The sequence below is a fragment of the Bacteroides sp. OM05-10AA genome (genome assembly GCF_003439055.1).
Lineage (GTDB): Bacteria > Bacteroidota > Bacteroidia > Bacteroidales > Bacteroidaceae > Bacteroides > Bacteroides intestinigallinarum.
Genome location: NZ_QSUR01000015.1, coordinates 57,672 through 151,674, shown reverse-complemented (window position 1 = coordinate 151,674; position 94,003 = coordinate 57,672). Strand labels below are relative to the sequence as shown.

Annotated in this window: 51 protein-coding genes and 1 pseudogene (1 of these 52 running past the window's edge); 29 read left to right on the top strand and 23 right to left on the bottom strand. The window is 41.5% G+C overall.

Translation table 11 applies throughout. The annotated features are described in order from the left end of the window. Positions 1-323 precede the first annotated feature (323 nt). The 17 genes and pseudogenes from DXB58_RS13550 to DXB58_RS13480 all read left to right on the top strand — a co-directional run bounded on the left by DXB58_RS13550 (position 324) and on the right by DXB58_RS13480 (position 30,808). On the top strand, positions 324-2,051 hold the full coding sequence (locus tag DXB58_RS13550; protein ID WP_122137080.1) for a glycoside hydrolase family 43 protein: 1,728 nt from the start codon (positions 324-326) through the stop codon (positions 2,049-2,051). Positions 2,052-2,077: 26 nt separating this feature from the next. Beyond that, entirely contained in the window at positions 2,078-4,522 is a 2,445-nt protein-coding gene (locus tag DXB58_RS13545) for a TIM-barrel domain-containing protein (protein ID WP_122137079.1), read from the top strand. Between the two features lie 143 nt (positions 4,523-4,665). After that, entirely contained in the window at positions 4,666-5,472 is an 807-nt protein-coding gene (locus DXB58_RS13540) for an esterase family protein (RefSeq protein WP_233527297.1), read from the top strand. Positions 5,473-5,540: 68 nt separating this feature from the next. Continuing rightward, positions 5,541-8,012 (top strand): TIM-barrel domain-containing protein, encoded by a 2,472-nt coding sequence (locus tag DXB58_RS13535; protein ID WP_369907119.1) that lies wholly within the window; start codon positions 5,541-5,543, stop codon positions 8,010-8,012. A 35-nt stretch (positions 8,013-8,047) separates the two neighbouring features. Beyond that, entirely contained in the window at positions 8,048-9,379 is a 1,332-nt protein-coding gene (locus DXB58_RS13530) for a glycoside hydrolase family 43 protein (protein ID WP_122137076.1), read from the top strand. A gap of 50 nt (positions 9,380-9,429) precedes the next feature. Further along, positions 9,430-11,049, top strand: a complete 1,620-nt coding sequence (locus DXB58_RS13525; protein WP_122137075.1) for a glycoside hydrolase 43 family protein — start codon at positions 9,430-9,432, stop codon at positions 11,047-11,049. Between the two features lie 187 nt (positions 11,050-11,236). Further along, the gene (locus DXB58_RS13520) at positions 11,237-12,970 is read left to right on the top strand and encodes a glycoside hydrolase family 43 protein (RefSeq protein ID WP_122137074.1); all 1,734 of its coding nucleotides are present in this window, start codon (positions 11,237-11,239) and stop codon (positions 12,968-12,970) included. Between the two features lie 132 nt (positions 12,971-13,102). Then, the gene (locus DXB58_RS13515) at positions 13,103-16,207 is read left to right on the top strand and encodes a TonB-dependent receptor (RefSeq protein WP_117932152.1); all 3,105 of its coding nucleotides are present in this window, start codon (positions 13,103-13,105) and stop codon (positions 16,205-16,207) included. A 10-nt stretch (positions 16,208-16,217) separates the two neighbouring features. Continuing rightward, complete coding sequence (locus DXB58_RS13510; RefSeq protein ID WP_199487953.1) at positions 16,218-18,041, top strand: RagB/SusD family nutrient uptake outer membrane protein; 1,824 nt, start codon at positions 16,218-16,220, stop codon at positions 18,039-18,041. 37 nt (positions 18,042-18,078) lie between these two features. Then, entirely contained in the window at positions 18,079-20,889 is a 2,811-nt protein-coding gene (locus tag DXB58_RS13505) for a SusC/RagA family TonB-linked outer membrane protein (protein WP_199487954.1), read from the top strand. 21 nt (positions 20,890-20,910) lie between these two features. After that, a complete protein-coding gene (locus DXB58_RS13500) occupies positions 20,911-22,671 on the top strand; it encodes a RagB/SusD family nutrient uptake outer membrane protein (protein ID WP_122137073.1) in 1,761 nt (586 codons plus the stop codon). 31 nt (positions 22,672-22,702) lie between these two features. Further along, positions 22,703-23,173: pseudogene (locus DXB58_RS28455) on the top strand (BT_3987 domain-containing protein); the annotation flags it as partial. Between the two features lie 61 nt (positions 23,174-23,234). Further along, positions 23,235-23,339 carry an LPXTG cell wall anchor domain-containing protein gene (locus tag DXB58_RS28450; protein ID WP_366512975.1) on the top strand — a complete coding sequence of 35 codons (105 nt, stop codon included), beginning with the start codon at positions 23,235-23,237 and terminating at the stop codon, positions 23,337-23,339. After that, positions 23,291-23,740: a DUF5627 domain-containing protein gene (locus DXB58_RS28445; RefSeq protein WP_366512974.1), complete on the top strand. Its 450-nt coding sequence runs from the start codon at positions 23,291-23,293 to the stop codon at positions 23,738-23,740. The genes DXB58_RS28450 and DXB58_RS28445 overlap by 49 nt, the downstream gene beginning before the upstream one ends. A gap of 29 nt (positions 23,741-23,769) precedes the next feature. After that, positions 23,770-27,294 (top strand): sialate O-acetylesterase, encoded by a 3,525-nt coding sequence (locus DXB58_RS13490; RefSeq protein ID WP_122137072.1) that lies wholly within the window; start codon positions 23,770-23,772, stop codon positions 27,292-27,294. A gap of 207 nt (positions 27,295-27,501) precedes the next feature. Next, positions 27,502-29,418 carry a sialate O-acetylesterase gene (locus DXB58_RS13485; protein ID WP_122137093.1) on the top strand — a complete coding sequence of 639 codons (1,917 nt, stop codon included), beginning with the start codon at positions 27,502-27,504 and terminating at the stop codon, positions 29,416-29,418. A gap of 4 nt (positions 29,419-29,422) precedes the next feature. After that, a complete protein-coding gene (locus tag DXB58_RS13480; RefSeq protein WP_122137071.1) occupies positions 29,423-30,808 on the top strand; it encodes a glycoside hydrolase family 43 protein in 1,386 nt (461 codons plus the stop codon). Between the two features lie 20 nt (positions 30,809-30,828). On the opposite strand, the gene DXB58_RS13475 is transcribed toward DXB58_RS13480, so the two are convergent. The 7 genes from DXB58_RS13475 to DXB58_RS13440 all read right to left on the bottom strand — a co-directional run bounded on the left by DXB58_RS13475 (position 30,829) and on the right by DXB58_RS13440 (position 46,155). Then, complete coding sequence (locus tag DXB58_RS13475) at positions 30,829-34,845, bottom strand: two-component regulator propeller domain-containing protein (protein WP_122137070.1); 4,017 nt, start codon at positions 34,843-34,845, stop codon at positions 30,829-30,831. A 309-nt stretch (positions 34,846-35,154) separates the two neighbouring features. Further along, the gene (locus DXB58_RS13465) at positions 35,155-37,587 is read right to left on the bottom strand and encodes a glycoside hydrolase N-terminal domain-containing protein (protein ID WP_122137092.1); all 2,433 of its coding nucleotides are present in this window, start codon (positions 37,585-37,587) and stop codon (positions 35,155-35,157) included. A gap of 26 nt (positions 37,588-37,613) precedes the next feature. Next, a complete protein-coding gene (locus DXB58_RS13460; protein ID WP_122137068.1) occupies positions 37,614-39,566 on the bottom strand; it encodes a glycoside hydrolase family 97 protein in 1,953 nt (650 codons plus the stop codon). A gap of 5 nt (positions 39,567-39,571) precedes the next feature. Continuing rightward, the gene (locus DXB58_RS13455; protein WP_122137067.1) at positions 39,572-40,966 is read right to left on the bottom strand and encodes a glycoside hydrolase family 43 protein; all 1,395 of its coding nucleotides are present in this window, start codon (positions 40,964-40,966) and stop codon (positions 39,572-39,574) included. 11 nt (positions 40,967-40,977) lie between these two features. Then, positions 40,978-43,074, bottom strand: a complete 2,097-nt coding sequence (locus DXB58_RS13450) for a glycoside hydrolase 43 family protein (RefSeq protein WP_122137066.1) — start codon at positions 43,072-43,074, stop codon at positions 40,978-40,980. A gap of 73 nt (positions 43,075-43,147) precedes the next feature. Then, positions 43,148-45,619, bottom strand: a complete 2,472-nt coding sequence (locus tag DXB58_RS13445) for a glycosyl hydrolase 115 family protein (protein ID WP_233527295.1) — start codon at positions 45,617-45,619, stop codon at positions 43,148-43,150. Positions 45,620-45,705: 86 nt separating this feature from the next. Next, positions 45,706-46,155 carry a hypothetical protein gene (locus DXB58_RS13440; RefSeq protein ID WP_122137064.1) on the bottom strand — a complete coding sequence of 150 codons (450 nt, stop codon included), beginning with the start codon at positions 46,153-46,155 and terminating at the stop codon, positions 45,706-45,708. A gap of 371 nt (positions 46,156-46,526) precedes the next feature. On the opposite strand from DXB58_RS13440, the gene DXB58_RS13435 reads away from it, so the two are divergent. The 12 genes from DXB58_RS13435 to DXB58_RS13380 all read left to right on the top strand — a co-directional run bounded on the left by DXB58_RS13435 (position 46,527) and on the right by DXB58_RS13380 (position 71,897). Then, on the top strand, positions 46,527-50,504 hold the full coding sequence (locus DXB58_RS13435) for a hybrid sensor histidine kinase/response regulator transcription factor (RefSeq protein WP_122137063.1): 3,978 nt from the start codon (positions 46,527-46,529) through the stop codon (positions 50,502-50,504). 755 nt (positions 50,505-51,259) lie between these two features. Beyond that, positions 51,260-54,412 (top strand): TonB-dependent receptor, encoded by a 3,153-nt coding sequence (locus tag DXB58_RS13430; protein ID WP_122137062.1) that lies wholly within the window; start codon positions 51,260-51,262, stop codon positions 54,410-54,412. A 9-nt stretch (positions 54,413-54,421) separates the two neighbouring features. Then, positions 54,422-56,284 (top strand): RagB/SusD family nutrient uptake outer membrane protein, encoded by a 1,863-nt coding sequence (locus DXB58_RS13425; protein WP_122137061.1) that lies wholly within the window; start codon positions 54,422-54,424, stop codon positions 56,282-56,284. A gap of 32 nt (positions 56,285-56,316) precedes the next feature. Further along, positions 56,317-59,136 (top strand): SusC/RagA family TonB-linked outer membrane protein, encoded by a 2,820-nt coding sequence (locus DXB58_RS13420; RefSeq protein WP_122137060.1) that lies wholly within the window; start codon positions 56,317-56,319, stop codon positions 59,134-59,136. A gap of 26 nt (positions 59,137-59,162) precedes the next feature. Continuing rightward, a complete protein-coding gene (locus tag DXB58_RS13415; RefSeq protein ID WP_122137059.1) occupies positions 59,163-60,941 on the top strand; it encodes a RagB/SusD family nutrient uptake outer membrane protein in 1,779 nt (592 codons plus the stop codon). A gap of 32 nt (positions 60,942-60,973) precedes the next feature. After that, complete coding sequence (locus DXB58_RS13410) at positions 60,974-62,020, top strand: DUF5627 domain-containing protein (protein WP_122137058.1); 1,047 nt, start codon at positions 60,974-60,976, stop codon at positions 62,018-62,020. Positions 62,021-62,044: 24 nt separating this feature from the next. Continuing rightward, positions 62,045-64,282 (top strand): endo-1,4-beta-xylanase, encoded by a 2,238-nt coding sequence (locus DXB58_RS13405; protein ID WP_122137057.1) that lies wholly within the window; start codon positions 62,045-62,047, stop codon positions 64,280-64,282. 89 nt (positions 64,283-64,371) lie between these two features. Beyond that, positions 64,372-64,770: a hypothetical protein gene (locus DXB58_RS13400; protein WP_122137056.1), complete on the top strand. Its 399-nt coding sequence runs from the start codon at positions 64,372-64,374 to the stop codon at positions 64,768-64,770. 17 nt (positions 64,771-64,787) lie between these two features. Next, a complete protein-coding gene (locus tag DXB58_RS13395) occupies positions 64,788-66,434 on the top strand; it encodes a glycosyl hydrolase (protein ID WP_122137055.1) in 1,647 nt (548 codons plus the stop codon). A gap of 20 nt (positions 66,435-66,454) precedes the next feature. Next, the gene (locus DXB58_RS13390; protein WP_122137054.1) at positions 66,455-69,277 is read left to right on the top strand and encodes a glycoside hydrolase family 98 domain-containing protein; all 2,823 of its coding nucleotides are present in this window, start codon (positions 66,455-66,457) and stop codon (positions 69,275-69,277) included. A 122-nt stretch (positions 69,278-69,399) separates the two neighbouring features. Next, positions 69,400-70,923, top strand: a complete 1,524-nt coding sequence (locus DXB58_RS13385; protein ID WP_233527298.1) for a glycoside hydrolase 43 family protein — start codon at positions 69,400-69,402, stop codon at positions 70,921-70,923. A gap of 101 nt (positions 70,924-71,024) precedes the next feature. Then, complete coding sequence (locus DXB58_RS13380; protein WP_122137091.1) at positions 71,025-71,897, top strand: esterase family protein; 873 nt, start codon at positions 71,025-71,027, stop codon at positions 71,895-71,897. A 167-nt stretch (positions 71,898-72,064) separates the two neighbouring features. Here the strand turns inward: DXB58_RS13380 and DXB58_RS13375 are convergent, their stop codons facing one another. The 16 genes from DXB58_RS13375 to DXB58_RS13300 form a co-directional block, all read right to left on the bottom strand. Further along, positions 72,065-74,122 carry a hypothetical protein gene (locus DXB58_RS13375; protein WP_122137090.1) on the bottom strand — a complete coding sequence of 686 codons (2,058 nt, stop codon included), beginning with the start codon at positions 74,120-74,122 and terminating at the stop codon, positions 72,065-72,067. Positions 74,123-74,794: 672 nt separating this feature from the next. Continuing rightward, positions 74,795-77,332 (bottom strand): glycosyl hydrolase 115 family protein, encoded by a 2,538-nt coding sequence (locus tag DXB58_RS13370; protein WP_122137089.1) that lies wholly within the window; start codon positions 77,330-77,332, stop codon positions 74,795-74,797. 262 nt (positions 77,333-77,594) lie between these two features. Continuing rightward, complete coding sequence (gene murQ, locus DXB58_RS13365; RefSeq protein WP_122137052.1) at positions 77,595-78,410, bottom strand: N-acetylmuramic acid 6-phosphate etherase; 816 nt, start codon at positions 78,408-78,410, stop codon at positions 77,595-77,597. Between the two features lie 31 nt (positions 78,411-78,441). Next, complete coding sequence (locus DXB58_RS13360; RefSeq protein ID WP_122137051.1) at positions 78,442-79,293, bottom strand: ATPase; 852 nt, start codon at positions 79,291-79,293, stop codon at positions 78,442-78,444. After that, on the bottom strand, positions 79,290-80,405 hold the full coding sequence (locus DXB58_RS13355; protein WP_122137050.1) for an acyltransferase family protein: 1,116 nt from the start codon (positions 80,403-80,405) through the stop codon (positions 79,290-79,292). The genes DXB58_RS13360 and DXB58_RS13355 overlap by 4 nt, the downstream gene beginning before the upstream one ends. A 45-nt stretch (positions 80,406-80,450) precedes the next feature. After that, positions 80,451-81,731, bottom strand: coding sequence for an MFS transporter (locus DXB58_RS13350; protein ID WP_122137049.1), 1,281 nt, complete (start codon positions 81,729-81,731; stop codon positions 80,451-80,453). A gap of 15 nt (positions 81,732-81,746) precedes the next feature. After that, complete coding sequence (locus DXB58_RS13345; RefSeq protein WP_122137048.1) at positions 81,747-83,078, bottom strand: SpoIID/LytB domain-containing protein; 1,332 nt, start codon at positions 83,076-83,078, stop codon at positions 81,747-81,749. After that, the gene (locus DXB58_RS13340; RefSeq protein WP_122137047.1) at positions 83,075-85,540 is read right to left on the bottom strand and encodes a DUF4922 domain-containing protein; all 2,466 of its coding nucleotides are present in this window, start codon (positions 85,538-85,540) and stop codon (positions 83,075-83,077) included. Before DXB58_RS13340 ends, DXB58_RS13345 begins: the two co-directional genes overlap by 4 nt. After that, the gene (locus tag DXB58_RS13335; RefSeq protein ID WP_122137088.1) at positions 85,540-87,033 is read right to left on the bottom strand and encodes a sodium:solute symporter; all 1,494 of its coding nucleotides are present in this window, start codon (positions 87,031-87,033) and stop codon (positions 85,540-85,542) included. Before DXB58_RS13335 ends, DXB58_RS13340 begins: the two co-directional genes overlap by 1 nt. A 91-nt stretch (positions 87,034-87,124) precedes the next feature. Further along, entirely contained in the window at positions 87,125-88,399 is a 1,275-nt protein-coding gene (locus DXB58_RS13330) for a lamin tail domain-containing protein (protein WP_122137046.1), read from the bottom strand. A 261-nt stretch (positions 88,400-88,660) separates the two neighbouring features. Then, a complete protein-coding gene (locus DXB58_RS13325; RefSeq protein ID WP_122137045.1) occupies positions 88,661-89,695 on the bottom strand; it encodes a DUF4857 domain-containing protein in 1,035 nt (344 codons plus the stop codon). 42 nt (positions 89,696-89,737) lie between these two features. Next, the gene (locus DXB58_RS13320; RefSeq protein ID WP_122137044.1) at positions 89,738-90,406 is read right to left on the bottom strand and encodes a hypothetical protein; all 669 of its coding nucleotides are present in this window, start codon (positions 90,404-90,406) and stop codon (positions 89,738-89,740) included. 24 nt (positions 90,407-90,430) lie between these two features. Next, the gene (locus DXB58_RS13315; RefSeq protein ID WP_122137043.1) at positions 90,431-91,318 is read right to left on the bottom strand and encodes an ABC transporter ATP-binding protein; all 888 of its coding nucleotides are present in this window, start codon (positions 91,316-91,318) and stop codon (positions 90,431-90,433) included. A 22-nt stretch (positions 91,319-91,340) separates the two neighbouring features. After that, positions 91,341-91,907: a PepSY-associated TM helix domain-containing protein gene (locus DXB58_RS13310; RefSeq protein ID WP_122137042.1), complete on the bottom strand. Its 567-nt coding sequence runs from the start codon at positions 91,905-91,907 to the stop codon at positions 91,341-91,343. Further along, positions 91,894-92,481 (bottom strand): hypothetical protein, encoded by a 588-nt coding sequence (locus tag DXB58_RS13305; RefSeq protein WP_004322225.1) that lies wholly within the window; start codon positions 92,479-92,481, stop codon positions 91,894-91,896. The genes DXB58_RS13310 and DXB58_RS13305 overlap by 14 nt, the downstream gene beginning before the upstream one ends. A 203-nt stretch (positions 92,482-92,684) precedes the next feature. Next, positions 92,685-94,003: the 3' portion of a fimbrillin family protein gene (locus tag DXB58_RS13300; RefSeq protein WP_117935592.1), read on the bottom strand. The gene runs 307 nt beyond the window's last position; the window shows 1,319 of its 1,626 coding nt (coding positions 308-1,626); its start codon lies beyond the right edge, outside the window; the stop codon is at positions 92,685-92,687.

Here is a 94,003-nt window from a genome sequence, read left to right as displayed (position 1 = left end):
GTAGGAAGAAAACTACTTCGTTTTCCTCCTACTCGATTAAAGGAAAATGATATTTTATTAGTGCTTGATATTCAATCTTTTACATAAGGGGGATAAACGCGTTGAAAGCTTGGCTATATTAGGTTGTGTAGTCATTTATCTTACCATTTTTCTAGTTTAGAGGCCTTTTGTAACATCAGAAAAGAATTATGTTACGTGTATATGATAAATGTAACCTCCATATAGAAGCCAGTAACGTGATTGTTAGACCTCGTGAAATCAAATCGATACATTTGCAAACACTACTATGGAACAGGAAATTATAGAAAATAAAAAGTTATAATATGAGAACATTAAAAATGATTTTGTCAGGCTGGCAGTCAGTAAGCCTTGTTGTATTTATTACGCTGTTTTTTAATATGGAAGTAAGTGGCAAGGGCAAAGTAGCGAAAAATGCTCCTGTCTTTACGCAATTTATTTATCAGGGGGAGGATGCTGTTTATCAAAACAACCCTTTAAAACCGGGTGAGTTTTACAATCCTATTTTGCAGGGTTGCTATCCCGATCCGAGTATAACGCGGAAAGGTAATGATTATTATTTAGTGTGCTCATCTTTTGCTATGTTTCCCGGAGTGCCCATTTTCCATTCTAATGATCTGGTGAATTGGAAACAAATTGGTCATGTATTGGACAGAATCTCGCAATTAAAGGTCGAAGATTGTGGTATCAGTGCAGGTGTATATGCTCCTGCGATAAGATATAATCCGAATAATGATACATTTTATATGATAACCACTCAATTCTCCGGTGGCTTTGGAAATATGGTGGTAAAGACTAAGAATCCGGAAAATGGATGGAGTGATCCTATCAAACTTCAGTTTGACGGCATTGACCCTTCTATCTTCTTTGATGATAACGGTAAGGCTTATGTGGTGCATAATGATGCTCCTCCTCATGGGGAAGAACGTTACTCGGGACATCGTGTCATAAAGATATGGGAGTATGATGTGGAGAATGATAAAGTGATTCCGGGCTCGGACCAGATCATTGTCAACGGTGGGGTCAATATTGAAGAAAAACCGATCTGGATTGAAGCGCCTCATATTTATAAGAAAAATGGACGTTATTATTTAATGTGTGCGGAAGGAGGAACCGGTGGCTGGCATAGTGAAGTGATTTTTGTAAGCGATCATCCGAAAGGCCCTTACCAGCCTGCAAACAGCAATCCTATTCTGACTCAACGTTATTTCCCTGCCAACAGAGAGAATAAAGTAGACTGGGCCGGTCACGCGGACTTGGTGGAGGGACCGGACGGTAAATATTACGGTGTATTTTTGGGAATACGTCCTAATGAGAAAAACAGAGTAAATACAGGACGCGAAACTTTTATCCTGCCGGTGGACTGGAGTGGAACATTCCCTGTTTTTGAGAATGGACTGGTGCCTATGAAACCTACCTTGAAAATGCCTTCGGGAGTAGAGAATCAAACGGGCAAAAATGGCTATCTGCCTAATGGAAATTTTGTGTTTGACGATGATTTCTCAACGAAGGCGTTAGATTTTAGATGGATCGGACTTAGAGGTTCTCGTGAAGAATTCGTAGATATGACAGGCAAAGGTTTGCGTATCATTCCTTTCATGACCAATCTGAAGGAAGTGAAACCGACTTCTACCTTGTTTTACCGTCAGCATCATCATCATTTTACCGCCACGACAACAATGGAGTACAGACCTAAAACCGAGAAAGATTTTGCCGGTATCACTTGCTATCAGAGTGAGCAATATCATTATGTCTTTGGTGTGACTAAAAAAGGAAAAGACTGTTATCTGATATTGGAAAGAACGGAAAAGGGACAAACAACGGTTTTAGGTGAAGTGAAAGTAGAGGCGGAACAACCTTTGACACTGCAAGTGACAGGTAAGGGAGATGAGTATCGTTTTGACTATTCAACTGATGGTAAGACGTTTACCAATGTAGGGGGAACCGTTTCCGGTGATATCCTTTCTACTAATGTAGCGGGAGGATTTACGGGGGCGATGATTGGCTTGTATGCAACATCTGCCGGTAATTAATTAGAAAAATATCTAATCTTAAAATCATGAAAATACATCATTTATTGGGGGCTATGTGCCTATGTTTTGGCATAGGTACATTGTCGGCACAGAATTATCAGAAAACATCATCCGGCATCAGGACTACTGTGAATGCGGTTGATATCGAAGTACAGTTTTTTGCACCTGCTGTGGTGCGGGTGATAAAGTCACCGGAAGGCGTTGCTTATGCAAAACAGAGCCTTTCTGTCATTGCTAAACCGGAAGAGGTACATTTCAAGACCGCTATAAAGGATAATAGAATTGTATTAAACAGTAGTGATTTAAGTATTTGTGTGGACACCCGTACGGGAGTTGTTTCTTATCTGTCAAAGAGTGGAAAGACTTTATTGACAGAAAAGAACGGTGTGCAGTTTACTCCTTTCGATGATGCCGGAGCAAAAACTTATCAGGTTTATCAGCCTTTTGCATTAGATAAGGAAGAAGCCATTTATGGTTTGGGACAATTGCAAAATGGAAAGATGGTTCAGCGGAACATGACTAAAAATCTGGTACAGGGTAACGTGGAAGATGTGTCGCCATTCTTCCAGTCCACCAAAGGATATGGCGTGTTTTGGGATAATTATTCACCGACTCTCTTTACGGATAACGAGACTGAAACATCTTTCCGCTCTGAAGTGGGTGACTGTGTGGATTATTACTTTATGTACGGGAAGAATGCCGATGGTGTTATAGCACAGGTACGCAGCCTGACCGGGCAAGCACCGATGTTTCCTTTATGGACTTATGGTTACTGGCAAAGTAAGGAGAGATATAAGAGCCAGGAGGAAGTGGTCGATGTTGTTCGCAAGTATCGTGAGTTAGGGGTTCCTTTGGATGGTATTATTCAGGACTGGCAATATTGGGGACATAATTATTTGTGGAATGCAATGGATTTCCAGAATCCGACATTCAATAATCCGCAAAAGATGATTGAGGACGTTCATGGAATGAATGCGCACATGGCTATTTCTATCTGGTCGTCATTCGGTCCGATGACCAAGCCTTATAGAGAATTGGACAAAAAAGGAATGTTGTTTAACTTTACTACTTGGCCGCAATCGGGAGTTGATTCATGGCCTCCTGATATGGAATATCCTTCCGGTGTTAGAGTGTATGACGCTTACAATCCCGAAGCTCGTGATATTTATTGGAAATACCTGAATGACGGAATTTTCAAACTGGGAATGGATGCCTGGTGGATGGACTCTACCGAACCCGATCATCTGGATTGGAAGCCGGAGGATATGGATACAAAAACCTATTTGGGGTCGTTTAGAAAGGTTCGTAATGCTTATCCGTTAATGACGGTAGGAGGTGTCTACGATCATCAGCGTGCGGTGACTTCGGACAAACGTGTGTTTATTCTAACCCGTTCGGGATTTTTAGGACAGCAGCGGTATGGTGCAAATGTATGGAGCGGTGATGTAGCTTCCACCTGGGAGAGCTTCCGGAACCAGATACCTGCCGGATTAAACTTCTCTTTGTGCGGTATGCCGCATTGGAACAGTGATATCGGTGGTTTTTTTGCAGGACATTATAATAAAAGTTGGAATGATGATAGTGCTTCGAAAAATCCATTGTATCAGGAGCTTTATGTGCGTTGGTTGCAGTTTGGAACGTTTAATCCGATGATGCGTTCGCACGGAACCGATGTTTACAGGGAAATTTATAAATTCGGAAAAAAAGGTGAACCTGTATATGATGCCATTGAGAAAATGATAGGTCTGCGTTACTCTTTGTTGCCTTATATTTATTCTACTTCCTGGGATGTAAGCAACCGTCAATCAAGCTTTATGCGTGCTTTGATGATGGATTTTGTAGATGACCGGAAGGTATGGGATATCAATGACGAATATATGTTCGGGAAATCAATTCTGGTGGCTCCGATCGCCCACGCACAATATACACCGGAGGCTGTGGTGAAGGTGTCTGAAGAAGAGGGATGGAACAGGGACGGAACAAAAAAAACGAAAACAGACGTTGCTGTGAATTTTGCAGAAACGAAATCTACTAAAATCTACTTACCGGCAGGAACGCTATGGTATGATTTCTGGACCAATGAAAAATATGAAGGAGGTCAGGAGATCACGAAGGAGACTACACTGGCTATTATCCCGTTATACGTAAAAGCAGGCAGTATTATTCCTGTTGGTCCACAAGTTCAATATGCAACAGAAAAGCCCTGGAATCATCTGGAGCTGAAGGTATATACGGGCGCAAATGGAGACTTTATCCTGTATGAAGATGAGTTTGATAATTACAATTACGAAAAAGGTGCTTATACGGAAATTCCGATCTCCTGGAATAATGCATCCCGTAAATTGACGATAGGAGCAAGAAAAGGGGGATATGATGGCATGTTGAAGAGCCGTAAGTTCACGGTGAGCCTGCAAAATGGAGTTCAGAAAACGGTAGAGTATACAGGAAAGGCAATTTCTGTAAAATTCTAAATCAAAGAGGCCGGATTTTATGGGCAGAGACAGAGAAGGGCATAAAAATAAAAGTGACTGGTAATGAGAGTAAATTGTAATATCTGGTAATGGGAGTTAATCGTAATATGAGGTATACTGTTGCATTTATATTGGTTTTCTGTATGTTGGAGATAACCCATGCGGGTAGTCGTATCGAATTTAAGAAAATGCCATGTACCATGTTACAAGGCATTACAGAACGGGAATATACGATATATCTGCCGGATGACTATAACTTGTCCGACACCTGCACTTATCCGGTACTGTATTTATTGCATGGGGGAAATTGTTCAAATACCGATTGGGTTTATTCAGGGAACCTGCAAACTGTTGTTGATACTTTGGTTTCTGCCGGTTTGGCTGCAAAGATGATTATTGTGTGTCCGGAAGGAAATAAAAATAATATGATCTGGTTCAATGCCCCGCATTGGAAATACGAGGACTTTTTCTTTCATGAATTTATGCCCTATATCGAAACTCATTACAGAGTAAAGCCGGATAAGAAATATCGTTCAATAGCCGGATACTCGATGGGAGGGGGAGCATCTATTGTTTATGGACTATATCATCCTGAAAAGTTCCATGTTGTATATGGTATGAGCAGCTATCTGCGTAGTCAGTATTTGGAATTTTTGAAGGATGATCCCTCTGCTTCGTGGCGTCAGCAATTGATTGATGATAACAACCCGATTCGAACGATACAATCGGGAACGGCAAGCAAGGTCATGGAATGGAAAAAGATACATTGGTTTATCGATTGTGGCGATAAAGACTTTACGTATGAAGCGAATGTGGATTTGATTAAAGCCTTTCGCGAACAGAACATTCCGTATGAATTCCGGGTAAAGGGGGGAGGACATGACTGGGACTATTGGCGCATAGCGTTGCGTGATGCTATCGTATATGTTTCGCAAAAAATGGAATTATAACAGTACTATTTATGAAAAACCGATATAAAATGGAACGATCTCTGGTGGCATGGTTTATGATTGCCTTTATGATCTCAACGAATGCTTTCACGGCTTTGTCGCAAGTCAAGCAGACTACTTATCTGACAAATGGCATTTCTTGTGATTTGGAACAGGGAATGTTAAAGGTTGAGTTTGTCACCCCGGATATTGTGAGAGTTCAATATACGAAGGAAAACACATGGATGGGAAATGGAACGGATGTTTGTGTTCCGCGTATATCTGATAAACCTGTTCGTCTGACATATACCAAAGAAACGGATTGTTGCTGGTTGAAATCGGACAGCCTGATGGTCAGAGTCGGTTTGAATACTGCTTCTATCACCTATTTGGATAAAGAGGGGCGATTATTGTTACGGGAAAATCAGAAGATACCCAGAGTCGGAGAAAAGAAAGTGACAGAGCAGGCTATCTATGACGAGCATTCCAAACAGATAAAGAAAACAGCGGATGGTGATAAAGAAATCAAAAGCATTTTGCGTCGTGATACCATAGGGCACACCTGGAAATATAGGATTAACTTCGAATGGCAACCATTGGAGGCTTTATATGGATGGGGAGCTCATATGGAAGATTATATGAATCTGCGTGGGAAGGAACTTTATTTATGCCAGCATAATTTAAAAGCTATGGTTCCGGTGGTAAATTCGACAGCCGGCTACGGATTATTGTTTGACGCCGGGTGTGCGATGATGTTTAAAGACAATTCAGAAGGGAGTTTCGTGGAACTTGAAGCAGCCAAACAGATTGATTATTACTTCATGAAGGGCAGGACAATGGATGCCGTGGTGGCCAATTATCGTTTGTTGACGGGTAATTCTCCCATGATGCCTCTTTATCTTTTCGGTTATATCCAATCTAAAGAGCGTTATGTCAGTTCCGATGATTTGATTCATACTTTAAAAGAGTATCGTCAAAGGCAAATCCCAATTGATATGATTGTACAGGATTGGAATTATTGGCCGCAAGGTCAATGGGGGAGCATGAGTATGAATCCTGAATTTTATCCTGATAAAAGAAAACTGGCAGATGAAATTCATTCCCTGCATGCTAAGTTAATGATATCGATATGGCCGAATGCCATGAACTGTCCCCAACAGGAGGATTTCAAACGGAAAGGTTTATTATTAAACGGAACTTCTGTGTATGATGCTTTTAATCCATCAGCGAGAGAATTGTACTGGAGTTATGCAAATAAAGAGTTCTTTAGTAACGGCTTTGATGCATGGTGGTGTGATGCTTCAGAACCGTTGGATGCCGACTGGACTTTTATGAAGGATGGTTATGGGATTGATAATCATCGGCAGCGTTGGGAATTGAATACAAATTTATTAAGTAGTGTATTGGGAGCGGAACGTAGTCAACTGTATTCCTTATACCATGCGATGGGTATTTATGAGAACCAGCGTTTAGTGAATGAGAATAAGCGTGTTGTAAATCTCACTCGTTCCAGTTATGCAGGTCAGCAACGTTATTCTACGATAACGTGGAACGGTGATACCCGTGCAACCTGGCAATCTTTTGCCCAAATGATTCCCGCAGGACTGAATTTTATGGCTACCGGCTGTCCCTATTGGACTGTGGATATTGGAGCTTTCTTTACGAAGAATGGAGCTCAATGGTTTTGGAAAGGCGATTACGATAAAGGAGTGGCTGATATGGCGTATCGGGAATTATATACCCGAATGTTTCAATATGGTGCATTCTTGCCTGTATTCCGAAGTCATGGTTCCGATACTCCCCGTGAAGTGTGGCGTTTTGGTAAACCGGGCGAGCCTTTTTATGAGAGCCTGATTAAAATGATTCATTTGAGGTATCGTTTGCTTCCTTATATCTACTCTTTGGCAGGAAAGGTGCATCGTGATAATTATACAATGACTAGAGCACTGGCGTTCGATTTTTCAGCAGATACGCGGGTTGCCGATTTGAAAGATGAATTTATGTTGGGTCCGGCTTTGTTGGTTGCCCCTGTTACTACTCCCATGTATTATTCTGTTGATTCCCGTCCATTGGAGAATATAGAGAAGATACGCCGTGTATATTTACCGGCCGGAGCCGGTTGGACAGACTTCTGGACCGGTGAAAAGTATAAGGGCGGGCAATGGATTGTTTCAGAAGCGGCTATAGACAAAATTCCTCTTCTGGTTCGTCAAGGATCGATTATTCCAATGGGGCCGGTTATGCAATATACATCGGAAAAAGTGGATGCCGAATGGGAGATACGGATTTACCCCGGGGCGGACTCTTCATTTACGGTATATGAGGATGAGGGAGATAATTATAATTATGAAAAGGGGAAGTCATCGAGTTTTGAAATGAAATGGGATGATAAAAATCACACATTGACCCTTTCTGATCGTAAAGGCGAATATGCTGGTATGCCTGTATGCCGCAGATTGAAGTTGGTAAGGGTTGATAAGAATTCAGGAATAGGTGTAGAAGAAAATGTCGATGGAAAGACCATTGAATATAGAGGAAAACATCTGAAAATAAAAATATGAAATAGTAGAATCTAAAACCATTTAAAATAAAGAATATGAGAAACTTAAAATTCCTTGGTGTGTCGTTCCTATTGGCTATGACTGCCGCCACTTCAGGAGTGGCACAAAATCCTATTATCCAGACAAAGTATACTGCCGATCCGGCTCCGATGGTATACAATGATACAGTTTTTCTTTATACCACTCATGATGAGGATGATGCCGAAGGATTTAAAATGTTGGACTGGCTGCTCTATACGTCCACGGATATGGTGAATTGGACCGACCATGGCGCGGTTGCTTCTTTGAAGAGCTTTGATTGGGTGACACGCGATAACGGTGCCTGGGCGGAACAGGTGATTGAACGTAATGGTAAATTCTATATGTATTGTCCGATTCATGGTAACGGTATCGGTGTGTTGGTGGCAGATTCTCCTTATGGTCCTTTCAAAGACCCTTTGAACAAACCGTTGGTGTGGCAAAAGGAACATTGGGACGACATTGATCCGACCGTATTTATCGACGATGACGGACAAGCTTATATGTATTGGGGAAATCCGAATGTTTACTATGTGAAGCTGAATGAAGATATGATCTCTTATTCAGGAGAAATTGTAAAGTTGGCTAATAAGCCGGAGCATTATCAGGAGGGGCCGTGGGTATATAAACGTAACGGGCATTATTATATGGCTTTCGCTTCGACTTGTTGTCCGGAGGGGATTGGTTATGCGATGAGTGATAAAGCTACCGGACCATGGACTACAAAAGGATATATCATGAAACCTACAGAGAGAACGAGAGGTAATCATCCGGGAATTATTGATTATAAAGGAGATTCTTATGTATTTGGACTGAATTATGATTTACTTCATCTGGAGACTTTCGATCATAAGGAACGCCGTTCGACATCTGTTGCAAAAATGTATTATAATCCGGATGGAACAATTCAGGAAGTGCCTTATTGGCAGGATACAAAATTGGATCAAATAGAAAATTTCAATCCTTATCGTAGAGTGGAAGCTGAAACAATGGCTTGGGGATATGGCTTGAAAACCGGAAATTTTGAGAAAGGTGGTTTATATGTGACGGATATTGATAATGACGAATACTTGTCTGTACGGGGTGTTGATTTTGGAACAAAAGGGGCGAAGAAGTTTAGTGTCAGTGCCGCTTGTGTCGAAAAAGGAGGAAAAATTGAGATTCGTTTGGATAAGGTGGACGGTCCGATAGTTGGTGTTGTCAGCGTTTCGCCTACGGGAGGAATGGATATCTATAAATTGATGTCATGCCGGATCAAGGAGGCTAAGGGAGTGCACGACCTTTATTTTTGCTTTAAAGGAGAAAAAGGGAAAAATCTTTTTAATCTGGATTATTGGGAGTTTAAATAATATGGATATTATAGAGACTAGAGCTCTAGTCTTCTGATTAGAAATAGTTTATGAGAAAACTTTTTGTTGTATTGTTATCATCGTTGTTTTTAATAACGGGATATGCTAGGGAAATAGCTCCTGATAATACAGGTCTTTTAAGAGATTCATTACCCGCTACATTCCGGAATCCGGTTATAAACGCGGATGTTCCGGATATATCCGTTATTAGGGTAGGAGATGATTTCTATATGATTAGTACTACGATGCACCTGATGCCCGGTGCTCCTGTTATGAAATCCAAGGATTTGGTAAATTGGGAAATAGTAGGTTATGTTTTTGATCGATTGACGGATAATCCCGGTTATGATTTAAAAGAGGGCACTGTTTACGGATGGGGACAATGGGCATCGTCTATCCGTTATCATAATGGCAAATTTTATGTTTTCTTTTCTCCGAATAATAAGCCTTATAAGGGATATATTTACTCGGCAACGGATCCGGCAGGGGAATGGAAATTGGTATCTCGTACACCACATTTTCATGATGCATCTCTCTTCTTTGATGATGACGGACGGGTGTATATTTTTTATGCGACGGGAGCGCTTACAGAATTGAAAAGTGACCTCTCTGGCATCAAACCGGATGGGGTCAACATGAAGATTTTTGAACGTGATGAAGCGGAGAACGGGCTGTTAGAAGGGAGTCAGGTGATAAAGCACAATGGGAAATATTATTTGCTCATGATTTCATGGCCCAGGAATGGCATTCGTAGAGAAGTGTGTTATCGGGCGGATAAGATAACCGGCCCGTATGAAAAGAAAGTAATTCTGGAAGATGCTTTTGACACCTATGGTGGAGTAGGACAGGGAAATATTGTTGATACGCCCGATGGACGTTGGTATGGAATGATGTTTCAAGACCGGAACGGGATAGGGCGTGTACCTACTTTGATGCCGTGTCGTTGGGTGGATGGCTGGCCGATGTTGGGGGATGAAGAAGGGTGTGTGCCTTTAGCTATGGAGAAGCCGATCCAGGGCTATCCGGAAACTTCTTTAGTGGTAAGTGATGATTTCAGTGACCGGAAATTGAAACTTAATTGGCAATGGAACCATAACCCGTTGGATGAGTATTGGTCTTTAAGTGAACGTCCGGGTTATTTGAGACTGAAAACAAACAGGGTTGTTGATAATCTGTATGCAGCTCCCAATACTATCACACAGCGTATGGAGGGGCCTGCATGTAGCGCTACCGTTTCTATGGATATATCCAGAATGCAGGATGGGGATGTGGCCGGACTTTGTGCATTTAATGGCGACTCTGGTTTGCTTTCTGTTGTAATGAGCGGTGATAAGAAATATCTTACAATGGCCACTAATGTGGTGGAACTGAATGGTCCGGAAAAGACAATTCTAAAAGTGGATGCAATTGAAAAAGAACGGATAGAGCTGCCCCGGAATACAATTTATCTACGAATAGACTGTGATTTTAGTCAGCATCGTGACTTGGCTACTTTTTATTATAGTTTGGATAACCAGCATTGGGCAAAGATCGGCCAGGATTTTAAAATGAAATTTGATTATACCAAGTTTTTTATGGGAACGAGGTTTACCATATTCAATTATGCTACAAAAACGAGTGGTGGTTATGTTGATGTCGACTTCTTTCATTATCAAAAAGGTGAAAATTAATAGGTTGTAAATTAGAGGATTATATCCGCTGTGCTACAAGAGCAAAGATGGATGTAACAGTGGAAACAAAGGGTGTTATTTTGGAAAAGAACCCCGTAACATGAATATGGCTGAAGTTTGGTAATGTAGCATATCTTTGCAAAAAAACAGTAGTACATATTTTTGTTATAAAGATAATTAAAGTATTATGAAGAATACGCAGATGTTACAATCAATTTCGGTCGTCCTATGTTTCTTGTTTCTGTTGGGGGCGGTAACGACGTCATGTAGTTCAAAGAAAGAACAACAATTGCCGACTATCGGAAAGTCTGTGGCTCTTTTTGATTATTTTTCTTATAAAGGAAATGATGACTTTTATATTGCTAATCCTCTGTCGGGTGAAGACTATTTTTATAATCCTGTCTTACCGGGATGGTATTCCGATCCCAGTATTTGTACTAATGGAAGAGGTGACTACTTTCTGGTTACATCGACATTTACGTATTATCCCGGTGTTCCTATTTTCCATAGCAGGGACTTGGTGAACTGGAAACAGATCGGTCATGTATTGAATCGTGCTTCACAATTAGTGAATATGGAGGGACAGAATGTTAGTGGCGGCATTTTTGCTCCGGCCATTTCTTATAATCCGAATAATAAAACTTATTATATGGTGACTACGAATGTAGGGGCCGGAAATTTCTTTGTTAAAACGCAAGATCCGTTTGGTGAATGGTCGGAGCCGATAATGTTGCCGGAGGTCGGAGGTATTGATCCTTCTTTCTTTTTCGATGAGGATGGTAAAGCATATATCGTGAATAACGATGAGGCTCCGGACAATAAACCTGAATATAGCGGACACCGTACTATACGCATACAAGAGTTTGATGTGAAAACGGATAAGACCATCGGTCCCCGTAAGATTCTGGTGAACAAAGGAGCTCAACCGGCGGATAAGCCGATTTGGATAGAAGGCCCTCATTTATATAAGATGAACGGGAGGTATTTTCTGATGTCTGCCGAGGGTGGGACAGGAAACTGGCATTCGGAAGTGATATTTAGTGGCGATTCTCCAATGGGTAAATTTCTTCCCTGGAAAAACAATCCGATTTTGACGCAAAGACACCTGAATTCTGATCGCCCGAATTTAGTGACTTGTGCAGGTCATGCTGACCTTATTCAGGCAAAGGAAGGTGATTGGTGGGCTGTTTTCCTGGCTTGCCGTCCTATCAACAATCAGTTTGAGAATCTGGGACGTGAAACATTTTTGATGCCCGTGAAATGGAGCGAAGACGGGTTCCCATACATGACTCAAGAAGACGATTTGATACCTATGATTGTGAAACGTACTGGCGTGAAACGTGATACGACAGTTACTTATGGTAATTTTGAGTCAATTGATAACTTTGATTCTCACATACTTGATATGTCATGGATGACTTTAAGGACTTCTGCTTCCGATCTATATTCTTTGTCGGAAACACCCGGATACCTGACCTTGAAGTGTGCCGATGTTAACGCTACGGAAAAGAAAACTCCGGCATTTGTATGTCGCCGCTTGCAGCATCATAAATTTGAATGTACAACCCGTATGTTGTTCGATCCTTCTGATGACAAGGAAATGGCCGGAATGCTGTTGTTTAAAGATGAGACACACCAATATTTCTTCTGTTTAAGTAAAGCGAGTGAGAATAAATATATTTCGTTGAAACAAATCGGTGAAAAAGAACAGATGTTGGTTTCAGATGAAATAGACGCAAATACCAATGAAGTATATTTGAAATTAGTCTCTCAAGGAATTAGTTACGATTTCTATTATTCAATTGATGGTGAAAAGAACTGGAAATTGCTTTGTAAGGATGTGGATGCCAGTTATCTCTCTACTGCTATGGCAGGTGGATTTACCGGTACTACAATCGGTTTATATGCTACTTGCAAATAAATACCTTTTTATAATAATCTAATACTGTTAGCCATGAAACGTACGTATGATGATAGTTGATAACAAAATTTTGTCAGTCGCTAATAATAAGAGAAAATGTAATTATTAATATCTTATCTTAATTTAATAGTAATGAAGAATGCAAAAAAGAAAAATCAAAAGATTCCCTATTTGCTTCTATTGATGCTATGCTGTTGTATGACGGTTTTGGCACAAAAGGGAGTAACGGTGAAAGGTGTGGTCGTAGATGATAAGGACGTGCCTGTTATTGGAGCATCGATTGTTGTAAAAGGCAATAATTCGATAGGTACAATATCGGATATTGATGGAAATTTTATACTAGCTGTACCTAGTGAAAAAACAGTACTTGTTATTTCGTATATTGGAATGAAAACAAAAGAAATCCAATCTGCTAAAGGAACAGTGAAAGTAGTGCTTGAGGACGATTCAAAGCAGCTTGAAGAGGTCGTAGTCGTAGGATATGGACAACAGAAGAAAGCGAGTGTCATTGGTGCAATTACACAAACGAGTGGTAAGACACTCGAGCGTGCCGGTGGTGTGTCCAGTGTAGGAGCTGCATTAACAGGTAACTTGCCGGGGGTTATAACCACTGCTACACAAGGAACACCCGGAGCAGAAGACCCAAAAATCTATATTCGTGGTCAGAGTACTTGGAATAATAGTGACCCACTGGTGCTGGTAGATGGTATTGAACGCCCCATGAATAGTGTGGATATTAGCTCTATTGAAAATATTTCAGTGTTGAAAGATGCATCTGCTACGGCGGTTTTTGGTGTGAAAGGCGCGAACGGGGTAATTTTGATTACTACCAAACGTGGTCAGGAAGGAAAGGCGGATATTCGTATTGCAGCCAATGCTACAGTGAAAATACCTTCTAAATTGGCCAGTAAGTATGACTCTTATGATGCACTTGCTTTGCGTAATGAAGCAATCATCCGTGAGATTGGTTTATATCCGGAATCCTGGGATAGCTATACTCCTCAAGACATACTTAATAAGTATCGCAATCCGAAAGATGTGACGGAGGCGGAACGGTATCCGAATGTGGATTGGGCGGACGAAATGGTTAAGAAAGCTACTATGTCCTACAATGCTAATGTTAGTGCATCGGGGGGTAATAAGTTTGTGAAATATTTCGCTTCAGTCGATTACCTCCATGAAGGTGATATCCTGAAAAAGATTGAGAATAACAAATCGTATGATCCGGGATATGGTTTTAACCGTATCAATGTTCGTTCTAACTTGGATTTCAATCTGACTAAGTCAACTGTATTAACGGCAAACCTTTCCGGTTCGTATGGTGTCAAACAAGATGCTTGGGGACAGGATGATTGGGAATATCGTATTTGGCAAAGTATTTATAGTAATCCGCCCGATTGTTATTTGCCGCGTTATTCAGATGGCACTTGGGGATATTATCCCCCCGACCAGGTAGCCACAGTCAATTCGGCAGCTACATTGGGTAATAATGGTGTGCGGAAAATCAACACTGGTAGAATCAATACAGACTTTACATTAAAGCAAGACCTAGGTATGTTGCTAAAGGGGTTGAATGCCAGAGTTACTCTCTCGTTTGATAACGTTTTCAAGACGCAGGGTGGTGTTTATGATGACGGCAATTTACAATTCAAGTATATTGATCCCAATACCGGACAAGTCACGCTTTCACAACATTATGGCACAAACCAATTCGATTATGTAGTGAATCCTTGGAGCATACGTAAAGATGAAACTTTTGTCAATAAATGGGGAGGTAACGAAAACTCCAGAAAATTGTATTATCAGGCACAGATTGATTATGCGCGTAAATTCGGTGACCACGACGTAACCGTAATGGGACTATTCAGCCGCGATAAATATGCTACGGGCAGTGAATTTGAACACTATCGGGAAGATTGGGTCTTTCGTGGCACTTATAATTATGCTTCCAGATACTTTGTGGAATTTAATGGTGCATATAATGGTTCTGAAAAATTTGGTCCGCAACACCGTTTTGCTTTCTTTCCGTCGGCAGGTATCGGTTGGATGATTAGTGAAGAGAAATTTATGAAATCATTCAAGTTTTTGGATATGCTGAAAGTACGTGCCACTTACGGACAAGTGGGGGATGATAACATCTCCGAACGTTGGCTGTACGTGACACAATGGAAAAATGAGGGAACTTCCGGATTAGGTTCACATGATGGAAATACCAGTCCCTATACGTGGTGGAAAGAAGATAAGATCGGTAACCCGGATATTCATTGGGAAAAGGTTACTAAAAAGAATCTCGGTGTAGAGTTTTCTTTCTTCAACGGTTTGTTTGCCGGTAGTTTCGAAGCGTTCAACGATTATCGTACGGACATTCTTCTGGAAGGTTCAAAACGTGCTATCCCCCCTTATTTTGGAGGAACACCGGGAGTTGCCAATTTAGGTAAAGTTCGGGTGAAAGGTTACGAACTGGAACTCCGCTCTTCCAAAGTCTTTGAAAATGGAATGCGGGTATGGGGTAGTTTTAATATGACACATGCTAAAGATAAAGTCGTAGAAGCGGATGACCCGGTATTGAAAGACGAATATCAAAAGCAAGCAAACAAGCAGATCGGACAAACCTATGCTCACATCTCCAATGGCTATTACAATACGTGGGATGAACTTTATGGCAGTACGATATTGAATACATATGATTCGGAAAAACTTCCGGGTAACTTGAATTTTATAGATTATAACGGTGATGGTGTGATAGATACATATGATTCAGTGCCTTACGGTTATCCGGAGAGACCGCAAAATACATATAGCGCAACTGTTGGTTTCGAGTGGAAAGGGTTCAGTGCATTCGTGCAGTTTTATGGTGTCAACAACTGTAACCGTTCTGTCGATCTGAATAGTTTCTCTAATCACTTGAATCGTGCCTATAAGTTAGGAACTTACTGGAGTGCAGATGATACCGGAGCCGACGCTCCGATGCCTCGATGGAATTCTCACGCGGAATATAAAGGTACAATTAATCTGTATGACAGTTCTTATATCCGTCTGAAGAATGTAGAATTGGCTTATACCTTTACACAGTCATGGGTGAAGAAGTTTGGAATCAAGTCTTTACGCATTTATGTGAATGGTGATAATTTGTGGATGTGGAGCCATATGCCGGATGATCGTGAAGTAAATTTAGGTGCATCTTCCGCTTATCCGACAGTAAGACGTGTGAATATGGGATTTAACGTGAACCTATAAAAGAAAAAGTATGATGATAAAAAATATATATAAGTTGATAGCTTGCGGCGCATTATTGTTAATGATAGCTGCATTATCTTCCTGCAAGGATTATCTGGATCGTAGTCCGGAGGCAGAGGTTTCTTCTACAGATGCCTTTATCAGCTTTAATAATTTCCAGGGATTTGTTGAAGAGTTATATAGTAGTGTACCTGATTACACCATTTATACTTGGGCCTGCGATTGGATACTGGGTGATGAAATACTGAACAAGGTTGGAGGTATATGGGTCAATGACGAAATGGATAAAGGAAATTCCTGGGTTTGGGACAGTTGGATCTCATGGTTGTCTGCAGCTGATATAAAGACTGATGGTGATACAGGAAAAGGGCTATGGTCTAATGCATGGTATGCTATTCGTAAAGCGAATCTTGGTCTCGAGAATATGGAGAATCTTACAGATGCTACTCCCGAGCAGAGAGATATTATTAAAGGACAGTTGCTGTTTTTCCGTGCTTTCTATCATTTTGAGCTAATGACTTATTGGGGAGGTATGCCTTATATCGACAAAGCGTTTTCTTCTGCTGATAAATTGGACTATCCCCGCTTAAACTGTCACGAAACGGCTGACCGCATTGCACAAGACTTGCGCGAAGCAGCCGACTTGTTACCGGCCGACTGGGATAAAACAGCTACTGGAAAATTAACACTCGGCAAAAACCAGTTGCGTGTATCTAAAATTACGGCATTAGGCTATTTGGGTAAGAACTACTTGTATGCCGGAAGTCCGTTGCTTAACTACGAGTCGACCGGAAATAAAAATTTCGATACGGAGTATTGCCGGAAAGCAGCTGAAGTATTTGCAGAATTGCTGAAATATGTAGATAAGCAAGAAACACAGGTGAAACTCATCGATTGGGAAAACTATAGTTTCCTGTTTTATAGTCATGGTAAGAATGGCGCAATTCCCGGTTATCCGGAGGCGATATTTCAATGTCCGGTATACAATGCCTGGTTGAAGGGATGTCCTTGGGGACCTAGTTCGAACTATGGGGATAGTAAGGCTAATCCTGGTGCTTATAGTTCTCCCAATGCTCGTTTTGTAGAGAATTATGGAACAAAGAATGGACTGCCGATTGATGATCCGGACAATCCTCAATATGATAAGACCGATCCTTGGACTAATCGTGATCCTCGTTTCTATCATAATATCATCTATGATGGAGTGCAAGTGGTGAAAGGGTCTATGCCGGATGCGGATGAGAAGTATCGCTATGCGGATTTGACAACGAAAGGACATAGTCGTGTCAACGATAAATCAGGCCGTACAGGTTATGGATTGCGTAAACTAGTTCCTATGGACAATAATAACTATGACCAGTGGAATGACAATTATATGCATTTGTCATATATGCGTTTAGCTGATGTCTATCTGATGTATGCGGAAGCTGTTCTTCAAGGATATGGATCGGCAACTAGTACCGGACCTGATTATATAACAGCAGAAGCGGCTGTTAATATTATTCGTAAACGTTGCGGGGCTGGCACTGTTGGAGCAAAATATGTGAACGACAAAGAGAAGTTTATGGGTGAAATCATTCGTGAACGCGCTATGGAATTGGGATTTGAAGAAGAATTCCGTTATAATGATTTACGTCGTTGGATGATTGCCGACCAACTGAAATATCGGGAGAAGACTGCCATCTATTTTGATAGAGGAGCCGATGGAAAACCGATCAACATGAGAGAGGAAGTGCTTGTGACTCGTCCTTTTGAGAGTAAGCACTGGTGGTTACCTTTAAGAATCAAAGATGTCTCTAATTATCCAACATTCGGTCAAAATCCGGGATGGTAATCTGTGGGTCTATTTTTTCACTTAAAATGAAAACACAATGAAATATATAAAAATAGGATTGGTTCTGTGTGGAATGTTTTTGATTCCGTCAGTGAAGGCGGTAGGAACAGCTATAGAACCGGAAAGTAAAGATTCATTGGTACACATAGCCTATACGGCAGTGTCCAATAAAGACTTGGCGGGAGGAATTTCCGTACTGAAGCCAAGTGAATACCTGGACAAATCGTACAGTACATACGCACTGGAGGGAGCGGAAGCTTTCGTTGGAGGCAGTAACCTTTGGGGAATGGGCAATGCATTGGTTTTGGTAGATGGTGTTCCTCGTTCTATTGACAATATCACTACTAACGAGATCGATCAGATTACATTCCTGAAGGGTGCGAATGCGGTTGTTCTGTATGGTAGCAGGGCTGCTAACGGAGTGATTCTGATTACCACCAAACGTGGGAAAGTAGGTGATCGTCAAATTAACGTGCGTGCTCATGCTGGTATCAACACTCCGAAAGCATATCCCCAATATATCGGTTCGGCCGAATATATGACGTATTATAATCAGGCATGTATCAATGATGGCATTGACCCGCTTTATGATAAAGCCACTATCTATAACTATGGTGCGCAGGTCAATCCTTATCGTTATCCGGATGTAGACTATTATTCGTCTGATTATCTGCGTAAATTTTATAACTCTTATTCTGCCGAAGCTGACTTTACAGGCGGTACGGAGCGTGCCCGTTTCTATGCACAGGCAGGCATTCAGAATAATAATTCTTTGTTGAATTTTGGTGAAGGTAAAAAAGAAGGGACTACGCGTTTGAATATTCGTGGTAATGTCGATTTGAAATTGAACGATTATATCAAGACTTATGTAAATGTTTCTACGGTCTTTTATAATAACCATTCGGCATTGGGTGACTTTTGGAATAAAGCTCGCACAATACAGCCGCACCGTTATTCGCCAATGATTCCTATTGATATGATTGATCCGGATAATCCGAATTTACAGCTACAAATACGGAACAGTCGTCATATTATCGATGGCAAATACTTGCTCGGTGGTTCGCAGCAATATCTCACCAATCCAATAGCCGATGCTTATGCCGGGGGATACATTGCCTATACAAGTCGGCAATTTCAATTTACTGGCGGTCTTGATATTGATCTGAATCAGGTGCTGAAAGGCTTATCTTTTCATGGTGCCATGAGTATCGACTACTCTAACACGTACAATGAGTCGGTGAATAATACTTACGCTGTGTATGTAGCTGATTGGGGCAAAAGTGAGCAAGGTACAGATATAATCAATGGTTTGACTAAGCACAACAAAGATATGAATACGGGAACCCAGAATCTTAGCGATTCTTGGAATCATCAGACTGTCGATTTTAATGTGCACTTTGATTATACTAATACTTTTCAGGAGAAGCACAATGTGTCAGCCATTTTGCTAGCAGCCGCAACCCGTATGCGTCAAACAGGTGACTTCCAATACGAAACGAATGCCAATATGGGTTTGCAGTTGGACTACAATTTTAGTCAGACCTATTATGCATCATTTGGTGGTGCGCTTGTCAATTCTACTCGTCTGGCAAGTGCTCATCGGTTGGCATTCTCTCCGACAGTTGGGTTAGGATGGGTTTTATCAGAGGAGGCTTTTATGCAAAACGCCCGTTCGATCGACCGATTGAAATTGACGGCTTCTGCCGGTATTCTACATACCGATTTGTTATTCCCCACCGATAGCGAGACCGGCCGCCCGTTGTACTTTCTGTATGATGCAGTTTATATGGAGGCTCCTGGTTATGGATGGCACGATGGCAAATACAGCAATAATTATACTTCTGTGACACGGGGGGAAAATTTGAAGTTAGGGTATGCCAAGCGTAAAGAGATTAATGTTGGTATCGAAGGTTCCTTCTTTAACAACTTGCTTAATATGAAGGCTAATCTATTTTTCACTAAGTTGGAAGATATTCCAGTCATTGCGGCAACTCAATATCCTAGTTATTTTCAATCGGGTTATCCGAAAACTTCATTCATTCCTTATACTAATTTCAATGCCAATCAATATCGTGGCTTTGATTTTCAGATAGACTTGAACAAGAAGGTGGGGCAGGTTAATTTGCAAGCAGGCGTATCAGGCACTTATGTTACCTCGAAAGCATTGAAACGTGACGAGTTGTACGCTGATTCTTATCGTAACCGGGTGGGGCAGCCCACTGATGCTATCTTCGGATTGCAGAGTGAAGGGTTGTTTATGAATCAGGCGGAAATTGACGAGCGCAATATCGAGCAGAAGTTTGGAGAGGTGAAACCTGGTGATATCAAGTATAAAGACCAGAATAATGATGGAGTGATTGATGAACGAGACGAAGTAATGATTGGCCGATGGGGAGCACCTTTCTCTTATGGTGTTCATTTAACAGCTCAATGGAAAGATTTCACTTTGTTTTTATTGGGAACAGGTAGTGTCGGCGGTACAGGTGTTAAAACGGATGACTATTATTGGGTGAATGGAGATAAGAAGTATTCTGTTGTAGTGCGTGACAGTTGGACGGAAAAGAATCCTGGTGCATCATATCCACGTTTGACCACTACTAATGGTAGTAACAATTTTCGTTATTCGGATTTCTGGACTTATAGTACCAATCGATTTGACTTAGCTAAAGTACAGTTGACTTACTCGTTGCCGCATAAAATCATCCAAAGTTCTTTTATCAAAGATCTTAAGGTGTATGTGAGTGGTTCCAATCTGTTGACTATTGCCAAAAACAGGGAAATATTGGAATTGAATCTGGGTTCTCCTCAATGCCGTTTTTATAACCTTGGAGTAAAAGTTGAATTTTAATTCCATTAAAGTTGAATTGACATGAAAAAGAAATTAATAATAATATTAACGTCATGCTGTTTGTGTTTCACTTTTGTCGGTTGTAGCAATTTGTTTGCACCGGAAGATGAAAACAATCGTGGCAAGGAAGATATGGTGAATGATCCCGCGTTCGCCGAAGGGTTACTGCTGAATGCATATGTCCGATTGCCGAATAACTATTCTTTTGATGATGTAGCTACAGATGATGCTGTAACCAATGATGTAAATAATAACTATTTGAAGATGGCTACCGGACAATGGTCGGCCATGATGAATCCGATGAACCAGTGGGAACGTTCCTATACTTCCATTCAGTATTTGAATATGATGTTGGAAGATGCAGACAATATTGAATGGGCCACTACTGGTGAAGGGACCAAAGAACTGTTTAATGATCGCATTAAAGGAGAGTGTTATGGTCTCCGTGCTTTGAATATGTATTATTTGTTGCAAGCTCATGCGGGAAGAACTGCGGATGGCCGGTTGATGGGTGTACCTATCTTGGTTGAATCGCAAAATGGTGAGAGTAATTTCAATTTACCAAGAGATACTTTTGAAGATTGTGTAGAGCAGATTTATAGCGACTTGAGTAAAGCTGAAAGTTATCTGCCTCTTGATTACGAAGACATCGCTGATGCCAGTCAGTTACCGTCTAAATATGCTCACGTTTCCTATACGGAATATAATCGTGTATTTGGCTCTTACAACCGTCAACGTATGTCGGGACGCATAGCTAAAGCTATTCGCTCAAAGGTTGCGCTACTTGCTGCCAGTCCGGCTTTCGGTGGTACGGAACAACAGTGGAAAGATGCGGCTGATTATGCAGGAGAGGTACTCGACCTGAATGGCGGTTTGTCCGGCATGGCAAGTAATGGTTTTTATTGGTATGCCCGGGAAAATTCAGCAGAAATTGGTGGTTTGGGTGATGGTAACAATCCTAAAGAAATCCTTTGGAGAACTAATGTAGAAGAATCTAATAATCTGGAGACTGAAAACTTTCCTCCCAGCCTATATGGAAATGGACGTATCAATCCGACCCAGAATTTAGTAGATGCATTTCCTATGCAGAATGGCTATCCTATTACAGACAAGGTAAATGGAAAGTATAATGAAAGTCGTCCGTACACGAGTCGTGATCCTCGTCTGGCTAAATATATTGTCACAAACGGAAGCACCATGGGACCAAGTGATTCACAGATTTACACAGAAGTGGGTAAAACAGATGATGGTATTAATGCAATCTCTACTTCTACACGTACGGGGTACTATATGAGAAAACTGTTGCGTGAAGATGTGAATCTAAATCCGGTAAGCAGCCAAAAGCAAGTTCATTATTATCCGCGCATTCGTTATACGGAAATATTCCTGAATTATGCTGAAGCCTCCAACAGGGCTTGGGGACCGGATGGTAATGGAGAACATGGATATTCTGCCCGCGATGTCATTGCTGCAATCCGTCAACGTGCCGGCATTGCTCAACCGGATACTTATCTGGAATCAATAAATACTATGGATGAGATGGAAGAACTGATTCGTAACGAACGTCGTTTGGAACTTTGTTTCGAAGGTTTTCGCTTTTGGGATTTGCGCCGTTGGGAGACCAACTTAACGGAAGCAGCACAAGGAGTACGTATCATGGGAACACTATATGCTGATATTACTGTGGAAAATAGAGTGTATCAGAATTATATGAACTATGGACCTCTTCCCTATGAGGAGATATTGAAATGGGATCAACTTCTGCAAAATAAAGGATGGTAAAACGTCAAAGTAATCAATAAAATCAGAAAATATGAAAAAGTTAACTATCTTAAGCATAATGCTACTCGCCGGTGTGCTGACGGCTTGTCACAACCAGGATTGGGAGTTTCCTGACTATAAATATACTACCGTATACTTTGCTTATCAGACTCCTGTACGTACCATTGTACTTGGAGAAGATATCTATGATACAAGCTTGGACAATGCACATAAGTGTAAAATTATGGCTACTACTGGAGGTGTTTATCAGAATAACCATAATATTGTTTTGGATCTTTCCTTGGATGAGAACCTATGCAAAGGCTTCACATTTGGAGAGGGTGGTGAAACGGTGGAAGCCATGCCTCATCATTACTATAATTATGATGACTTTGTGAATACTAAACTAACCATTCCCTCTGGCCAGATAGCGGGGGGGATTGAGGTACAGCTCACGGATGAGTTTTTCAAAGATGAGAAAGCAATACAGAATAAGTATGTTATTCCGATGGTAATTAATTCGGTTTCCAATGCTGACTCGATATTGCGCGGAAAGCCGGCAGTAGCAAATCCCAATCGGTTGATTGCCGCAGACTGGGGAACACAGCCTAAGGATTATATCCTTTATTGTATTAAGTATATCAACCCTTGGGATGCTACTTATCTGCGTCGTGGTAAGGAAGTGGTGACTGAAGATGGAGCACAGCGTGAAATTGTCCGTCATGCCAGTTATGTAGAAAAAGATGAAAAATGTGCATTAAATACATACAATCTGAAAACAGTGACGGCTTCATTCAAAACCTATGATAAGAACAAATTGGAAGTTCCATTTACAATGTCACTGACATTCGACGATAATAATAACTGTATTGTGAAACAGAAAGAAGGGGCGGATTATGTAATCACTGGTAATGGTAAGTTTGTAAAAGACGGCGATAAGAAAAGCTGGGGACAGGAAGATCGTGATGCCGTTTACCTCGATTATACACTTACACTTGGTAACAGCAATACGTATGCTATTAAAGATACGTTGGTGGTACTTACCCGGGGTGTCGTGGCAGAAACATTTAAGCCAGTAGCAATCCCTTGAATTAATAAATAGATAAAGAGAAACACGTTATGAAATATTTGAAACATATCTATCTTTTTACCCTTATCATCTTGTTGTCTGCTAGTTGTGTAGACACTGAAGATTATAGACGATTTCAGGTAGACGAACTTGAAATTTCCAAGTCCGACCCGAATTTCCACATCTATTTGTGCTTCGGTCAGTCGAACATGGAAGGTAATGCTGCCATTGAGAATGTGGATAAAGAAGGAGTTAGCTCCCGTTTCCGAATGATGGCTGTGTCGCCTGACGATGAAGAACATCTGGGAAGAATAGCTGGTGAATGGTATACAGCCGTTCCGCCGCTTTGTCGTTGGGATACTGGCCTGACACCTATTGATTATTTTGGCCGTACTATGGTGGCTGAAACATCGGACAACGTGAAAGTTGGTGTTATCATGGTAGCTATGGGTGGTGCAGGTATTGATGCTTTCGATAAGGAAAATTATAAAAAATATTACGGTGAAGCCGATGACTGGCAAAAAGGGTTGATGAATATTTATGGAGGTAATCCTTACGCCAAACTGGTAGAGATGGCAAAAATAGCCAAACAATCCGGGGTTATCAAGGGTATTTTGCTGCATCAGGGCGAAACCAACAATATGCAAGAGGATTGGCCGATGAAGGTGAACAAGATTTATACCGACCTGTTGAAAGACCTCACACTAAATAGTGATACTGTTCCTCTGCTGATTGGGGAAATGTTGACCGAAGAGCAGGGAGGGATTTGCCATGGTATGAACAGCATCATTGCCAAGATGCCCTCATTGGTGAAAAATGCCCATGTGATTTCGGCTGAAGGATGCCCCGGCAAAGAAGACGGGCTTCATTTCACGGCCGAAGGCTATCGGGAATTAGGTAAGAGGTATGCCCAAAAGATGCTTCAATTACTTGTATTGGATAAGGCGGAAGGAATGCCCAAATTGCATATCGAAGGCCGGTATTTGAAAGATAGTGAAGGTAATATAGTCAATTTGCATGGTTTTGCGCAGACATATAGTCCTTACTTCAATGAAAGTATGTGGAGCAATTATGATGTAGATGCTTGCTTGCGATACAATCAGGGGCTGATTCGTAGAATGCTTGCTGCTGGTTGGGAGATGGATTTTATTCGTTTACATATGGATCCTTATTGGAGCAATACGCCGGGCTGTCAAGCGACAGGTGAAAATGATATCCATTGTTTTGAAGAAGCCCGCTTTAAGAAATATCTGGATCAGGTTTTTGTTCCGATGGCAGAATATGCGATTTCAAAAGGTATGTATGTAGTCATGCGTCCTCCTGGAGTATGTCCGGAAGAAATTGCTGTGGATGATGATTACAATGAATATCTTGTAACTGTATGGGATATTGTTTCCAAGCATCCCAAAATCAAAAACAATTCGCATATTATGTTCGAGTTGGCCAATGAGCCGGTACGTATCGTTGGTTCCGATGGTATTGCCGGAGGAGATGGAGATCCTTGTTTTACCAGCCTCAAGAAATATTTCCAGAAGGTAGTCGATGCTATCCGTGCAAATGCCGATAACATTATTTGGGTTCCCGGATTGGGTTATCAGTCTAATTATAGTGGTTATGCTAATCATCGTATAGAGGGAGATAACATTGGTTATGCGGTGCATTTATATCCGGGGTGGATGAACAGTGACGGAGAAAATGGTGACGGTGGCTCCAGTACGGGTGGTTACCAACCTTTCCAGAACGGATGGGATAGGCAAGTAGGCCCGGTGGCGGATTTTGCACCCATCATTATTACGGAGATGGACTGGGCTCCTGCTAGATATGATGCTTCGTGGGGAAAAGCCATTACTGGAACGTTAGGAGGACCGGGTTTCGGTGCCAATTTTAAATATATTGTTGATAACGCAGGCAATGTAAGTTGGTTGCTTTTCACTAGCCCGCATTTATTGGCCGACTTCAAAGATGTACCTGGTACACCGGGAGCTTATACGTTCTTGGATGATCCGCAAGCTTGTCCATGGCCTATTTATCATTGGTATCAAGATTATAGAAAAGGGACTTCCGATACTGGTGCTTTGAAAGATATTACAGTTGAAGGAGCCGAAGCGGGTATTACTTTGACTACCGGAAGTAGTTCGTACCTGATGGTTTATGCCAACTACGAAGATGGAAGTACTTCTATTGTTTCTTCCAAAGCTTCATTCTCCTGTTCAGATCCTTCTATCATCAGCATAGATGGAACGGGTAAGATGACTGCTCTCAAAGATGGAAATGTAACCATTACGGTGACTTATGGAGAGGCATCCGGCATAAAAACAGCTACGGTGGCAGTTCACGCTACCACTTTCCCACTGTCAGCAGATGCATTCAATCCGAGTATATGGGAAACTGGAACATACGATGAAACGACACATACATTAATCACGGGTTCATATGGATTCGGTGGTTGGGAATATACTAACGGCGTAGATCTGTCTGGTTACAAATATTTGGTTGTCAAATTAGGAAATGACAATGTTGCCGATGTGAAATTCCGTTTATTTGATAAGGGATACTGGGAAGGAGCTGCTTCTTATGCTTTTGGTAATTCACGCAAAGTGGTGGTGGAACTTAAGAAGATGAAGAAAGAAGATTCTGGAGCTATATTGAGTCCGAAATCTATAAAGATCATTGGGTTCTGGTCCAATGGAGGAAAGCCTATTATTATTAATGATATCTATTTGAGTAATGATGACGCTGAAAATCCTGTTAAAGATTATTTCTCATTTGATAACCTCAATCCGAATATATGGGACCCGAATCAACCGACTGGTTCTTTTGAACCCAAGACTGGTACATTGATTACTGGTTCATATGGCTTTGGTGGATGGGAATACGATAGTGCCATTGATTTCTCTGGTTATCACTATTTGGTGGCCGAGCTGGGTGAAGGAACGGAAGCTACGGATGTTGCTTTCCGGGTTTTCGATAAAGGATATTGGGATGGAGAGGCAGCTAGTGTCACATTTAACAATTCCCGTACTGCTGTCATCGATCTGAAGAGTTTGTCGAAGAATGGATCAAAAGTAGATCCATCTCTCAAAATTGTCGGGTTCTGGTCGAGCGGTGGTAAGAAAATAGTTATAAAGAGAGTCTATCTGACGGATATTGTGGAACAACCAGGTGATTTCTCTTTTGATGACTTCAACCCTAGTATCTGGGAAACAGGCTCATTTGATAGAAAAACGCATACTTTTATTGCCGGTCAGTATGGTTTTGGAGGTTGGCAGTATTCTGCCGGCAAGGATTTGTCTACTCACAAATATCTGGTAGCCGAATTGGTCAGCATGGAGGATACCGATGATGTTGCTTTCCGGATTTTTGATGAAGGTTATTGGAATGGGGCAGCTGGGGATGTCAAAGTAGATAAAACGACTTTGCGTGCTGTTATTGATCTTACTAATTTGTCAAAGGAGAAGGACGGTGTACTAACAAAAGTTTCTCCAAATTCTATTAAGATTATTGGTTTTTGGTCTATGGGAGGCAAAGAAGTAGTTATTAATAGAGTTTATTTAACAGATACAAAGGCGAAATAGCTTTTGGAAAAATAAATAAACCGTTTGAATGAAGAGGTTATCCGTAGTGGGTAGCCTCTTTATTCAATATGTAACGTGGAGATATGTATTAGAAACATAATAATATGGTGCATTGGAAAAAGATGCGTTCTTTTGCATATATGTTTGATTGACTGTTAATTCAGACCTGCGGGAAGTCGTAGGTTTTTCAAAGCTAATAAAATGAATATGAAAAAGATAATTTTAGTAAGTTGCTTATTATGTATAAGCATATTCACATTTGCACAAGACAAGAATTTCCATATTTACCTCTGTTTGGGGCAATCAAATATGGAAGGAAATGCAAAAGTTGAGGCACAGGATACGTGTAATGTCAATGAACGTTTTCTGGTGATGGCAGCTGTTGACTGTCCGTCTTTAGGGCGTATCGAAGGAGAATGGTATAAGGCGGTTCCTCCGTTGGTACGTTGCTATACAGGATTGACGCCAGCAGATTATTTCGGGCGTACATTGATAGAAAGATTACCTGATAATATAAAAGTGGGTATCATTAATGTAGCTGTGGGTGGTTGTAGGATTGAATTATTCAATGAAGAGCATTGTGAAGAATATATTGCTTCTCAACCGGAATGGATGAAAAATAGTACAAAAGCCTATGATAATAACCCTTACCGCAGACTAAAGGAGTTAGCAAGAAAAGCGCAGAAAGTGGGCGTAATTAAAGGTATCCTATTACATCAGGGTGAATCTAACACCGGTGATAAAGATTGGCCTCAAAAGGTGAAGAGGGTATATGAAAACCTGTTGAGAGATCTGAATCTTCAGGCAAAAGATGTGCCTTTGCTGGTGGGAGAAGTGGTACATGCCGATCAGAATGGTAAGTGTGCAAGTATGAATGAAATAATCAATACCCTGCCACAGGTGATTCCTACTTCATATGTGATTCCTTCTTCAGGTTGTCCTGCGGCAGAAGATGATTTGCATTTTACGGCAGTAGGATATAGGGAGTTGGGAGTGCGGTATGCGGAGAAACAGCTTCTTTTATTGGAGAAAGAGCACGATTTGGGTATAGCCACTGTGTCGGCATCCACCAACATCCCTGGATATGATTATCCTCGGGTGGATAAAGAAGGACGTGTTCATTTTCGCTTCTATGCTCCACAGGCAAGTAAGATGCAAGTGGATTGTTGCGGAAAGAAGTATGATATGTGGAAAGATACCGGAGGACTTTGGATGGCAACAACTGATCCGTTACCCGTAGGATTCCATTATTATTTTCTAATAGTGGACGGAGTATCGGTAACAGATCCTTCCAGTTATACCTTCTTTGGTTGTTGCCGTATGGCAAGTGGTATTGAAATTCCTGAAGGCGAAGAGGGGGATTATTATCGTCCTCAACAAGTTCCTCACGGGCAAGTTCGCTCTTGTACATATTACTCGGAGACACAAAAAGAGTTTCGTCGATGTATGGTATATACACCGGCGGAGTATGAAACTCATTCGAAAAAACGTTTCCCGGTATTATATTTACAGCACGGCATGGGAGAAGATGAGACCGGTTGGAGCACACAAGGACGTATGAATCATATTATGGATAATTTGATCGCATCCGGCAAATGTGTTCCAATGTTGGTAGTGATGGATAGTGGGGATGTCGAAGCTCCGTTTCGGCCACGTCCGGGGAAAAGCATAGACGAAGAAAGGGCATTGTATGGTGCTACTTTTTATGATGTCATCCTGAAAGACTTGATTCCGATGATTGATCGTACTTTCCGTACTAAGACGGATCGTGGAAGTCGTGCGATGGCAGGTCTGTCGTGGGGCGGACACCAGACTTTCAATACTACACTGCCTCATCTCGACAAGTTCTCTTATATAGGAAGTTTTAGCGGAGCTATTTTCGGACTGGATATGAAAACTTGCTTTAACGGAGTGTTTGCTGATGCGAACAAATTCAATAAGGAGGTGAATTATCTTTTTCTTGGCTGTGGTACGGAAGAACAAATGGGGACAAAGAAAATGGTAGATTCACTCCGTGAACTGGGTATCAGGGTCGATTATTATGAATCGCAAGGAACCGGACATGAATGGTTGACATGGAGGCGGTGTCTGAAAGAATTCATACCGCATTTATTTAAATATTAATAGTATGAAAATGAAATTTAGATTTGTAGCGGCAACATTGCTGCTTGGGGGTATTTGGTCGGATAGTCTATTTGCTCAAAATCCGATAGTGCAAACTTGTTATACTACAGATCCTGCTCCTATGGTACATGATGGTACTTTGTATGTCTATACAGGGCATGATGAAGATAAGGCCGACTTTTTCTGGATGCAGGAGTGGCGTGTATATTCTACCAAAGATATGGTGAATTGGACCGATTACGGTTCTCCCCTTGCCATTGAATCCTTTGATTGGGCCGATGATCGTGCCTGGGCGGCACAGTGCATCGAGCGTAATGGAAAATTTTACTGGTATGTCTGCCTGCACTCTAAACTGACCAATGCTATGGCAATCGGTGTGGCAGTTGGAGATACTCCTCTCGGTCCTTTTAAGGACGCTATCGGTAAACCGCTTCATGATGGAAGTTGGGATTATATTGATCCTACTGTATTTGTGGATGATGATGGGCGTGCTTATTTATACTGGGGGAATCCGAATATCTATTATGCAGAACTGAATGAGGATATGATTTCACTTAAAGGTGAAGTTACTAAACTGGAACAAACAGTAGAGAGTTTCGGCGCACCTAATCCGGAAAAGCGTATCAAAGATGTAAAATACAAGGATACTTATACTGAAGGTCCGTGGCTTCATAAACGGGAAGGAAAGTATTATCTTCTTTATGCGGCCGGAGGAGTCCCCGAGCATATTGCTTATTCTATGAGTGACGGGCCTCTTGGTCCATGGAAATATATAGGTGAGATTATGCCCTTACAAGATACAGGCTCATTTACTAACCATTGTGGAGTGATAGACTACAAGGATAATTCTTACTTTTTTTATCACACGGGTAAGTTACCGGGTGGCGGAGGTTTCGGACGTAGTGTGGCGGTAGAACAATTCAAATATAATGCGGACGGCACATTTCCCATTATTAATGCTACCCGGGAAGGGGTATCACCGGTAGGCACACTCAATCCTTACGAACGAGTAGAAGCTGAAACTATTGCATTTTCGGAAGGTGTAAAGTCAGAAATTAATGCAAAGACAGGGGTGTATATTTTTGAAATTCATAATGGTGATTATACGAAAGTACGTGAAGTGAACTTCGGTGATAAATCTCCCAAACGATTCACTGCTACTGTGGCCAGTGCTTTGCGTGGTGGCGTACTTGAAGTGCGTACTGATAGTATAAGTGGACCATTAATTGCAGAACTGGCCATTCCTACAACGGGAGGTTGGGAATGCTGGAAGACCTTGCAGACTGATATTGTAAAACCAGTCACAGGAATACAAGATGTTTATTTTGTATTCAAGGGACGAAAAGGCTGTAAGTTGTTTAATTTTGATTGGTACAAGTTTAGCAAATAGCTATATAGAGAGCAGTGGGGCTACTCTTCTTTTTTGCCCAACTGCTCTTTCATATACATTGAAGGTGGCATTCCATACAACTCCTTAAACGTAGTTGAAAAATTATTAGGATCGGTAAATCCTGTCAACGTAGCTATTTCGGAGATAGTATATTGTTTTTCAGACAATAACCGTGCTGCTTCTTTCAGGCGTATATTGCGGATGAAGTCACGTGTTGTCTGGTTTGTGAGTTCCTTAAGTTTCCGGTGTAAATGCACACGGCTGATACCTACTTCAGTAGTGATCGTTTCTATTGTTAAGTTAGGATTACTGATATTTTCATTGATTACTTTCATAATGCGTTCCATCAACTTCTCATCAGGTGATTTTACTTCCAGCTTCTGAACCTTACTTTCCTGATTCTGCTGGCCGGTAAATACTTTGCGTAACTGTTGACGTGTATTAATCAGGTTTTCTACTGTCTTTTGTAGAATTTCGATATTGAATGGCTTCATGATATAAGCATCAGCTCCGGTGTTCAGACCTTCGAGATTATCTTCTTCCCGTGTTTTCGCAGTAAGCAGAATCACCGGGATATGGTTGAGATTTACATTCTGCTTGATTTTTCTACATAATGTCAACCCATCCATTTCAGGCATCATGATGTCACTAATGACTAAATCCGGAGTCTTTTTAAATATTAGCTCCAATGCTTCCTTACCATTGCAGCTTTCCATGATATGGAACTTATCCGCAAATTCCTTTGCTATATAGTTTCGGATTTCTTCATCATCCTCTACGATTAGTACATGATATTTAGTCTTCACTCTGACTTTCTTTTCTTCTTCATTTTCTATAATAGGAGAAATGACAGGAGCGGTTGTTATGGATACAGTTGCCTCTTTTTCATTATTTTCTACTTCTTCGGGGCGCAAATGCTTATTACCCAGCGGCAATCGGATGATAAAGCGGCACCCCGGTTGGTTCTCGTTGTTTTCAACGTATATTACCCCATGATGTAATTCCACTAACGAACGGGTGAGATGTAACCCTATTCCTGTACCACCTTTCGGGTTTTGCTGGCTGTTACGAATCTGATAAAAGCGCTCGAAGATATGTTCTTTTTCCTCCTCGTCGATACCGGTTCCGGTATCCGAGATAATTATTTCGGCATATTGTTTTAACGGTTCGGGTAGAGTATTATCTTTTCCTGTACGGATCGTAATGTCTATTTTTCCTTTTTCAGGAGTAAATTTGAATGCATTTGATAGAATGTTCAGGATAATCTTATCAAAATTAGCCGTATCCACCCATACATTTAAATCTTGAACCTGGCGATGAAATTGCAGTTGAATATTTTTGGTATTTGCCTGTTGATCGAAGGTGGTGCATAAATCTTCGATAAAAGGAATAATATTAGTTTCCTGAAACATCAGGCACATTTGTCCTTTGTCAATCTTTCGAATATCCATCAGCTGATTGACGAGGTTTAGAATGCGTTCTGCATTCCTGTAAATAATATGGTATATTTTCAGACGCTCATTGTTATTCTCATTCTTGATAAGTTTTTGCAGAGGACTGATGATAAGTGACATCGGAGTACGTATTTCATGAGAGATATTAATAAAGAACTGTAATTTGGCTTCATTGATTTGCTCGGCATGGATATGTTGCAACATCTCCTGGTGCATTCTATATCGGTGTCTAATCTGAAGAATAATGATAAATATAATGGTCAGTGATAACAGGCAATAGATAATTTTTGCCCACCACGAGGCATACCAGGCAGGAGATATAAAAATGGTAATTTCTTTTATGTTTGAATAGATGGTGTTATCCTTTGCCCTGATTTTAAAGTTATAGGTACCGGGTTTCAGATTACTGAATGATATACGGTTTACACCTTTGGGCAGGCTAATCCATTTTTCATCGTTTATAGAATAAAGATAGTTTATATGTTCGGGAGCGTTTAGTTCCAGAGTTGCGAATTCGATACTGAACACGTTGTCTTTGTAGGACAGGTAAAACTCCTCTGCTTTGAAAACGGGACAGTTAATGATTGTATGAATACCGGATTTCATTCCTTTTCTTACCGGGCTGTTATGCAAGAAGAAATCGGTAATACGGATGTTCCATTTCTTTGCCGGATTGATAATATCCTGCGGATTGAAATAGGTGATCCCATTCATACCACCAAACCAGATCGTTCCTTGTGAATCTTTAAACGAAGCATTTTTGTAGAATTCATTTCCTTGCAGGCCGTCACCTACATAGTAATTGATGAACTTATTGTTATTCTTCTGGAATTGAGAAATTCCTGCATTGGTACTTATCCACAGAAAATCATCATTTCCTTCTATCGCATATATAGTATTGCTTGGTAATCCGTTTGTGGTAGTATAAGTCGTTATTTTTTTTGTTTCTTTGTTCCAACTGGACAACCCCTCGGAGCTACCTATCCATATAATTCCGGAAGTATCTTCGTAAATAGAATAAATGACATTTTGTGGTAGTATCTTATAACTCTGAAAATCACTGCTGTTAAGGTCTATGCAGTTCACTCCGTCATAAGTCCCCACATATAATTTATTATCACTGGAGTAGTGTAAGCAATTTATCCAGTCGTTTATTAACGAAGTTTCGGATTGCACGGATGAAAACTCTTTTGTTTTAAGGTCGTAGTAAAACAATCCGAATCCCATTGTCGCAACCCAAAGACGTTTGTTATTGTCTTCAGCAAAATCGTATACACGTTGTATATAGTTGTTGTTCTTATCCACTAGTTTGTATTGATAGCTGCATTGCCCTGTTTGTTTGTCCAGTTTTCCCATACCGTTAATGAAAGAACCAAACCAGATGTTATGTTCGGAGTCTTCATATAGCCTTGTAACAGTTGATGGTACAGAGCTCGGATGATTGGTATGTGAGAAATGTTTGACCTGTTCCATGTTCTTTGAGATACCATAAATTCCGTCATTGTCTGTTCCTATCCACAGGATGCCGTTATAATCCTTACAAAATGAAGTAATGCAACTCGAACCTATAATATTCTTATCCATGGATTTATGCCCGATGTATTTGAAACTATTGGTGCGTGCAGGTATCATTATTACTCCTTTTTGATAAATAGCTAACCATAAATTGCCGGAATTATCTTTCAGGATAGAATGCACTTTGGATTTGCTGGAGTCAAAATAGCTGTTGTCAAACCGGTATTCAGAGAGCTCATTCGTTTTATTGTTGTAAATGTTCATACCTTTACCGTCTGTCCCAATATATAATTCATTCGGGCTTGCGGCATAAAGAAAGCTGATAGGAAGTTCTATCTTTTCTTTAAAGTTGGCAGGAACAAAAGTATTGGATTCTGGCTCATAGACAAACAAGCCTTTTCTCATGCTTCCTACATAAATATTGCCTTGTGAATCTTCACAAATACTGTTGATATAGCCGTTGTCTTTAGATAAGTATAGCGAAAGCTGATTGTCCGGATCAAGTCGATATAACCCTTCCTCTCCTTTGGACATCCAGATATTCTGTTTTTTGTCTTCAATCATATAGCCGGGTGAGGCGATGGAAGCATTAATCTGTTGAACAATTAATTGGTTATCTTTGATATATAGTTTGCACAGCACATTTCCCGATATCCATATGTCTCCATTCTTTCTTTCGATAATAGAGACGATATTACTTTCAAATATTTCTCCGTTATCTTCCCGCCTGGCAAGTGGAGTGAAATCATCTGTGTCCGGATTATACATTTGGATTCCGATGTATGTGCCGATAAGCAAATGACCTTTACTGTCTTCAAAAACGGTACGGACAAAACTGTGGGCTAATGAGTGCTCATTATTAGGATCGTGTTTGTAAATGGTGAATTTGGCACCGTCATAACGGTTGAGTCCGTCCTCTGTTGCAACCCAGATGAAACCGTTTCGGTCTTGATATATTTGATTAATTAAACTACTGGATAACTCATTGTCTGTAGTGAACAATTTGGATGATTGTCCATAGCATAATAAAGAAAAAAATAGCAATAAGGTTGTCAGTACATTTTTCATAGTCTCATTATTCAATATTTGCGATACAAAAGAAACTAAAAAATGAGGAATATCCTAATAAAAAAGAATATTTAGAGACTGTTTGGAAAGGGGGAATATGATGCTGTAACATGGGGAGTGAATTATGTAACATGAATAAAGAGGATGTAGTATATGAACCATATAAGAATGCATGAAAGTTTGAAAGAGCATGTAGAATAGCGTAAATTTGCCATAAATAATGACATAAAATAAGAAAGAGATTAATATAGTTAGGGGAGGGATGTAGCGTACAATCCCTCCCCTAACTATGTTTTCTGTAATGATGTATTATTTCTTTTCTGTAATAGTGTTTATCACATAGGTTTTGCCTGCCTGTGTTGCAATGTCGTATTCATAAACCTTTCTCAATTCTGGCGATTGAGGAGTTATCTCTTTACTAACCAAAGGCTTTTTCACAGAAGTTGTGGCAAATAATGAATTCGGGCACTCTCCATTCGCTTCTTTCAGCCCTTTCCCTTTCAATGGAACATAAGACCGGATGCGAAGCGTGCCTCCTATTTTTGAGTGAATTACAGCTTTGTTTAACTGGTTATTTTTCCAATCCATATCCACTTCGAAATTACCACGTGCCACTAATCCTTTTACATTTCCTTCTTTCCATGCATCGGGCAATGCTGGTAATAAGTGCACAGCGCCATCGTGACTTTGAAGTAACATTTCGGCTACTCCGGCAGTATATCCAAAGTTACCATCAATCTGGAAAGGCGGATGAGCGTCAAACATATTCGGATAAGTACGCCCCTCCGGATATTCTTTGGCCAGATTATCACTGGGCAGTAACTGAATCATGTTTTTGATAATCTGGAAGGCATGATTTCCATCCTGCATACGTGCCCAGAAATTGACTTTCCAACCAATACTCCAGCCGGTAGCTTTATCCCCGCGTTGTAGCAGTGTGTTCCGTGCAGCCTGGAATAATTTCGGATTGGCATAAGGAGAAATCTGATTACTCGGATATAGTCCATATAAATGAGAAATATGGCGATGCTCATCTTTGGGATTGTCTACATCTTCGAGCCACTCCTGTAGTTGATGATGCTTTCCTATTTGCATAGGAGGCAGTTTGTCCAATATTTGTTGGAGTGAATCCTGAAAAGAGGAGGTTTCACCAGTGATCCGGGATGCTAATAATGTATTATGCAAAGCATCAAAAGCAATCTGATTGTCCATGGTGCAACCGGCAGTGATCGGTCCATGTTCCGGTGATACGGAAGGAGCCACTACCAACCATTTATAATCAGGATGTTCTACCAGAAAATCCATATAGAACTGTGCCGTTCCTTTCAGTATCGGGTAATATTCTTTCAGAAATTCCTTATCTCCCGTGAAAAGATAATGTTGCCAGATATGTTGGGCTAACCAGGCACCTCCACTGGGCCACATTCCTGCCGCAGCAAAGTCTACAACGCCACAGATTCTCCATAAGTCAGTATTATGGTGAGCCACCCATCCACGACAATTATACATACTCTGTGCTGTTTTTGCTCCCGTGATAGACAAGTCTTTCAACATGGAGAATAGTGGACTGTGTGTCTCACTTAAATTAGCAACTTCTGCCGGCCAATAATTCATCTCCGTATTAATATTGATGGTATATTTGCTATCCCAGGGAGCATGGGTGCTGTTGTTCCATATACCCTGTAGATTGGCGGGTTGCCCTCCCGGTTGTGAAGACGAAATCAGCAGGTAACGTCCGAACTGGAATAAAAGGGCTGCCATTGCCATATCTTCCCCTTTATTGAAATTCTCGATACGCCGGGGAGTTTCTGCTTTGGATGCTTCACTTGATGAAAGATTTAAACGGACACGGTCGAATTGTTTCTTGTAGAAAGCAATGTGATCCTTTAAAGCCTTGTTGTAAGGCGTTTGAATCGCTTTTTCCAGGAATTTGTTTGCCCGTTCGGATGCATTGGCGCTGACATTCTGATAATTTACGTAATTGGTAGCTGCAGCAATGTAGAGGGTAGCTTCCGTAGCTTTTTCTACCTGAAGAACTTTTCCGGCTGAACTGATTGCTCCGTTAGTTTTCACCTGAACGACGCATTCCGCTTGGATGGCTGCTTTGATGCCCTCTTGCTCTCTTCCCTGACAAGTAATAATAAGCTTGTCATCTTGGGCATTGACGTTATACTCAAGCGGACAATTATAGGTCACATTGAAATTCAGTGCCTGTGTTTTATCTGCTTGAATATGTATGATGATGACATTGTCTGTGAATGAAGCAAAAGTGGTACGAGTATAAGTCACACCGTTTACTTTATACCGGGTGGTAGTAGTCGCATTCTCGAGATTCAAGTCCCGATAGAAATCAGACGCATCTTTATGTCCGGGGAAATCTATATACAAGTTTCCCAGCGTCAAATAACTCATTCCATGCTGCTTGGTCAGGAAGTTGGCATCTACCAGACTTTGTGCTTCCCTGTTCTTACCGTCGAATATAAGATTACGAACGACAGGTAATACATACTTTGCATTTGGATTGTTGTTACTATAAGGTCCGCCAGCCCAGAATGTTTCTTCATTGAGTTGAAGTTCTTCGCGCTCGGTTCCGCCATATACCATGGCGCCAAGACGGGAATTGCCGATAGGGAGGGCTTCCGACCAATTTCGGGCAGGTTGACTGTACCAAAGTTTCAGGTCCTGTCCGAAACTAACGTTGCTTATTAGTAGAAGCAAAAAGATGAGTGTGTTTCTGTTCATCATAAAGTATGACTTAATAATATAGATTAATTTACGATTACGATGCCGCCATTGCAAGGTATTGAAACTTGTAACTGTTGATGTTTATTTAGTTTCTCCGTCGAAGTTTTTCCTACCAGTCTGGCATTATCAGTATAAACGCTTATTGTTTCTCCCGCAGAAATCATCGGTAAATGAAGTTTGACTTTGATCTCTTCGGATGAAGCATTAATGCCTGCAATATACCAATTATTTTGATGTCGTCTGGCCAATATGATAAATTTTCCTGGATATCCATCCAAAAAACGTACTTCGTCCCAGGTACTCGGAACCTCTTTCATGAAATTGATAGCCCATTCAGGAGCATCCGTCAAATTGTTGGGAGTGAGTGCGAAATGTTGTACGGGGCTTTGAAAGAGAACAGCCGTAGCGAGTGCAAATACATCCGAGGTGATACGGCGGCTGGTTCTTGTAGTTGAATCATTCCTTGCGTTATAATATTTATTCAATGTGCTGCCACCGAAGTCCATGCTACCGACCGTGTTGCGTATAAACGGATGCAAACAGGCATTGAACGCTTCAGCATCACAACTGCCTTGTGAAAAATGCATATTTTCACTAGCTAATACAGCTTCACTTGAAGCAAAATTGGGATACATACGCTCCCAACCACGTGGTAGCGTACATCCGTGGAATATAACTAATAATCCATAGTCGTTGGCATCTGCTAAAATATCTTCGTAAAGTTGCATGGTCACTTGTTTATCGCTTCCTATGAAGTCCACTTTTATCCCACGAATCCCGATACTTTGCATCCATTTCATCTCCTTACGACGATTGATAGTAGTATTCATGATACCTCTCGGACTTTGAGGTGCATCATTCCAATAGCCATTGGAGTTATACCATAAGTAAAGGGCGACTCCTTTGCTTTTTGCATATTCGGCTAATTTCTCAATACCTTTTCGTCCTATTTGCTTGTCCCATAAAGCATCGATTAAAACAGACTGGTATCCCATGACTGTACTGAAATCAATATATCTTATCTGTTCGTTGTAATTACAGCTGCTGTCTCCGCCAATAATCCAGCTCCATGAACCTTTTCCATATTTATATTCCTGCGAAGCCTCATAAAGTGGTTTTACAACATCGAAAGCTACTGTTGTTTCAACGATGGGGGCTAATGTTTCACCTATGGTTATGGTACGCCAGGGAGTTTCTCCGGGCAACATGATGCCGGGATTGGTAGTGCCGTTACCGTTATATTCGCCGGTTTGCGGGAATCCGATTTGATACACGCCGTCCGGTTTCCCTATCAGGCGACTGCCGCAATAAGCGCTGCTAACCCCGGTTTCGGATATCAGTATCCAACCTTTATCATTGTTGCGGAATAAGCATGGGAAAGTATATCCCTCGCCCCATCCGTTTTTTCCTACAGCATCATCTACTGTGTAAGGGGTTTCATAACTGGGTGATGTACGGGCGAATCCTCCCATTGGTTTGCTTTGCGGACATAGGAAAGTTGTACTTCCGGAAGGAAGTACGAATCCAGTCATTTCTTCATTAATCACACAGCAGAGAGTTTCCTTTTGCGGATACATGTTATATTTGAATGCGACATCCCGGTTGCTCACCTGAAAGACCACGTCATATATTACTTTTCCATTTTGAGAGAAAGTAAATACTCCTCTATTTGCCTGATAATGTACGTTACTTTGTTTGATCGTTGGTAAATTGTATTCTTCATTCAACAGTTGGATCGGACTGGTGGTAGATAACTTCATTTCCCTGGTAAAATTACCGATGTTTGTATCCAATCCTAGCGGGGAAGCCAGGATAAATGGTATATGGTTATAAGAAACGCTGTAGGATGGTACACCATTTTCATCGGTTATGTGAACTGACAGTTTCCCGTCGGGACTTGTAATTTGACTCTGTTCTGCATGGATAGACTGACTGAATAGCCATAAGATACCTGTTAATAATATTATTCTGCTCATATTTATTAGTGATTAAATGTCCAGTAATCTACGTTAAAAAGCTCTTCATCACCGCCTTTGAATAGTAAATACAAATCGTGTACTCCTTTGACGGCATTCACTTGGGTTGTCTGTACTTTCCATTGTTCCGATCCGCCTGTCGGTGAAACTTCCAATGTGCCGATAACGGAACCTCCCAGTGCATCGATGCGCAGTTCTATGCTACCTCCCTGAATCAAACCGGCTACGCAGGCAGAGAAGTTTGTCGCTCCTTTTTCTCCGAAATCGACGGAACGAACTTTCAGCCAGTCACCATTATGAATGGAAGTGATATAATGTTGTGAACCGGTCCTGCGGTCAGTTTTCAGTCCATAGCTGAAAGCCATTGTTTCAGCTTCTACCCGCTGGTAGGGATTCAGGTTACGGACAGGAGTACGAACCCCCTCTTTAGTGAAAGGGATAAAAGGAATCTTTCCATCTTCGCCAAACTTGAATTCTTCTATGCAGGTTGAACGACGGAAACCGCCTCCATTGGGTAATGCCCCATTGTGATAGAACATAAAATGACGGTTATGATATTCGATAGAGCCTCCATGAATGGTGAAGCTGTTTGCTGCTTCATTCATGATACGTCCCTGATATTTCCATGGACCATGAATACTTTTAGCAGTGGAATAAGCCATGTGTTCCGGAACACCACCGGCAGCATATACTATGTAGTAAAGCCCGTTGCGCTTGAACACCCATGGCCCTTCTTCATAATTTGTTTTCAGCATACGTTTATTAAGCTGATAGTCTCGTTTCATAACCAATGGACCAAAAGCGGTGGAGTCATTCAGTTCTTTAACAGGAATGACTTCGCTGCCTAACGATATCATGTCCTTGTTTAGTTTGGCATACCACAATCCGTTATTTCCCCAGAAAAGATAGGCTTGTCCGTCATCATCAATGAATACAGAGGGATCGATATAACCGAAAGCACCGGGGACAAGAGGCTTTTTCAAAGGATCGGAGTAAGGTCCTTCTGGTCTGTCGGCTACGGCCACACCTATACCATGCAGCTTTTTTATGGTGTCATTGGCACAGATATACCAGTACCATTTTCCATCCCGTTCAATGGCTTGAGAAGCCCAGGCGTTATCTCCTTGCATGGCCCACTGAAACGTTTCTGTGGAAATAGGAGTTCCACGGTAGGTCCAGTTTACCATGTCGGTAGTGGAATACAACTGCCAATCTTTCATTTTGAAATATTGTGCATCGTCTTCATCATGATCGGTGAAGAGATAAACAGTGTCGTTATGCACCATAGGTGCCGGGTCTGGTGTGAACCATGTTTGTACAATAGGGTTTTGCGCCTGGCAAACATGACTCATCAATAAGGGAAACAGGCTTATAGCCATTACTTTCTGTAAGTTTTTCATGTCTTTGTTATTTATTTTACTTCGTTCCAGTTAAATACAGTTCCATTTCCACGACTGGGTGAACTGCCAGTCCAGTCTGCAGCATAAGGTTCTCCGGTAGCCGGGTCAAGACCTACATAGCGATTTGTTTTCAAAGATAGTAGCATACATTGTCCATGTAGCATGTCCTGCCATTGAAACAGGCTTCCTACCGATTCTTTCTTTATCAGGCGTACGTCAGCCGAAAGTCCTGCACCAACCACCGTCACAAAGCCTGTTCCGTTCATTGCTTCGAGTACCACACGCCCCTGTCCCCGGTCATGCACACGGAAACGGCAATCTTCTGTTTCATATTCTTTAGCTCCTTTACCTTTGAAATATAGAATGCCGTGTGGATAAGCATATACACGGGTATTGTTTCCGCAATTGAAAAGAGTGATAATTTTCCCTGTTGGGATGTTTTTTGAACGGTCGGCTAAAGGTTCATCAATCAGAAAATTATCGAAGTCGGCATAACCACCTTGTTTTCCTTTCGGGTTATAAGCGAAAAGAGCATATCGGGTTCCTTGAAATGTCTTCAACTGATAGGGCATTAGAACACTGTCTCCTATATTAGTGAATGTTTTTCCATCCAAACTGTAGCTGAACCATGCAGTATCTTCATCAAAGTTCCCGGTAATGCGGAGATAAACAGGTTGGGAGGATGATGGTTTGGAGGAGGCTTCCATCCATTTGTCATTGGCTTGATCGTACCACCGGATTATTAGATTCTTGTTGATTCGGGAGATTCCCAACCATGCATAGGGAATATTGAGTAGTCCGATTCCGGCGATGTCACCGTCTTTCAGATGAGAAGCGTCGAGAGTGACCGTTGCAGACGAAATGGGACCAATGCCACGCTGGGTAAGAGTATTCTTAGCCCGTAAGAAATCTTTGGCTGGGAGCGTATAAAGACGTAACTTTCCTTTGGTGAGTGACCATTTGGAATGATCCGGTTCATGGTTCCATTGCCAAACAGGCAGTAATGTCTTTCCATTAAAATTGTCATTACGCTGATAAGGAGCGTGCGGTTCTACCTTCACATTTACAGCCGGTTTTATCCAAGTGCGAGGTGAGCGTCCCAAATTACCGGGAAGTCCGAAATAAGGCCACCCGTCTTCCCACGTGACAGGTGACAGGCAAGTAGTACGCCCAACTGCACGGAAATCCAGCATCGAAACTCCCCACCAGTCTCCATTCGGCAAGTCGACTATTCCACCCTGATGCAGAGTGGCACATCCCATATTATCTTTGAAAGGCTTGGATATTTTGAACTTGAACCCCATTTCCGGTATTGATGAACCGAGCCCGACGTTCCCAGTCCAGTGCACACGCTCCGTACCCAGTGTCTCTTTCACACTGATAGCTGCTGTTTCATAAGGACCTTCAATTTTGTCAGCACGAGCACATTGCATACGTCCCATGGGAGAGTAGTCTGCACTGATGATATAATATTTTCCTTTAATCTTATAAATATGGTGACCTTCTCCCATCGCATTTCCGGCAGGGATAATCACTCGTTCGCTGCCTTCTACATAACCGCTGAAATCCGGCTTTATCTCAATCATCTTTACCTCGTCATATTTATATACGGCATAGATTTTATCATTGTCGTCGAATAAGACAGATAAGTCGTAGATGTTGCCACCCATGTTTTTATGCTCCCAGGGGCCTGCCGGATTGTCGGATATGAATACTTGCATGCCATGTCCGTTGATATTGGAGAATATATAGAACTTTCCCTCATGATAGCGAATACATGGAGCCCATACCCCCTGCCCATAGGCTTCTTTGCCGTTGGCAAGCCGGAATTCATCTCCCATATCCAATCGGTTGAATGCATAACTAAGGAACTTCCAGTTAACGAGATCTTTAGAGTGCAATACGACCAGTCCGGGCATACAGTGCATGGTGGTACCTGCCATGTAGAAGTCTTCTCCTACGCGAATGATGTCCGGGTCCGAGAATTCATCGTAGAATAGGGGGTTGGTAAATGTCCCGTTTCCATTGTCGGCGGTCCATGACATCTGTGCTGCCAGAGGACATAGAATAGAAATATTCATCAGTAATAGTAGTACAATGTTTTTCATGGTTTTTATTTGATTATGAATAATTAGGTACTTATGCGAAAGTAAAGAAACTGTGATTCTTTTTTTCTAATTTTTATTTAAGTTTTCTATAAGGGCTTTCCTGAAGATTGAGTCGACTGGCTTCATCGCTACCACAATCTATGATGATCTTATGCAATACAATGGCGGGACTTAGCGGCTGGATAGTGAGGATGTGTTTCCCTTTCTGTATATTCACATTCGGAAAATTAACAACCGATTCTATGATTCGTGCCGCACCGGCAGGATACATTTTTGAATAACAATTAGCCCAGGTCATTTCTGAATTGTAATGGATGATCTGCTCTTTGCCATCGTCTATGCTAATAGCATAACTATGGCCTTCTTTCACAAAAGGAAGCGTGCTGTCTAGAATTAATCGCAAACGTAAATCTTTCAAATTTGATTTGAAGTTCATACGGTAAGTTAATGAAGCTCCTTTCACCGATTGACCGTAAGGCATCAATGTAATGCCTGATAGAGTACGCCCCAAATCCGGAATGACTGTCCATTGAGTGCCGTCTCCTTGCGTACATTCAGCAAAGCGTTCTGCTTCCATAACTAACACTCCTCCTTTTTCTTCATATTCGTAGTTTCCCGGTTTGTAAAGAGCCGTATCTACTCGTGTGATTTCGGGTGTTATGTTCCCATTTTGGGGTTCATCCCAACTTGTGTAGCCGATATGCGTTTGATCCATCATGTGTTTCCACTTTCCATCGGCTATGTGGTCGTTGTAATTGGAGCATAGTTCTGCATCGCGTTGAAAGCAATACACCACTCTGTCTGCCCACTCATTGGCGCGTGGATCACCGTTTGAGGCCAGTTTGCGATTCATGGCGACAGCATAATACATTTCATAAAGATTAGCCATAGCCTGTACCGGGAAGAGAATCAATTCCTGATAAGCATCCCTCATTTCTTGGGGTAACATTGTAAACTGACGATAGGCATGTGCTTCCAATGCCAGAAATTCGTCGGTTACAGATTTAAATTCCCCATTGTTCAAATTATATGTTTGGTGGTCTAGCATTTCGGCTGTTATGCGGGCTGCATATTTACAATAGCAACTTAAAATACGGGCAGCTTCTGTAGCATATTCTGAACCAAATTGTTGTTTGCAGAAGTTATAAGTATATTCATTCAGATTATCTGGTTTAAATTGATTGGGATTCCATGCCATATTTAGGAAAAAATCCATTGGATATTCATTTGGCTTCAAATCCCCTACGTTCAAAATCCACATTTTATCTACTCCATAAGTATAAGTCAGGTATAGCTGTTCCCACATGTGTTGAATCTGTGTCATGTTCAACCACTGGTAAGCCCGTGGGGCTCCATGAAGATCTACGTGATAATACATACCATATCCTCCAGGATGTCTTTTCCCGTTCAGTTCCGGCAACCGACGCACATTCCCCCAATTGTCATCGCAAAGCAGTATCATTACATCATCGGGAATCTTCATGCCTTGGTCATAATATTCCAATACCTCACTATAAAGTGCCCACAGTTGAGGTGTTTTATAAGCGGGTTTTCCTGTAACTTCTGTGATAATTTTACGTTGCTCTTTTACAATATCCTCTAATAGATGAGTATCCGTATCAGGTCCCATCGGGGCATCTCCATCTCCTCTCATAGCGATAGTAACAACTTCTTCTTTACCTTTCATTCGTTGGATTCCTTCGCGGAAGAAGCGGTCTATACCTTCTTTGTTTGTCTGATAATTCCATGCTCCATACTCTTTCCGGTTACGGGCATATTCTTGATGGTTACGAGCCATTGGCTCATGGTGTGATGTCCCGATAATGATTCCCATTTCATCTGCTAAAGAGCTGTTTAGAGGGTCATCAGCATAAAAAGCAGCACTCCACATGGCAGGCCACAAAAAGTTTGCTTTCAGGCGTAACAGCAATTCATATATATGTACGTACATTTTGCTGTTGAAACCACCGAATTTGGAAGTTGTCCAGTTACCCATGCAAGGCCACTCATCATTAATGAAAATACCACGATATTTTACAGCTGGTTCTCCATCCGTGTAGGTTCCTTTTTTTATATATATGCTATTATGATGCGCGACCGGGACGTCTGCCCACCAATACCAAGGTGAAACACCTATCTGGCGTGATAATTCATAAATACCATAAATAGTTCCGCGTTTATCACTTCCGGCTATGAGCAGAATTTCACCATCTAAACCTTCTAATGGTGCATGAACAGTAGTGATGATGAATTTCTCATTCTTGTTTTTCAATTCTTTTGCGTCCAGTTTTCCTGCTTTTACTAATTGCCGGATAAGCGGACTTTTGTCGAATGAGCCGATAATGATACGAACATCCTGCCTTTTTTCCTTCGATAAACAGGGAGTGGCAGTAGTCACTTTGCCAAAGTCTGTTTGTAAATTATGAACAGCAGTCAGTACTCCTTTATGTTCTCTTTCGTCACACCAGATTGCAAACGATTGAGACTGTGGAGTGACTAATGCCAATGTTGAGTTTTCCGGGGTGAAACGAATAAATCTCTCCATAGCTTTCAGCGGAGGCGCTAATGTTAGGAAAATCAGTAAAGGTATGATTATTGAGACTTTTTTTCCATATTGTTTCATTTTGGTCTTTAATTAATTAGATAGATGGATTTAATAGAAAGAGTGTGGTAGTTTCCCGTTTCATCCACACTTTGAGCTGCTTCTATTCTGATATCTTTCACATCATTGATGAAAGGAATTAAAGATAAATTAATCTCTCTATTTATTTCAGACTTCACAGCTGGTTGGTAAAACTCCTTATACAGACCATTTTTATCTTGGAATTTGATACGTATCATTACTGTACTTTGGGGTATATCTATGACCATGTATTTGTATTTTGGCAATTCCTGGTTGATGGAAGCAGGCAGCTTGATAAAGCTATTCCATTTTCCACCTTTGAAGATCACTTTGTTTTGTGTTTCATCGAATACGGACTTAGTGAAACTAAGCTGATTGAAAGGAATCCTTTTGCTTTCCTGTGCGTGAATGATTAATGAGGCAGAACATATAAGCAGGAATAAAAATAGTTTCTTCATATTATTCTTTTTCTTTGATTTATAATGAAAATATGTATGTAGCAAAGATAGCTTATTGTCTTTTAGTGAAAGGCGGTTCTTGTTACCGATTTGTAGCCGGAAGTTGCTTTTGATTTTATAAGTGTTACCAATCCTATTGTGTATGTTACATTCGATACATATAAAAGGGTGATGTAACAAATGGATAGTATAAATGAAACAATATGGCAGTTTAAGGTTACAAGGGTTCAGATTCTTGTATCAGCTATCTTTGCTTTTGATTTCGGGGTACCATACCTTTGTTGTATTAAGTTGAATATAAAATATAGGTGTAAGATTGTCAAGGATTCAAGCTTTTTCCTAAATTTGCAAAACATAATAAACTAATACTCATGAAAAAGAATCTAATATCGATTGCTATTCTTCTGTTATTGATGGTCGGGTTTTGTCAAGCTCAACAGATACGCTCGTATGGATCAGGGAAGTTGTCGTGTAGTTTAATAAAGAACATCGTGCAAGATGCCCATGGTTTTGTATGGATAGGGACCGAAAATGGATTGAATAAATTCGATGGATGGACGTTTACCAATTATTTTCATGATGAGCGGGATTCTACTTCATTGGTAAATAACCTGATAGAAGCTCTTCTCTGTGATCGGCAAGGTGATCTTTGGGTGGGTTCCGGAAAAGGGTTGCAACTTTACTCTCCTTATGAGGATGCCTTTAAGAATGTTACTTTTGTGGATGGCAACAAGCCGTCTGTATTGCATCTGCAAGAATTGAATACAGGGGAGATTTGGGCGGTTACCGCAGGATATGGCGTTTACTCTATTGATAAGGAAAAGATGGAAGCCACTTCTTTAGTGCATGTGAATGACCTTTGTAGTTCCACTTTTATGCATAATATCCATCAGGATTCCTGTCATAGGATATGGATTGCTTTACCCAATGGCAAGATAGTTCGCATTACTTCCGATTTAAAGGATGCTGAATTGATTAGCTCATCATCAGATGCGTTGGGCAAAGTGTATACCATTTTGGAAGATTTGAAAGGCCGGACATGGGTAGCAGCCGTTGCCGGTATTTATTTATGGAATGAAGACGAGCATCGACTTATCAGAATGGAACAACCGGATAATACCTTTATTGGTGTGCGGGGAATGATATGCACTAAACGTGGAGAACTTTATGTCAATACTGTAAATAATGGCCTTTACTCTGTGGATGTGGAAAAGTTGGCCTTAAAAACGTTTAACGGTCAACTGGAACTTGGGAAGGATCGAATTTATGCATTAATGGAAGATAAAGATGAGAATTTGTGGATAGGTGGCTTTAAGAAAGGTGTCGTGATGCTTTCGAATGAGTCTTCCCAGTTTAAATTCAAGCCTTTTTCCACCTTTTCGCCCTCTTTGGGAAATACCTTATCTTTTGTGTATGAAGATAAAAAACACAGGATATGGACTAGTATAACAAATGGAAGACTCATTCGGATTGATGAAGATATGCAGAATTATCTTTCTTATGAGGTAGGAGATGACATCCTGTCTATGCTTCATGATAGCGAAGGAACAATTTGGCTGGGTAGTTATTCGGGGCTTTCCCAGTTTGATGAACGCACAGGAACCATCCACAGACTACCTTTATTACAAGGAAAAGCTATCCATAATATTGTGGAGGGGCGTAACCGGATGCTTTATATATCAGTTTTAGGAGAAGGATTTGCAGAGTATGATAAACGGACGGGTGCATTGAAACAGATATGTGATACCACCAAATTGAGAACAACCATGCGACTTGCCAATAATTGGGCAAATAAGGTCATGTGTGATTCGGAAGGACTGGTCTGGCTGGGACATTGTATGGGAGTCAATTGTTATGACCCAGTGAAACAGGAATTTGTAAAGTTGGAATGCGAAAAGGATTTGTATCCGTATTTGTGTTTTGCACTTCTGGAAGACAAAAACGGTCATATCTGGATAGGTACCAATAATGGACTGTTCGAATATGATAAGAAAACATTGAAGCTGAATCATTATGGTATAGAGGAAGGAATGCCCAGTAATATGGTTTGCGGATTAGGGCAAGGTAAGAATGGAGATATATGGTGCAGCACCTTCAATGGCTTGTGCAGATTGCATGATCCCGAGAGGAAAATCGTGAACTATTTCTTTGGTAACGGACTGGTCGATAAAGAATATTTGAAAAGTGTCTATTTTCAGCGTGAATGTGGCAATATCTATTGGGGAGGGCTGCAAGGCATCACCGGATTTATGCCCGATTCAATAGGAAGGCAATCGCCTCTGAATGCTCCTCAACTGACTCATGTCTATTTGAATAATGAAGAAGTCAGTGCAGATACCCGTCTTGGTGGAGAAACGATTGCGGATAATGTCTGGATGGACGCTCGACAAATCAATTTGACTTATAAGAATGATATCTTTTCTTTTGAATTTTCTACAATGGAATTTCGTGACCGGGAGAACGTCAGATTTGAATATCGTTTGGTTGAACTGGGTGGAGTATGGAGAAGTACATCTTCCGGAGAAAATAGAATCACTTATAATTACCTCCCCTCGGGACACTATACATTTGAAGTCTGTGTATGCGAGAATGAGCGCAAATCTCCGGTCCGTTCTTTCTCTATTTACATCGCTCCTCCCTGGTATGATACGTTATGGGCTAGGATAGGTTACGTACTGATATGTGCAGGACTTCTGTTCTGGGGCTTTTACGCATGGTATATGCGGCAACGGCGTCGTCGCCAGGATGAGCTAAATGAAGAGAAATTGAAGTTCTTTATTAATATAGCTCACGAACTCCGTTCTCCGATAACCCTGATTGTTAGCCCATTGGCAGCTTTGATAAAAACAGAACAGGAAGAGAGCAGAAAGAAAGCCCTGTTGACCATGCAGCGGAATGCCAACCGCATTCTTAATCTAATCAATCAATTGCTGGATATTCGTAAGATAGATAAGGGGCAAATGAAGATCGAATGTCGTGAAACCGATTTGGTTGGATTCATAGAGGAATTGTTTCAGATGTTCGATTATCAGGCTACCAAACGTAACATTCAGTTTGCCTTTGTGCATACAGCAGAGAAATTACCTGTCTGGATTGACCGTAATAACTTTGATAAAGTCCTGATGAATTTGATAGTCAATGCTTTCAAATATACTTCGGATGGTGGTGAAATTCAGTTGACGCTTACTGTAAATGAGGACAAGAGCGTACGTGGTCCTCTATCCAGATATGCTGAAATCACAGTTGTTGATTCTGGAATGGGATTAGATGAAAAGAAGCTGGAAAGAATATTTGAAAGATTTTATCAGGCTTCTTCTAACTCTCATGGTTTCGGTATCGGACTGAATCTGACCAAGATGCTCGTGGAATTGCATCATGGCTCGATCTCTGCTACCAATCGTACCGATAAACAAGGTAGTTGTTTTGCTGTGCGTATCCCTTTAGGTAAGGAACATTTGAGTCCGGAGGAGTTGGCAGAGAATATAGTTGCGTCGAATGGGGAACCTGTACGTCTGGCTTTGAATGAAGAAGCCTATTGGGAAGAGGAAGAGAATAAAGTGCAAACGTCGAAAAGCAAAACTCAATGGAGAATTCTGGTTGTGGATGACGACGAGGAAATACGCGAGTACTTAAAACAGGAATTAGGAATCTATTATAAAGTGGTGACAGCTTGCAATGGCGTAGAAGCTTATCAAATAGCTTTGAAACAGCGGATTGATTTGATTATTTCGGATGTTGTAATGCCGGAAATGGATGGATTTGAGTTGCTGAAAAAGACTAGAGGAAATGCGAACATCAGCCATATTCCTTTTGTGCTTTTAACTTCACAAACAGAGTCTGACAGTCGTCTTAAAGGCTGGAACGTGGGAGCTGACGCCTTTTTAACCAAACCTTTCCAAATTGAAGAACTATTTTTGATTTGTGAAAATCTGATTACTGGCAGAGTGCGTTTGAAAGGACGGTTCGGCATGGATCAGGAGGTAGAAGAAAAGATGAAACCTATTGAAGTTAAGGCCAATAATGAGTTCTTTATGGAACGGTTGATGAAAGCCATCAATGAAAATCTTGAAGACCCGAAGTTCAGCGTAGAAGACCTGGCAGAGGCAGTTGGAGTCAGTCGTGTCCAACTGCACCGTAAGTTGAAAGTTCTGACAGGCAATACAACTACAGAATTTCTTCGCAATATTCGACTGAAACAAGCCGCAAAATTATTGAAAGAGAAGAAAGTGAATATCTCACAGATTGCTTATCTGGTTGGATTCACAAATCCTACTTTATTTTCGATTGCTTTTAAGAAGTTCTATGGATGTGCTCCTTCAGAATATGCTGATAGAGAATATCAAGAATAAATAGTTTGCATTATACGCTTTTCCGTCATTTGTTTTCTTTTGATGATAAAGCCCTTCACCCTTCACAATGCCGACAGGATGGGCATTGTGAAGGGTGAAGGGCTTTCTATCATCTCTCTTTCACGAAACATCTCTGTATTCAAGGTCCTGTTGAACGTTGAAGTCAGAGATATATAGCCGAGAACAAAAGTGTTAGGAGATAACTTCCTTTTGATTATGGGTAAACTTCCTTTTTATAGGGAGCAAACTCTCTTTCTATTACTTATAAACTATAAATGCAAGTTTTGATTATATAAATGAAGCTTGCAATTATATAAATGGAACTTGCGTTTTTATAATTGCAACTTGCAATTATAGATTAGACTTGATGAAAAGTAAGTTTATATACTGTAGATAAGAAGTTTGCCCACTATGGATAAGAAGTTTGTTCTTAATGAAACAGCCATGGTTTATAGGCATTTGAGCGTATGTATATAGAGGGATGAAACGTGTATGTATGATGAATGTAACATCAGGTTACATGTCAGGGAATGAATGAAACAAAAAGACGGGCTGGTTCGATATTATCCCTCTATCTTTGTAGTGCTTCAAGGAGGACTCTATTGGATGATTTGAAGACAAAGAATAAAATCAGTATTAACCTTAAGTGAATAGTTTATGAGAAACAATTTAGATGATAGTTGAAAGAACGTTCCCCCTACTAACCTAATAATTTAATAAAGACGAGATTTTCACATTATTAATATCTTAGACTAATGGTAATGAAAAATGTAAAACAAGAATTCCGAAAGATTTCTTACCTGGTTTTGCTTCTGCTTTTTAGCTGTTTAGGGGCTTATGCACAAAATGGAATGACAGTAAGTGGAACGGTGGTCGATTCACATGGAGAAGCGATTATCGGTGCAAGTGTTGCCTTGAAAGGTTCGAAGACTGTAGGTACAATTACAGACCTGGATGGAAATTTTAAATTGACTGTTCCTAATGACAAGGCAACCCTTGTTGTTTCATTTATTGGTATGACTCCGCAGGAAGTCAAAGTTGCAGGAAAGAAAATAATCAAAGTAACGTTGGCTGACGACAATGTCCAGTTGGATGAAGTGATTGTGGTGGGTTATGGTCAACAAAAGAAGGCAAGTGTAGTAGGCGCTATTACACAAACAAGTGGTAAAACATTGGAACGTGCAGGTGGTGTAACTAGTCTTGGCTCGGCACTTACAGGTACTTTGCCTGGGGTTATCACTTCTGCTTCTTCCGGTATGCCGGGTGCTGAAGACCCTAAGATTATCATCCGTACACAAAGTTCATGGAATAATAGCGAGCCTTTGGTATTGGTGGATGGTATTGAACGTGAAATGAGCTCGGTGGATATTTCATCTGTAGAGAATATTTCGGTACTGAAAGATGCTTCTGCTACTGCTGTGTATGGTGTAAAAGGTGCGAATGGTGTTATCCTCATCACTACCAAACGTGGTAAGGAAGGAAAGGCTAGTATACAGATCAAGGCCAATGTAACAGCGAAGGTTGCATCCAAGCTTCCCGAAAAGTATGATGCTTATGATACTTTCTACCTCTTAAATAATTCTATTGAGCGTGAGGCTTGCATTAATGCAAAAGGATGGAGCGATTATACACCGACTTCCATCATTGATAAGTATCGTAATCCGGCTAATGCGGAAGAGTGGGATCGCTATCCGAACACAGATTGGGAGAAAGCATTGTTTAAGGATATGGCTATGTCATACAACACTAGTGTCAACGTATCCGGTGGTACAAAGTTTGTTCGCTATTTTGCTGCGGCTGATTTTGTAAGTGAGGGAGACCTGTTTAAAACCTATGACAATCATCGGGGTTATAATTCCGGTTTCGGTTACAATCGTATCAATGTACGAAGTAATTTAGACTTCAATTTGACTAAAACAACTAAGTTCTCCACCAATCTGTTTGGCTCAAATGCTCAACGTACAGTACCTTGGGATTATAATGACCAAGATGCATCCTATTGGGCGGCTGCTTACAAGTCGGCTCCTGATGCTATGCGTCCGGTTTATTCAAACGGTATGTGGGGATGGTATCAACCTCGGAAAGCGGATGTCCCTAATTCGGTATACTCACTGGCTACATCAGGTACGGAGAAACGTACAACTACCAAGATGACTTCGGACTTTATCTTAGAACAGGACTTGGATATGCTTACCAAAGGACTGAAGTTCAAGGCAAACTTCTCAATGGATTATACTTTTGTTGAGAATAAACGAGGTATCAATGACCAGTTCCACGACTCACAACGTATGTGGGTTAAACCTGATACTGGTGAAATATTCTTGGAAAAAGATGATACTGATGCTGGTTTGGATGCAGTTATCAATCCTATACTTTGGCAACATCAAGCCGGAAGTGTCAATACCGATGCGACTTATCGTAAGCTTTATTACTCTATGCAACTGGACTATTCACGTACGTTCGGTAAGCATGAAGTGACAGCACTCGGACTTTTCAGTCGATTGAAAGAGGCATCGGGTAAGGTATTCCCCATTTATAGGGAAGACTGGGTATTCCGCTTAACCTACAATTATGCAATGCGTTATTTTTTCGAGGCTAACGGTGCTTATAACGGCTCGGAAAAGTTTGGTCCTGACTATCGTTTCGCTTTCTTCCCTTCTTTCTCATTGGGTTGGATGCTTAGTGAAGAGAAATTTATTAAGAATAAGCTGAAATTCTTAGATATGTTGAAACTGCGTGCTTCTTGGGGTAGAGTAGGTGACGATGCTGTGGTGCAGCCTTGGCAAAGATTCACGGATGGACGTTTCCTGTATAAAGATCAATTGGATTATGGTGGTAATGTTATGATGGGCAATATTAAACCGTCAAATACGCCTTATACCTTTTATACTATTAAACGATTGGGTAATCCGAACATATCATGGGAAACTGTGGAAAAACGGAATTTTGGTATCGATTATGCTTTTCTTGGAGGATTGATCGCCGGTTCGGTTGATATATTCAATGATACCCGTACCGATATTCTTGTGAAAGGCAGTGAAAGAGCCATAGCTTCTTACTTCGGCACAGATGCTCCTTATGCCAATTTAGGTAAAGTGGATAGCCATGGTTATGAATTGGAATTAAGATTGAATCATACGTTTAACAACGGAATTCGTACTTGGCTTAATGCCAGTATGACCCATGCTGTCAATGAAGTGAAGTATCGTGATGATCCGGCCTTGAAACCTGGTTTTCAGAGAGGAGCAGGGCATGCTATCAATCAGGTATATTCTTACATCGATCATGGTAATATTGCCACATGGGATGACGTGATTGGAAGTACAGTCTGGACAACAGGCAATGATGCGAAGCTTCCTGGTGATTATAACATCATCGATTTTAATGGTGATGGGGTGGTTGACTCTAAGGACCAGGCACCTTATAAATATTCTACAATGCCCCAGAATACCTATAATGCTTCAATAGGAGTGGAATGGAAAGGATTTAGCATTTTTGCACAATTCTATGGAGTAAATAATGTGACACGAGAAGTGAATTTCCCGACGTTTCGTAGTACCGCTCATGTGGCTTATGCGGAAGGTGACTATTGGACTCCCACTGGAACAGCCACTTTACCTACACCACGGTGGGGAACAACCATTGACGGAGCTGCATCGGGTACGCGTTATTGGTATGACGGCTCTTATTTACGTCTGAAGAATGTTGAACTGTCTTATACTTTCCAGAAGACCAATTGGCTGAAGAAACTGGGTATGAAATCTTGCCGTATCTATTTAAACGGTGACAATCTTTATATGTGGACGGATATGCCGGATGACCGTGAATCTAACACCGGATATAGTTCTTCAGATGGGGCTTACCCAACTATGCGTCGTTTCAACTTAGGAATTGACATAACTTTATAATATAAGACTATGAATAAATATATGATTAAAATATTTCTTCTGTCGGTCATAACTTTGACTGGTATGATAGGGTTCACTTCCTGTACCGACTATTTGGACAAATCGCCGAATAGCGATATTGCGGAGAATGATCCGTATAAAAATTTCAAGAACTTTCAAGGTTTCATAGAGGAACTTTATAACCGCATACCGATAGTCTCTAACAACGACTACCATACTTGTATCAACTATGGTGAAGATGAATATTGGGAACCGCAAGAACTTCGTCTTTTTGCTCGCAATATAGATTATGGCGATTTTTGGGGATGGACTACCTGTTACTATTCTTATCCGACGACACGCAGTTCCGGTGGTCTGGGCAGAAATTCTCATGGGAATTTGTGGAAAGATTGCTGGTATGGCATTCGTAAGGCAAACATTGGTATTGCTAATCTCGATAACTTGATTAGCGCTACTCAAGAAGAGAGGAATCTTATTGAAGGACAGCTTTATTTCTTCCGTGCATGGTTTCATTTCATGTTGATGGAGTGGTGGGGTGGAATGCCTTATATTGACGAAGTGCTAGCCTCTGATGTTGCCCCCACCCTTTCAAGACTTACATGGCAGGAATGTGCAGAAAAGTGCGTAGCCGATTTCGACCATGCTATTCCTTTGTTACCGGTTGATTGGGATCAAACCACTGCCGGTGCTGCTACCCTTGGATTGAATGATAGCCGTATCAATAAGATCATGGCTATGGCATATAAAGGAAAGACGCTGCTTTGGGCTGGAAGTCCACTGATGAACTGGGCATCCGGGGGGGCAAGAGAGTATGATGTGGAACGTTGTAAACGCGCGGCTGATGCCCTTGGAGAAGCCCTGAAAATTACAGAAGAAACCAAACGTTATGAACTGGCCAGTATGGAAGATTATAACGACTTGTTCGTTGTGTATAATTCCGGAGGAAAACTGAATGGATTGAAAGAGGCTATTTTTCGTGAAAATCTTTTAGAATATGATGGGCGTTGGGCTTACAATATGAATACGGATTTTCGTCCACGAAGTCTGATTCACGATGGTATTAAATGCTATCCTACAGCCAACTATGTAAACTATTTCGGTATGGCTAATGGATATCCTATTAAGGATATGACAAAAGCGGATTCAGAATCTGGGTACGACCCGAGATATCCATGGAAGAATCGTGACCCCCGTTTTTATAAGGATATAATATTTGATGGCGTATGGTGTGGTGAGGCTGGTAATGGTCAATATTGCCAATTATATACCAATGGTGCGGACAGTGAAGAAGCAGACACGCAAAAAGGTTGTTTTACTGGTTATATGAATGGCAAAAGTTGCTTGAAAATAGTGAATAATGCCAATTGTAGAGGGCAATTTTTCATGATATTGAGTTTGATGCGTTTGGCAGATGTTTACTTAATGTATTCGGAGGCGGCAGCTGTAGGCTATGGTTCACCTCAAGGTAAAGCTACCACCTTCAATATGACAGCAGAAGCTGCCATTAATAAGATTCGAGAGCGCGCCGGTATGCCCGATGTACTTGATATATTTACAGGAAATACAACCGATTTCCTTAGTGAAGTCCGTCGCGAACGTGCTGTTGAACTTGCTTTTGAAGGTTTCCGCTTTATGGACCTTCGCCGTTGGATGCTTCTCGATAAAAGACCTTATACTCTGAAGACGAAGATTGAATTCAATCGTGCGCCTACCGACAACTATAATAAAGAACAACCGCAGGAAAACGAAATATTGAATTTACGCGAAGAGGTGTTGGTAGAGAGGAAATTCACTGACCGCCACTATTGGCTGCCGTTGCTCAAGGATGATGTTTACCTGTATGAAGGCTTCGGTCAGAATCCAGGATGGTAATCATAACGTATTAATTTAATCATAACGTAGATATGAATAGAAAGTTTATATATATTGGCTGTACTGTTTTTGCCATGTCACTGTTGAACACGATAGGCGTGCAGGCACAGGAGCAGAATGACAGCTTGGTGAATGTAGCTTTCGGCAAAGTTGCTCAGGAAGATTTGACACATGCCATTTCTACTGTTCACACGTCGGAACTGACAAAGAAAACAGCAAACAATTATAGTCTTGTAGGGTTGGAAAGCTTTGTAGGAGGCTACAATGGAAGTCTTTGGGGGCAATCTCCGTTAATATTGGTAGATGGGGTGCCGCGTAGTGCAAGTAATGTACGTGCTTCGGAGATAGAAAGCGTAACAGTTTTGAAAGACGCTGCTGCTGTGGTACTCTATGGAAGCCGTGCAGCAAAAGGGGTGGTTCTCATTACTACTAAGCGCGGAGAAGAGTCTCCTATGCATATTGATGTACGTGCCAATGTGGGTGTAAATATTCCGAAATCTTACCCCAAGTATTTGGACGCGGATTGCTATATGACCATGTACAACGAGGCTTGCCGGAACGACGGTATAGCAGAGAAATATGATCCTGCTACTATCTATAACACAGCGATGGGCACTAATCCTTATCGCTACCCGGATATTGACTTTTATAGTTCAGATTATTTGAGGAAGTTCTACACTAATTCCGATGTTACGGGTGAGGTGTATGGAGGTAATGAAAGAACCCGCTATTACTTGAACTTCGGCATGAACTATGCTAACAGCTTATTAAAATATGGTGAATCAAAGAAAGCCTACGACATGAGTTTCAATGTACGTGGTAATGTAGATATGGCATTGGCTTCATGGTTGAAGGCTAGTACTAATGCCGCTATAATTTTTGACAACAGCTATCAGGGACGTGGAAACTTCTGGGGAGCGGCTTCTACCTTACGTCCTAACTGGTTTGCACCCTTGTTACCTATTGATATGATGGATCCAAATGTGGAGTATATGCAAGAATATATAACCAATAGTAATCATTTGATTGATGGTAAATATTTGTTGGGTGGTACATCGGCGGACATAACCAATCCATTTTCAGAACTGCTTGCTGCCGGATATACCAAAGAGAAGGCTCGTAAGTTCATGTTTGACGTAGCTGTGACAGCAGATCTTGGAAGTTTGCTAAAAGGCTTATCTTTCAAGACCGCATACAGTGTTGATTATACATCTTATTACTCGGAGGCGTATGCACAGGAATACGCAATTTATCAGCCTACATGGTCCAATGTAAATGGTAAAGATGTAATTATCGGGCTCTCCAAATTCAATGATGACAAATCATCTACCAGTGAATATGTAGGTAAATCAACTTATGACCAGACGATGACTTTCAGCGCACAGTTTGATTATGCTCGTACTTTTAATAAATATCACAATGTGGCTGCTACATTATTGGGATGGGGGTATCAAACACAAAATTCTGCTGATGAGGGACACGAGAGTAGTGATTACCACCGTACAAGTAACGTGAATCTTGGTTTGCGGGCTTCTTACAACTATAATCACAAGTATTATGCTGATTTTAGTGGAGCTTTGGTGCATTCAGCCAAACTTCCTGAAGGTAACCGCAATGCTTTTTCTCCGTCGGTCACTTTGGGATGGCGACTTAGCAAAGAAAAATTTATGAAAAATGTGGATTTTGTGGATGATTTGAAGATTACTGCTTCTTATGCCAATCTGCATCAGGACCTTGATATTGCTAATTACTATATGTATCAAGGATATTTCTTTTACGCTCCAGATGCCGGTTGGTTTAAATGGCGTGATGATGCTGCCGGCGGTCCGACTTCCATTTCAAGACGTGGAAGCAATCCAAATCTTGATTTTATTACCCGTGAGGAAATTCGTGCAGGTATTGATGCGTCATTATTCAACAGATTCTTGAGAATTAATGCAAACTATTTCACTCAAAAAACGAGTGGATTGCTTACACAAGGTTCCACTACTTTGTATCCGTCGTTCTTCAATCTAGGTACTGATCATTCATTCTTACCTTGGACAAATTATAATGAAGATAAGCGCACTGGGTTTGATTTTTCACTTAGTGCTAACAAGAAATTCGGAGACTTGGATGTAACTCTAGGCTTCAATGGAATGGTGTTTACTTCAGAAGCTTTAACTCGCGATGAAGTAGCCAATGAAGATTATTTATTGCGGGCTGGTCATGCATTAGATGCCAATTTTGGTTATGTTTGTGAAGGCTTTTTCCAAGATGAGGCAGACATTGAAAAACATGCTAAACAAACATTTGGAACGGTACGTCCCGGTGACCTAAAATACAAAGATATCAATGGTGATGGCGTAATCAATAGTGATGATCAGATAGACTTGGGCAAAGGCGGATGGTCGGCTGCTCCTTTCACTTTTGGTTTGAACCTGACATTGAAGTACAAAAACTTCACACTTTTTGCAATGGGATCCGGACAGACAGGTGCAATGGCTTTCAAAAACAATTCTTACTATTGGAATAGAGGAACAAGCAAGTTCTCCGAAGTTGTCTGGGGGCGTTGGACTGACGAAACGAAGGAAACAGCAACTTATCCTCGCCTTTCCACAAGTAACGGAGACAATAATTACCGTAACTCTACTTTCTGGACATACAAGAATAATGTTTTCCGCTTGAGCAATGTGCAACTCACTTATGATTTTCCGGAACATACATTTAAAGGAACTTTCATACATGGACTTAGCGTATATTGTGGTGGAAGTAATTTGCTAACACTCTCCAAAGAACGTGAATATATGGAGATGAGTTTAGGATCACCCCAGTATCGTAATCTTTATCTGGGCTTTAAAGCCGCATTCTAAATTTAACTTTTAAAGAGAATACATTTATGAAAAAGAAAATATTATTAATTGTAGCTGCCGCTTTAATGCTGAATAGTTGTGATGACCTTTTTGAACCGGCCAAAGAGAACTTCAAGGACGTAGAGCAGATGCACGATGATGCAGCATATGCACAAGGATTTCTGTTGAGGGCATACAGCAATATTCCGGGTTATTATAATAATAGTGAATATGCTACAGACGATGCTGTTATTAATCAAAAGAACGATTCTTATCTCACAATGGCTACAGGAGGATGGACTTCTCGTTTGTGGACAGCAATTGACGAGTGGAGCAGATCTTTTGGTACCATTCAGTACCTTAACCTCTTTTTAGAGAATGTGGATCAGGTGAAGTGGGCGGAAGACCCGGTAAAAGCACAGTTATTGGCTCGTCGTACGAAAGGAGAAGCTTATGGTTTGCGAGGTATGTTTTATTACTATCTGCTTCGCGCACATGCAGGATATAGTGAAAATGGAGAATTGCTGGGAGTACCCATATTACCGGAGTATCTCACCGTTAATTCACAATTAAACTTGCCTCGTGCTTCATTTCAAGCATGCGTAGAACAAATTTATAGTGATCTGGAAAAAGCCGAAGAATTGCTTCCGTTGGAATATGAAGATGTTAGTGAAGTGCCCGCTAGTTATCAAGATATTACCCAAGATGCTAGTAAATACAATAATGCTGTAGGAAAAAAATTCAGACAATTGTTCAATGGGTTGATTGCACGAACTTATCGTGCGCGTGCAGCTCTTTTGGCTGCCAGCCCGGCTTTCCAAGATGCTTCTAATATGGTTTCATGGGCTGATGCCGCTGATGCCGCTGCTGCAGTACTCAACTATAATGGAGGATTAAGCGGACTTGCGGCGGATGGAGTGGAATATTATTCGAAAGATGTGGTAGAGAGTCTGAAAGATGGTATTAATCCTAAAGAGATCATTTGGCGTGAGAATGTCAGTAATAGTGAGGCTGCCAATTCGCAAGAGGCAAACAATTTTCCGCCTTCTTTGAATGGAAACGGCAACATGAATCCGTCACAGAATCTTGTCGATGCATTTCCTATGGAGAATGGATATCCTATATCAGATATTACTAAAAGTGGGTATGTTGAGACTAATCCTTATAATAAACGTGACCCTCGTTTAGCAAAATATATCATCTACAACGGAAGTTTGGCGGGAGTATCCAATACACCTATATATACAGGTCGTAATTCGGGTACGGATGACGGTATAAATGTAAAAGAGCAAAAATCTACGCGTACCGGGTATTATATGAAGAAGCGGCTGCGTATGGATGTGAACCGTGCTATCGGTTCGGTTACCAATCAACAGCACTATATTCCGCGTATCCGCTATACCGAGATGTATCTGGCTTATGCCGAAGCAGCCAACGAAGCTTGGGGACCTACGGAAGATAACGGACATGGTTATTCAGCTTACGATGTAATCAAAGCTATCCGTAAACGTGCCGGTGTAGGTGGAGAGTCTGATCCTTATTTGGAAAATGTGTGTAAAGGAAGCAAAGATAAAATGCGCGAGCTTATCCGTAACGAACGCCGTTTGGAACTTTGTTTCGAAGGGTTCCGCTTTTGGGATTTACGTCGCTGGAAAGAGGATCTTAATGAAACCGTATGGGGGATAGATTGGGGAAAAGATGGCAGTACTTTCACAAAGTTTGAAGTCGAGAAGCGAGATTATGAGGACTATATGTATTATTGCCCGATTCCCAATTCTGAAGTTCTCAAGTTTAGCAATCTTGCCCAAAACAGAGGATGGAAATAATTATTGAATGTATATTTAATTAAAAGTACGTTATGAAAAAGAACTTAGCATATATCGGATTGGCTTCATTGATAATGGCTTTTGCATCTTGCGAAAGCGGTGACAATGAGTTTCCTGATTTCGATTACCAAACAGTATATTTTGCCAATCAGTATGGACTTCGTACTATCGAACTTGGTGAAAGTGAGTTTGTAGACAATACTCTTGACAATCAGCATAAGATGAAGATTAATGCTGCTTGGGGAGGAGGATATACTAATAGAAGAAATGTAATTATAGATTTCAAGATAGACGAGTCGCTATGCGATAATCTGTACTTTAAGAGCACGAATCAACCCCTTGTGCCGATGCCGGCTTCTTACTACAAGTTAGCTTCCGATCAGATTACCATTCCTCAAGGACAGATAATGGCAGGAGTGGAGGTGCAGCTTACAGATGCTTTCTTTGCTGATGAAAAGTCGACTGGCGAGAATTATGTTATTCCTTTGTTGATGACAGCTGTTCAGGGTGCAGACTCTATTTTGCAGGGAAAAGCGGTTGTTGAGAATCCTGTGTTGACTAATAGTGGGGATTGGAGCGTGCAGCCTCAAAACTTTGTTCTTTATGCCGTGAAATATGTGAATCCTTGGCATGGAGAGTATTTACGGCGTGGTGTGGACCATGCTGCTATAGGAGGTGTGTCCAAAGATATTGTTCGTCATGAGCAGTTTGTGGAAAATGATGAAGTTGTGAATATATCTACCAAAAGTTTGAAAGACAATCTTTTACCATTGAAGATAAAAGATGCGGGAGGTAAAGATGTTAGCTATACCGTTCGTCTGACATTTACTGATGATGGTACGTGTACTCTTAGTTCAGGCTCTGAAAATGTTGTTGTGAGTGGTAGTGGTAAGTTTGTCAGAAAAGGTGAGAAGAATAGCCTGGGTGGTAAAGACCGGAATGCTCTTTATCTGGATTATACGGTCAATCTGACAAACAATAACATCCAAGTTGCAACAAAAGATACTTTGGTATTACGTACTCGTAATGTTCAAGGTGGTATGTCGCTTGGTGTAGTGAAAAATGATGTTTTAAATTAATATGAACATTAAAACTAAGAGAATATGAAATACATCAATAACAAGATAATCCTCTTTACATGTATTGTTGGATCAATAATGTCGTGTACAGACGAATATGATTGCCAGCTTCAAGTAGAGAAACCACAGAATGCAGCTATCAACGAATATTTAGCTCAATTTGATCTGCTGAAGTCGTATATTGACCGCAGTGGTACACCTTTCCAGTTGGCTGTAAATGTACCGGGTAGTGAGTTTGCAAAGAAAGAAATTGCATTCAGTACAGTGTTTACCAATTTTGATGCAGTGGATATGAACGGTTCTTACGATCCACTAAATACGTTAAAGGAGGACGGTACTTACAACTTTGGCGGCATGCAAACGGCTGCCAATGTAGCTGCAGAGGCTGGCGTGACTCTCTATGGAGGGATACTTTGTTCAAGTCAAGGACAACGTGCCGCATATTATAATAAACTTATTGAGCCGAAAGATATTCCGGTGGAAGTCCAGAAAGGAACGACTAAGTTGTTTAATTTCGAAAATGATGCCATCGGTACAGGTTATCCTATGACTGGCAATAGTTTGGCTGTAGTCGAAGAGGATCCTACTGGTGAAAGTGGACATGTCTTGCATGTGGGAACAAATGACGTAAAAGCAGCTTATTCCTACCCTAAGTTTCACGTTGTTTTGCCTGCAGGAAGAAAACTCGGAGACTATGTTAGATTGAATATAGATTTGCGTTTTGTAGGAACTGATGGAATTTGGGGAGACGGTTTGCGCGTATTAATTAATGGTAATGAGTATAAGCCCAATACAAATGGAAATGATTTCTGTGGCGGAGGCGATAAATGGAAACGAGAAGGAATAATTAATTTGAAAGATGCTACTACTCCTCCGGGATTTGTGGTACCCGAAAGTTTAGGAAACCTGACAGAATTTGATTTGGCGATAGGCGCTTATTCAGGTGGTGCGCAATTTTATATAGATAATATTTCTATGGACTATGAAGTGTCAGGGAAAGGTTCCACGGTTATTAATTTTGAAGAGGACGAATTGAATGCGACCTATCCTATGACTAATGGCGCAACAGCCACTGTAATACAGGATCCCGCCAACGAGAGTGGTAAGGTACTTTTCATTGATCATGCAGCCTATTCATTCCCGAAATTTACAGTAAAACTAAATGAAGGTAAGACACTTGGAGATTATACCGGTATGTCAATGGATATGCGCCTCATTGCAGGTAAATATGGTGGTGGGATGAGTGTGATAATGAATGGTCAAACAATTCCCCTTAACCGGAATGCGTTAGAGTATGGCTGTGACGACAATGATACATGGAAACGTGGAGGTGTCTATGTGACATTTGTAAAACAGGGTACTTATACTGCTTTGGGTGAAACGGTTCCGGCAGCAACGATTGAGATTCCTGATGCAATGAAAGACCTAAATGAGATAGAATTTTCAATCGGTTCCAGTTCAGGTAACTGGACAGCTTACATTGACAATTTGATTTTTGTATGGGAAGCCAAGCCGCAGCATATAGAAAAAACTCCAGAAGAGAAAAAGGAAATCTTCACTAAGGAGATGGAAAAATGGATTGGTGGTATGGTGTATGCAGGTGTGAATGAAACGAAGAGTGTAAAAGCTTGGAATATCATCGGTAATCCTCTGGATAAGACCGTCAATGATAAAACATTCAACTGGGGTGAATATTTAGGTGAAGTAGAATATGCACGTACTGCCGTGAAGATTGCCCGTGATACAGTGAAGAATGCCAATGTTGATCTTGAACTTTTTGTCAGCAACACATTCGGTCAATATGATGAAATGGGGAATATGGCTGATGAACTCATATCTTTGGTTAATGCTTGGGAAGAAGACAACGTTACCAAAATTGATGGGTATAATATTCTTCTTAATGCAATTTATTCCAAAGATGTTACTTTCCAGGAAGGCAATAAAACGATGATTACCAATCTGTTTGACAAACTAGGTAAGACCGGCAAACTGATACGAGTTTCCGATCTTAGCATGATGGTCGAAGAACTGGATGGAAACTTCATTGCGATTAATAAATTGACCGAAGAAGATAGAGCTGCCGCTGCTTCTTATATGGCTTTTATTATGCAGGAGTACCGAAGACTTATTCCGGCTGACAAGCAATATGGAATCTCTATATCGGGCATTACAGAGACAAATACAGGCTATAAACTGTGTCCTTGGACATCAGACTATAATCGTAATGAAATGTATGAAGGTATAGTGGACGGATTGAAATAGTTTTTAAGTATAGCGAAATAGTTTATTCCCAAGTTATGTATTATAGAATGAATATATTTTTATTGTGTAACTTTTAAAAAAAGAATATTATGAAGAATTTTATTTGTACTTTTTTTCTCTTGACAGCATTCCTGTTTGTTGCTAAACCTGTTTCTGCACAACAAAGTTATACATTACAGGCGTATTCTAGTGCTTTTGAATTTAAGTCACAGCAGGGGCGTGAGATTATTTTGGAATGGAGATTACCTATACATCTCGGAGGGGATACTTACGAGGGACAAACTGCTCATGAAATGCTTAAAGGTATGGTGAAGCAATACCCCGGAGTTTTCTATTTGTATGGATGGGGTACAACAAGAACAGATGATAATTACCTTTATGGGTATGGCAGAATAATTTATACAGGAACAGAACCATGTACTGTAACGATTACAGGATTATTTGCTCCTTCGTCTACTGTGGTTTTGAATATAATTCCATATAATTAGAATTTACAACTTTATATATGAAGAACATTGTATCTTTATTTTGTCTCTTTCTGGCGGGCATCTTTTTGTGGAATTGCTCCGATGGAGGAGATGAAGGAGTAGGTGAAAATGAAGGGAAGGGCGCTTATGCGCTCTTCCTTAAAAAAAAGATAGAGGTAAGTGCCGGTGAAAGCCGAACTGATGTAGTAATAGAGTGGGCAAAAACATCTTGGGAGATAACCTTAGGTCAGGGGGATATTGTAAAAAGCGTTACTCCTACATCAGGTGGGAATAATACAGGGGAAAAACAGTACACGAAGGTTCGGGTATCTTGTAATGCAAACAGTACGATGAAACAGCGTACGCAAACCATTCACTTATTTGATAAAACCAATGAGACAACTGTTGATTTGTTGGTGGAACAAGCGCCTGCATTCAAGTCTGTTACACTGAATATTGATCCTACGGTGACATATCAGCCGGTTGTAGGATTTGGCGGGATGTACAATCCGAAGATCTGGTGTGGCGACAATCTCCTTTCTGCACAGCAATTAGATAAAATGTATGGTGAAGGTGGCTTGGGATATTCTATCCTTCGTTTGATGATTTATCCCAATGAATCAGATTGGAGTGCAGATGTGGAAGCTGCAAAGGCGGCACAAGCCAACGGAGCAATCATTTTTGCATGTCCTTGGGATTGTACGGACGCGCTTGCAGATAAAATCACGGTGAATGGAAAGGAAATGAAACACCTTAAAAAAGAAAACTATGAAGCGTATGCTAATCATCTTATCCGTTATGTTACATTTATGAAGGAGAAAGGGGTGAACCTCTATGCGATTTCCGTTCAAAACGAGCCGGATATGGAATTTACGTATTGGACTCCTTCTGAAGTAGTGGATTTTGTAAAACAATACGGAGCAAAGATACGGGAGACAGGGGTGAAGCTGATGTCACCGGAAGCCTGTGGTATGCAGCCTGAATATACCGATCCTATTATCAACAATGCCGAAGCATTTGCTCAAACGGATATTCTTGCCGGACATCTCTATCAGGGATTTACAGATTTGAGTAGCGGATATGTTAAAAATCGCCACGATTACATCTGTGGTGTGTATTCACGTATTCAAGGAAAGACATGGTGGATGACAGAGCATCTTTTTAATGACGGCGAGAATTCTGATGATTCTTCGAAATGGGAATTCCGGAAATGGCAATATAGTCTCAATCATCTTGGAAAAGAGATTCACATGTGTATGGAGGGGCATTGCAGTGCTTATATATATTGGTATTTGAAGCGGTTCTATGGTTTGATGGGTGATACGGATAAACGGAGTCCGACGAGTGAAGGAGAAATCACAAAGAATGGTTACATTATGGCTCATTATGCTCAATATGCAACAGAAACAACTCGTATTAAGGCGGTTACTAGTAATGAAGATGTATGTGCTACTGCCTATTTGGATGAAAAGACTGGTGAAATGACCATCGTATTATTGAATCTGAATGGAGCTGCCCAGTGGTTGGAAATACCATTAGCAGGGATAAAAAAAGCAAGTGCCGTTGAAACGAACGAATCAAAAAATATGGAAGTTATCGGTACTGGTTTGATGGAATCTGCTGAAGGTATAACGGTGTTGTTATCTGCTAACAGTATAACTTCAGTCAGATTGATATTTAAATGATAATAATAACTAGTTGGAATATGATGAATTTATTAAATACAAAAAGTAAGCTATCATACTTACTTTTTCTCGGAATGATGTGTTGTTCATGCTTTCTCGGTTCCTGTAAGGATGACGATGTCATTGATCCTGATACTCCTTCTGTATCGGAATCCGGTACGGCTGTCGAGAATATTAATACTAATGTCAAAGCATTACGCAGACTTATTGAAGCCAAACAACAGGAACTGACTGTAAAAACATACAATCCGGTGAATAATGGGGCAAGCTATGCTATCGAACTGTCGGATGGCACGGGATTTAGTATGTATGCCCAGATTGCAGCATTGGGAGGTGGAGGAGAAACTATAGTGTATTCTCCGAAACTCGGTGCCAGAATAGAGCATGATGAATATTATTGGACTATTGATGACGCATGGCTGACATTTGAGAATGATGAAAAAGTCAAGGTAGTCGATGAAAACAATAGGGATACACCGATAGTGGGTATCAACGCTGATGGTTATTGGACTGTAAAATATGGGACTAAATCTCGTACGCTTGATAAGGCGGAAAGTGGCAGACTCACCAGTCAGTTTGAACAGGTGAGTACTGTTGGTGACGAGTTAGTCCGTTTTATTTTTACTGATCAGACACCTGTCATCGAACTTCATCTTTTTGAGGGAGATAAGCCCGATATTCCTCCATTGATAGGAAGTATACGTCGTCCCATTTCTCCTGAACAACCTGCATGGTTTGTTCATATCGATTCATGGAACTATGCTGATCCACAGAAAATCATCGATCTTATCCCGGCTGATATTCGTCCGTATGTTATTTTTAATATTTCATTGTCGGTAAGTCATGATGAAACTACGGGGATTTTTAATGTAAGCGAGTATGGTTATGAGATTGCAAAATCGTGGTTACGGACTTGTGCCGAGAACAATGTCTGGGCTATGGTACAGCCATCAAGTGGCGGTTTCAGTCATTTTAAGGATGTCAGCTTATATAGTCAATTCGAAGGTGACGATAAGGTCCGGGTATATGATGAGTTTTTCAGAGAATATCCCAACTTCCTCGGTTTTAATTATTGCGAACAGTTCTGGGGGTATGATGACCAGTTCTCTGTATCATGGCTACAACGAGTGGCTCACTGGACTCAACTTTTGAAACTTACTCATAAGTATGGAGGATATCTGGTAGTTAGTTTCTGTGGTAATACATGGTCGGCTAATATCGATCCTATTGCGCTAGTGAAACGCAATCCTGATTTTGCACAGGTTGCCAAGTTGTGTCCTGAAAACTTTATTATGTGTGAGAAATATACGACACAGACTGGTTTCTTCAATGTGGAGAGTATGTGTCTGGGTACATGGTTGTCCGGTTTCGCCGGTCAATACGGTATTCGTTTCGACCAGTGTGGCTGGACAGAAGAGGTAGGGCAGAATGGTGATAAAGATTTCCCACCGGCTGCTGGTGCACTTCCCATTATTGAGCATGTGATGCTGACCGGGCAAACTATTATCGACGGTCCTGAATTGATATGGCAACAGTGTTTTACGGAAACCGGTGTTGTCAGTGTAGGCAATGGTTATCAAAGCCGTAACTGGGAATGCTTCCCGCAGTTTATCAATATTAATATAGACATGTTCCGTAAGATTATTGATGGAACGATTCGTATACCTTCCCGTCAGGAGGTCATTGACCGTACCAAGTTCGTGATTCTTCAGGATGTATATTCCGGTGATGACAATGCCCAATATTGCGCTCCTAAGAATTTATATGAGGGACTTTATTTACGTGATGATGACGGCAATTTGTGGGACAATAAATGCTATTTCAAAAAGACGGGCCGTTATCCGACTATCCCTGTAGTATTTGAACTATGTGATGAGGCAGCTAATTCATTCGCGTATAAAATCAATCAATCTGGCTTTGACGGATCATGGGGAAGTGATATACAGCTTAAAATTGGAAAATTCAACCGTATATTCCCGGAAGAGTATACCGGTGAACTCTATGCCGGGCGTATAGAGAATGGCTGGGTAATTTACAATCATCTTGCCGGTACACGTAATGCTACGATTCCATTCAAGTATAATACTTGTGACAAGATGGAACTTGCTTTTTCTAAATATACTGTAGCTGTTGTGAAAGAATACGCTGATAAAGTTACTTTTTACATGAATAATCATGATAATGGCGGATCGAAGAAGACAGAGGTTATCAAAATATACGGATGCAAGTCTACTCCTTCATGTGAAATATCTTCCAGGGCGAATGGTACAGCACAGATTACCAAAGAGTGGAAAGACGGTGTATATACGTTGACTGTGAGTCATAACGGACCATTGGATTTGAGTGTAAACTGTTCAGGAAATGCAGTGGGACGTGAGACCCGATATACTACGGCATCCGTTTCGACCCCTGCTTCTCCACAGATCTATCAGGGAGCTCATCAGTATGAAGCTGAATGCTTTGACTTTAAAAATGTTGCTAAGAGAATTACGGCAGGTAGTGGTGAGGCAATACGCAACTATACTGCACAAGGGTATATAAACTTTGGTGCTGGCGCTGAAGCTGCGGTGCGCGATGAAATTACTGCAGTGGAAGAGGGGGTGTATAAATTCCTCATCCGTTACCGTGCTTCATCAGCTACAGTCAATACAGTGGATATGTATGTGAATGGTACCAAGGTAGGTACTCCGGAGTTTGCACAGACTGATAATGACAATACTACCTGGTATACAGTTTCGATGTCGGCATCTCTGAAAAAGGGTAAGAACACTTTTGAATTGAAAGCCAATTCATCAGGCGCGGGCGATCTGTATCTCGATAACATAGTTGTTGAGAGGATTTAAGAAGTTCTCATTTATTTGATTATTCACATTTTGCAGGTAGTATATCCTGTTTATATAAACTAATTGAGATGAATAGAATATTTACGTTGTTGCTGATTATTGCCTTGTGTGGAAGTTGTAAGATGACTTCTGTCTCTACAACTTTTACTAATCCGGTGATTAATGCTGATGTTCCGGATATGGACGTAATCAGGGTCGGTGACAACTATTATATGATGAGTACTACTATGCACTTGATGCCGGGTGCCCCAGTCATGAGGTCGAAAGACCTCGTGAACTGGGAAATCATCAGTTATGTGTTTGATAAACTGACGGACACGTCCAACTATGATCTTATCAATGGAACCGTTTACGGACGTGGTCAATGGGCTACATCCCTTCGTTACTATCAGGGGAAATACTATGTACTTTTTTCTCCCAATGATCGCCCATATCGGTCGTATATCTATACAGCGACCGATCCGGCAGGAAAGTGGGAGTTGCTGACACGTACCCAGCATTTTCATGATTCTTCTCTTTTCTTTGATGATGACGGCCGGGTATATGTATTTTCCGGTACCGGTTCTCTGAAGGAACTGAAAGGTGATCTTTCTGATGTAAAACCGGATGGAGTTGATATGAAAATATTTGAAAGGGATGAGACGGAGACGGGACTGTTGGAGGGAAGCCGGGTGATAAAACATAATGGTAAGTATTATCTATTGATGATTTCCTGGCCGAGAGGTGAGAACCGCAGACAGGTATGCTATCGTGCCGATAAGATTACCGGACCTTATGAGAAAAAGGTGATACTGGAAGATAAATTCGAAGGTTTTCCTTATGTAGGTCAAGGCTGTATCGTAGACGATGAGAAAGGTAATTGGTACGGCATGATTTTCCAGGATCGTGGGGGAATAGGCCGGGTAGCTACTTTGATGCCTTGTCGCTGGATAGATGGATGGCCGATATTAGGAGATGAGAATGGAAAGGTCCCTCAGGTGATGGAAAAGCCTGTGCAGGGCTATCCGGAGAAATCGCTTGTTGTGAGTGATGATTTCAGTGACTCGACCTTGAAACTTAACTGGCAATGGAATCACAATCCGGTAAACGAGGCATGGTCATTGACAGAGCGCCCGGGTTTCTTGAGGCTTAGAACAAATAGGGTGGTTGATAATCTCTATTTAGCTCCGAATACTATTACTCAACGAATGGAGGGACCTCAATGTAGTGGGGTAGTAACATTGGATATTAGTAATATGAAAGAGGGAGATGTGACTGGTTTCAGTGCTTTCAATGGAGATGCGGCTCTCCTGTCGATTACCATGGAGAATGGACAGAAATGTTTGACCATGTCTGAAATCTCCGTTAGTTTGGATAGCTCGAACAAAGCTGTTCTTGGTGTAAAAAACGAAGAGAAGGAACGGGTGGAAATCAATCAACCTCTCATTTACCTGCGGATTGACGGGGACTTTCGTCTGAACCGTGATATAGCAACTTGTTATTATAGTTTGGACAATAAGAACTGGGTAAAGATAGGTACTGACTTCAAGATGCGCTTTGATTACCAAAGGCTTTTTATGGGGACTAGATTTGCCATCTTTAATTATGCTACCAAAGTACTTGGAGGCTATATAGATGTGGACTCATTTAATTATAAGAAGAACTAAACTAGGTAAAAGAAAATTGCCGGTTCTGAAAGGGACCGGCAATTTTTAATACTATAACGAGTGAATACATTAAATACAAGAGAAATAGAAAAACGATGAAAATGAAAAGAATAGGAATATGGGTTGCCATGTCTATTTATATACTCTCCTTGTATGGACAGGCGGGCTATCAAAGTAAGGTAATCACTGATACAATCTACAGTGAAGTCTTAAAGGCTAAACGTGCGTATACAGTATATCTGCCTAAGAGTTTTGAACAGAATAAAGAAAAAAGGTATCCGGTTCTCTATCTCTTGCATGGTATGTGGGAAAAGAATGATGTGTGGGCGAATCGTGGACATGTAAAAGATGTAATGGATGGTCTGACAGCGAGTGGAGAAGCTCGCGAAATGATTATTGTTACCCCTGATGCTGGAGGTGGAGATCCGAATGTATTCCAAAACGGTTATTTTGATATGCCGGGATGGAAGTACGAGACTTTCTTCTTTACGGAGTTCTTGCCATCCATAGAGAAACGTTACCGTATTATTGGCGATAAATGCCATCGGGCTATTGCAGGGCTCTCGATGGGAGGTGGCGGAGCTGCCAGTTATGGCCAGCGCCATTCCGATATGTTTTGCGCGGTTTATGCAATGAGTGCATTAATGGATATTCCGCAAGAAGGAGCAGCTCGTTTTGATGACCCGAACGGAAAGTTGGCAGTATTGACTCGTTCGGTGATAGAGAAGAGTTGCGTGAAATATATCACGGGATCTGATGAAGGGCGAAAAACAGAACTGCGCAGTGTTGCCTGGTTTGTTGATTGTGGTGATGATGATTTTCTGCTTGACCGAAATATTGAATTCTATCGTGCGATGCGCGGGGCGAATATCCCTTGTCAATTCCGTGTACGTGATGGCGGGCATACTTGGGAATACTGGCATTCGGCTCTTTACATTTGTTTGCCTTTTGTAAGTCGTATATATCCGGATTGATACAGTCTCATAGGGGTATAATACTTGATGAAAGACTAAAAGTTTTAATTATACTTCAAACTCTCTGCGATTCTGGCATGAGTTTGAAGTATAATAATATGCTATAAAAGCAATGTGGAAAATCATTCTTCAAGTTCCGGTTTTCATTGCTTTATTGTGTGTTGATTCTATTCAGCCAATAGAATGGTGTAAGTTTTGACAGTCCCCTTATATTCAAAGTTTACTACTGCTTTCTTGTTGCTTGAAGTGGGTTGAATGACGTCAATTCTGACACTAGGATTATTTGAGGTAGCAGAGACTCTAGGCATATCTGTAGTACTGGCAGGAATGGTGTACGTTGTCTCATACTGATTAAATCCGGTAATACCATTTGCATTGGTTGATCTTACCGGTGTAGTTGGTAAATCCACTTTCTTACCGTCAACCATAATCTCTACTGTAGGAACCGTCGGATATTCCAGACTTTTGCCCTTTTTGCTGAAACCTAACCCCTGAAGCACACACAATTTCTCTTTAGAATTACTTTCAGCAACCAAGAAGATCGCGTGTTTTTTGTCCAACTTGTCTACAACTTCAGATACGTCAATCGTATATTGGGTCATTTCCTGAATAGAACCGGCAGGAACAGTGATTTCGCCAATCTTTTTCCCTTTCCAAACACTATTATCCCAAGGCCCGTCCAACCAAATCTTTATTTTGAAAGAAGCATCGGTTACAGGAGTCAGAAAGAGATTGAATGATGTCTTATTCCCCTTTTTGGTTCCTTCAAAAGGTTTTAATCCTTTTTGAGCTTTCTTCAAACCGCCAAAACCAAAATATTTATAGCCGATGATATCGCTGCCTCGTACATCTACAGGCATATTATTATCCCAAATATCCCAGGAATCCTGTTGGCTACCGATATTTGATAAATAGCAGGCATATCCGGCAGAATAATATTTGTATGGATCCAGTCCAAAGATCTGAAAACCTTCTGAAGTGACTTCCGCACCTGTATATTCATTACCATTTGTTGCTTTAGCTTCCCATATCCCTTCTTCTGCATAAGGATCATATCCGCGAATAACTACCTTTCCACCTTCCGCTACGGATCTTTTATCCCATTTGATAGTGACGGGGGCAACCATTGCCTGGCGTGCAAAACCAAATCCGCGTGGAGGGCGGTGATAGAACACGTACCACTGACCGTTAATCTCTTGTAAACTGCCATGTGTATTGTGCGCTGCGTTGGTTGCCTGTAATTTACTGCCATTCTGATTAAGAACTACTCCGCGGGAGTCTACAAGTACCCCGCCGCTGCGCCATGGACCTAACGGAGAATCACCAAAAGCATAACGGAGGGTTGAATTGGAATTTCCCAAACCATACTCCGGTCCGGAGTACCCGGAAAAGATCATCACATATTTATTACCGATCTGGCGAATAGACGATGCTTCGAAGAAATTGAAATCTTTGGGATTCTGCTCTTTATACAACGCAGGATAGGTTGTTCCGGCAGGATCTCTTATGATACCGGAATTGGTACTTGCCGGAATAAAATAAGGGATAATTTCAGTTCCCGGTCTGACGGAATACATCGTATTCTGATCTAGTTGGGCTGCTGACGATCTTTGAAATCCCCAGAATCCGTAAGCACGAAACCCTATTTCATAATCTGGATCATTGGGATCTGTGATGTTTTCAACAAAGACGGATGGATCGAATCCAAGAAAGCTACCAGGAAGTGTCCGTGTACCATCTTCATTCAGATTGATAGGAGTAAAAGGCCCGTCCGGACGGCTGCCTTTGCAAACCATAGCCTCGCGGTTACGACCACGACTATGCGGGAAGAGGTAATATTCCTTAGTTCCGTCCTTTCTCTTTATTTCAACCAGATCGGGAGCATACATGACGTCCCACTGGTTTTGAACGTGGTACGTAAAGATGGCTCCCTCATCTCGCCAATTGGTTAAATCTTCTACAGGAGCTGACCACATGCGAATATCTGCCCCACAGTAGCTAGTGAAACGAACATCGTGTGAACCGATAATGTATATACGATATTTGCCGGGATTATCCGGGTCCTCAAATACACGGGGCTCTCCGTCAGGAAGATGTTCCCAAAGCGGCAGATAAGGATTTCCCGTACCTATGATATTATGTTCTTTGTTACTCTTGTTTGCTCCTACTATATTTTGAGTAGCGAATAGTGTCATTGCTGTACATAATAGAATTTTATACAGCATTCCATAGTTTTTTCTGTTCATACTTGCTGAAATTTTGTTTCAGGCAAAGTTAGCCTGTTATTTATAGACTATGTTTTGAATTTGCACCTGATTGTTTCACAGAGGTTACTGTCGGTTTCATTTTATATCTTTCATGTTACATTAGGCTATATTTGTTCTCCTTCCTGTATCCATGTTGTTAATTGTAGCTATAGTTACGTTGGGATACCGGTATCGTTCCATTGAAGTGTCGGTATCACTAATTTCCCACGGCCGTGACAAGATATTCCCACGGCCGTGGTAGGAACTCTTCACGGCTGTGGGAAGAAGCTACCACGGCCGTGATGAATTAAGTATATCGGTATCCTGATCGAACAATAGTGATTGAATGATATAAGTATGCCAGTTGTATGACGGATGTTTAATGGGGGCTTGTCGTGAAAGGTAAGTAAAGCTGGATGGATAGGAGATTCGGGAGAGTAAAATCATAAAATAACAGGCTGACAATAAAACATATAAAATGATATTGTCAGCCTATTGTCAGGGCTTATTGTCAGCATCTAATGAACTGTAAATCATTTATCTAATGACTAGAAACGATGGGCTGACAATAAGAACTGCAAAATTTGTATGTAAATACAATCAGTGATGTAGTTATTAACTCATTCCTGCATTGATTGGATTGATCTTTTTTTATTTACTTTCTCTTTTGCTTTTCGATTCGTTCATAAACAGATAAGATTTCTTGTAGCCTCCGTAGTCTACGACTAGCTTTTCAAGCACGATACCCGGATCAAGAGGTTTGAAAGTGATTGTCTGCATACCGTCTGATGTGTTCGGTACATTCAGTTTCGCTTTTTTCTCAACGATGCGTCGTGCAACTGTCGGATAGTATATGCTGTATACATTTTCAGGAAGCTCGTTTAGGTTATGATTGAAATTGATTGTCTGATCCTTTCCTCCTTCAAATCCGATACTGTACTCATGTCCTTTGCGATCATGGAAAGCAAGAGTTGATTTTACTATCACATGGACAGTCACCTTGTCGATGCCTTTAGGCAATTTTATCTTGTAGGAGATGGAAGCTCCGTCAGTCGGTTGTGTGTAAGGCATCAGAGCCATGCCACTAAGGGTACGTCCCATATAGGGGATCACTGTCCATTCCGTACCTGGTGCTGCTTTAGCGCTGTAATAATGTTCGGCTTCTATGGCTATATATCCGTCTTGTCCGGTGAAGACGTATCCACCGACAGCCTTTTCCGGATTCTCGATGCGGTAGATTTTGGGCTGTGTATCAGCGGGGAAGTTATCATTCCACGATGTATAACCGATATGTTTCTGAATCATCATATTCTTCCATTTACCGCCGGACATAACGTTGTTATAATCGTCACTCAAAGCTTTGTCCCGTGCAAAGGTCTGTTCTACCTTGTCGGCCCATTCATTGGCCTGCGGATTGTTTTCTTTATACAATTTATGGTTCATGGCTTGTGCATAATACATTTCGTACAGGTTGGCCATTGCTTGAACGGGGAAGAGAATCAACTGCTTGTAGGCATCTTTGTATTCCGGTTTCAGTGATATGTATTGTCTCAAAGCTTCCGCTTCCAGTTTCAGATATTCATCAGATACTTGTTTCCATTCGCCTGTCTCCAGGTTATAAGTATTCCGGTCGAGCATTTCTCCCGTTACGCGACCGTTGTATTTGCTGTACAGGTTTAAGATTCGCATGGCTTCATCTGCCTGGTCTTCGCCAAACTGCTGTGCGCAGAAACGACGGGGATGATCTAATAAGTTGGAGACGTTGAACTGTTTGGGATTCCATGCCATATCCATGAAGAGCGTGATGGGATATTCCATGGGCTTCAAATCGCCTACATTCAGTATCCATAGCTTTTCTACTCCGTAATCGTATGTGAGTTGAAGTTGCTCCCACATATTTTGTATAGGGGTTACGTTCAGCCATTTGGAATTTCTCGGAGCGCCTACGTAGTCTACATGGTAATACATACCCCAACCGCCCGGATGCTTACGTTCCTTGGCATTCGGCAGGCGGCATACATTGCCCCAATTATCATCACACAATAGCATGATAACATCATCGGGCACACGCATACCTTTATCATAATAATCCAGAACTTCTTTGTATAGTGCCCATACTTGCGGAGTTTCTTTGGCAGGACGTTTGGTAATCTCTTCAATAATCTTGCGCTGGTTTTTCACTACATTCTCCAGAAGTTTCACATTGGTACTTTCACTCATGGCCGCGTCACCGTCTCCGCGCATACCGATGGTTACGATATCCTCTGTTCCTTGCATACGTTCGATACCTTCACGGAAGAACTGATCGATGACCTTTGGGTTGGTCGAATAGTCCCATGCACCATATTCTTTGCGTTTGCGTGACCATTCCTGATGATTACGTGACATCGGCTCGTGGTGGGATGTGCCGATAATGACTCCCATCTCACTTGCTGTCTTGCTGTTCTGCGGATCATCCTGATAGAAAGCCCAACTCCACATGGCCGGCCAAAGGAAATTACCTTTCAGGCGTAGTATCAGTTCGCACACCCGTGCATAAAAACGATGGTCACCATAGTTGGTGCCATAAGTGTGTTTCACCCATCGGGTAAGACACGGTGCTTCATCATTCAGAAAGATGCCGCGATAGGTTACGGCCGGTTCTCCGTCCGAGTACTGTCCGGGTTTGATATATACATTGGGTTGTTTCATGACGGGAACATCTGCCCACCAATACCAGGGAGATACTCCCATCTGTTCGGAAAGTTCGTAGATACCATAAATAGTACCGCGTCTGTCGCTACCGATGATAACTACCGCTTCATCTACCCCTTCACAAGGATTGGCGATGACTTGCAGGATATATTTTTCATTTTTCCCATCCAATACCTTTTTGTCTATTTTTCCTGCTGACACCAGCTTCTTTATAAAAGGAGTGCCGTAAGTACCTGCGATGATACACCGTTTCGAACTTGCGCTTGCTAAGAGTTCGGGCTTTTTTCCGCATACCTGCAGTATGTCTTGTTGAAGATTGCCGGCAGCAATCATTACCCCTTTGTCTTCGGAAGAATCTATGTATATCGGACAAGGAACTCCGTTGGCAACCAACGGGAAATGGTTGCCGGTTGCTGTGAATACTACGAATGGTTCAGCGGCAAATGCCGCTATACTCACAACAGAGAGATAGAAGAATAGAAATAACTTTTTCATGGTTTCAATATTTAATAATTTGTGGTTAATCATTTATTATTCCACTTGTACTGTGACACGATGCAAAGATAGTTGGTATTGATAAGAACGGGCTTTTGGTATGTTTCAATTATTTATACTGTTGATACCTGTCGACTTTTTTTTGAAGTTTTTTTCTTTATGGATAATACGAGGGAGTGTGAACAAACAGGTTTGCTCAATAAATGTTTTTGATTTTGTTTCAAAATCTTTTTATCTTGTATGTGTGGGGACTTTAGGGTGCTTAATAGTCTTTTGAGTGTTGATAGGCGTCAATCGCTTTTTTCACCGAACCGTGTAACAGCAACAATTTCTGTGCATGGTCATGATCTAATCCCAGTTCCTCCATAATCATTCTGGTTCCTCTTTCTACCAGTTTATGATTGCTAAGCTGCATGTTTACCATCTTATTTCCTTTCACCCGTCCGAGTTGAATCATCACCGACGTACTAATCATGTTCAGAATCATTTTCTGTCCGGTGCCTGATTTCATTCTCGAACTTCCCGTGACATATTCCGGACCGACAATCATTTCGATGGCGACATCTGCTTCTGCCGCCATCGGAGAATCCGGATTGCTGGTGATGCAACCTGTCAGGATGCCATGCTTGCGGGCTTCCCGTAAGGCACCGATTACATAAGGGGTAGTGCCCGAAGCGGCAATGCCAATCACGGTGTCTTTGGGGTTGATGTGATATTCGGCAAGTTCTTCCCATCCCCGGCCCATATCGTCCTCGGCGCCTTCTACCGGATTGCGCAGGGCGGTATCTCCACCGGCTATCAATCCGATAATCCAGGTAGGAGGCATTCCGAATGTCGGTGGTATCTCCGAAGCGTCCAGTACTCCCAAGCGACCACTGGTGCCTGCACCCATGTAAAAGATACGTCCGCCCTGTTTCATGCGGGGCACAATCTGGTTGACGAGCAGTTCGATTTGTGGAATGGCTTTTTGAACGGCTAACGCTACCTTTTGGTCTTCCCGGTTAATGTCTTCTAATATTTCCCGTACGGACTTCTTTTCCAGATTGTCGTAGAGCGACGGTTGTTCGGTTATCTGCATATTGATAATGGTGATTGACTAAAAATACAAATTACAAGGATTGAGATGAAGCGGTATGATATAAAATTAATCCCTCCATCGGACTTTGCAGAATCTTTCCGATTCTGATTCCTGTCTCTTGTGCAGCTTCTTGTAATATCTCCCTGTAGCAGTGAGCTACTGATCCGATAAAGTGTGCAGGATACTGCGTGTAATCATATTGCATTACGTTTCTTCGGAAGAAAGCAATAAAACTGCCAAGCACTAATTGTCGTATCCCCGGCTCTTCCAGATGTTGCGCTATAAAAGGGGACAGACTTGCCAGGAAACGATTCGGGAAGGGCTGACGGTAAACCCGGTCGATGATTTCGGGAGCTGTCAGGTCGAATTGTTTTAGAAATGCTTCTTTGATGGCAGGCGAAAGTTGATTCTTCAGAATGTCTCCCACCAGTAATTTGCCAAGGACGGCTCCACTTCCCTCGTCGCCCAGGATAAAGCCTAAAGGGGAGATGTTGTTGACAATCTCTTTTCCATCATAGAAACAGGAGTTGGAACCTGTTCCCAGAACACAGGCAATGCCTGCTTCATGGCCGCATAATCCACGGGCAGCAGCTAACATATCCGAGTAGGCTTTGATGTTTCCGACAATAGGTAAACTGTCGGCTATTGCCCGTCGGAGAACGGGAGCTTTCTCGGGTGTACAACCTGCACCGTAAAAGTAAACGGAGTTGATGGTCCCTTCCGGCAATTGTGGCAGGAGGGAATGTGTCAGTTCTTGCTGAATTTCTTCTTCTGACTGGAAGAAAGGGTTAAGCCCTTTCGTTCCAATCCGTTTGATAGGTGTGCCGTTGAGGATGACACACCAGTCGGTCTTGGTAGAACCACTATCTGCAATAAGTATCATATCTTGATGTATATTTTCTTTTTATATAGTATATAACCGATTGCCCAGTTGAGCAGGACAAACAGGATGGCATAGGCGAGAGAACCACCTTCATTACCGAACACAGGTTGAAGAGTGCTGGCATAAAAAGCCTGTTGCAAAGAGGCGCTTTCTCCCTGATAAGTGATGGTGATAACACTTAATAAGATGGCGAGCACATCTGCCAACACATAGATAAAGAGGGGATTTACTCCGAAAGATTCGAAGAAATGGCTCCATCTCTTGTATCCTTTGATGTCAATGATCCATACAAGCAAGGCTAAAAGGCTGGAACCTAATCCGCAAGTGACTAGGACAAAAGTGGGTGACCATATCTTTTTGTTGAGCGGGCATCCGTAACTAAGCAGGAAACCGGCAAAAGTGAGAATCGTACCGATCAGGAAAAGCCGCTCCAGCTTTTCACGTATATCTTTTACCTCCATCAGTAGTTTGCCTACGCAGAAACCGATAAGCACGTGTGCAATGGAGGGAATCGTACTTAATAATCCTTCCGGGTCGATGTGATTATCCTGGTACATGTGTGCATCTCCCAGAATACTACGGTCGACGATGGAAAGTATGTTCGTTTCATTATAGGCAAATCCATTACCGGTGACGAGAATGATAAAGTACCCCACTAATAATGCTACAATCAGATAGGGGATATATTTATGCTTGATGAGTAAAGCTATTAAAGCCGATGCACCGTAGCAGAGGGCAAGTCGCTGCATCACTCCCAAAATACGGATATGCGCAAACGGAAGCGGATCGTGGGTGTAGCAAAGTAAGGCGAACCAGTTGATGGCTATTCCGATCAAGAAGATGACAATCGTTCTCTTGATAATCTTCAGGGCGGCAGGGGTGCTGAATGTGAAGTTATACTTTCTAAGTGAAATGTAGGTGGAGATTCCCATGATAAACATGAAGAAAGGAAAAACCAGATCGGTGGGGGTAAGACCATTCCATTGAGCATGTGTGAGGGGAGTATATGCATACGTCCATGAACCTGGATTATTCACCAGTATCATTCCTGCGATGGTAATGCCTCGCATTACATCGAGTGCCAACAGGCGTTTATTACTTGTTACATTCATGACTGTTACTTTTTAATGTGTTAAGTTATTCAGTAAGTAAGTTCATTATTTCTTTCCAAAAGAATCTTCTAATCGGTTGCGAATCATTAGTGCGGCAATAATACCGGGCAGGGTACAAATACAAACCCATATAAAGAAGTGGGTATATCCGATATGTTCCTGTATCCATCCTGCCGGCATACCCGGAAGCATCATTCCAAGTGCCATGAAACCGGTTCCGATGGCGTAGTGGGCAGTTTTGTGCTCACCCTCCGCAATATAAATCAGATAAAGCATGTAAGCGGTAAAGCCGAAGCCATACCCTAGTTGCTCGATGGCTACGCAACTGGCAATCAGTATCGTATTGTCCGGAGTAGTGGCTGCCATCCACACATATAATAGGTCGGGAATATTGATGGCTAGTGCCATGGGTAATATCCACTTCTTGAAACCGTCACGGGAAACGAGAAAACCGCTGATAATTCCTCCCATTAGCAAAGCTATGACACCTATGGTTCCGTAGATCATTCCGACTGTTGCCGTAGATAAAGCCAGTCCTCCTTTTTCAGCGGTATCCAATAGAAAGGGAGAAGCTATTTTGGCTAGCTGCGATTCTCCCAATCGGTAGGTGAGCAGGAAAAAGAACATGAGACCCAGGTGTTTCTTTTTGAAGAAAGTGACAAAAGTCAGGAGAAAGTCTTCTAATAGCTTACCTGCCGTGAGTCCGGGACGTTTGACATCGGAATCGGGATGGGGGAGGATAAAGCGATGGTACAAAGTAAGAGCCAGGAATAATCCGGCCAGAAGGTAAAAAGTGATGCTCCATGCCAGAGGTATATTGCCTTGAGAGGTTTCCAACCATCCTGCTAGCATGACGAGAATTCCTTGCCCGAAAATATTGGCGAGTCGGTAGAATGTGTTTCGGATGCCTACAAAGAAAGATTGTTCCTTGTTGTTGAGGCCGAGCATATAAAAACCGTCTGCTGCGATGTCATGCGTAGCCGAACTGAATGCCAATAACCCAAAGAAAGCAAGAGTGAATTGTACGTAATGTGCCGTTGGGATAAAAAAGGCGATGCCTGCAAATCCGGCGGCGATGAACCCTTGCATGGCGATAATCCAGGAACGTTTCGTTTTCACCAGATCGACGAATGGACTCCATAACGGTTTGATAGTCCAGGGAAGATAAAGCCAGGAAGTGTATAAGGCTATTTCGGTATTGGATAATCCCAGACGTTTGTACATGATGACGGCAATAGTCATTACCGCTACATAAGGCAATCCTTCTGCAAAATAGAGGGTTGGAATCCAACTCCAGGGATTTCTTTTTATAGTGGGTGTTGTCATGGCATTCGTTCGATTTTATTTATATTGTTTTTCAAGTGTACTACCGGGGTAATAGTGAGATAGTATTTCTTCATACTTATAACCTTGTTCTCCCATCACGGCTGCACCGATTTGGCAAAGCCCTACTCCGTGTCCCCAGCCAGCTCCGGTGAGGATAAATCGAGAAGGGAGTTCATCTCCGTACTCCTTGTCTACTACAAAAGCGGAACTGTAAAGATGGGAAGTCGATAGAGTACGGCGTATCTCCAACTCTTTTCCAATGATGAGTGTCCGTAAGGTTCCTACAATCTTTAGCCGGACAAGACGTCCGGATGTTCCCCGTTCTACAGGAATTAAATCAATGATTTGTCCGAAATCAATCCCTGAACGTTGATGAATCAGTTCTGAAAGCTCCTGTTGCGAATAACTGACTTTCCAACGATAGAAGTCTGCTGTTTCCTGATCGTAGTTGTTTAATACTTGACTTAGGATTTTCTTATCCTGCGTGTTACAGAAAGCAACAGGCGAGGTACGTATCCATTTATCAGCTTCCGTCTCTATGGTCAAATCGGGAAGTTGTTTTTCAGTCTTGCTATCCCGTTGTCTGATTAGATAAGGGTGCTTAACGTTTTCCCAACAATTTTGGAACTCTTCAAAAGCTCCGCCACAACATTTAGAGAAACGGGCATCACAAATCGCTCCTTTATACATCAGTACCTCCCCCCGCGTGGCAGAGACTGCTTCGATGGCTTGTGGTGTTGAGGCTCGGGTAATTCCCTGATAACGCTGGCAATGATCGTCGGCACATACATCGAAATTCTTATGTGCTTCATGGTCATACCATTTTATAAATTGAGAATTGAGAATTGAAAATTGAGAATTGGCCGCGCTGTTTGACGGCATCGTCTTTTTTAATTTATCATTCTCAATTCTCAATTTATTAAGTAACCAGCTTCGGGAAATGACGGCGTGAGCCTTTAGTAATTCTAAAGAAGCTGTTGCGCTCATTTCTGATGAAATTACGCTGGTGAGATATTCTTCAATGGCAATCACATTGATGGCGGTTAGTTGTTCTCCTTCGATGATGATCTTTAATTCCCCTTTGAATTTCTGGATTTCTTTGCGTTCCCAATGGAAGTTGATTCCGATGGTTACATTTTTTAGTTCAAAGAAAGTATGTGTACCTTGTTGGGGAGTGAAAGATAATTCGTCGTACTCTTTTTCTTGCCACCGGATCTTTCCATTCTGATAAATAGCTTTCTGTGTTCCGGCAATTTCCGTCCCGACAGAAGAGATAAATTTTATAGGGAAAGAGAATTCAATCTCTTTCCCGGAAAGAATACCAACTGCTATTTGAGGCTCTGTCATAAGGCGGCTTTAATGCGTTCTATTATTTCTTGTAGTTTTTCTTTAGATATGGATACTTCCTGATAGATATCATATACCTTTTCAGGAGTCAGTTTCTCCATATCCTCTTCACGTACTATAGGGAATATGCCGTTCATTTCAGCAATAGCAGGACTGATGAGAATTTGTTCGTCTCCTTTTGCGTAATAGCAGTCAGGACGATGCTTGCTGCGTAAGAAGATCATACAATTGTAAGGGTGTTCGGCCACTGACTCAAATTCATCGTCGTAGCACTCTCCAAAATCCTCTTTGGTGCGTTCCAGACCATACCAGGCAAGAATATTCATCATCGGTTCTTTTCCGTTATCCTTGGTAGCTAAGATGTCGTAAATCAGATGGAAGGTTTTCGACATTGTTTTCTTATTTTCCGCCTGAATCCTGATGAAACTGTACGGGAAATCTTCATAACTAATTTGTACCTTGTCGTTATCTATTAATTTTATGTGATCGTAATATGCTCCCTGCATACTTTCCTCTTTACTGCAAGCTTGAAAATGGGCATGATCGGGAGCGGAAGCTCCACATTCTGGTCCATTATACAAAAGGAAGTATTCTTTCATTATGTCGGTGAGTTCTATCATATCTTTAAAACGCCCGGCTATGGATTGCGGCTTGTGTTCCTTATCTACAATTGTAAAGTGGTGTTTAAATATGGGATAGGGATTAACCAGTATCTGATAATTTCCATAACTGATGAACTCTTGTTCCTGCGGTCGGTTTGTTTGGCAGAGGAAGCAAGGCCGTGCGTGAATGGAGGCAGTATCTGTCTGTGCGGTAGCCGAAAGAATACGTTTCGGATTAAGGAATAGTTCCGCACTTAAACAATTGTTACCAAACCATTTGGATATTTCTTTTGTTCGTGGTCGATACTGTTCCAGTGCTTGGTAATTCTCTTTGGCTAGTTCCCAAGAAAGAGTTTGCTTTTGGAATAACTGTTCGATTCTTTGCTGAATTTTCTCTAGTGTCGTTTCTTGTTGCAGGATGCGCTGTTCCAATTCCCACGTACGAAGTCGGTCTTTATATAGATTATTCTGGTTGATTTTCTCAACAGGCAGTGCGGCATCCGAATTGCCGTCCCAACGGCGGCAAAGGTAAATCACGTCGTATATTCTGCCTATCTGATAATCGTGTGAAATTTTCAATCCAAGGGCATAATCTTCTCCATAGCTTGTGTTCGGGGCTTTGATTTCCCGAAGAATGGGCGTGTAGAATGCACGGGGAGCTCCCAGGCCGTTGATACGTAATGCATTATTTCGTCCGTTGTCGGGCGTCCATTCCTTATGATCGATGATGCCGGGGGCAATTTCCTGCATATCAAAGTTAGTTATCATATAAGTGCCGATTACCATTGCGCATTTCTGTTTATAGAAAGTATCAATGATGATTTGCAGGCTATGTTCGTCTTTATACACGTCATCGCTATCAAGTTGGACGGCAAACTTTCCGCATTTCTCGTGATGGATACCTATGTTCCAACATCCGCCTATACCGAGGTCATCTCTTTCGGGAATGACGTGAATCAGCCGTTTGTCCGAACTAAGTTCACGGAGAACTTCACTGGTTCCGTCTGTCGAATGATTGTCGATGACAATGACATTGAACGGAAAAGTCGTTTGCTGGTTCAGTGCCGAGCGTACGGCATCTTTGACTGTGCGAATACGGTTGCGTACGGGTATAATGACAGAAGCTTCATACTCAAAAGTGTGGGAAGAGAAGTCTACAGGACGGAAGATAGGATAAAGATATCCGCCAATTTCCTTCAAATGGTTGGTGCATGCCTGTTCCATTTCAATCTGTACCTGACGGTTTTTAGGGTCTACATAATCGAACTGCTTCTCACCGCTTTTCCGCTTGTCACTTTCTACTTCGGTATATAGATATTCGTTGATATGTACCAGTTTGCTCTTTTGGGATATTTTGAGTCTCAAATCATACAAGCCTGCATATTGATATTCCTCTTCCGTATTTTCTATAACTTCCTTGAATGCGTTGGCATTGAACAGTAATACCGATCCGAAATTGAAGTCGTCACGCAGGCTGCCGGGTTGGTAATCAATGACCGGAGCAGGTTTTTGCACACCGTCCATCTGTTGGTAATGGTCTGCATATGCCATGCCAGCATGGGTCATTTCCATTACTTGAACCATTCTTTCAAGAGCGAACATACCTATTTTTAGTGCGGTGCGTTTGGTATAAAGTAAAGTATATGCTTTATCAGAATGTTCTGCAATAGCCCGCATCGCTTGTGTAGACTGCATTTTCTCTACAGAGATGAGTTCGCATCCGGGAATACAGACATTGGTAATTGGTGATGCCAATAAATAAATTTTGTCTACCAGCGTCGATGCACGTAACTCCTTAACTGTTTGCACAGTTTCTTCCAACCGGCTGAAAGGAAGAAAACAGTTGATTGTTGTTTTCATTATTTTACTTCTTGTTTTGTAGTATGAGTTGTGTAAGATGTTTCTTTGTCCTGTCTTTTGATGAACAAACAAAGTCCAAGGAATGTGAACAGGGCATTGATTATCAACAACTCGTAACTAATTTGGTAACCGTTGAACCATGCTTCCGAATTTCTTTGCAGGATATAGCAAAGAATAGGAGAAGCGATAGCTACCAACGGAATATATTTATCATAAACTTGTTTCTTGGTGAAGATGCCGAAAGCGAACAGCCCTAAGATAGGACCATACGTATAACTGGCCAGTGTGTAAATCGCATCAATCACACTGGTGTTGTTCAGCAAATTGAATACGAAAATGACTGCCCCCATCACAACTGCCATACCGATATGTACATGTTTGCGTATCTTGCTAAGTGCCGCATCTCCTTTTTTCTGTGCATGTAAAATATCTACGGTGAAAGAAGTGGTCAGTGCCGTCAAGGCAGAACCCGCCGCAGAATAGGCGGAGGCTATCAGTCCGATAATGAATAATATTCCGACTATGTCGGGAAAATAATTTCCGGTAGCGATCATCGGAAATAACTCATCGCTTTTTCCCGGATTCTCGATGCCTTGCTGTGCTATAAACGTATATAGGAGTACTCCCAGCATCAGAAAGAGCAGAATGACAAAGAACTGTGAGATTCCACTGGTAATCATATTCTTTTGCGAGTCCCGGAAGTTTTTGCAGCTAAGGTTGCGCTGCATCATATCCTGATCGAGCCCGTTCATGGCAATAACGGTGAATACACCTGCCAGGAATTGCTTGAAGAAATATCGTTTGTCATTGACATCGTCAAAAAAGAATGTCTTGGAAAAGTCACTATCCGAAATCGTACTAACCAGACCACTGAAATTCAGATGCAGACTGGAAGCAATATAATAGATGCAAAGTATAACCGACACTACGAGGCAGAATGTTTTTAGAACATCCGTCCATATCAATGATTTCACTCCACCGCGGAAAGTGTAAAGCCATACGATAAATACCGTAAGGATCACATTCAACAGGAATGGAAGATGGAAAGGTTCGAAGATAAGAAACTGCAATGTTAGACATACGAGAAAGAGCCGGACGGCTGCCCCCAACATCTTTGAAATGAAAAAGAACCATGCCCCCGTCTGGTAGGAGGAGCTTCCGAACCTGTTTTCCAGATATTCATAAATGGAAACCAGGTTCATACGATAAAAGAGAGGAACGAGTACAAATGCAATGATAATTTGTCCTACTATGAATCCCAACACCATCTGCAGGTAAGAAAAGCTGCTTGCCTGTACCATGCCCGGAACGGAGACGAAAGTGACTCCGGAAATGGTGGAACCGATCATGGCAAAGGCAACGATATACCAGGCTGATTTACGGTTTCCTACAAAGAATCCTTCATTGTCGGTTTTGCGTCCTGCTATATAAGAGATAGTGAACAGGATTATAAAGTATGCCACAATAGTAATAGATATAACGGCTGGACTCATATCTGCTATTTTAATTCGTTTGGGGATGAATATCCGGAACTTGTTTACTTTGCCTACAAATGTAGGGAATTTATCATAGATATGCATACTCTTACATATTTTTTATTCCGGGTGTACCTCCGGTTACATGTTTTGATGAATGCCAATTTTTATTGAGAGAAGGTAACTCCGGGGATTTCTTTTCGAGTGAAACGCCGGTTGTCTTTTCTGATGTATGCATCTCATCTCTGAAACAGCAAGTGTCAAAAGTATGCCCTACTGCTGTCTCTTTACTGCTTGAAAGTGCCAGATAACCTCCATCATTACTTAAAGCAGGGAAGTTGGGTACTATAATTAGAGTTTCTCCTCCGACTTTATGCTTTTGAACTACCTTGTTGAAGTATTTGGTGAAACAAAGATACCCTTTGGACGGAATATCAAGAGGGATGGAAGTTTCTTCCTTTTGAAGGGTAGTAGTACTGTATATTGTACCATCTTTATACATCTTATAGAGATAGAGGGCTGTTACGCTGATTGTTGTTTCGGTCGGATTATAGATTTCTATATATTCTGCTCCATCACTCGCATTATCATACATTATTTCATTGAAAAGAAGCATGCCTCTCACATCTTCCGGTAATTCAGGGGTATCTGGATTATCCGGTATGTCTGTTCCGGGTTCTTCAGGCGTTACGTCGGGCGTGGTGGTCGTTTCTACGTCATTAGACAATCGTATGTGGTGGAATATGAATCCTTTACAACGGCTTTTGGTATAGATGCAGTATATACCGCAGCAAAGAGAAGTTGGTATATCTATATCTTTCACTTGCTTCTCTTTTACATATTCATTCTCGGATTCGAGACGTGTCCAAAAGGTCCAGTAACCGTTATTGTCACATTCTACTTTGATAAATAGTTTAGGTGAATTATTACCTTTCATCAGTTCTCTACCTGAAGCCAGTAGTTTGGAACCGTCTTCATTTTGGCGGTAAAGAGCTATATTATCTTTGGAACCTCCAATTTGAATATAATAACCGTTTAGTTTATCGGAAAGCACATTGGAGGAAGAGGTTAGATAAAACCGTGCATAATTGTTGGCGGAAGGGTTGAAGGTGAGGTGAACTCCAAATTCCCAACGGGTATTTTTTACCGAAGTAGACGGTATAGTGACATAAGCCGTTCCGGCATCTTCTTGTAGATCATTCAGGTGAATTCCTTCTTTAGCATTGATGGTGAACTTATCAGTTTCTCCTTCCCAAGGAAGTTCGGAGGTAACTGTATCTTCTCCTTCTGAATCTCCTTTTTCTTTGTCATCAGTAGGGAGCGAACAATTATAGAACAATATGATGAAGATACTTAGGAAAGCAAATGCTTGGTAAATTTTCATACGGTTTTTAATTTGAGTTTTTTCGTTTTACCGTATTTGTTTGTGTATAATGCAGAAGCAATTGCGGTCTGAATGTTTGAATGAGTCGGCAAAGATAAACTTTCTTGCCGGAAAAAGCCCATACTTACAGAAGAAAAGATTGTAATTCTTTTTGTTTCTTATACATGTATGGGAAGAAAACAGTGAGGGACTACCCAAAGTCATATTTAATAGATTGACTTTTGATAGTCCCTTGCAACTGTTACATTCAATATGGGAATACTATTCGAAACGTGGCATTACATATTTATCAGTATAAGATGTGAAAGTAATACCAGGTATGGAATGAGTAGACGATGCGTTCTCTAATTTTTTAATCAATGAATAATCGTCAGCATTCAATGCATAATAATTATCAGAGGTTGGAGTAGTCACACGTACCGTCCAATCGAACATATTACCGATGATGGTTAATGCATCCGTTTCGGGATTGAATACAGGAATTCCTGTTTTCACTACTTCGTATGTCCGGTTCTGCAGTACGTAGAAAGCATTGTTGACATCGGTCATGAACGCAAGTGTTTTCTTATTTCTGAACTCTGTCAGATACAGATGTTCCAGTGTCAGTCCTTCAGGCAAGGTGATGGCACGAACATACGGACGCCCTTTCACCTGTTTCAGATGAAACAGACGGCGGTCGGCATCCAACAGAAGATAACCTTCGTCATACTCCTTTTTCACCGTAGGATTTCCTACGATCTCCGTTGCCGGGAAACGAAACTCCTTTTTAGTCATAGCTTCGGTAAACTGAAGACTCTTGTCTTCCTTTACGCTGTTGGAGGCCATGTCGATAAATTCGATTCCTTTGGAGGTGATGCGGAATACGTCATCCGGCATTTTCAGGTCTACACGTCCTGACATGGATTCCATCAGAGGATAAAGTCCGATAGAAGGCGCATTGATATCCGAAGGAACACTACGGAAGTTGAAGTTCTCCGTCTGTACCATTTTGGGGGTTACTGCTATCCCTTTAATGGTATCCGGAAAACGCTCATCGGACATCAACTGACGAAAATAAAACATAGGCAGGATACTGTCGAAAGCTGCTTCCGAATAAATATTTCCTGCCAGGTCGCGACGCACACTTCCTTTTCCCTCTTCCTGTCCCATTTGTGCGAAATCGCCAATTACGAAACTGTACAGGGTAAAGGGAGTCTTCTCCGGCTTTACGACAAAGAAATTGTAGCACCAGGGCAACTGCCAAAGAAGCAGAAAAGCGATGGTTACATATAATAATATAGTACTGAAACGTCTCATTACTCAATATTTTAATTTTTAGTCTTTAATTTTTAATTGTTCCTAGTCCTGTTTTCCGGCCTTGAATCGTACGATAGAAAGCCACGAGAAAGAAGCTGTCAACAAAGTATAAACCACTAAATAAGGGAGGAACTTGTTATATGCTTCCGGTGTGGGCGACAGAAAGAAGATTCGGAGTAATAATATTGCGATAATGAGATTCAGAATACGACGTTTCCATGCCGGTTCGAGGCAGATCCATGCCACAAGCAGGTAGCCGGAAATCCCGGCAAGATACCACGTTAAAGCGGTGAGCAATATGTGGTTCTTCAGTTCATGGGCAAGTATTCCATTCAGGTATACTTCCATCAACAGAAAATTGGAAGCGAAGCAGACAAATAGCAATACTAATCCCGAAAGCAGCATATTACCTGTCATCTTCAGCTCCGGATAAGGCAGATGGAGAGTCAGTTTCAGGCATTTGCGCTGCATTTCGGGAACAAATTGCACAATAGCCATCAAAATTCCCGCAATCAGAGGGATATATTGCAACATATCAATGAAGATGACATCTCGTTGCAGCATCACTTCCCACACATGAGCAGCCCCTTTCATTTCTACCACCCGGTTGATGCGGAGCATACAGTAGCCTGTAAAACCAAGTGTGGCGAGCACGGCAAGTAGAAAATACCACCGTGTCTTTATCCATTCTTTATAAAATATAGCGTACATTGTTTTTATCAATTATCAACGATTCTAGTATTTGCCTGTCAGGCCGATAAATGCATCTTCCAGATTTACCTGCTCACTATGAAAATTAGTGTAGGGTACTGACATGGATTTCAGTTTTGTTTCTGTTTCTGCCGGTTGAAGGAAGGAGAAAGTCTCCAACTGGTTCCGCATGACAGAAGGATGATAGAAATCATCGGATGCGGGAAGTTCGTAGCCTTCGGGAATAGTGAAGGTGTAGCGACGTCCTTTTTCCAGTAGTTCGGCGATTGGTTTCTGAATCAGTATCTTTCCGTAGTCCATGATGATGCAGTCATCAACAAGCCGTTCCATGTCCTGAATGATATGCGAGGTCAGAAAGACGGTTTTTCCTTCTGAACGGGCGTAGTCGCGGAGATAGTCGACAAATAGGCGACGATAGCCGGGATCGAGTCCGAGAGAGAAATCATCCAGTACGAGAAGTTCCGGGTTCTGTGCGAGAATCAGTCCGAGGGCTACTTGTGAACGTTGTCCGCAGGACATACGCGAGATACGTTGACCGGTGGCTACTTTCAATTTATTCATCAGTTCGTAGTAGGCTTCCTTTTTCCATTGACCGGGGTAGAAAGCTGCGTAGAATTTCTCTATCTCGGTGATGGTCATGAATTGGTATTGCACGTGACCTTCGATGAGCAGTCCGATATTGCGACGCAGAGCCGGTGCCATTGTCTGTATCTCCTGTCCGAAGATGCGACATTCTCCCGAACGGGGTTTCAGGTAACCGCTCAAGATATTGATAGTGGTGGTCTTGCCCGTACCGTTCTTTCCCAACAGTCCCAGGATGCGTCCTTTGGGTACTGTGAAACTAAGATTTTCGTAAATCAACCGTTTGCCGTAATAGTGCGTCAGGTTGTTACATTCGATAATATGTTCCATTTGATTTTATCTGTTATTCTATTCAAAAGAAGAAAAGGAAAAGAATGGGAATCAAGATTCCGATAATTAGTTCGATTCCTCCTCTGCCGATAATACCCTTATTTCCTTTCAGCATGATGATGCCGGAGAGAGTAATGATAATAAGAGCGATAGCGAAAATATCAGCAAAGTAAGTCCACCATTGTCCCGGGTTGTAATGTAAGCGGGACATTGCTCCAATAAGCGGACGGCGGGTGACGGATTCATACACCGCTTCCCCTGTCTTCACATCTACCAGGAGGTTGGAGCCGCCTTTCAGGAATACTTTCATTACGTCCGTTTTCGGGAAGTAATGTTTGGTATAGTTGCCGCTTTCTCCTAATGGTTCCAGGAGGGTGAGCACTTTCTCCTTATTCATTCCTGCTTTATCCGGTAGCTTTTCTGCTATCTTATACTCTTTCCGTGTGATGGAGAAGTTCGGGTTAATCGTGTCACGGTGATTCATTACAATTCCGGAAATGGCATATATCAATACCATTCCGGAAAAGAAAAATGATAAGTCACGGTGTATGAGTCGACTCCACTTGCGGATGTTACTACTCCACTTCATACGAGTTAGCTTCCATGAAATAGAAAGATAAATACTCTTTTCCTGTTTCTGCCTTGCGGTCGGCTATTTTGGCACGGAAATCTGCAATGCGGGCTTCGGGGCTGTTGGCTGTTTCGCCACGTGCTTTCTTTTCAGAGTCGCATCCGGCTTCACCGGTTCCGTGTTTCTCGGCAGCCTGTGCTTTGAGTTGTGCTTCCCAGTTCTGGAGATAGGCTTCGTCAATGCGTTGTTCTTTCAGTGTTCCGGTAACACGAACGATAGAGTTTACACATTTAGGATCGAATGCTCCCAAAGTTCCTGCTTCTACACGGATCACTTGGGTATCGTCGCTACCCATCAGGAAGATTTTCTTTGCTCCATGTTTGCAGGTGTGTGTGCAGACGCCTTCAATGGTCACTTCTTGTCCTGCAAGGCTTTCGGCATTGGCAAGGAGAGAGTCGATTTCCAAAGCGGAAGATGCAGACTGTTCTGTAGTTGCTTCTGATGCGCTTTTCTGTTGTTTGTTACCACATGAAGTTCCGATAAAAGTCATTGCCACGATGGCAATTGCGATTGTTAGCTTTTTTGTTTTCATTGTTCTTGCTTCGTTTTTATATAGTTTGTAATCTGTTTATCGTTTGTTTATAGCTTATCATAGTTCGCCTTACGGGTGAGGAGTCTTAACCTTACTTGGGACTTTGAGTTTCATGCCGGGAAACTGTTGTTTCCTCACCGAGAAACTGTTGTTTCCCCGTAGGGGAACTAAAGGTTTCCCGGTGCGAAACAAATGTTAGCCCTTTAGTTGCCGGCTTGATCCCTTACGCAACGAACTTGCATACCGGCTTTAATGCTGACATAAGATAATGATAATCTGCCTTCCGGATACTTGGTTGCATTGATTGTACTCATTAATCCAAAGAACTGTATATTGGTAAGTACTCCGCTAGTGCTATTGTATATAGGTTTGTAGGCAGTCGAAGTCATATAATAATTCATTGCCGGTTTTCCATGCCATGCAGCTTGAATATTGGCATCATCCGCTATCGCAGTTTTTTGATAACTGCCGGCACCAGTAAGACTTGTTGCCATACGAACACCAGAGAATTGGTAATTGAATTCTGCATCATTCAGTGCTGATATTTTGGCGCCATCATAAGTTGCATCATAAAAAAGAGCTTTATCACCATCAGCCGGTACTTTGCCATCGACATCATTTGTAGTCTTTCCTACCAGATTAAAGTACTCCAGACGTGTCGGTATGTGCCATCCTTTCGGGCAGATTCCTTGTGCTCCTTCAAAGGAGGTCAGATTACTTTCTGTGATTTCCTTACCACCCAGTGCAGCTTGGAAATCATATAGATAACCTAATTCTTTTATGGCACTTTCTTTTGTTGTAGCTACGGTTGCACCGTCGGCTGTAATTTCATACGGATACCAAACATGGCTATCAGCAGTTGGATCGGTAGACGGTGTCAGTCCTTTCGGTAAGTAAATAAGTGGTTCAGCCATCCATGTCGTACCGTTTGAGAGAGTTACAGTCTTATATTTCACATTGTCATACAGGAAATAGTTCTGATCGAGATGTTCCTCGAAAGAAATCTCATTATCAGCTCCGATTTCGCCCTCATCTGTCCAATTTTCAATGTCACCACTAAGTTTGACTTCTATATCGTCAGGTAACACGCGAATGTTCACACTGTATTGTCCTCCTTGTGCCAAAGTGGTAGACGTGAGCTTCTGTGACAAGGTTTTGCCGTCAGATGTGGCTACTTCAAGCGTCAAGGCTACTGTTTGGGGAACGATAATAGCGCGGTATGTCTCATTGGCTTTAATGGCTTGTGCAACAATGCTTGTAGCAGAGGCGTTTGCATCAGCAGTCACTGTGAGAGCACTCAAATCAAGAGTTGCAGTCGGGATAGAACCTTTCAATGCAATGGACGAGATGTTAGCTTCTACTTCCTTTGTTACATTAATTACTAATTTAGTAAACATGTGTTTGAAGTTCATGCTTATAACGTTGGTAGTCGGAAGTACATCCGATTTCTTTGCTGCCATAAAATCTGATGCTCCGTATCCGGTAGTCTGATCGGTTTCTACAGTAAATGAAGCCGGAGTAT

Bases quoted from the DNA above. Each gene is read 5' to 3' on its own strand.
- DXB58_RS13425 (WP_122137061.1), top strand. From the start codon at position 54,422: ATGAATAAATATATGATTAAAATATTTCTTCTGTCGGTCATAACTTTG.
- DXB58_RS13335 (WP_122137088.1), bottom strand. From the start codon at position 87,033: ATGAGTCCAGCCGTTATATCTATTACTATTGTGGCATACTTTATAATC.
- DXB58_RS13550 (WP_122137080.1), top strand. From the start codon at position 324: ATGAGAACATTAAAAATGATTTTGTCAGGCTGGCAGTCAGTAAGCCTT.
- DXB58_RS13350 (WP_122137049.1), bottom strand. From the start codon at position 81,731: ATGACAACACCCACTATAAAAAGAAATCCCTGGAGTTGGATTCCAACC.
- DXB58_RS13540 (WP_233527297.1), top strand. From the start codon at position 4,666: ATGTTGGAGATAACCCATGCGGGTAGTCGTATCGAATTTAAGAAAATG.
- DXB58_RS13375 (WP_122137090.1), bottom strand. From the start codon at position 74,122: ATGCTGTATAAAATTCTATTATGTACAGCAATGACACTATTCGCTACT.
- DXB58_RS13330 (WP_122137046.1), bottom strand. From the start codon at position 88,399: ATGAAAATTTACCAAGCATTTGCTTTCCTAAGTATCTTCATCATATTG.
- DXB58_RS13400 (WP_122137056.1), top strand. From the start codon at position 64,372: ATGAAGAATTTTATTTGTACTTTTTTTCTCTTGACAGCATTCCTGTTT.
- DXB58_RS13395 (WP_122137055.1), top strand. From the start codon at position 64,788: ATGAAGAACATTGTATCTTTATTTTGTCTCTTTCTGGCGGGCATCTTT.
- DXB58_RS13545 (WP_122137079.1), top strand. From the start codon at position 2,078: ATGAAAATACATCATTTATTGGGGGCTATGTGCCTATGTTTTGGCATA.
- DXB58_RS13500 (WP_122137073.1), top strand. From the start codon at position 20,911: ATGAAAAAGAAATTAATAATAATATTAACGTCATGCTGTTTGTGTTTC.
- DXB58_RS13380 (WP_122137091.1), top strand. From the start codon at position 71,025: ATGAAAAGAATAGGAATATGGGTTGCCATGTCTATTTATATACTCTCC.
- DXB58_RS13525 (WP_122137075.1), top strand. From the start codon at position 9,430: ATGAGAAAACTTTTTGTTGTATTGTTATCATCGTTGTTTTTAATAACG.
- DXB58_RS13475 (WP_122137070.1), bottom strand. From the start codon at position 34,845: ATGAAAAATGTACTGACAACCTTATTGCTATTTTTTTCTTTATTATGC.
- DXB58_RS13485 (WP_122137093.1), top strand. From the start codon at position 27,502: ATGAAAAAGATAATTTTAGTAAGTTGCTTATTATGTATAAGCATATTC.
- DXB58_RS13490 (WP_122137072.1), top strand. From the start codon at position 23,770: ATGAAATATTTGAAACATATCTATCTTTTTACCCTTATCATCTTGTTG.
- DXB58_RS13360 (WP_122137051.1), bottom strand. From the start codon at position 79,293: ATGATACTTATTGCAGATAGTGGTTCTACCAAGACCGACTGGTGTGTC.
- DXB58_RS13515 (WP_117932152.1), top strand. From the start codon at position 13,103: ATGAAGAATGCAAAAAAGAAAAATCAAAAGATTCCCTATTTGCTTCTA.
- DXB58_RS13480 (WP_122137071.1), top strand. From the start codon at position 29,423: ATGAAAATGAAATTTAGATTTGTAGCGGCAACATTGCTGCTTGGGGGT.
- DXB58_RS13410 (WP_122137058.1), top strand. From the start codon at position 60,974: ATGAAAAAGAACTTAGCATATATCGGATTGGCTTCATTGATAATGGCT.
- murQ (WP_122137052.1), bottom strand. From the start codon at position 78,410: ATGCAGATAACCGAACAACCGTCGCTCTACGACAATCTGGAAAAGAAG.
- DXB58_RS13445 (WP_233527295.1), bottom strand. From the start codon at position 45,619: ATGGAGAGATTTATTCGTTTCACCCCGGAAAACTCAACATTGGCATTA.
- DXB58_RS13390 (WP_122137054.1), top strand. From the start codon at position 66,455: ATGATGAATTTATTAAATACAAAAAGTAAGCTATCATACTTACTTTTT.
- DXB58_RS13325 (WP_122137045.1), bottom strand. From the start codon at position 89,695: ATGAGACGTTTCAGTACTATATTATTATATGTAACCATCGCTTTTCTG.
- DXB58_RS13305 (WP_004322225.1), bottom strand. From the start codon at position 92,481: ATGAAAACAAAAAAGCTAACAATCGCAATTGCCATCGTGGCAATGACT.
- DXB58_RS13435 (WP_122137063.1), top strand. From the start codon at position 46,527: ATGAAAAAGAATCTAATATCGATTGCTATTCTTCTGTTATTGATGGTC.
- DXB58_RS13415 (WP_122137059.1), top strand. From the start codon at position 59,163: ATGAAAAAGAAAATATTATTAATTGTAGCTGCCGCTTTAATGCTGAAT.
- DXB58_RS13440 (WP_122137064.1), bottom strand. From the start codon at position 46,155: ATGAAGAAACTATTTTTATTCCTGCTTATATGTTCTGCCTCATTAATC.
- DXB58_RS13420 (WP_122137060.1), top strand. From the start codon at position 56,317: ATGAATAGAAAGTTTATATATATTGGCTGTACTGTTTTTGCCATGTCA.
- DXB58_RS13520 (WP_122137074.1), top strand. From the start codon at position 11,237: ATGAAGAATACGCAGATGTTACAATCAATTTCGGTCGTCCTATGTTTC.
- DXB58_RS13530 (WP_122137076.1), top strand. From the start codon at position 8,048: ATGAGAAACTTAAAATTCCTTGGTGTGTCGTTCCTATTGGCTATGACT.
- DXB58_RS13460 (WP_122137068.1), bottom strand. From the start codon at position 39,566: ATGAGCAGAATAATATTATTAACAGGTATCTTATGGCTATTCAGTCAG.
- DXB58_RS13320 (WP_122137044.1), bottom strand. From the start codon at position 90,406: ATGTACGCTATATTTTATAAAGAATGGATAAAGACACGGTGGTATTTT.
- DXB58_RS13450 (WP_122137066.1), bottom strand. From the start codon at position 43,074: ATGAAAAACATTGTACTACTATTACTGATGAATATTTCTATTCTATGT.
- DXB58_RS13385 (WP_233527298.1), top strand. From the start codon at position 69,400: ATGACTTCTGTCTCTACAACTTTTACTAATCCGGTGATTAATGCTGAT.
- DXB58_RS13465 (WP_122137092.1), bottom strand. From the start codon at position 37,587: ATGAACAGAAACACACTCATCTTTTTGCTTCTACTAATAAGCAACGTT.
- DXB58_RS13430 (WP_122137062.1), top strand. From the start codon at position 51,260: ATGGTAATGAAAAATGTAAAACAAGAATTCCGAAAGATTTCTTACCTG.
- DXB58_RS13340 (WP_122137047.1), bottom strand. From the start codon at position 85,540: ATGAAAACAACAATCAACTGTTTTCTTCCTTTCAGCCGGTTGGAAGAA.
- DXB58_RS13310 (WP_122137042.1), bottom strand. From the start codon at position 91,907: ATGAAGTGGAGTAGTAACATCCGCAAGTGGAGTCGACTCATACACCGT.
- DXB58_RS13370 (WP_122137089.1), bottom strand. From the start codon at position 77,332: ATGAAAAAGTTATTTCTATTCTTCTATCTCTCTGTTGTGAGTATAGCG.
- DXB58_RS13405 (WP_122137057.1), top strand. From the start codon at position 62,045: ATGAAATACATCAATAACAAGATAATCCTCTTTACATGTATTGTTGGA.
- DXB58_RS13345 (WP_122137048.1), bottom strand. From the start codon at position 83,078: ATGACAGAGCCTCAAATAGCAGTTGGTATTCTTTCCGGGAAAGAGATT.
- DXB58_RS13315 (WP_122137043.1), bottom strand. From the start codon at position 91,318: ATGGAACATATTATCGAATGTAACAACCTGACGCACTATTACGGCAAA.
- DXB58_RS13510 (WP_199487953.1), top strand. From the start codon at position 16,218: ATGATGATAAAAAATATATATAAGTTGATAGCTTGCGGCGCATTATTG.
- DXB58_RS13455 (WP_122137067.1), bottom strand. From the start codon at position 40,966: ATGAAAAACTTACAGAAAGTAATGGCTATAAGCCTGTTTCCCTTATTG.
- DXB58_RS13355 (WP_122137050.1), bottom strand. From the start codon at position 80,405: ATGAATGTAACAAGTAATAAACGCCTGTTGGCACTCGATGTAATGCGA.
- DXB58_RS13505 (WP_199487954.1), top strand. From the start codon at position 18,079: ATGAAATATATAAAAATAGGATTGGTTCTGTGTGGAATGTTTTTGATT.
- DXB58_RS13535 (WP_369907119.1), top strand. From the start codon at position 5,541: ATGATCTCAACGAATGCTTTCACGGCTTTGTCGCAAGTCAAGCAGACT.